This is a genomic window from Pseudomonas putida, from assembly GCF_030159595.1.
Classification (GTDB): Bacteria; Pseudomonadota; Gammaproteobacteria; order Pseudomonadales; family Pseudomonadaceae; genus Aquipseudomonas; species Aquipseudomonas putida_AC.
In genome coordinates this window covers 1-112,981 of record NZ_BSKJ01000009.1, presented here as the reverse complement: position 1 = coordinate 112,981, position 112,981 = coordinate 1, and the positions used below count along the sequence as shown (strand labels likewise).

Genomic DNA, 112,981 nt, shown 5'->3' with positions numbered 1-112,981 from the left:
CGAGGTCAGTGTGACGCCGGCCGGCATGTTCCCGCGCATGAAGCGCTTCACCGTGGTGGGCACCTTCCATGTGGGCGCGGGCGAGATCGACGGCTACCTGGGCCTGACCAACATCAGCGACCTGTCCCGCCTGCACCGCTGGAAGCCCGACCAGGTGCAGGGCCTGCGCCTGAAGTTCGACGACCTGTTCCAGGCGCCACGGGTGGCCTGGAACATTGCCCAGCAACTGGGTGACCAGGAGTACTACAGCCGTGACTGGACCCGCACCCACGGCAACCTGTACCAGGCCATCCGCATGGAAAAAGCCATGATCGGCCTGCTGTTGCTGCTGATCGTGGCGGTGGCGGCGTTCAACATCATTTCCACCCTGGTGATGGTGGTGAACGACAAGCGCGGCGACATTGCCATCTTGCGTACGCTGGGCGCCACGCCCGGGCAGATCATGCTCATCTTCATGGTCCAGGGCACGGTAATCGGGGTGATCGGTACCCTGATCGGCGCCGTGGTCGGGATCGTCGCCGCGCTGAACGTGAGCGCGGCGATCGCCGGCATCGAGAAACTGATCGGGCACAAGTTCCTCAATGCCGACGTGTACTTCATCGATTACCTGCCGTCGCAGATCCAGGCCCAGGACGTGTACATGGTCTGCGGTGCGGCACTGGTCCTGAGTTTCTTCGCCACCCTGTACCCGGCCTGGCGTGCGGCCCGCACCCAGCCTGCAGAGGCGCTACGTTATGAGTGAGTCGCGCATGAGTGATAAAGCCGTTCTGAGTTGCCGTAACCTGGGCAAGTCCTACGACGAGGGCCCGGAGTCGGTAAAGGTGCTGTCCGGCCTCAACCTGGAGCTGCACGCCGGTGAGCGCATTGCCATCGTCGGTAGCTCGGGCTCTGGCAAGAGCACCTTGCTCAACCTGTTGGGCGGCCTGGATCGGCCGACCCAAGGCAGCGTCTGGCTGGCTGGCGAAGAGCTTTCGGCACTGGGCGAGCGTGCCCGTGGCCTGCTGCGCAACCGCGAGCTGGGTTTTGTCTACCAGTTCCACCACCTGCTGCCGGAATTCACTGCCATCGAGAACGTGTGCATGCCGCTGTTGATCGGCCGCACGCCTATCCCTGAGGCGCGTGAGCGTGCCGAGGCGCTGCTCAAGCGCGTGGGCCTGGGCCACCGCCTGAACCACAAACCGGCCGAGCTGTCTGGCGGTGAGCGCCAGCGCGTGGCGATTGCCCGGGCACTGGTCAATCGCCCAGGCCTGGTGATGCTCGACGAGCCAACCGGTAACCTCGACCACCATACCGCCCAGGGCATCCAGGAACTGATGCAGGAACTGTCCAGTGCTTCGCGCACGGCGTTTCTGGTGGTTACCCACGACCTCAACCTGGCGCGGCAGATGGACCGTGTATTGAAGCTCGACGACGGCCACCTGGTGGCGATCTGATCGACTGCTCGGGGTAGCAGGTGCTACCCCGTTTTCCTGTTTTCATTGGGTGATTTCGTACATGTTCAGACCCTTGCCCATCTTCATCGGCGCGCGCTACACCCGAGCCAAGCGCCGCAACCACTTCATCTCGTTCATCTCGATGACCTCGATGATCGGCCTGTCGCTGGGCGTGCTGGCGATGATTGTGGTGCTGTCGGTGATGAACGGCTTCCAGCGCGAAATGAGCTCGCGCATCCTCGGCCTGGTGCCACATGCCGCCATCCTCGGTGTGCAGCCGCTGGACGACTGGCGCAAGGTGGCCGACGCAGCCATGCAGAACCCGGCGGTGATGGCGGCAGCGCCGATTACCGAAATGGAGGGCATGCTGTCGTACAAGGGCGCGATGCAGCCGATCCAGGTAGGCGGTATCGACCCGGCCGAAGAGGGCAAGGTCTCTATCGTGGGCCAGCACATCGTTCAGGGCCGCCTGCAGGACCTGCAGCCGGGCGAGTTCGGCGTGGTCATCGGTGAGTTGACCGCGCGGCGCTTTCGCCTGAATACCGGCGACAAGCTGACCCTGATCGTGCCGGAAATCAGCAAGGAGCCGGGCGGTATCACCCCGCGCATGCAGCGCCTGACGGTGGTCGGTATCTTCAAGGTCGGCGCCGAGCTGGATGGTTCGCAGGCCTATATCCACATGGCCGATGCCGGTGAGATGCAGCGCTGGGCGCCGGGCCAGGTACAGGGTGTGCGCCTGAAATTGCATGACCTGTATGCCGCGCCGCAGGTGTCCAAGGCGATCGCCGCCGGGCTGGGTGACGCCTACCGCGCCGATGACTGGTCGCACACACAAGGCAGCCTGTTCAGCGCCATGAAGATGGAAAAGACCATGATCGGCCTTCTGCTGATGATGATCATCGCCGTGGCGGCATTCAACATCATTGCAACCTTGGTGATGGTGGTGAACGACAAGGGGCCGGACATTGCCATCCTGCGTACGTTGGGCGCCACGCCGGCACAAATCATGGGCACGTTCATGGTCCAGGGCAGCTTGATCGGTGTTGTCGGGACGCTGATTGGTGGCGTGCTGGGGGTGATTGCGGCGTTCAATGTCAGCCAGATCGTCGGTTGGCTGGAGCGGGTGAGCGGGCAGCACATCTTTACGTCGGATGTGTACTTTGTCAGCAGCTTGCCGTCGCAGTTGCAGTGGGGGGATGTGGCGATCATCTGCACTGCGGGCCTGGTGATGAGCTTCCTGGCGACGATTTACCCGGCATATCGGGCATCGCAGGTGCAGCCGGCGATTGGCCTGGCGGTTTGAGTAACAGCTGAGGGCCCTATCGCCGGCAAGCCAGCTCCCACAGGATTGCATCAAGCCCAAAGCCAGCGCTGTACCTGTGGGCGCTGGCTTGCCGGCGATGGGCTGCGAAGCAGCCCCCGTTTCACCGATCCTGAGTGAACTCGATCACGAATCGCGTCCATCCATCCGTACATTCCGCCCGGATGCACCCGCCATGGGCCTGCACGATCGACCGGGTAATCGCCAAACCCAACCCCGCATGCTCGCTGCTGCCTTCCCGTCGCGCCGGGTCGACCCGGTAGAAGCGGTCGAACAACCGTGGTAACGCCTCAGGGTCGATAGCCTGCCCGGTATTGGCCACGCAGATTGTAGGCCCCGGCTCCAGCGTTACCCTTATCTGCCCGCCCGCCGGCGTAAAGCGCATGGCGTTATCCAGCAGGTTGGACAACGCTCGCCGCAGCATATGTCGGTCGCCCTGCAACACGGCCTCACCCTCACGCAACATCTGCACACCGCTGTCCTCGGCCAGCGGCGCGTAGTACTCCAGCAGCGCGTTCACTTCCTCGTGCAGTAGCAGCGGCGTATGCCCCGGCACCAACAGGCCGTGGTCTGCCTTGGCCAGGAACAGCATGTCGTTGATCATCTGCGCCATCCACTGCAGCTCCTCCAGGTTGCCATGCAATGCCTCCCGGTATTCTTCCAGGCTGCGTGGGCGGGTGAGGGTGACCTGGGTGTGGGTCAGCAGGTTGGAGAGCGGTGTGCGCAGCTCATGGGCGATGTCGGCAGAAAACGCCGACAGACGCTGGAAGGCATCGTCCAGGCGCTGCAGCATGGCGTTCATGCTGCTGGCCAGTTCGGCCAGCTCCTCGGGCATCTGCGCCACCTGCAGGCGGGTGGTGAGTGAGCGTGCCGATACGCTGGCGGCCACCTTGCCCATCTGCCGCAAAGGACGTAGACCGCTGCGTACGGCCCAGGCACCCAGTAGCGCGGTGGCCAGTGCGGACAGGCCGACAGTCAGCCAGATCAGGCGCTGCATGCCCTGCAGGAAGTGCTGGTGATGGGTGATGTCGAGGTAGAGCGTCAGTTGCGGCGACGGTGTTGTGCCCTGCGCCAGGTGTACGCTCACACTGCGGTAATCGGTGCCTTGCGCATGCAGGGTGGCAAGCCCGGCAGGCGGCGTTGCTTGCGGCAGCCCTGTGTGGCTTTCGAACCAGGTGGCGCCGTCGTTGCCGCTGATGCGCAGGGCCAGATCGGCCTGGTGGCTAAGCTCATCGCGCAGCTCGGGCAGGCGGGCTTGTAGCTCATCTGGCGTGCTGATGCCGGACAGTTGCGTACGGAACAGCGATAGCCGCGAGTCCAGCAGTTGCTGGTCAAGTTCGACGAAGTGCTGTTCGCTGGCGCGGCTGAACAGCAGCCCGGCGCCGAGCGAGACGGCGGCGGTGCAGGCGGCGAACAACAGGGCCAGGCGGCTGCCGAGGGAAGCCCGACGCATCACTCGGTGCGCTCTTCGAGTACATAGCCCATGCCGCGTACGGTATGGATCAGCTTGTTGGTGTGCGGGTCGTCGATCTTCAGGCGCAGGCGGCGGATCGCCACTTCGATCACATTGGTGTCGCTGTCGAAGTTCATGTCCCATACCTGCGAGGCGATCAGCGATTTTGGCAGTACTTCGCCCTGGCGGCGCAGCAGCAGTTCGAGCAGGGCGAACTCTTTGGCGGTCAGGTCGATGCGTTGACCGGCGCGTTCGGCGCGGCGGCGAATCAGGTCAAGGCGCAGGTCGGCAAGGCCCAAGGTGGTTTCCTGGCTGGAGCTGGTGCCACGACGCAGCAGGCTGCGAACCCGAGCCAGCAGCTCGGAGAAGGCGAAGGGCTTGACCAGGTAATCATCGGCGCCCAGTTCCAGGCCATGTACGCGGTCTTCGACGGCGTCGCGGGCTGTGAGGAATAGCACGGGGGTGTCCAGGCCAGCGTGGCGCACGGCTTGCAGGATCTGCCAGCCGTTCCGGCCAGGCAGCATCACATCGAGGATCAACAGGTCGTGGTCACCGGTCAGGGCCAGAAACTGGCCGGTCTCGCCATCGGTGGCCAGTTCGGTGGCAAAGCCGGCTTCGCTCAGACCCTGGCTCAGGTACTGGCCGGTACGGGCCTGGTCTTCGACGATCAGCAGTTTCATTGGGTGGCTTGCCTCCAGCAAGGGCCGGGTGATGCTTGAAATGATACGTGACTATCCCGGCCGCCACTCAAGCTGACAAAGTTGTAATCTCCCTGTCAGGTTGCTGCCAGCCGTTCCTGACTAAGGTGGCCCTCATACTGTTGTGCATTTCCGGAGTCATCATGAAGCGCCTGTTCATCGCCGCCACCCTTGCCCTGGTCAGCCTGCCTGCCATTGCCGGCGAGGCATCCACCTTCGCTTTCGGCGAACCGGCCCCGGCGGCCAAAGCCACCCGCACGGTAGAAGTGGTGCTCAAGGACATTGCCTTCGAGCCCAAGAACCTGCAGGTAAAAGCCGGTGAAACAGTGCGCTTCGTGCTGGTCAACGAGGGCAAGCTGCCTCACGAATTCAACCTGGGCGACAAGGCCATGCATGCCGAGCATCAGAAGGAAATGGTCGCCATGCAGGGCAAGATGTTCGCGGCGAGCATGAACCATGAAGGCATGGATCACGGCCAGATGATGGGCCACGATGGCGGCCATGGTCACGGTGGCGGCAATACCGTGCTGGTAATGCCCGGCCAGCGCGCCGAGCTGACCTGGACCTTCCGCAAGTCGGCGCCCATCGAGTTTGCCTGCAACGTGCCGGGGCATTACCAGGCTGGCATGGTCGGGGCATTGACCATCGAGTGACTTGCCCTGCAAGGCGGGGTGCAAAACCGGTAGACTAGGGGCAATTTCGAACCTTTAGGTCAGTTTCCATGCACCCTGCAGCCGAACACTCTCCGCTGGGCAAGTCCAGCGAATACATCGCCACCTACTCCCCGGAGCAGCTGTTCCCGATCCCGCGTACCGCCAAGTGGGCAGAGCTGGGCGTCACCGCGCAGACCTTGCCCTGGCAAGGCGTGGATTACTGGAACTGTTTTGAGCTGAGCTGGCTGCTGCCTTCGGGCAAGCCCGTGGTGGCGATCGGCGAGTTCGCCATTCCGGCTGATTCGCCGAACATCATCGAGTCCAAGTCGTTCAAGCTGTACCTCAACTCGCTGAACCAGACGGTGTTCGCCTCGCTGGGCGAGCTGCAGGCCTGCCTTGAGAAAGACCTGTCCGCTGCCGCCGGCAAGCCAGTGGGCGTGAAGGTGCGCACCTTGGCCGAGGTCGAGGCCCAGGGCGTGACGGCGTTGCCGGGGCTGTGCATCGATGCGCTGGATGTGGCCATCAGCAACTACGAGCAGCCGCAGCCGGAGCTGCTGCGTTGCAACCCGGAGCGGGTAGTGGAAGAAACCTTGCACAGCCACCTGCTGAAGTCCAACTGCCCAGTGACCGGCCAGCCGGACTGGGGCAGCGTGGTGGTCGAGTACAAGGGCAGGGCGCTGGATCACGCCAGCCTGCTGACCTACCTGATCAGCTTCCGCCAGCATGCCGACTTCCACGAACAGTGCGTGGAACGCATTTACCTGGACTTGAAGAACCTGCTGCAGCCGGAGCACCTGACGGTGTATGCGCGCTATGTGCGCCGGGGTGGGCTGGACATCAACCCGTACCGCAGCACCGGGGCGATCAGCCCGAAGAACGTGCGCCTGGTGCGTCAGTAGTTCTGACATGACTGGGGCCGTTTCTCGGCCCATTCGCGGGACAAGCCCGCTCCCACAGGTGCCGCGCTGCCCTCAAGTACAGCGAATAGCCTGTGGGAGCGGGCTTGTCCCGCGAATGGGGCGCGAAGCGGCCCTTGCTGTTTCAGATCCCCATGCTGTGCAGCGAGTTGGCAATGCTGCGCAGGGTGGCGGTGAGGTCGGGGTGGTCGGCCTCGAAACGTTCAATCGCCAGGTTCACGCCATCCACCAGGTTATGGTCAGGCGTGGCCTCCTCAAGTTTCAGTTGCGCCTCGATCTGGCGTGCTTCTTCGTGCAGCGCGGCCAGCTCTTCTTCCGAAAGCGGTACGTTGCGGTCCAGTTGCTCGCGCAAGCTGTTCAGGCGCTCTTGCAATTCGCGGGCAGGCATTGGCAGTTCTCCATCAATGGCTTGGCAAACCATGGACCTCTGCGAAGCGGCAAAGGTTCTGGCCTGTCTTCAGCGTAATCCACCTGCCGCCGCTTTGCATGATCCGTGTCAAAGGTGCTGTATCAGGGTTTTTCACCTTTGCGCCGGCGCTGCGCGATGTCCTGCAGGCAAGTGTCCAGCGCTTCCAGGTGGTCGATCACCGAGTGTACGCCCAGGCCGAACAGTTCCAGTGTCGCCTTGCCGCGGGCCAGGTCTTGCTCCTGCGGGGTCATGGCTTGCCATTGCTGCGAGCTGCGGTCGCAGAGCGGGCTGCAGGCGGCCAGGCCCACCGTCCACAAGCCTGCGTTAAGGCCAGATTGCAGCAGGCGCGGGTCGCCGCTTACCAGCACGCAGCCGTCCAGGCGTTCGCTGTCCAGACTCATCAACGCCTGCCAGCAGGCATTGGGCGCCGGCCAGCGCACGCCGTTGACCAGATGCCCCGGCAGCCAGTCGGGCAGCACATGGGCAAGGCGCTGGCCGTGGGTGGCGGTGAGGTCATCCAGCCAGATGCACGGCACCTGGCGATGGCGCAGGCTGGCGAGGGTGGCCAGTGCGCCGGGGGCGGGCGAGGGGGGGACGCCATTGGCGGCTTGCACCAGACAGCCGCGCAAGCCGAACAACACAGCAGTGAAGGCGGGTGCAGCGTCCATGGCAACGTCCCCCAAATAGTCCGCAGGCTATTCGCGGATTGTTACCAGCCTGTGACAGGGTGCGCCCGCGCAACAGTTGTTCACAAAATATTGAGCAAAAATGTGTAAAGCTGTTTATCAGCCCGCAAGCCTCTATACTGCCGCCTTACCAGCAGCGCGCACCGTTGCGCTTGCGGCCGAGAAATTCGATGGAGAGACATCTATGCGTAGGATCGGTGCCAGTGTGATCGAACGAGTCACCCAGGCCTGTGTCTGCGCCAGCATGCTGCTGGCGCCCGTGGCAGCCACCCAGGCAGCCACCGAGGAAGATCCCTGGGAAGCGGTCAACCGTCCGATCTTCCGCTTCAACGATACCCTCGACACTTATGCCCTCAAGCCATTGGCCAAGGGCTACCAGGCAGTCACCCCGCAGTTCCTCGAAGATGGCATCCACAACATTTTCCGCAACCTGGGCGACGTGACCAACCTGGCCAACGACCTGCTGCAGCTTAAACCCCATGCGGCGGGCGTGGACACAGCGCGACTTATCGTCAACACCACCTTCGGCTTGGGCGGTTTCTTCGATGTGGGCACCAGGATGGGCCTGCAACGTAATGACGAAGACTTTGGCCAGACATTGGGCTATTGGGGCGTGCCGAGCGGCCCTTATGTGGTCATCCCGTTGCTAGGCCCAAGCACTGTGCGTGACGGCGTGGCCAAGTACCCGGATACCTACACCAAGCCCTACCGTTACATCGACCATGTGCCGACACGCAACTCGATCTTCGCCCTGGACGTGATCGACACCCGCGCCGACCTGCTGTCGGCCGAGAAGCTGATTCAGGGTGACAAGTACATCTTCATTCGCAACGCCTACCTGCAGAACCGCGAGTTCAAGGTGAAGGATGGTGAGGTCGAAGACGACTTCTGATCTGTGAACCTGGGGTCGCAAAGCGGCCCCAGGCTCAATGCATGGCCAGAATCCGTAGCCCGAACTTCTGCTGTCCGCCTGGCTGGTCGGCAATCCATACAACCTCGGTGCTGGCATGAAGCCCCTTGAGCGCCGGGTGGTCGGAGTCGATCCGCACCTCGATATGATCCCCTACCAGAAAGCGTTGCGGCGCTTGCACTTGCATGCCGCTGCTGGACAGGTCCAGGCACACCGCCGCAATCACCTGGCCTTCGTGCAAAAGGCTGGCCTCGGTGTCGATGCGCATACGGATAAAGTCGCGTTTCTCGCTGTGGCTGGAGGGTGTGCGGGGCATGCTGCATCCTTCCTGTCTGGTTGCGCTGGTCGACTTTCTTATAACTCCCGGTGATTTGCCCTGTAAAGAGCGGCGAGGTCGACCCTTGCATGCTTGAAACGCTTGCCGGATGGGAGTACCGTCTGCGCCTTACAAGGTAGCTCTCACAGTTGCCGGACAGTTGCCGGGCAGGTGTTCTTGTCCTACAACTCAAGTAGAGTGTGACCACAAAGAATTCCCGTAGCTGGCCGTCTGCCTTGCCGACACCGCTGCACCAACCTAAATCGGCGCCGTTCGCCCACATGCAGAAAACCAGTGCAACGCTGCTGATCATCGATGACGACGACGTGGTCCGTGCGAGCCTCGCCGCCTATCTTGAAGACAGTGGCTTCAGCGTCCTCCAGGCCGGCAATGGCCAGCAGGGGCTTCAGGTCTTCGAAGAACACCAGCCCGACCTCGTGATCTGCGATCTGCGCATGCCGCAGATGGGCGGCCTCGAACTGATCCGCCAGGTCAGCGAGCGCGCGCCGCAATTGCCGGTGATCGTGGTGTCCGGTGCCGGCGTCATGAGTGATGCGGTGGAAGCGTTGCGCCTGGGCGCCGCCGACTACCTGATCAAGCCGCTGGAAGACCTGGCCGTACTCGAGCATTCGGTGCGCCGCGCCCTCGACCGTTCGCGTCTGGTGCTGGAAAACCAGCGCTACCGCGACAAGCTCGAAGCCGCCAACCGCGAACTGGAAGCCAGCCTGCACCTGTTGCAGGAGGACCAGACCGCCGGTCGCCAGGTGCAGATGAACATGCTGCCGGAAAGCCCTTGGGTAGCCGGCGAGTTCGCTTTCGAGCATCAGATCATCCCGTCGCTGTACCTGTCGGGTGATTTTGTCGATTACTTCCGCGTGGACGAGCGGCGCATTGCCTTCTACCTCGCCGATGTTTCCGGGCATGGCGCGTCGTCGGCCTTTGTCACCGTGCTGTTGAAATTCATGACCACGCGGCTCATGTTCGAGCTCAAGCGCAGCAAAATGCGCGAATTCAAGCCGTCGGAAGTGCTCAGCCATATCAACCGTGGCCTGATCAACAGCAAACTGGGCAAGCATGTAACCATGGTCGGCGGCGTGATCGACGAAGAGTCTGGTCTGCTGACCTACGCCGTTGGCGGTCACTTGCCGCTGCCGGTGCTGTATACCCCCGAGCACGCCCGCTACCTGGAAGGCCGTGGCCTGCCGGTGGGGCTGTTCGACGAGGCTACCTACCAGGACCTGGTAGTGGAGCTGCCCCCGACGTTCAGCCTCAGCCTGATGTCCGATGGCATTCTGGACCTTTTGCCGGGTGATACGCTCAAAGATAAAGAAGCCGCCTTGCCGGAAATCGTCAAGGCAGCAGGTGGCAGCCTGGATGGGCTGCGTCAACGATTTGGATTGGCTACGCTTGGGGAGATGCCGGATGATATCGCCCTATTGGTGTTGAGCAGGAACCTTCAATGAGTACGGGTAGAATCCAGTTCGCCGAGCAGAGCGGCACCTTCGTACTGAAATTCGTCGGTGAAGTGCGCCTTACCCTGTGTTCGGCGCTGGATGCGACGATCGAGAAGATATTCACTGCGCTGAACTTCTCGGCGATTGTCATCGACCTGACTGAAACCGAAAGCATCGACAGCACCACCCTGGGCCTGTTGGCCAAGCTGTCGATCCTGTCGCGGCAGAAGGTGGGTTTGCTGCCGACCGTGGTGACCACCAACCCGGATATTTCCCGGTTGTTGCAATCGATGGGTTTCGATCAGGTATTCAACATCGTCGACCGTCCAATTCCGTGCCCGGAATGCCTGACCGATCTGCCGTCGCAGGACCAGAACGAAGACGTGGTGCGCTCCAAGGTGCTGGAGGCGCACAAGATCCTCATGGGCCTGAATGACTCCAACCGCGAAGCTTTCCACGACTTGGTGAGTGCGCTGGAGCGAAGCTGATCTGTTGCCTGGCTACCGCCCGGCAACAAACTCGGTCGCTTCAGCACCTTCGGCATCCAGCTGAAACACGCGCACTGGCCGCCCCTGTTCGTCGAAAAACACCTGCCCCAACCCCGCCCCATTCCACAGCCGCTCCCCAGCCTTGCTGTGGTTAGGCGTACGCGGCACCACCTCCATCTCCCGGCGCTTGGTAAACCAGTTCAACGGCGAGCGTGGCGCATACAGCCAGCGGTTCAGCCGGTCGAGCACATCCAGCAAGCGCCGGGGGAACTCGTTCTTGATTCCGCTGCTGGTCACCTGCCACAAGTGTGGGCTGCGCTGGCGGTGACGGATCAGCACTTCATAGACGAACGAGTAGTGTACGTCCCCGGACAGCACCACATAGTGCCCTGGTGTACGGGAGTGGCGGAAGATGTTGAGGATGACCTGCGCCGCCCCTCGGTGGGCCATCCAGTTTTCGGCATCCACCAAGAGTGGATAGCCCAGCCAGCTGAACACCTTCTGCACCGTTTCGATCAGTTTCACGCCAAAAATCGGCGCAGGTGACACGATGATCGCTGACGGGTGGTCGAGCAGTGATTGCTGCAGCTCGCTCAGCGCTTCCCAATCGAGCAGGCCGGACGGCTTGGCCAGGCTGTTTTCACTGCGCCAGCGGCGGGTGCGGGTGTCCAGCACGAGCAAGGGTGGGTCTGTGGGCAGGCTGAATTGCCAGCCCTGGAAGCGCAGCAGCTCGCCGATCAGCTCATCCTGGTGTTGGCCGGTCAGCGCCTGGCATTGCTCGGTCAGTGGCTTGCAGCCGTCCGGGTTGTTACCCCAGGCCTGGCACAGCAGGTAGCCGAGCAGGGCGTTGCCGATGATGCGCCGCGAGAACGGGTGGCCGTAGGCGGTTTCTTCCCACTGTGCCGAGAGGTTCCAGTCGTCGGTGATGTCGTGGTCGTCGAAGATCATCAGGCAGGGCAGGTGGGCCATCACCCGCGCCACCTGGCCGAGGTTGTCGGCAAACGCCTGGATTAACGGCAGCTCTTGTCGGTAACGGGCCTGGCGTTGGTCGGTAAGGCCGTTGGGCATGTCCATGTTCACCAACTGCCAAGGCACCGGTGACCACACCAGCAGGTACATGGCCATGACTTCGGCGAAGGTCACCAGGTGGTTGTCGGCGTTGCTGGACGAGAAGATCGGCTTGCGCTTGCCGCCGAAAAAGCGCTCGCGCAGGGTGTCGTTGTGTTCCTGTGCCGGCAGTAGGTCGGCGCGGTGGTAGTAGCTGGCCGGGTGCTGGTACAGCGACTGGCTGTCGGGCACCACCGCCCCCTCCAGTTGCTCGTCGAACAGGCCCAGGCGCGTGATCAGGCTATGGATGGCGCGCAGCATGGGGCCGGCGACATCATCGGCATACACCTGGTCGCCGGTCATGAGCAGAACGGCGGGGCGCTCTTCGGGGTGTGTGCAGGCCTGCAGCAGGCGATCGGCGCACAGCAGTCCGTCGGCTGCAGGGTGGTGCGGCTTGCGACAGGAACCGTGCAGCAAGTGATCGAGGCGCTCGCGCAGCACCAGGCTTGGGCGCTGGGTGCCGGGGTAGAGCAGGTGTGGTGCCCAGCCCGCGATGCCCTGGCCGTTTATGAGCAGGTCGTAGTCGATCAACTGGTTGCAGGGCAGAGGGTGGCTGAAGTGGATGTCCAGCAGGTGGATGAAGGCGTGCTGGCCGACCGCGACCACTTGGCAATCGACCTGGGGCGCGCTGGCTGGGCAGATCAATTCGGGGTGCAGCGGTTGGGTGGCGACCAGCCAGATGGCCAGGCGCTGAGGCTCCAGGCGGCGCAGTACCGGGCCGGCGAGTACGAGGGGCAATGGGGTAGAGGGGGTCATCGACAGCTCGAGTGGCTTATCGGGCCTCTTCGCGGGCAAGCCCGCTCCCACAGATACGGTGCCAATTTCTGGCCTGTGGTGCTCCCTGTGGGAGCGGGTTCACCCGCGAAGAGGTCCAGGAATTCAATACACAACTAAGGCTTGGAAAAACAAAACGGGCGGAAAATGCTGAACACTTCCCGCCCGTCAGGCAAACCTGAAATGTATCAGGCCTTTTCTGCCATCAACTTCTCCAGCTTTTCCTGGTCCCGCGCAAACTGGCGGATACCCTCGGCCAGCTTCTCGGTGCCCATGGCATCTTCGTTCATCGCCCAGCGGAACTGGCTTTCATTCAGCTGCTGCTTGGCCTCACCGGCATTGCCCGGCTTCAGCACCTGCGGCAGCTCACCCTGGTCATCGCTCAACTGCTGCAGCAACTCCGGGCTGATGGTCAGGCGGTCGCAGCCAGCCAGTTGTTCGATCTGGCCGATGTTGCGGAAGCTGGCGCCCATGACCACGGTGTTGTAGCCATTGGCCTTGTAGTAGTTGTAGATACGCGTGACCGACTGCACGCCCGGGTCCTCGGCACCGACAAATTCCTTGCCGGTGCTCTTCTTGTACCAGTCGTAGATACGGCCCACGAACGGCGAAATCAGGAACACCCCGGCGTCAGCGCAGGCTTGCGCCTGGGCGAAGGAGAACAGCAGAGTGAGGTTGGTCTGGATGCCTTCCTTCTCCAGCTTTTCGGCAGCGCGAATACCTTCCCAGGTGGAGGCCAGCTTGATCAGCACACGGTCACGGCCAACGCCGGCCGCCTCGTACAGCTCGATCAGCTTGCGCGCCTTGGCCAGCAGGGCCGGCTCATCGAACGACAGGCGCGCATCCACTTCGGTGGAGATACGCCCCGGGATGACCTTGAGAATGCCCGAACCCACGGCCACGGCGAACTTGTCGCAGGCCAGGTCGACATTACCCTTGGCGTCGGCCTTCACCTGTTTGAGGAGGTCGGCGTAGCCCGGGATGGCAGCGGCCTTGAGCAGTAGCGACGGGTTGGTGGTGGCATCGACCGGCTTCAGGCGGGTGATGGCGTCCAGGTCCCCGGTGTCGGCGACCACGGTGGTGAACTGCTTGAGTTGTTCCAGCTTGGAGGTCATGGGCGTGCTCTGTCCTGTGCAATGACTCGACATTACCCGAGCCCCGACGGCCGCTCAAGGGCCGTCGAAACCATGCAGGCAAGCGGTGGGAGCAGGCTTGCCCGCGAAGGGTGGTGCGAAAGGTGAAGATTCGAGTCGCAAGCCGGCCCGAGGTTCCCAAGCCCTCGTTGTCACCGCCCCTGCAATAACGCCACTGCCTGATCAAATACCGCCAACGGCTCAGCTGCCTTGTGAATATCCGCCGACAGCAATTGGCGGAAGCGCCGTGCGCCCTTGAACCCCTGGGCCAACCCCAGAATGTGCCGGGTAACGTGATGCATCGCGCCACCACTTTCCATATGCGCCACGATATAAGGCCGCAGCTGTGCCAGTGCCTCGCTGCGGCTGACCACCGGCGCATCGCTGCCAAACAGCTGCTGGTCCACTTCGGCCAGCAGGTAAGGGTTGTGATACGCCTCACGCCCCAGCATCACACCGTCGAAGGTTTCAAGGTGCGCCTGGCATTCAGCGAGGGTCTTGATCCCGCCGTTGAGCACGATCTCCAGGTCCGGGAAGTCTGCCTTCAGCTGTGCTGCCACGTCGTAGCGCAGCGGCGGGATTTCGCGGTTCTCCTTCGGCGACAGCCCCTCCAGAATCGCGATGCGCGCATGCACGGTAAAACTCTGGCAGCCGGCCTCGCGCACCTGGCCGACGAAGTCGCACAGTTCGGCGTAGCTGTCGCGGCCATTGATGCCGATGCGGTGCTTGACCGTCACCGGCGTCGACACCGCATCACGCATGGCCTTCACGCAATCGGCCACCAGCGCCGGGTGCGCCATCAGGCAAGCGCCGATCATGTTGTTCTGCACCCGGTCGCTCGGGCAGCCGACGTTGAGGTTGACTTCGTCGTAGCCGGCTTCCTCGGCCAGACGCGCGCAGGCAGCCAGGTCGGCGGGCACACTGCCGCCCAATTGCAGGGCCAACGGGTGCTCGGAGACGTCGTGGCGCAGGAAGCGGTGGGCGTCGTTGTGCAGCAGGGCACCGGTGGTGACCATTTCGGTGTAGAGCAGGGTTTGGCTGGAGAGCAGGCGCAGGAAGAAGCGGCAGTGGCGGTCTGTCCAGTCCATCATGGGTGCAACGCTGAAGCGGCGTGATGGCTCAGGGCGCGTGTTTTCTGGCTTTGAGGCTGATTCTAGGGGCATTCTGGTCTACGCATTTTGTACCATTTCTAGGAGATCGGGACGTTCTTGGTAATGGCGGTGGTGTGATGTACCAATGCCAACAACGCTCGTACCCCCCCCAAATAATGGCAACGGTCAGTGCAAGGAAAAAGGCCGATGGGGCGGTCAGCTATACCGTCCGGATCTACCTCAACAAAACGGATGCCGTAGTCTACCAAGAAGCCCAGACATTCGCCCGAAAGCAGGCAGGTCAGGCCTGGACAAAGCGACGAGAGATAGGGTTGGTTGGGGCTGGTACGGTTAGCGGGCTGGGCGCAGAGGCGATGAGCCGATCATTCGTGTAGGCCGCATCCTGGAGTCACCTAGCGATCACTTGAGCAATTATCAAGGGGCTACAACAGTAGCCCCTAAGTCTTACAGCTAAGCAGGCTCAGCTTCTCGTGCCTCCTTGACCAGATCAGCAAGATCCTTAATCAGATCAGGTAGCTTGCCAAGATTTTTCCAGTTGCCGACCGCTGTCCCAAGCACTACTGTGATTTCGATTAATTTGGATATGACTTTTATGGTTTGATCTGCGATTTTCAGTTTTTTTATTACGTCGGCGGCTTCCTTTATTCCTTTGTTTATGGTTTCTGCGGAGCCTTTGATTTTGCTGAGTGCGTTAGTTACATAAAGGTTGTAGGCATAAGATGCGCCTTGCAGTATTTCGTTTGCCTCTTTCGTGCGTGCGTCTAGCTCCTCTTGTGTAGCGCGATCTTCTTTGGGCTTTTTGTATTCGGCGGCTATCCGTTTATCCAGCTCGGCATGTGCTCTCATGAGGTCTTTATATATTCTGTACAGGTTTTCCGACGTGATTGTCTCTTGGCTCATTTTTCGGATTCTCCTTTGAATGCATCGTCATACTGTTTGCGCGCAGCTACGACCTGCTCTCGCGCAGCTTTAACGTAAGCAATGATTTGCTTGCCAGATTTCGAATCCAGTGAGCCAGACTCGATCGCCAGTTTATGATGGGTGTCGCCAATCGCCTTGAGCGCTGCCGAGTATTTCAAGGCGGCACTTTTTTTAGCCTCAATGTCTTTGAGTTCGGCTTTCTTTGAGTGCGTGATTGCAAGTGCGCTATCAAGGGATTTTGGTGGGAATTTCGCTGAGGCTTCAGAGTACCAGCGGTCTACCGATGAGTGCTCCGCTGCTATCTGATCGGACTGGTCTTCTAGTATTTGGGAGAGAAGCGCGGTCAAGGTGTTGATGCTGTTGTCGTTTTCTTCAATTATTTTCTTGAGCTCATATTGTCGCCAGATGTCCTGAGGGATGCTGATTAGTTTCAGGACTGCGCCATAGGCAGCATTTTGTTTTTCCTTTTCCTCCTTGGTGTCAGATTGTGCGGTAGAGGGGAGGTTGTTTAAGTTCTTAACTAAATCGTTGGTGCTCCCATTGACGGAAGTCAAATCGTCGCCGGCTAGGGTTGCCAAATTCGCCATGTAGTGTGATAAGACTTTATGCAGGCTTTCAATGGATTTTTGGTTTTCAGGGGTAAGTCCAAATGGCATGAGCGGGGTGTTTAATACAGGTGGGCAGGTTTTTTTGACGTATGCTTTATCGCCGCAGTCAACGCCCTCAGATAGTTGCTGACTGATGTATTCGTATTCTTCCTGTCTAGCCTTTCCATTTTTTAGATAGCTGTTAATGTCGTTGGACGATGTCAGGGCTGCGGACTGGCTGGAGAATTTTTGAACCTCCTCCAAGTTTACGCAAGCAGACACCGTCGCGAGCAGGGTCACGGCAAAATAGATTTTGGTCGTGCGATGAACCGCAGACATTTGCATAGCAAAGATCCTCAGGTAAGCCTGCGTGGCGGAGTAGCGCATTATCGTTTGTGCGCTCGACGTGAGCGATTGCACCACTAAGCAATCTAGGCGAGAAGCGGTGATGGCGCCAGGCCATCCAATTGAATGGATCATGAGAGATCCGCCCTTGGGGGCGCAGCATGCAAAAGTCTGTGAAGGCCCTGCAGCATGTCCAGAATGCTGATGTCATGAAGGTGGTCCAGTTGGACGACAACGGGGCGCGTGTGGCTGCGTCGAACTGCACGAACCAATCGGAAATACGGGGTGTATCTACCGGTTTGCTGAGTACTTGATTAACGGCCAGGTTGCAGTGTCGGCTTGGCTTGCATTTGGACGATACTTTTGATCCAGACGGTGATGGTTAGTTGTAATGCGACCGCTTACCGGTGACGGGCGGGTCAACCATGAGGCCGCCGTGGCGTGAGGTTCGGTAACCGCCGTCTACCTAGCACACTTGAGGTGATCGTACAGGGCCGTGAGTGAAAGTGGCTTGGACAACGGCGATCGGGAGCTGATTGCACTGCAGGCCTTTCAGGTCTATGTGCGCGAAGTCGCCAAGTAAAATAGAGGCGAGCCAGGAGGATGCGTCAACATCCAGCCCGGCCCGCTGAACCCGCAGACCCGTTATATGAAGTGTCAAGAAATAGGCGTCTCGTTTCTGTTGGTGGTAGTCGCCGGCTTAGCTCGTCACTCGCCCGGCTGCTAGTACAGGACGCTGCTCAAATAGAAGCTGTTTATTTTTTGGCGGTAATGGGTACGGCTGCTAGCATAGAAAGTGGTTTAAAGGTGCTCAGAGGGACACTTGAAATGAAGCTTAGGTTGGGGCTGATTGGTTTCTTGGTGGGTATAATATTTTCCGGTGGTTCATATGCGGCCCAGTATTGCGGTACTTACAATGGTCAAGCAATTTATCAAGAGCTAGCAGGTCGTACCTGTAAGGAAGCTATGGATTCAGCGCGAGGTTTTGACTCGTCGCAGAGGCGAGAACAAAGCATGCGGCAATTTGAAGATGGGCTGCAACAACTTAACAAAATTTACAATAGTCAGCCGGAAGACCCGCTGGAACTCCAGCGTCAGCGTGAAGCCGGTGAACAATCCGTACGTGATGCAGAGGAGAAAAATCGCGTCGCTCAGGAAGAATATAGAAAATTCAAAGAACGTGAAGCTACGGAGTTTGAAGATGTAGAAAAGAGCTTTAACGAACAGCAGGGTGATACGGGGTGGCAAGCGCGCGCTAACCAAAAAGTGGTAACTCCGGGATGTGACTGTAGGGAAGTAACAGGGGCATGCATGGCAAAGATAGCGCTGAAGCATGTGTCAAATACAGGTGCTGACTATGAGGTTCGTTCAAATGAGTCGCGATGCTCAAAAGTGAGTTATTACATTGATAGTACGCCTTATATTAGTATCATTAGTAACGGTAATGCTGTTGTGGAGCACAGTGCAAGTCAAAAAAAGCTGACCTTGAAGAATTTTTCCGTGGAGAAGTGTGAGGTGTGCTCGTATGATGAAAGGTAAGCTGATTGTCATTCCTGCCTTTTTAAGTGCAACTATATTAAGTTCTCCGATCTTTGCGGTTGATTCAAAGGCGGTGCCGCAAAATTTTAAAATGTCAGAAGGTCTTCGCCAGCAATTGCTGAAAGATCCAGAGGCAGCGCTTGGTAGTTCTAATTTTATTTCTGTGACATACGATTTGACTTTGATTGGTAAGACTACGAGGTCTGTAGTTTCATCTGAGAATGGTTTTTTAGTTACGCATTCAATGATTCTTGATAAGCCAGTGTCTAATCTCTTTGCGTATCACGGTTTTGCTACGCTTGATAGTCGCGGTGAATTGCTTTCACTGGATTACTCTGCGCAGGGTGTTGATGGAGACTTTCCGCCGCAAAAATTCACCTTTGCTCAGCGGAGCAAGGATTACTCGGGGGGGGAGGTGAGAAGCTTGTATCAGTGCGTCCGTGGAGCGGCACGAAAGGCGGCAGATTTTTATTCGGCGTTGCCTGGGAAAATTTTTAGAATCGACTGTTCTTCGGGGACTCAGTCGGATTCTTTTAAGTCCGCCATGAAGTTTGCATTTTACTACTCGGATTATCTGGATTTCTCTGTGGGTATGATGTATGACTCATACGTTAGTCAAGGGGAGGTTACACAGGCTGTTTTAAGGTTCAAAGATAAGTTAGGGGTGGAGAGGGAGGTGAGTTATAAGTATGAGTACAAATATCTTTTTTGAGATAGGGTGATGTTGTGAGTGGCGCTGAGTGCTGTGGTCTCATGCCAGGCACTGATGCATGCTGGTAAGGCCTTCTGCTAGCCTGGGAAGCTACGAAAAATTAGGGTGTAATTTCGAAAGTGTATAAAAACAAGGACGGCGCTGGAGAGCTGGTGCGCCGGCCTTGAGTATTTATTTACAATGGGATTGTTCGGGGCCGGCACCAAAACTATCTCCGGCTACTTCAGCGGCACATAGACATCCGTCTGCCACTGCTCCAGCGGCGTTTCCGGATACACACTCAGGTACTGAAAGAACAACGGATGATCCCGCAGCTCTTCATTACTGGACGGCAACCAGTCCCGATAAAGCGGGTAGATGGTCTCACCAATGTAGTCAGGTGAGCCGGTATGCCGAATCACGGCACAACGCCCCGCCGGGATGACCCGTTCGTGCACGCCGAAATCATTGGGCTTTACGGCCTCGTCCAGCTCGCCACAAACGGCAAAGCGAAAGGCGTGGGCCGGCGTGGTGTCGGGGTTGTCGTAGGGGATGCCGAAGGTGCGGCTGCTGGCCACGGGCGACTGGCCACTGTGCATGCGCCATTGGCGAAAGCGCGCGACGCTTTCGCCGACCAGGCTTGGCGCCCCTCGGTGCTCAAGCGCGGCCACGCGGGTTTCGGCGAAATCCACGATACGGATCTGCATGGTGATACTCCTGGAAAGGTGAGGAACAACGAATACCGCACTCCAGGCCTGCCAGTTCGGCGCCTTGGCAAAAACGCTCGGCGCCATGCCGAAGGCACGCTTGAACGCCCTGGAAAAGGCTTCGGGGCTTTCGAAGCCAGCGCCGAATGCGGCTTCCAGTACCGGCGTTGCGGGCGAGGCGACCAGCTGATGCGCCGCACGTCGAAGCCTCATCAGTTGCACATACCGTGTAACCGGAACGCCCATGTATGCCGTGAATTGCCGATGAAAGTGAAACGCCGAGAAGTTGGCGATGCGGCTCAGGGCATTCACCGACAGGTCGCCTTCAAGGTGGCTGTCGATGTAGGCAAGTACGGCTTCGAACCGTTTTGCGTAGGTAGGGTTGTGCTGTGAGTCAGTCAACGAACGGAATCTCCGGAAGGTGCGGTGAGCGCTAGCATCCGTTGTTCAGGCATCGAAGTGCCTAGCCGTGATTGCTCAATCAGGGAGTGGCCTGACCATCGTATTGGATGGTACTGGCTTTGTGGGGTTTCGGATTAACCGCAAAGCTGGTCAGTCAGCACTACAGGCTGTGTACCAGGGGGCAGCAGAATCGACATGAACGTGTTTCTGCTTCTTGGGCAGAAACGGTGTATCAAGCGTGCCCAGCGCTATCGAAACCCAATCGGCAAACTCACCCTGGGTGCGTGACCAGAACAGGCTTGAGCCGCACTCGGCGCAAAACTCGCGCACTACTGTGGGGGAGGAGGCAAACGCCTTGAGGCTAGTCGCGCCGCGCAGTATTCGCAGCCTGTTGCGCGGAACGCTGCCGTATGAGGCGAATGCGGCCGCGTGGCTTTTGCGGCACTGGCTGCAGTGGCAATGGCTTACTGCCTTGGGTGGGGTAAGTAGCAGGTAACTGATCGCTGCGCACAGGCAGCTTCCTTGGTATGCCTCTTTCACTGGCGCTTCCGTGCAGGTGGAAAGCGCCAGCGTAACTGCCCCGGCTTGATCCGTCGACTGGCCAGGGCGGGTTGTTGGCAGCGTTCAGTGCTGCGCGCTATCCACCGCAATGCTTTCACCGGAAACGTCGGCATACCTGGCACTGCGGTTGGCAATGGTGTAATGAATCAACCCGCCCAAACCTGCCCCGAAGAACCAGGAGAACTGCGACAGCGTATCGAACGCCGGCACCAGCGCCAGCACGATGGCGATCAGTGCAGCGGGGATGAATGCCGCTACGGCACGCAGGTTGACCCCGCCGTTGTAGTGGTAGGCGGCCTCGGTGCTTTCGCTGTACAGCTGCGGCAGGTTCACCCGGCTGCGCCGCACCAGGTAGTAGTCGGTGACGATGATGCCGTACAACGGGCCGAGCAGGGCGCCCAGGCCGCCGAGGAAATACACGATCACGGATGGGCTGTTGTACAGGTGCCAAGGCAGGATCACCACCGCGATGCCGGCGCTGAGCAAGCCCGCGCGGCGGAAGTTCAGCAGGTTCGGTGCCAGGTTGGCGAGCACATAGGCTGGGGCGACGAAGTTGGCCATGATGTTCACCGCCACGGTGACGATCAGGAAGGCCAGGCAGGCCAGCACCAGGCCGGCGGTGTTGGGGATGGCGGCGACGATTTCGGTCGGGCTCTGCACCAGCTTGCCGTCGATGCTGAACTGCGCACCGGCAAGCACCACGGCGATCAGCGCGAAGCCGAGCATGTTCACTGGCAGGCCCCAGAAGTTGCCCACGCTGATGGTGCGCCGGTCCGGGCAGTTACGGGTGAAGTCGCAGAAGTTGAGGATCATGGTGCCGTACAGCGAGACCCACAACGCGGCGGCGCCGAGCACTTTCAGCCACATTGTCGAGCCGGTCGGCGCGTTGCCGCTGGACCACGAAATCGACAGGCCGCTGCGCCAGTACATCCAGCCCGCGAGGCAGGCGAAAGCGACCAGGATGATCGGCCCGGTGATGGACTCGAAGCGGCGCACCATCTCCATGCCGTAGGCGAAGATCGCCACCTGCACGCACCAGATGCCGAGGAAGGTGACCCAGCCCAGCGTTGACAGGCCAAGGATCGCGTTCTGATCGTAGGCCTTGAGGTCCGGCACGATGGCGGTCAGCAGAACGCGCAACACGACCGAGGCGAGGTAGGTCTGGATGCCGAACCAGGCGATAGCGATCACCGCGCGGATCAGGGCCGGGATCTGCGCACCATGGATGCCGAAACTGATCCGGCACATGACGGGGTAGGGCAGGCCGGTTTTCTGGCCCATGTAGCCGGACAGGTTCATCAGGCCGTAGATCACCAGCGCGCCGAGCGCGAAGGCGGTAAGGATTTGCGCGCCGCTCATGCCCAGGGCGAAGAGGCCGATGGCGAAGGAGTAGTTGGCGATGTTGTGCACATCGTTGGTCCACAGCGCAAACAGGCTGTAGCGCCCCCATGTGCGATTGGCCGCGCGGGTGGGTGCAAGGTCGGCACTGTAAAGGCGCGGGCTCAACGCCAGTTGACCGGGCTCGGTCGTATCGGCGGGGAGGGCATCAAGTTGGCCAACATCGGAACGTGAAATCGACGCCATCGGGACTCCATGATGGTTGTGCACTTTTATTGTTAGATTTGTATACAAACAAGATTCGTACCAACCCGTGACTTTTGTGGAATTCGCGGTTTTTGCGCCGTTCTACCGCCTTTTGTCGGTGCGAGTCAGGCCTTGAAGTGGGAAGTTCGTGCACATTTTTGTGCACAGTTGTTACCACCCGCGCGGGTTGACGCATTGAACGGGTGGCTTTGCGGGGAATGTTCCGACTAAGCTGACGGCAGGGTTCTATGGGGGGCTATTCGATGTTGCATGTACCGCTCGGACTGGGTCTGTTACTGGCTGCCGCCTTGGTCGAGGCGACACCCCTGCAGGTGCCGACCCCGGCCCAACTCAGGAGCCAGCTCGACAGCCTCAAGCCTGGCCAGTTTCTCTGGTACCCCCAAGTCTCGCCGGTGGGCCCAGTGACCGTTGTGGTCAGCCTTACCGAGCAACGGACCTATGTGTATCGCAATGGCATCGCCATCGGCGTCAGCACTGTGAGCAGCGGCAAGCCAGGCCGGGAAACCCCCACCGGGGTATTCAGCATCCTGCAGAAAAAGGTCGAGCATAAATCCAGCCTCTACAACAGCGCCCCGATGCCCTACATGGAGCGCCTGACGTGGGACGGTATTGCCCTGCACGCTGGCCATCTGCCGGGGTACCCCGCCTCCCATGGTTGCGTGCGGCTGCCGATGGACTTTGCCAGGAAGCTGTACGAAGTCACTGGTTTCAGTTCGACCACGGTCATCGTTTCCGACACCCACAGTGCACCGGTGGAGGTCTACCACCCCGGGGTGCTGGCGCCCACGGTCAGCGATGGCAAAGCCCAAGGCCCCTTGGTATTGAGCAATCAACAGTTCTGGAACGACCCATACCCGACAGCAGGGCCAATGTCGATCCTGATCAGCCGCGCCGACGTGCGCGCCTATGTGTTTCGCGGTGGCCAGTTGATTGGCTCGGCGCCAGCCCTTTCGCTTGAAGGCAGCCAGCATCGCAGTGGAATGGCGGTGTATTCCCTGCTGCAAAAGCCATCCACCCTGGCGCTCGATGGCGCGCTACCCTTGCGTTGGTCGGTGGTGGGCTTGAGTAACCCGGAGTACGGGAGCACGCCCTATGAGCAACTGGGCCAATTGAACATCAACCCGGAATTCCGCCGTCATCTACGCGCCGCGATGGACGTTGGCACGATGCTGGTTATTACCGACTGGGCGTCTACCCGGGATACCCGCAGCGATGGAAAATTCACGGTGATCAGCACCGAGGGCAGTGAAGAAGTTAAACCATTGGTCAAGAAATGATCGGCAATGCTGCAGGAATCAAGCAAAGTAGCCGCTTTTGGCTGCAATCAAGGCAACAACGGCCAGTTTTTCATCAGGGTAGTCCATGTCGATCTTCAAACCATTGCGAGGAGCCGCGCGGCGCTCGTTGGCCAGTATTGGCCTGTTTTTCCTCAGCGCCTGGCATGCCGCCCACGCGCAATCCCTGCCTAGCGCCGCCGAGCTGCAGCAGTTGGCGCCGAACGCCAGCCTTTCGACCCTGGCCTTGGCACTTACCGCCTACGCATGCGCCAGCCACAGCGACGCGGACAAGTTGCTGACGGTGATCGATTACTCCAAGGCCTCGCGTGACAAACGCCTGTGGGTATTCGACCTGCGCGCCAGGAAGCTGTTGTTCGAGGAATGGGTCGCCCATGGCAAGAACAGCGGCGCGGATGTGCCGACGGCGTTCTCCAACGCACCGAACAGCTACCAGTCGTCTATCGGCCTGTATGAGACCGGTCAGACCTACAGTGGCAAGCACGGTCGCTCGCTGCGCCTGCAGGGGCTGGAACCAGGGTTCAATGACAACAGCATGTCGCGGGCGATAGTCATGCATGCTGCCGCGTATGCCGACCCCAAGGTCGTGCCCGGGCTTGGTCGCCTGGGGCGCAGCCAGGGGTGCCCTGCTGTTCGGCCGGCCATTGCCGGCAAGCTGATCGAGACACTGCAACGCGGTAGCTATGTGTTCGCCTATTACCCGCAGCAGGACTGGCTGAAAACATCGCGTTTTCTTAACGCCCAGAGCTGTCCGCTGGCTACTCAGTCGATCGCCAGCAAGTAGAGGCCGTGGAGGGTAGTTACTGGCTACCCTTGGCCTGTTGCTCCAGGTGCACCTGCAATGTCGGATCGATTTGCAGTGCGCTGGCCAGTTCGTCCAGGTAGGCTCGCTCGGCGGGCTGCTGATCATCCACCAGCATCACGCTGGCCAGGTACATTTCCGCGGCCATGGCCGGGTCCTGGGCCGACTGTGCCACCTCGGCAGGGTCGAGTGGCTTGCTGACTTCCTCATCCAGCCATTGCTGGAGTTGCGGGTCGCTGGTGTGACGTTTGATTTCGGCGTATATCAGCTGTTCTTCTTGCTGGTCGATGCGACCGTCAGCCTTGGCTGCCGCGATCAGTGCGCGCAACACTGCATGGCTGTGATCTTCGGCCTCGGGGCCGGATAATTGATCGACCGTGCGTACGGCCTGTTGCGGTGCTGCTGCCTGGCTGCGCTGCCAGCTTTGATAGGCCTGGAACGCCATCATGCCCAACGACGCCAGGGCGGCGTAATTCGTGCCACCCGTTGAGCGCCCTTGAGTAGCGCCGCCAGCACCGCCCAACAGGCCACCCAGTAGACCACCAAGGCCGCCCGTTGCACTGCCGCCGCCAAGCAGCCCACCCAGCAAGCCGCCCAGGCCGTCTTGCGAGGACAGGCCACCGCTTCCTTGTTGTGTTTGCGAGCGTTGCCCGGCACGAAGCAACTGTTCGAGTAGATCACTGGTGTTCATGGCACCGCCCTCGGTCGGTAGTCGTTGCCCAGACAGACAACGATAGCCCCTGCGACCGAAGGTGGCCAGGTTGCCCCGATGCTGATAGTTGAAGGGCGCATCAGCGGGCTTGCCCTTCAAGCGTCGACCAATGTCGTTGGCGATGTACTTCCCTTGTTGTTTGGCTGCCGGGGTGATGCCTGTAACAGACTGACCGTCCAGAGGCATGTGCTGGCTTTTTTTGGAGCGCCCTCAGCCTGTAGCATCGCTACTGGCTGGGCTTAATATTTCTGGTTAGTGCGAGGCAATTTAATCTGGCTTCATAACAGCGGAAACCACTAACCCGCTGAGAAATAACATGGCCTACCAGCAAAACTCATCGTCAAAAGACGCTTCCTGGCAGATAAATCTTCCGCAGACCGAGACTACCCCGAAGCAGGGTACTTATGATGTCGTCATTATCGGCGGCGCCACCATGGGGGCATGCACTGCCTGGTTTCTGGCGTCGAACCCCGACTTCAAGGGTAAAGTTCTGGTTGTCGAACCAGACACCACATTCGCCAAGTCACAGACCGGCGCATCGAACAACTGCATGCGGCAGCAGTTTGCGAACCCTATCAATGTCAGAATCGGTCAGTTTGCCGCCGAATTTGTGAAGTCATTCCGTCAAAACCTGGGTGGAGATCCCGCAATACCAGATCTCCCGATCCGCAATTTCGGCTATCTCTACCTTTCCGATAATACCGATCTCACATCCGTGCTCGAGCGGGATCAGAAAGTTCAAGCGGAGAATGGTGCCGGTACGCGTATGGTGGATCGAAAGGCGATCGCTGCTGAATATCCGTTCTATCGGCTGGACGATATTGAAGCGGGTAGCCTGAACACGCAGGACGAGGGCTACTACAACGCGCCTCTGATGGTGGAGTGGTTGATCAAGAAATCGATTGAACGTGGCGTGGATTATGTCCGCAACAAGGTGGTTGCCATTGGCCGTACAGGCAATAAGGTAACCCATGTCACGCTGGCATCAGGTGAGGTCATCAAGGCAGGCCATATCGTCAATGCGGCGGGAACCCGTGCGGGTCAAATCGCCGCCATGGCTGATCTTGAACTCGATATCCAGCCTAAACGGCGGTATACCTACATCTTCCGTGCAAAACACCCGCTGGATCGTGACCTGCCACTCACCATCGACCCTACTGGGGTCCACTTCCGCCAATTTGGCGATGATTACCTGGTTGGCTGCCCGCCATTGGGCGAGGATGAAACCGTCGATTACGATGATTTCACCGCTGAATCGGGTATTTGGGAGAAGAAGATTCACCCCATACTTTCCCACCGTATTCCGCAGTTCAGCGATGTGGAGGTCATCGACAGTTGGATCGGTCATTACGACTTCAATACCTTCGACTACAACGTCGTGATTGGCCCTCATGACGTGGTGTCTAACTTCCACTTCAGCAATGGGTCTTCCGGCCATGGTTCGCAACAGGGGCCGGCTGTTGGGCGCGGGATCGCGGAGCAGATTATCTACGCGGAGTTTCGCTCACTTGACCTGTCGCCGTTTCTTTACGCCCGCTTTGCCAAGGGTGAGCGTGTAATCGAGCGGGCTGTGATCTGACGGTTTTCTAGTGGCGCTGGGCCTTGCGCTCAGCGCCGTTCATTTCAACCCGGTGCGTGCGTCGACTTCGCTGAGCAACCAGGTAACGACAGTTGATATGGCAGAGTCGGGCGTGATGGGCTCAGCCGTCACTACATAAAAACCGTGTTCGGTTTCCAGAGGGTAAGCGCCAGCAAATGCCCTTGTCAGCGCGCCTGTCTTAAGTGAAGGGGTCGCCAGCGGTTCAGGAATCAACGCAATTCCCATCCCTTGTTCAGCAGCGTCAAGCGCCAGGTTGGCCTGCGAGAAGGAGGGCCCTGAGAAACGGGCACCCGGCAACCCGTAGGCGTCAAACCAACGTGTCCAGTTGTTATGCGTGTCTGAAATCAGCGGTACGTTCAGTACATCCCGAGGACGCTGCCAACCGCCGTATCCACTCAAGGTTGGAGAGCACACCGCAATGCTGCGCCCCGGCAGCAAGAAACGTGCAGCTGTGTCGAGGAAAGGTGGCGCTCCCCATCGGATCGCCATATCGACGCTGCTCGGGCCTTTCAGTGGTCGCGTGACATCTGTGGCATCTATCATGATGGATATTCGTGGATGCTGTTCAGTCAGTCGCGCAAGGCGAGGTAGTAACCAGCGACTGGCGAATGCTGCCGTCGTGCTGAGTGTCAGTCGATAGGGGTCATTTTCGCTCCCGGTGTGTAGCAGGACCCTCGTAGCCTCTTCGATGATTCCCATGGCCAGGCGAACGCGATTGACGTAGTCCTGCGCGACCGGAGTTGGGGCCAGGCCACGCGGCAGGCGGGTAAACAACTTCATACCCAGTTTTTCCTCCATGACGCGAACCTGCTGCGCGACCGCGCCCTGCGTAACGAAGAGTTCGTCGGCTGCGGACCTGAAGCTTCCAAGCCTGGCGGTAGCTTCGAATGCAATAAGCTGGTTGTGTACAGCTTGAGTCATACGGCGCGCGTCAGTGACCTTCATCCTGTAGCCCTCCTGCAACACGATAGTCGCCAGGCCGTAATCATGTCGCTGCAGCTCGACTTGACGCAGGCTGGACTGTTCTCATCCGGGCGAGGTTTGCGAGCGTTTCATGAAAGGGCCGGTTAGCAAACAATGTTTATCTACTGGCACGGGTTTCTCTGATGACTTTCAGGGAGTAGCCTCGGCACGGTGAATCTTTCGAGCCTGATCAGGTTATCAACCTTGCGCAGGGATCAGAGAGGCAGAAAAAATTAGACAATTCGATAGAATTTCCATTGCCATGTCAGACGGTTTCCCTGATTTGCCCTCGCTGAATGCGTTGCGTGTTTTTGAAGTGGTGGCTCGCCACTTGAACTTCCGTGTGGCTGCCGAGGAGCTGGGCGTGACCCAGGCAGCCGTTGCCCAGCAGATACGCGGGTTGGAAGCGGGCCTGGACCTGCGCTTGTTTGAACGTCTACCGCGTGGTTTGGCGTTGACCGATGCAGGCCAGGGCTACAGCGCAAGCATACGCAGTGCACTTGCGATGATCGACGAGGCAACACGCCTGCTCAAGCCACAGGCATCTCACCTGACGGTCAGCGTTACACCTACCTTTGCCTCGAAATGGCTGATTCCCAGGCTCGGCGACTTTGCGCAAAACCATCCAGACATCGATTTGCGTGTACTGGCCACCGATCGGCTCTCTCATTTCAGCACCGATGGCGTGGATATCGCAGTCCGTTATGGCAAGCCTGACTTCGGAGCAGGGTTGAATAGCGAGCTGTTGATGGAGCAGCGCATCGTTGCAGTGGCCAGCCCAAGGTTGTTTGATGGAAGCGAAGTTCCCGTCAGCTTTGAACAGCTTCAGGGCTTCATCATGCTTCACGATGCCCATAATTTCTGGCCTCAGTTTCTTGCGGATATGTTCCCGCAGCATGCGCAACCAACCGCCAGGAACCTGCGCTTCAATCAGACCTCACTGGCCATTGAGGCAGCAGTCAACGGTCAAGGCATTGCGTTGGCCAGCCTCGCGTTTGTCGGTGAGGACATCGCCGCAGGCCGGCTGATACAGGTTTTTACCCGGCAGCTCAGGCTCGACAAGTCGTTTTACCTGGTGTGGCCACGCAAGATGAAGCAGCCGGATTCGTTGAGCCTTGTCCAACACTGGCTCAAGCAACAAGCTGTCGATAGTTAATCTATTGCAACAGTAAAGCTCAGCTGTCTCCCTCGCCACTGGGGCTGCTGCTAAGGTGAATGCACCTAAGTAATCAGTGTTGAGCGATCTGGAGGCAGCATGTCAGTAGAAAAAGTTGCGATTATCACGGCGGGTGGCAGCGGCATGGGCGCGGCAGCGGCACGGCGCCTGGCCGCCGATGGCTTCAAGGTTGGTATTCTTTCCTCTTCGGGCAAGGGTGAGGCGTTGGCTGCCGAGCTTGGCGGCGTTGGTGTAACCGGCAGCAACCAGTCGGTTGAGGACCTGCAACGCTTGGTCGACGCCGTTGTGCAGAAATGGGGCCGTATCGATGTGCTGGTCAATAGCGCCGGCCATGGTCCGCGCGCGCCGATCCTGGAAATCAGCGACGAAGATTGGCACAAGGGCATGGATACCTACCTACTCAATGTCATTCGTCCGACTCGCCTGGTGACGCCTTACATGCAGCGTCAGAAGGGCGGGGTGATCATCAACATCTCTACTGCCTGGGCGTTCGAACCCAGCGAGCTGTTCCCGACTTCTGCCGTCTTCCGCTCTGGCCTCGCCGCGTTCACCAAGATCTTCGCCGACAATTTCGCCGGGGATAACGTGCGCATCAACAACGTCCTGCCAGGCTGGATCGACAGTTTGCCGGCCACCGAGCAGCGCCGCGACAGCGTGCCGCTCAAGCGTTATGGCACCAGTGAAGAGGTCGCGGCGACCATTGCGTTCCTCGCTAGCGAAGGCGCCGCCTACATCACTGGGCAGAACATCAGGGTCGATGGCGGCGTAACACGCAGCGTTTGATCGCCCGTGGCCGCAGCATGCCTGCGGCCCTCGTTTCAGGGAACATGGATGACTTCATGCTGGACGATCTGTTTCAGTTTATCTGGACGCAGTTGGCGATCCCGGTCGGCCCCGTGCGCAACCCTTATCGGCTCATGCAGCTGTCCACCCTGAACGAGCAAGGATGGCCTGTCTCCAGGACGGTTGTGCTGCGTGATGCCGATGCCCGTGCAGGCGCGCTGTACTTTTACGCGGACAGGCGTTCGGCAAAATGCACGCAGATAGCCGTTGACCCACGCGTTGCACTCACGGCACTGAGCCCTTGCGGCCTGACGCAGGTGCGCATAGAGGGGCTTGCCATCCTGATCGACGATATCGGGCATCGACGACGCTGCTGGTCGGCAGCGCGTGACAAGACACAGGCATTGTTCCGCCATGGCGCAGTGCCGGGGCAGGTGGTTGAAAGCCCAGAAGTCATCAACGAACGCATCCAGGACGGTTTCGAGCACTTTGCAATTATTTGCATCGAACCGCGAGCCCTGGAGTGGTTGGATCTCACGCGACCCGTTCAGCAACGGGCTCGTTTCTTGCGCCATGAAGGGGGGTGGCAATCCACCTGGCTTGCTCCCTGAGGCAGGCTTCTGGCTGCACATCTCCATCTCCAGGCTTGACTCGTGAAATTTTTCATGTAATTTTTCATGAAAAATAACTCTAAAAATTTCACGGCAGTCCGAAACGATGAAGATGCACGAAGAGGTTGAAGCCCTCGCGATCCTTATTCACGACCTGCGCAAATTCAAGAACCTGACCCTGGGTGAGCTGGCCGAGCGCATCAACCGCTCGGTTGGCTTCCTCTCTCAGGTTGAACGCGGTGTCTCGCGCCCGACTGTGGCTGACCTCACCGCCATCAGCGAAGCGCTCGGCGTATCCACCGCGTACTTCTACAACCTGAGCAAGCCCCGCAGCATCGGCTGGGTCACGCGCCCCCACGAGCGGCGCACGCTGTACCTCGAGGCGGGCATCACCGATGTGCTGGCGTCGCCCACCATCGCCGGCGCCTTTTCCCTGCTCGACAGCCATCTTGAGCCAGGCGCCAGCAGTGGCGAGGACTACCTGAGCGACCGTTCCGAGCAGGGCTGCTTCGTGCTCGAAGGTGAACTCACGGTATGGCTGGACCAAGGCGAGGCCGTGACCCTGCAGGCCAACGACTGCTTCCAGCTGCAACCCCACGCGCAGTTCCGTTACGCCAACCTGACGGCAAAGCCCACCCGCGTGCTCTGGGTCTTCAATTGAATTCGTTCAACTCACAAGGATAAGAAGATGAGTGTCATCTTTCCGGATCTGCTGACTGAAGTGCGCTCGTTCCGAGCGCAGCACCCGGCCATACGTTATGTCGACCTGATTGCGCTGGATATCCCCGGGCATTTCTACGGCAAGCGCTACCCCATGGACATGCTGGAAAAGGTCGCAGCCGGCGCGCCGCTGAAGCTGCCGCAGAACTGCGTGCTGCTTGGCACCCAGGGTGGGCTGTACCCCATTGGCGACTACTGCTTCGCCGACGGCGACCCGGATGCCGCCCGACGCCTGGTGCCGGGCACCCTGAAGCCGGTGCGCTGGGAAAAGGAAGTGATCGCCCAGATGCTGATTACCTCCGATGGCACCGCCGAGCCGATCGAGTTCGAGCCCCGTGAGGTGCTGGCCCGCGTTATCGAACGCCTGGCCAAGCGTGGCATTCGCCCGGTGGTGGCGTTCGAGCTGGAGTTCTACCTGTTCGACCGCCAGTTGGATAACGGCCTGCCGCAGTACCCACGCGACACGGCGACCGGGGATGAAGACGATCAGCCGAACATGCACATCGAGCGGCTGTCGCGTTTCTCATCAGTGCTGCACGAAATGGTGGATGGCGCCAACGAGCAGGGTGTGCCAGCGAACGTCATCACGGCGGAGCTGGGTCCAGGCCAGTTCGAGATCAACTTCTCCCACAGCGACGATGCCCTGAGCGCGGCGGATTGGTCGGCGCTGTTCTGCCGCAGTACGCGTGGTATCGCGATGAAGCACGGCTACCGTGCCAGCTTCATGAGCAAGCCATACCTGGAGGCGCCAGGCAGCGGCATGCATGTGCATGTCAGCCTGTACGACACCGCTGGCAATAACATCCTGGCGGGTGCTGAGCAGCGCAAATTGCGCCATGCAGTAGCCGGGTGCCTGGAGTTGCTGCCGCACTGCATGCCGATCTTCGCCCCCAACCACAATGCCTACCGCCGCTATGGCGCCATGGTCAACGCGGCGAGCAAGGCCAGCTGGGGGTTCGAAGACCGTGATGCGTGCATTCGCATTCCCGAGTCCGACCCGCGCAACCTGCGCATCGAGCACCGTCTCGCGGGCGCCGATGCCAACCCGTACCTGGTGCTGGCGGCCATCCTGACCGGCATGGAGCATGGCCTGGACCGCGGCGTCGAACCCATCGCCCCGCTGAACGAAAACCGCCAGAGCGGCATCGACTTCCCCAAGGATGCCCTCAGCGCCCTGGCCGCCATGCGTCACCACCCGGTGGTCAATCAAGGCTTGGGCAGTGAGTTCGTGATGGTTTATTGCGAAAACAAATACCAGGAGCAACTGGACTTCATGCGCCACATCGATGCCCGCGAATACCGCTGGTTCCTGTAGCTGGCGCCGTTCGGACAGCGACGCTTTATCAACGTTCAAACACCACGCGCAATACCGATTTGCCGGAGGAAGATATGCCACGTGTGCCCGTTATTGGCATTACCGCATGCACCAGCATGATTGAGCAGCATGCCACCCAGACCATCGCCGAGAAGTACGCGCGCGCGGCAGCCAAGGCGGCGTGTGGCTTGCCCATCGTGATACCCAGCCTCGGTGAGCTGATGGACAGCGCCGATATTCTTGACGTGGTGGATGGGCTGATCTTCACCGGTTCGCCGTCCAACATCGAGCCGTTCCACTACAACGGCCCGGCCAGTGCCGAGGGCACCCATCACGACCCTCTGCGAGATGCCACCACGTTGCCGCTGATGCGTGCGGCCATCGCTGCCGGCGTGCCGGTACTCGGCATCTGCCGTGGCTTTCAGGAAATGAACGTGGCATTGGGTGGCACCTTGCACCAGAACGTCCACGAGGCCGGGGTGTTCATGGACCACCGTGAAGGCAAAGGCGAGCCCATCGAAAAGCAGTACGGCCCGCGCCACACCATGCATGTAGAGCCTGGCGGCCTGCTCGACCGCATGGGCTTGCCAGCGATCTTCGACGTCAATTCCATCCATGGCCAGGGCATCGATGTACTGGCCCCGGGGCTGAGGGTGGAAGCGTTGGCACCCGATGGCCTGGTGGAAGCGATTTCGGTCGAGAGCGGCAAGGGGTTTGCCCTTGCCGTGCAATGGCACCCCGAGTTCCAGGTCATGGATAACCCGCATTACCTGACCCTCTTCCAGTCCTTCGGCAAGGCTTGCCGGCAGCGCTCGGTATTGCGCCAGAAGCTGTTGCTGTCTGCCTGAATAGCGACCTTTCCCAACTAAAAAAAGTACCTGCGCAGCCTGGCTGCGCAATGCGATGGAGTGAAAGCAATGAGTGAACAGAATTCGCAAACCCTTTCCTGGCAAGCCATGAGCCGCGACCACCACCTGGCCCCCTTCAGCGATGTGAAGCAACTGGCCGAGAAAGGCCCGCGCATCATCACCTCGGCCAAGGGCGTGTACCTGTGGGACAGCGAAGGCAACAAGATTCTCGATGGCATGGCCGGCCTGTGGTGTGTGGCGGTTGGCTATGGCCGCGATGAGCTGGCGGAAGTGGCCAGCCAGCAGATGAAGCAGCTGCCTTACTACAACCTGTTCTTCCAGACCGCGCACCCGCCTGCGCTGGAGCTGGCCAAGGCGATCGCTGATGTGGCCCCGCAAGGCATGAACCATGTGTTCTTCACCGGCTCCGGCTCCGAAGGCAACGACACTGTGCTGCGCATGGTTCGCCATTACTGGGCGCTGAAGGGCCAGAAGAACAAGAAGGTGATCATTGGCCGCATCAACGGTTACCACGGCTCTACCGTGGCAGGCGCAGCCTTGGGCGGCATGAGCGGCATGCACCAGCAGGGCGGGGTGATCCCGGACATCGTGCACATCCCGCAGCCTTACTGGTTCGGCGAAGGTGGCGACATGACCGAGGCCGACTTCGGCGTGTGGGCGGCCGAGCAGTTGGAGAAGAAGATCCTCGAAGTTGGCGAAGACAACGTTGCCGCCTTCATCGCCGAGCCGATCCAGGGCGCCGGTGGCGTGATCATTCCGCCGCAGACCTACTGGCCGAAGGTGAAGGAGATCCTCGCCAAGTACGACATCCTGTTCGTCGCCGACGAAGTGATTTGCGGCTTTGGGCGTACCGGTGAGTGGTTCGGTACCGACTACTACGACCTCAAGCCTGATCTGATGACCATCGCCAAAGGCCTGACCTCCGGTTATATCCCCATGGGCGGTGTGATCGTGCGTGACACCGTGGCCAAGGTGATCAGCGAAGGCGGCGACTTCAACCACGGCTTCACCTATTCCGGCCACCCGGTGGCGGCGGCGGTAGGCCTGGAGAACCTGCGCATCCTGCGTGACGAGCAGATCATCCCGCAGGTGCACGATAAAACCGCGCCTTACCTGCAACAACGCCTGCGCGAGCTGGCCGACCACCCGCTGGTAGGCGAAGTGCGTGGCCTGGGCATGCTCGGTGCGATCGAGCTGGTGAAAGACAAGGCCACCCGCGCCCGTTACGAAGGCAAAGGTGTCGGCATGATTTGTCGCCAGCACTGCTTCGACAACGGCCTGATCATGCGCGCCGTGGGCGACACCATGATCATCGCGCCGCCGCTGGTGATCAGCATCGAAGAGATTGACGAACTGGTGGAAAAGGCCCGCAAGTGCCTGGACCTGACGTACGAGGCTGTTCGCTAAGCGGCAGTTGGCTGCACTGGGGCCACAAGGCGGCCCCGGTTTGCCTGGCTGGCAAGACGTACACCTGTGAAGCATTTTGCTTTGCGAGTCGGATCATGTACTTTTCAGGGCATTCATTTCCTGTCTGAAAGTCGCGATTCAACTATGAAAGTGCACGAAGAAATCGAAGGCCTGGCAGTACTGATTCGCGACCTGCGCAAGTTCAAAGGCCTGACCCTGGGCGAGCTGGCCCAGCGAATCGGCCGTTCGGTGGGCTTTCTGTCCCAGGTCGAGCGGGGCGTATCACGCCCGACCGTGGCCGACCTCACCGCCATCAGCGAAGAGCTCGGCGTATCGACGGCCTATTTCTACAAGCTGGAAAAACCGCGCGAGCTCGACTGGGTCACTCGCCCTCACGAGCGTCGCACGCTTCACCTGGCCGGCGGCATTACCGATGTACTGGCATCCCCCACCATATCGGGCGCGTTTTCCATGCTCGATAGCCATCTGGAGCCGGGGGCCAGCAGTGGCGAGGAGTACCTGGACGACAGCTCGGAGCAGGGGTGCTTCGTGCTCGAAGGTGAGCTGACCGTGTGGCTGGGCGGCGGTGAGCCGGTAACGTTGCGCGCCAGTGACAGCTTTCAGCTGCAACCCCACGCCAGTTTTCGTTACGCCAACCTTACCGACAAGCCCACGCGGGTACTCTGGGTGTTCAGCTGAGAGGCCCGCTCGTCGTGTCTCGACTGGCCAGGAAAGATGACCTGCAAACACTGTAGTGGCTGCTTAGGGTATCCTTGCGCCACGCAATCAACTTCGAAGCAGTGAATTGAACGATGGGTTTTGAACAACTAGCAGCGCTACGCGACCGTCTGCGGGCGGAAAAACAGCAGGTAAAGGCCGAGAGCGTGAAACAGCCCAAGCGCAAGCCGTCCCCGCAGGCGAAGCCGCGTGAGCAGGATCCGGCGGTGGCGGCGATCTGGCCATTGCAGAAGCATTTTCCATTGGCCTTCCCGGTCAACCCGGCCCCCAAAGTGCCGCTCAAAGAAGGCATTTTCAAGGATGCCGAGCAACACCTGAAGCTGCTGGGGCTAACCCGCGAGCAACTGAAGCTGGGCATCTCGACCTGGTGCCGGGGTGCCCGGTACTGGGCAAGCATGGTCGAGAATGCACCCCGCCTGGACTTGACTGGCCAAGCCGCTGGCACCGTGACCGCCGCTCAGGCACTGCATGCCAAGCAGCAGGCATCGCGGCAACGCAGCCAAGACCGCCGCAACCGGGCGAAGTCGAAAGCGCAGGCTCCGGCCCCCGCCGCCGACACCGCAGCGGCCCCCGCCGCCGACTGAGTTCAGTCGCTTTTTGCACTGTGCCCACGCTGGAGGGCAGCCCCATGCCGGGGCTGCCGCCTGCTTAGGTGTGCGGTGACTTACCTTCAGATCAAAAATCCTGCATTTACCCTGTTTGCGCCCGCCACGCACACTGCGTGTCTGGTCCAATCATTCAGGGTCTCTCATGCGTTTTCAGAATGAACATCATGTGGCTGTATCAAAGCCGCTGTTCAGCGTGTTCTGTTTTGCCAGTTACCTGTTGTCGCTGTCATACGGCTCGACCTTCCTGCTGGCATTGCTGGTAGCTACCCATGGCGGCAACGAACAGGACGCAGGCCATGTGATTTCGGCCGCCATGCTGAGTACGTTCGCTGCGGTGCTGGTTTCCGGGCACTTGTCAGACCGCCTGGGTGCCGCACGCTCGATCGCGCTGTGTGGCCTGGCGCTGGTCATTGCAAACCTGGGGTTCGCCGCCAGTGGCAACCACCTGCAGCTGATGATGGTGTTCGGCTTGTTGCTGGGCGTGGGCTGGGGTGTTTTCTATACCTTGGGCCCGATCATCGTGGCAACGATCGTTGCGCCAGCAGAGCGCTCGCGGTATTTCGCATTGCTCTCGGGCAGCATGATGAGCGGCATTGGCTCGGCGCCGTTGATAGGGCGTATGGCGAGCCAGGTGGGCCTGCCGGTCAGTGCAACGTTCTACGCTGCTGCGCTGGCCAGCCTGACCGGCGTGGTGCTGTTCTGGTGCATGGCGAAAGCGTTGGGCCAACTGCCCGACCGCTTCAGTGCATCAGTGTCGAGGTTGTCCTGGCAGGCAACACGGAATGTCCTTGGCTCAAGGGCCGTGTTCCCTATCCTGATGGTTGGCCTGGGCGGGGCGATCTTTGGCGGGCTTTCAAGTTTCCAGACCAGCTATGCCCATGAAAAAAACCTCGACTACTCGGTATTCTTCATTGGCTTCATGAGTGCTGCCATCGCCGGGCGCATGTTGGTAGCCGGGGTGGTGGTGAGACGTGACCCCTATCGGATGTCGTGCCTGTTGTCGGGGCTGATCGTAGTGTCTCTGCTGATGTTCAAATACGTCGTGGCCGATAACGCTGGGTACATCCTGGCGGCGGTCATTTTGGGTATCGGCTACGGCTTGACCTATTCGGTGATCAACGGCCTTGCGGCGAACGAGGCGCCTGAAGGCACCACGACCCAGTCACTGCTGCTGTTCAGCCTTTCCTATTTTGTCGGCGTGTTCGGGTTCCCGTACCTTGCCGGCAAAATCATCATCGATGAGGGTTTGTCGATGATGCTGTTGATACTGCTGGGGGTGTCCCTGCTCAATTGGTCGGTCACACTTGGACGGCTTGCCTGGCGCAAAGCCAAGGTACGCAGCGCAATGGCGTAGGCCCTCACTCAACCAATGCCAGCCATGGCCAGCGCTCACGGTAACTAGCGGCCTTTGCCGGGAACAGATCGGGGCGTGGGTTCAGCTCGTTCATCCTCAGCCAGTTGTTGTGCAAGTCTTCCAGGCCATGCGTGCTGTACAAGGCGCCCGTGCGTACATCAACGCCCAGGCAGGTCGAGCGGATCAGGTACCGGTCAATGCCATCGGTCACGTTGAGCAAGGGCGAATACGCGCCGCCGAACTTTGCCTGGTACCACAGGTGGACGCGGGCCTGATTACGGACTTCGACGTTGACGCCCAAGTGCGCGCATGCTCGTTGAACCTTGGCAATAACCCGGTCTTCTGCTTCCCAAGACAGGTCGGCATCAAAATAGGCGATGTCATAGTCTTTGATGCCCCATTCGGCAGGTAGCCCAGCGCGGTGGTTCCAGAAGGTCTGGAACAACGCGCCTGCCGTTACCATGCAGTGGGGGATTTCCAGCGTTGGCAGGATGGCCAAGAGTGCCTTGTTCACTGGGTTATCGCGAATGATCGCCAGTATTTGCTCGTCGGTCAGTGAAAGCATGGGTACCGTCCTTGATGCTGCATTGCAGGCTCCAAGCTTACCTGAATGACGCCTGGGCCATCACAGGATGCGGCTCGACCCGACGCAACAGGTGATAGGGGAGGTCAGTGCATCCAGGTAACGGAGCCATCAGGTTTTGCGGTGCGCCGTAGCGGGTGGTGGAGCAGGTATTTGCGGGCGGTGACGTTGTTCAGGTTTCGCGATGTGCTTCAGTTATTGTCGATGTCGTAGCCGGTCATCAGGTCAACCAGGCAGTACATGCTCTGGTAGATGGCTCTGCTAGCCCCAAGCCTTGTATGTGCCGCGCCAGGCAATCTCCCTATCCTCGCCGGTCAATTCCATCGGCGTGCCCAGGTGATCACACTGGTATCACGCCACCGCATCAAACAAACGCCAGCGTGTCCCCAGTTGCTCATTCAGCTGCCGCCGCTGGTTCTCGTTCCACAGTGGGCCGGCTTGCCGCCGGTCGCGATACTTGGCGTGGGATTTCTTGTACAGGCGACGATCCAGCGCGTCGTAGGCAAAACTGACGGTCAAGAGGTCATTCTCCTAACGCCGCAATCGGTTTAGAGATCATAGACAAACTGGCCTGTCTTCAGCAGGCTGCCGCGCTCGTCATAGCGACGCTGCGTGTAGCAGTTCGCTGTTTTCTACTTGGCATTAGTGCATCATGGATGCATAATTGAATTTATTAATTCAGGACTGCATAAACTCTTATAGTGTCCTCGTTGCAAGCGGGATCAAAAAAGCGGCTTTCGTAGAATGAGAACAATGGCCTTATCCTACATGCATCAAACCGCTCTTGGACTAGCTTTATTTCTGGTGAGATTTCCACCGTTTGCTTTTTTTTCAGCTTTTCTAGAGAGCTGCTTTTTGTGGTGTTTGGATTTACAAAAATATTGGGTATTGGGGGTTCGATTTTATTTTCAAAATCAAAGTCAGTGTAGGTTATTGCGATAAAGTGTTTTTCGTTTTTTGTATTTTTTGTGCGCATGTATAGCATGGCGGAGTTGAGTACAAAGAACGAAATGTTTAGCAGTATGTCTGCTGCTTCTGTTTGTTGTAGGTTGCCTTTTAAGATTTCTAGTTTCTTGTATCGTGAAATTATAGGTATCTCCTCGAAGGTATCATATTCTTCTAAGAATACATTAAGATTGATGTAAGGTTCTTTTTCTACTAATTTGTCGAATATTTTCTGCATGTTCATTTTTTGGGGATGCTCCACCCGTGATCGTTTAGCCACTCTATGGTTTTGTTTGAGAAGCTGACATCCCCTTTGCCGTTGTCATGAATTGAACCATCTAAATTGTATCCTGATCCACATGGGCAATGTGCATGCCATTGACTTTTTGGGACATCTTCCTCTGGAGCGTCAATTCTCGTTATTTCTTTTGGGGCCTGTCCTCGTTCTACCTTTCTCTTCGCCTGCTTAGGTACACCGGTTGGTCTATTTTTAGCGAGACCTAGTGGATCATTCCACTCTGTCGGATTTGGAGCGTAGAGGTACACATTAAGACCTCCTTCAAATCCAATCGGATCCTTCCCAACAAATCGCCCCACCTGGGGGTCATAGTAGCGATATCGGTTGTAATGCAGCCCCGTCTCAACATCCCAATACTGCCCCTGAAAGCGTAGCGGATTCCGGATATCCGCCCACTTCGCCTTGTCGCTCCGTGTCTCCTCGGCCAACCCCCAAGCCTTGTACGTCCCGCGCCAGGCGATCTCGCCATCCTCTCCGGTCAATTCCATTGGCGTGCCCAGGTGATCACACTGATACCACGCCAACGCATCAAACGGCCTGGGAGTCGGCTTGTGTTGCCACACCGGATCCTTGTCGATGTCATACGGGAAGACATACACCGGCTGCGGTATCAACTCGACCACATGGTTGGACACCGCCTGCGCCACCGGCACAAAGGTCCCGGGTTCGAACACATAATGCGTGCTACGCCCATGGCGCTCGCGGTCCCGGCATTCAAACGCCAGCGTGTCGCCCTCCCACACATACCAGGTAAAGCCGCACCCCAGCTGCTCATCCAACTGCCGCCGCTGGTTCTCGTTCCACAGCGGCCCGGCTTGCCGCCGGTCGCGGTACTTGGCGTGGGATTTCTTGTACAGGCGACGCCCCAGCGCGTCGTAGGCAAAGCTCACGGTCAGGCGGTCATCTTCGTAACGGCGCAAGCGGTTGTGGAGGTCCCAGGTGAAATGGCCTTGCTTGCCATCCGTGGTGCGCTCCAACAAATTGCCGCGCTCGTCATAGCGGTACTGCGTGCCGCAATAGCTGCGCAGTACGTTGTCGCTCATCCGTTGCGGTGAGTGCCGGTTGGGGCCGGGCGGTGCCTGTGGATCCAGCAGGTTGCTGGCCGGGTCGAAGGCGAAGATTTCTTTCTTGTAGTAGTCGCCCGCTTCGAGCAGGCGGCCGACCGGGTCGTAGCGGTAGAAGGTATCGCCACGCTGCAGGTCATGGATGTGGGTGAGTTGGCCGCTGGAGTCGTAGGCGTAGTCGCGCAGCGCAATCCGCTTAGTGGCGCCGCGCCGGGCCAGGGTCTGCTGGTGCAGCTGGCCATTCGGCGTCCAGGTCTGGCGCTGGATCAACCCGTTGCCTTGCTCCCGGGCGATTTCCCGATGCAGGTCATCGCGCTGGTAGCTGAGCAGTTCGCGGTCGTCGAGCTTGAGGCTGAGCAGGTGACCGCTGCCATACGTCAGCCAGCTGATCCGATGGCCATCCGGTCGGGTGGTCGCCACGCGCAGGTTGAGGGCGTCGTATTCATGCTGGAACACCGCGACCTTCGGTTGCTTCATGTACTTGAAGTGCTGATGCTCGCGGGTGTTGTTGCCCGCCAGGTCGTAGAACCATTGCAGCTTGCAGTCCTGGTTTTCCGCGATCAGCAGGTTGCCATTGCCGTCGTAGGCGAAGGTCTCGGTCTCCCACTCTTTGCCGCCGCGCTCACCCGCCCGGATTTCCACCAGGCGGCCCATGGCGTCGTATGCGAAGCGGGTGATGCGGTCGCCATCGAGGCGGCGGGTGGGCTGGTGGCTGCTGTGATCGTAGAGGTAGTCGGTGACCTGCTTGTCGAAGCCGGTTTCCTTGATCAGCCGGCCCGCCGGGTCGTACTTGAAGCTGGCTTCGCTGTTGTTCTCGTTGCGCAGGCTTATCAGCTGGCCGAGCTTGTCCCAGCGGTAGGTGAGGGTGCTGTCGTCCGGGTTGTGGCGCCGGTGAATCAGGCCGGCTTCGTTGTAGGCCCAGGCGGTACGCCGGTGCAGTGCATCGGTGTAGCTGAGCAGGCGGCCTTCGGCGTCGTGTTCGAAGCGGTCTTCGGTCTTGTCGGGATACACCAGGCGGGTCAGCTGGCCAGCCTGGTAGTGATACTCGGTGGTTTCACCCGCCGCGTTGATGGTTTTGCTCAGCTGGCCGAGTGCGTCGTACTTCCACAGCGTGGTCTTGCCCGAGCAGTCGGTGTAGCTGGCCAGTTGGCCATCGGGGGTGTAGCCGAGCTTTTTCTCGCCGCCGTTGGCGTCGATGATGGCGGTGGGCAGGTTGTCGCTGTTGTAGGTGTACTGGGTCTTATTCTCCAGCGAGTCGAGAACCTAGGTGCTGACGTATTGGCCATAGGCGATTTTTTAAGGTTGCACTCTTTTAGCCCGACCCGCTATTCCGTAAATTTTTAAAGATCAGCCCTGCTTTGTGATTATCGAAGTGTTTGCTTTCTCCGGGTTAGGGCTGTTGACGGTAAGGTAGCATTGCCCGTGTTGACACCGATGTCTGTGAGTTGTACCAAGTTTTTTGACTTCTGTAGTGAGATTTAATAACCATGTTATGGTCCTTGTAGAGGTTGTTTGGTGTTCGCTAGAGTTGCCAGTTGTTTATTTGGGTTTTGTGGTTAGGATCCTTGTCTCGATCTTATAATCTTTAGTTGTTTATTGAGTGCTGTAAAGTCTGGTGGGTTATTTCTTGCGCTTTTAGAGTTTTCCCAGGATGAAACTTTTGATTTTATAAGCTTCACGCCCTCTCGGGTAAAATCGCTCATTCGTAGTTCGGTATCTATAAGGTTGTTTTGTTTGTCAAATACTTTTTTGATCAATAGACCTTCTTCTTGGAAAAAAGCGTAGGGCTGTTAGTGGTCGAATAATTATTTCTTGACTTGCCAAGTCCGGGGCGAGTTCATTGTTTTCATTGAAGGTCTGATAGCGTTGGGCTTCAGATTCAACGGTGCTCAAAATTAGCGGATCGTTTCTAATTTTAAGTTTCCAATCATAAGCTATTTGTTTTCGGATTTATTTTTCATGGTTATTTGGGCTGTATACCCTTGCTCTTGATTCTTGGCTTGGTATATGCCTGTTCTGAGGAAACGGTGCCATTTTTTTCCGGATACTAGGGCTCCATCTGTCCAGAAGTGGTTGCTGACAATGTCGCCATTACAGGTCTTCACGCCAGGGTGCGCATATTTTTTTAACAGCTTTCTAAGATCTTTGTTTACTGAGCGGCTTGTTGGAGATGGATCTGCGCTAAAGCGGCTTGCACCAAGAGCAAAGTCATCCTCGCCGCCGTAGCTAATGGTTATAAAGTTGCTGCGCACTTCCCTTGATACTTGGTGCTGTGGCAGGTCTGAAATATTCGATTGGTCTGGTGGAGGGCCGATCAAAACATCTATTTTAAAAGCATTGCCCCATTCGTAATTATTGCTCGTGGTCAATGGCTGATAGGGGGTCTCAGTGCTATTAGCTCCATAAGCTGTCAGGCCGGTATTGTTTGATAAGGTCTTGCTTAGCTCGATGAGTTCGTCAAGGCTGATGAAAATGTTTATGTCCATTATTTTTTATCCTTGCAAGGGCAGTAAGTGCGAAATTCTACATCGTCAGGAATATCGGTGCCCTGTGTCTGGTGGCGTAAGTCCTCCATAGCTAGCATCTCGCGTTTTACCGGATCACCATTAGCGTAGGCTCTACCAACTTGACCGTAAATTAGCTTTCCCTCGCTGTCTCGAATTACAATGTCGGCACGTCTTCCGCTTTTGTGTCCGCCTGGAGTAGGAATAAGTGTTTCTTTTAGGACGCCTCCGCCGGCAAGAACTGTACCTCCATTGGTCCTTACTTCGTTACCCCAAGCCGTAATTACTTCATTGTGAGGGCCTTTCCCCCCGGGAACTGGTCCTCGTTTTGCTAACCCTAATGGGTCTATCCAGTAGATAGGGTTGGGGGTGTACTGGTATAGATTAAATCCTCCAGAGAAGCCAATCGGATCCTTCCCAATAAATCGCCCTACCTGCGGGTCATAGTAGCGATATCGGTTGTAATGCAGCCCCGTCTCAACATCCCAATACTGCCCCTGAAAGCGTAGCGGATTCCGGATATCCGCCCACTTCGCCTTGTCGCTGCGTGTCTCCTCCGCCAACCCCCAAGCTTTGTACGTCCCGCGCCAGGCAATCTCGCCATCCTCGTCGGTCAGTTCCATCGGCATGCCCAGGTGATCACACGGGTACCACGCCAGCGCATCAAACGGCTTGGGCGTCGGTTGACGAAGTAACTCGGTTATGCCTGTGTCTTATGTCGGAGTCAATGATTTTATATTTGCCATTGGTCTTTTTGCTCTTGATTTTCAATTTGAAAATATATTTCACCTTCCATTATTTGTAGGTTATCAATCGGTATTGATATGTTGTCCGGCCCCGTAGCGTAAAACCCAAGTGTTTGTATTTTTCGCTCTATTTGATCTGCGTGCGTAAATAATAGATTGTTCGCCGCCTGCTCAAGAGAAAGAAAAATTTGCTCATATTTCTTGTAGTGGTTAGTTGGGGAAAAGGTACCGCCCAAGGCATTATTCGAAATGGTTGGGGCTTCTATTGTCCCAATGCATAAATGTTGAGAATACATAATCTTAATTGTTCTCGATTGCGCTATGGGCATTTTGTGGTCTCTCCTAATGCGCTGGCTAATTTTCCTAGGTTTTCATCATTGAAGCCATTTACACCATCAGGATGAATTATACGCGCATGGTTGGGGAAATTCTGCGTTGGGTCGGCTATGATGTCAAACCCAGCGCCTCTAATGCCATCAGAGGTTCCAGAGGCAATTGTTCCCGCCGCACGCTTGAGGCCGCTGGCCTTAGGAAACGCATCTCGCATTTGTCTTGATGCGTCGCAGGGGCAACAGCTATGCAATACGGATATTCCGGGTGGTAATAAACCCTTTTCCGCGTCTTTCAGTTTGAGGTTGTCTACTGAGTTTCCGCCGATGCGATGTACGGGAGGGCATCGAACAGGGCGACGATGTTGCCGACCACTGGCACCGCGCCGGCCCAGGCCTTGACGGTGGCGAGGTCGATCTGGTTGCCGCTGAGGTCCAGCAGCCACTCGTTGACGATTTTTTCGCCTTGGCCCAGGTCTTCAGCGACCAGATTGTTCAACGGGACCAGGGCGACTTCGCGTTCTTCTATTTCTTTCTTGTCTTGAGCGTTCATGGCTTCAGTTCCCTTTCGGCCAGAGTAGGGGCACTAAAGCGATGGCAGTGCTGTTGTAGGAAGTGCTCATGCGTACTCCTGCTGTTCATCCCGTCGGGCAGGTTCATGGAGGCGGGCGCGTTTATGCTGCGCTTGGCACCGGCGCGCTCAGGTCGTAGCGAAGAATTCAAGTTGGATTGTAATAAGTACTTTCTGGGAAGTTGTAGGAGCTTTCTGAAAGTGCGGATCTATAATTCATGGGCTTGCTGTGCTCATGGCGGAGCAGTGGCTATTGTATAAAATCAATTCGATAGTTGTCGCGGCAGCCTTGAGTGCGGTGAGGTCAGTAATTCTACTTAACGCTTGGGTCATTGATATGTGGAGGTGCAGAGCATAGGCCCATTAATTGATGTTTGGTGCAGGCATGCTTAAAAAAAGAAAGTTCTGTAGGGCGTTTCGTTGGATTGAGGCTTTGATGTAAACATTGGGCAGTGGCAGAATATTTTTCTGAGTTAGCGATTTGGCTGTTGTTCGGTCTTACAAAAAATAATCAGTTTTTTCCCCTTCCATGTAGTCCGTTTCTGAATCATCCTTTCAAGCTGTTTCGCCATTGCGATGAAAACCTGAGCCCCCTAGTCTCGACATGTCGTTGCAAATTCAACGACCGGATCTGCAAGCCTGTTGCTTGGTTTGGTCTCAGTTTGCTGTTGGCTTCGGTTAATGGTGGCTGCGTGCGGGTGGCCTTCAGGTCAGCCGGGGAACGATCTCCAAGCCCGGTCTGGCAGGCCCGCATGTAGCCGCCACCCTATCATCTGCAAGGCATCTGGCGACGGTCCGACTTGTCATTGTCTGGAGGCTGCCATGCTTAAACTCTCTCCCGATCCACCTTTCTCCGCTGACCCATCGCATCACCTGGAAGACATTGCAACATGGCCAAGGCTTTGATGGATGACGCTCACATGGGCATGCGCAAGAACCGATGAGTGAGCAGCAAGCAGCGATGTTGCGCAGGCAACAGTGATCCGACAGCGTGTTTGATCACATGCAGCCAACATCGCCGCCCTATCTGTTAAGTCATTGAAAGTAAAGCAGTCCAGCCGTTGGCACGCTTGCTGCTCCTGCCTCCCTGAACCCCAAGCATTCTCAAGGAGACTCCCCATGAGCCACGCCCCAATCAAGTTCGCCTACTGGGTCCCCAACGTCAGCGGTGGCCTGGTGGTCAGCACCATCGAGCAGCGCACCAGCTGGGACATCGACTACAACCGCAAGCTGGCGCAAATCGCGGAAAAGTCCGGCTTCGATTACGCCCTGTCGCAAATCCGTTTCACAGCGGGCTACGGCGCCGACAACCAGCACGAGTCGGTCACTATCAGCCACGCGCTGCTGGCCGCCACGGAAAAACTCAAGGTCATCGCTGCCATCCTGCCGGGGCCGTGGAACCCGGCGCTGGCGGCCAAGCAGCTGGCGAGCATCGACCAGTTCACCCAGGGCCGTATCGCCATCAACGTGGTCTCGGGTTGGTTCAAGGGCGAGTTCCATGCCATCGGTGAGCCCTGGCTGGACCACGATGAGCGCTATCGTCGCTCTGAAGAATTCATCCGCGCGTTGAAGGGCATCTGGACCCAGGACAACTTCACCTTCAACGGCGACTTCTATCGCTTTCGCAACTACACCCTCAAACCCAAGCCGCTGCAGCAGCCACACCCGGAGATTTTCCAGGGTGGCAGCTCGCGCGCCGCGCGGGACATGGCCGCGCGGGTGTCGGATTGGTACTTCACCAACGGCAATAGCGTCGAGGGGATCAAGGCCCAAGTGGACGATATCCGCACCAAGGCTGCGGCCAACGGGCACTCGGTAAAGATCGGGGTGAATGCCTTTATCATCGCCCGCGATACCGAGGCAGAAGCGCGTGCGGTGCTGCAAGAGATCATCGACAAGGCCAACCCCGAGGCGGTGCGGGCGTTCGGCCAGGAGGTCAAGCATGCCGGTTCGGCCAGCCCGGAGGGCGAGGGCAACTGGGCCAAGTCCAGCTTCGAGGACCTGGTGCAGTACAACGATGGCTTCAAGACCAACCTGATCGGCACGCCGCGGCAAATTGCCGAGCGCATCGTTGCGCTGAAGGCAGTGGGGGTGGATTTGATCCTCTCTGGCTTCCTGCATTTCCAGGAGGAAGTGGCGTACTTTGGCGAGCATGTGTTGCCGCTGGTGCGGGCGCTGGAAGCCGAGCGTGGCCTGGACAAGGCGGTAGCCTGAGGCCGGGGGCAGGGAGGGCTTGGCACCCTGCCAGTATTGTCGGATTGTCGTGCAGGGGTTAGGTTGGCGGGCTCACTTCAAGGAAGACTACCCCATGAAACGGACCTTACCGCTCCTGTTCGCCTGCGCGATTTTCCCTTTGCAAGCCTGGTCGGCGCTTGACGTTGGCCAGTTTACCCTCGGCATGCCCAAGGCCCAGGTTTTGGCCATTCTGCAACAGCAGTTCGGCGAGGTTGAGCATTTCACGGGCTATCACTATCAGGTTCCCACCGAGTTTTATCAGGGGGCCAATCCCAAGAACGACTACAGCCTGGGCGGTATCGCCGTTTCACAGGTGAAAGCGTCGTTCAACCAAGCCGACCAGCTTCGCCAGGTTGAGGTGCAGCTGGATACCACTGACGAGGCGCGGGTCCAGCAACTGCTGCCGATGACGAAGGACGCCAAGCGGGTGCCGAATACGGGTGGCCGGCTTGAAGCGTTTTCTGCAGAGGGTGAGCTGGTTTACTGGGTCTCCAAAGAGTGGGGCTGGACCGTGGTGACCATTGCCGACAAGGCCAGCTCGGCCGGAAACATCAAGGCGCGGGCCAGGAGTGACGAGAAATTTGCCCAGCTGAACCGCAAGTTCGACAAGTTGATCGAGACAGCCAAGGCGGTAGAAGGGAAGGGCGCGCCTTGACCGCAAGGTGTTGCTGTTCTTGACGTTGACGGGGCTGCGAAGCAGCCCCTTGGGCACTTCAGTACCGCTGCAGATGCTCGGCAAACGTAGCCCCTTGATACCGCTCGCGGAACAATCCTCGCTCCACCAGCCGCGGCACCACATCATCCAGAAAACGGTACACCGAGCCGAACGAGCCCCCCGGCGCGGCAATAAAACCATCCATCACCCCGGCTTCAGCCCAGTCGACAATCTCGGCGACGGCATCATCGACCGTGCCAATCACTTGCCAGTGCGCCGCCGACAGCACTTCCGGGCGCATCAGCAGTTCTTCAGGCAGCAGTGACTCGCGCTCGATCAGGCGCCGCAGCAGGCTCACATGGGTCCGGCTGGCGCCGGGCAGCAACTGCAGTGGCGGCAGGTCTGCTGCATGAATGCGCCGGTCACTCGGCCAGTTGGCCAGGTCGATGCCGATCATCTTTTCGATGGCCGCGTACTTGCGTGCCTTGTCCACCCGTGCGTGGGTGTCCATGAACAGTTCGCGCGCCTGCTGGCGGGTGGGCGCCAGGTACAGGCTCAGGCCCGGCAGCAGGCGAATGTCGTCGGCTTGGCGACCATGCTTTTGTGCGCGGCGTGACAGGTCGCGGCGCAGGTCCGCCGCTGCGGCCTGGTCGGGTGTAGGGGCGAAGACGATGTCGGCGACGCGGGCTGCGAAGTCACGACCGCTGTCGGATGCGCCAGCCTGGATCAGCGGAATGCGCGCCCCCTGTTCGGGCAGGTTGAGCGGGCCCTGCACCTGCAGGAAGTCCCCTTGGTGGTCGATCGGCTGGACCTGCGCCGGGTCGGCATAAATGCCGTTTTCGCGGTCGATGCGCAGGGCCTGTTGCGGAAAACTGCGCCACAGTTGCTGCACCACCTTGGTGAACTCGGCAGCGCGGGCGTAGCGCTCTTCGGCGCTGGGCATGGCGGCCAGGCCGAAGTTTTCGTGGCCCTGCAGGGCGGTGACGATGTTCCAGCCCACCCGGCCCTGGCTCAGCCAGTTCAGTGACTGCAACTGGCGTGCGACCAGGTACGGCGGGAAGAAGGTGGTCGAGATGGTCGACACCAGGCCGATTCGGCTGGTTTCGCGGGTAAGTGCGGCCAGCAGCACGGTGGGGTCGAGGCTGGTGAAGCCCGAGCCGCTTTCCAGGGCATCGGCCACCACGCAACTGACGTCGGGGCGGAACACGAAGTCCAGGTGCGCGGCCTCGGCGCGCCGGGCGATGTCCATGGCGAAGTCGCTGCCGAACAGGGTTTCGACACGGCTGTCGGCGCGCCGCCAACCCTCGCCGCTGAGCCAGGTGGGGGCAAGCGACATGCCGATGTGCAGGCCTTTCTTGAATGTCATCAGAAGGCCCCCTTGATGCCCACACCCACGGTGCGCGGCTCGGTCATGCTCGCTTCGATCCCACCAATCCCCCGGTTGGTCTGCATGTAGGTCGGGGTGCGTTCGTCGAACACGTTCTTGACGTAGGTGTACACCTGCACCTGGTCGCTGAAGCGGTAGCTCATGCGGGCATCGGCCAGGGTGTAGCCGTCGATGGCATAGCTTTTGGTGTTGGCCACGTCCGAGTAGTAACCGTCGATGTGCCGCACCTGGGCATTGAGGTTGAGGCGGTCGGTAATGTCCCAGCTTGGGCCGACACTGACGGTGTAGCCGGGTGAACGGGCGAACTCGTTACCGGCATAGCTGCTGTTGGCGTCGATGTCGTCGATGCGGGTTTGCAGGGCACCGGCGCTGGCCTTCAGGGTCAGGTTGTCCAGCACGCGGTAGTCCGCCGACAGCTCGAAGCCATAGGCGTGAGCCTTTTCGGCGTTGATGGTGTAGGACTGGGTCAGGCCCGAGGCCAGCACCACCGGGATGTTGTACTGGGCATCCTGCATGTCCATGTAGAACAGGTTGGCGTTCAGGTGCAGGCGGTCGTCCAGCAGGCTGGCGCGGGCGAACAGTTCGTAGTTCCACATGCGCTCGTCATCGAACGCCTCGAAGCGCTTGCTGCTCAGGTTCAGCGATACGCCGCCCGGGTTGTAGCCACGGCTGACCATGCCGCCGACGGTCCACTGCGGGGTCAGGGCATAGGCCAGCGACACCTTGGGCAGGAAGGCGGTGAAGGTCTTGTCGTAGTCCAGCCCGTTAACGGCGAACGGCGAGGTGCCGCTGCGCTGGATCTTGTCCTGCTGCAGGCGCAAGGCGGTGGTGAGCGTCCAGCGGTCGGTCAGGCGGTAGCTGACTTCGCCGAACACGCCCAGGTTGCGCTTGGTGTCGTCGAAGTCGGAAATACCGCTGTAGTACAGGATTTCATCCGAATCGGTGCGTGCCAGGTACAGGCCGGCCATGCCGCTGAGGGTGTCCTGCTGCTCGCCGAAGGTGACGCGGGTTTCGTTGGAGAAGTTCTTCTGGCGAATGTCGGCATCGCCGCCGTTCGCCACGCCAATGACCCGGTGCACGTTGGACAGCGAATACTGGGTCTGGTTGAACAGCTTCACGCCGTTGTCCAGCGCGTAGTCCACGTCGACGATGTGCGTGTTGCTCTGCTGGTGCCAGCTGGGCATGGTGGCGCCGGTATGGTCCAGGTCGTGGAACGGGCGCGAGGCCGCTTCCTGGGTGGGGCGGTTGGAGTCGCCGTGGGCGAAGGTGTACTTCAGGCCCAGGCCAGGCACCGCCTCGGGCAGCCACAGCAGCTTGCCGCGCAGGTTCAGGGCGCGGAAGTCCTGGTCGGTGTCGTGGCTGGCAAACGCGGGGTTGGTGTAGTCGATGAAGGTGTCGCGTGCCGAATAATCCAGCGCCATGCGCCCGGCCAGGTTGTCGGTCAGCGGCCCGGACACTGCCAGCGACGTGCGCCGCGAGTGGTAGCTGCCGATCTCGGCCTGGTAGGCCGCCTCGGGGGTGAAGGTCGGGTCTTTGGTCTTGACCACGATGGCCCCGGCGATGGCGTTGGCGCCCTGGCTGGTGGTCTGCGGGCCACGGTACACCTCGATGCTGTCCACGTCCCACACAGACGGCGCGCCAAAGTACATCTCGTTGTAGTTCAGGTAGTGCCCATCGAGGTTGATGGTGGCGCGTGGCACGGTGCCGCCCCAGAACACGTTGGCGCCGTTGTTCGGGCCCTGGGTGTCCTGGCCGCGAATGATCGGCGCGCCCACCGAATCGGTGTAGATCACGTTGGGCACGTCGTTGAGCACTTCGTGCACCGAGGCGTTGCCGGTCTTGAGGCTGTCGATTTCGCTGGCGCTTTTCACCGACACCGACGAGGCCGTGTTGCGCAGGTCACGTTCCACCTTTTCACCGCTGACCACAACGGGGGTGAGGACCAGTTGCGAGCTACCAGCGGTAGAGGCCTGTTCGGCCAGGGCGTGGGGTGCAGCAAGCAGGGTAGACAGGGTCAGCACACCGAATCCATGGCTGAACGAGCGTTGCGCAGGGTACTTCAAGACAACCTCCAAATGAGAACGATCCTCGTTTGCGGTACAAGGTATCACGGTGCCATTGCGTTCCGCAATAAAGAATCTATTCCTCAAAGTGGTATGGTGGTGCCTGAACTCACCGGCACTCGCGCCAGGCCGGGGTTGCTGGCGGTATGATAGGCAGCCGCGCTAACCGGCCACCGTGGTGGCGCCTGGCCGGATAATCAGAAATGAGGAGATAGCCCTGTTGAACACTTTGCAGTCCCCCGCCGACGCGGAACCGGAGAGCCCGGGCGAGAAGCGTTCCGGTACCATCCAGTCGGTGTCGATTGCCGCGCGGTTCCTGAATGTGCTGGCCAATGCGGAGAACGAACTGAGCCTGGGCGAAGTGGCCCGGCGCACCGGTACTGGCGGCTCTACGGCGCACCGTTACCTGCAAAGCCTGGTAAAGGAAGGGCTGGCCAGGCAGGACCCGGCCAGCGCGCTGTACGACCTGGGTCCGGCCGCGCTCAGCATTGGCATTGGCGCACTCAAGCGGGTGGACGCCGTGGAAATTGCCGCCCGGCACATGAAGGGCCTGGCCCAGCGGCATGCCGCCAGTGGCGGGGTGGCGATCTGGACCGACCGTGGCCCGACGCTGGTGCGTTGGTACCGCAGCGCCTACTTTTCGATCAACCCGCTGGCCTTGGGCGATATCCTGCCCATCGACAACACCGCCTGTGGGCTGATCTTTCAGGCGTTTCTGCCCAAGGCCACCATCGATGCTGCACGCAAGTTGCAGCCTGCGCATTTTCGCGGCACACCGCCCAGCGCCAAGGTGCTGGAGCAGATCCGCCAGCATTGCTGGGCCGAGTTGACCAGCCACTTGCTGTCGAGCGTCACCGGGCAGGCGGCGCCGGTGTTCGATGCGCAGCAGGAGATTGTGTGCGTGATGACCACGGTGACCGACCTTGGGCAACTGCGCACCCCGGAGGATCGGCAGGCGCTGTTCCATGAAGCGGGGTTGGTCAACCAGGCAACCGGTGGGCGCATGCTGGGGGCTCCTGAACCGGTGTTACCCGTTTAAGCGTGTCCAAAGCCTGCGCGATCCCTGTGGGAGCGGGTTCACCCGCGAACACCTGCGCAGCCGGTGCCATGCACCGCGTCGTATTCTTCGCGGGTAAACCCGCTCCCACAGGGGCCCTGGCTGGCCGGGCTTATGTGAACGGCCTTAACGCGCTTCATGACGCCCACGCGGCACCAGCATCGGCGTCCCGCTCACCGGGTCCTCGATCACCAGCCCCGACAACCCGAACACCTGCTGCACCAGCGCCTCGGTAAATATCTCTGCCGGTGCGCCCTGGGCAACGATGGCGCCATCGCGCATGGCCACCAGGTGGCTGGCATAGCGGCAGGCCTGGTTAAGGTCGTGCAGCACCGCAACAATGGTGCGCCCCTGGCGATTCAGGTCGCGCAACAACTCCAGCAATTCGTACTGGTGGGCGATGTCCAGGTAAGTGGTGGGCTCGTCGAGCAACAGCAACGGCGTTTCCTGGGCCAGCACCATGGCAATCCACACGCGCTGGCGCTGACCACCAGACAGTGCCTGCAGTGGCCGTTCGGCCAGGTCTTCGATGCCGGTCGCATGCATCGCCCGCTGCACCGCTTGCTCATCTTCGACGGACCACTGCCGCCATAGGCGCTGGTGCGGGTAGCGCCCGCGCGCGACCAGTTCGGCCACACGGATCCCGTCCGGTGCGTTGGCGCTCTGTGGTAGCAGAGCCAGGCGCCGGGCCACCTCCTTGGCGGGGCGCGACTGGATGTCCTGGCCATCGAGCAGTACCTGGCCGCAACGGGGTGCCAGCAGCCGCGAGAGCGCCGCCAGCAGGGTCGACTTGCCGCAGGCGTTGGGGCCGACGATCACGGTGAAACCACCGTCGGGGATGTCCAGCGACAGGTCGTGCGACAGCGTTCGGGTATCACGGCGCAGGGTCAGTGCGCGGGCTTGCAGGCGAGGGCTCATGGTCGGTCCTTGGTCGTGCGCATTTTGCGGAACGTATTCTACATGATGGAATTATCTGTATGAGAAGTATTATCATGCGCAGCTGAATCCCACCGAGCGAAACCGATCGATGAAGCGTTTTCGAGTTTGTGCAGCACTGGCCGCCGTCGCCCTGGCGCTGGCCGGCGCAACCCTGACCGCAACGGCCGCGCCTACGCGCATTGTCTCCACTACTCCGAGCGTAACCGGCATCCTGCTGGCCATGCAGGCGCCGTTGGTGGCCAGCGCCGCCGCCACGCCCAGCCGCCTGACCGATGGCAAAGGCTTCTTTTCGCAATGGGCTGCCGTGGCCGACCAGCGTGATGTGCAGGTGCTGTACCGCAACTTGCAGTTCGACATCGAGGCGGTGGTGGCCAGTGCGCCCGATCTGCTGGTGGTCTCCGCCACCGGGGCCGACAGCGCTGCGCCGCACCTGGCAGAGCTGAAGGCCCAAGGTGTGCCGACCTTGGTGGTGAATTACTCCAACCAGTCCTGGCAAGAACTGGCCACCGAACTGGGTGCAAAAACCGGGTTGCAACAGCAGGCCAAGGCCCTGATCCAACAGTTCGACGACTACACCCGTGCCACTGCCGCGCGCTTGCACCCCTCACCAAGGCAGGTGGTGCTGATTGGCTACAACATCGGTGGCAGTTATTCCATCGGCCGTACCATCAGCCCGCAGGCGCGGCTGCTGACGGCACTTGGCTTCCAGGTGCGCGAGCTGCCCAAGGCGATGGCCGGGCAGGTCATTCGTGCTACCGAGTTCCAGTTCATTTCCCGCGAGAGCCTGGCCGCCGCCATCGGCGATGCCGATGTGTTCCTGCTCAGCGCCGATGACAAAGACGCCCTGGCATTTCGCAGCGACCCGGTGCTGGCCAACCTGCCGGCGGTGCAACACCAGCGCGTGTACCCGCTGGGGCCCAGTTCGTTCCGCATAGACTACTACTCCGGGCGGCAGATGCTCGACACCGTCGCCGGATACTTCCGCTGACCATGGCCGGCCAGACCTTGCGCCCTGCGCTGTTGGCGGGGCTTTTGTTGCTGTTGGTGGCAGCGTTGGCAAGCCTGCTGATCGGCTCGCACCCGATTGCCTTCGGCGTGGCGTTCGATGCCCTCTTCCAGCCCGATCTGCATAACGACGAGCACCTGATCGTGCGTGAATTACGCGTACCACGCACGCTGGTGGCGTTGCTCGCCGGGCTGGCGCTGGGTGCGGCGGGCACCTTGATGCAGGCACTGACACGTAACCCGCTGGCCGAGCCCGGGCTGCTGGGCGTGAATGCTGGCGCCGCGCTGGCGGTCATCCTTGGCGTTGCGCTGTTTGGCCTGACCCAGGTCAGCCAGTACATCCCGCTGGCCTTCCTCGGTGCGGGCATTGCCGGTATTGCCGTGTTCCTGCTGGGCCAGGCGGGGGCGGTGGACAGCAACCCGGTACGCCTGGTGCTGGCCGGGGCGGGGCTGAGCATGCTGCTGGCTTCGCTCACGGCCATCCTCGTGCTCAACACCCCGCCGCAGGTCTACGACCATTTCCGCCATTGGGCGGCAGGCTCGTTGGCGGGCAGCAGTACAGCTGCGTTGCCATTGCCGACCGTGGCCATCGCCTTGGGCTTGGCCTTGGCGGCAGCCTTGATGCCACGACTCAATGCCTTGGCGCTAGGCCGTGATCTGGGCCGGGCGTTGGGTGTGAATGTGCGCATGACCTGGGCGCTGGCCTGCGTGGCGCTGATGCTGCTGGCCGGCAGCGCTACGGCAATCGCCGGGCCGATCGGTTTCGTCGGCCTGGTGGCACCCCACCTGGCACGCTTGCTGGTTGGGCCGGACTACCGGCGCATGCTGCCGTATGCCGCGCTGATTGCTGCCCTGTTGTTATTGGGCGCCGACCTGCTTGGCCGCGTGCTCGCAGCGCCGGCAGAGCTGGCAGCCGGCACCCTGGCGCTGTTGCTGGGCGGGCCGGCCTTTATCGTACTGATCGGCAGGTTTCGTCTATGTCAGCTGTGAAGGGTTTGCGTGCGTTCAGGCGCGGGCCTGTCAGCCTGCGTTTCAGCCCCCGGGCGGCGTGGGTCGGCAGCGTACTGGTGCTGTTGGTGATGGCGCTGGCGGTGCTGCTGCTCGGTACGGGTAGCCTGCCGATTCGTGCGGACCAGGTATTGGCCAGCCTGCTGGGGCAAGGTGACAACGAGATGGTCAGCCGCATTGTCACCCGCGTGCGTTTGCCGCGGGTGCTCACGGCGGTTCTGGTGGGCGCGGCGCTGGGTATGGCCGGGGCGATCTTCCAGTCAATCGCCCGCAACCCCCTTGGTTCACCCGATGTCATCGGCTTTACCACCGGCGCCGCGAGTGGTGCCATCGTGCAGATCATCCTGTTCGACGCCGGCCCGTTGGCCACGGCCTTGGCGGCGGTGTCGGCCGGCATGCTCACCGCGTTGCTGGTATTGCTGCTGGCGCGTCGCGGGCAGGGCGGTCAGGGTTATCGGCTGGTCCTGGTGGGCATCGGCATGGGCGCCACGTTGTCGGGCTTGAACCAGTTGCTGCTGGTGACCGGCGACCTGGATCAGGCGCTGTTCGCCCAGCTGTGGCTGGCCGGCTCGCTCAACACGCGTACTTGGGCCCATGTGCTGCCTGCCGCGCTGGGGCTGGCGGTGATCGTGCCAGTGGCCTTGCTGCACGGCCGTGAACTGGCGCTGATGGAAATGGGCGATGGTACGGCCCGCCAGCTTGGGGTGGCCGTGGAGCGTTCACGGTTGCGGTTGGTACTGGCTGCGGTGGGCCTTACCGCCATCGCCACGGCCGCAGCCGGGCCCATTGCCTTCATCGCCCTGGCCGGCCCGCAACTGGCACGGCGGCTGACGCGTACGGCGGGGATGCCGTTATTGTGCGCCGCCTTGATGGGCGCAGCGTTGCTGTTGCTGGCCGACTGGCTGAGCCAGCGCTTGGCGGCCACGGCGCAGTTGCCGGTTGGGTTGGTGACGGGGGTGTTGGGAGGGTGTTACCTGCTGTGGTTGATTACAACCCAGCGTCAGCGGCCGAGTTGAGCGAGCGCCGCGCGTGCGGCGCTCGCTCTGTGCATCACCTCGAAACCCAAGGCATGCACTTGGCAGCCCTCATCCAGCTACATGGCGAGCACGCATAAAACCAACCGTCGGTTTCAGGATGCGCCTGGTCGCTCGCACGCAACCTCCTGGCGCCACAAGTGCCATGCTTACAGGATGCCTTCGGACCAGTGCACGCAGATGCACGGCCTTGGGCAAGGAGGCCGCCAGACCACGCAACCGTGACGTGGCCGGCGTGCCGCAGCAGAACACGCCGGATACCTGCCCCCACAATAATTCAGGCAGGGTCCGTGATGCCGAGGTCCGCTGTATGCCTGATGAATTGCTCCACCTGCCCGTAATCCAGCGCATTCTGGCCCGTGACAAGGCTACCCCTGGCGCGCTGTTGCCGATCCTGCATGCCATCCAGCACGACATCGGTTTCATCCCCGATGCTGCCGTCCCGGAAATTGCCCATGCCCTGAACCTCAGCCTGGCCGAGGTGCGCGGGGTGATCAGCTTCTATCATGACTTCCGCACATCGCCGCCGGCGCGCCACACCTTGCGCCTGTGCCGCGCCGAGTCCTGCCAGAGCCGTGGTGCCGAAGCCCTGGCCGCGCAACTGCGCGAACAGCTGGCGCTGGACGACCACGGCACCAGCGCCGACGGCACCATCAGCCTGCGCCCGGTTTACTGCCTGGGTGCCTGTGCCTGCTCGCCGGCGCTGGAGCTGGATGGCCAGGTGCATGCCCGGCTCACCCCTGAACGCCTGCGCGCATTGGTGAACGGTTGCCGGGAGGATGCAGCATGCTGAAGCTCTACATCCCCTGCGACTCGGTGGCCCGCGCCGTGGGGGCCGACCGGGTGGCCGATGCCTTGCAGCGTGAGGCCGAGCGTCGTCAGTTGCCGCTGGATATCCAACGCACCAGCTCACGCGGGCTGTACTGGCTGGAGCCGTTGGTCGAGTGCGACGCCGCACAAGGGCGCCTGGGTTTTGGCCCGGTCACACCGGAAGATGTGCCGGCCTTGCTCGATGCCCTGGCTGGTGAACCGGGTGGCCACTCGCTGGCGCTGGGGCCGGTCGAAGAAATCCCTTACCTGAAGACCCAGCAACGCCTGCTGTTCGCCCGCGCCGGCATCACCCGCCCGTTGTCGCTGGACGACTACCGTGCCCAGGGTGGTTTCGCCGGCCTGGAGGCTGCCGTGGCCATGGACGGTGCCGACGTGGTCGCTGCTGTACTCGATTCCGGCCTGCGCGGCCGTGGCGGTGCTGCGTTCCCCGCTGGCATCAAGTGGCGCACCGTGCGCGACGCCGCGCCAGGGCAGAAGTACATAGTCTGCAATGCTGACGAAGGCGACTCTGGCACCTTCGCTGACCGCATGCTGATGGAAGGCGACCCGCTCCTGCTGATCGAGGGCATGATCATTGCCGGCCTCGCTGTGGGCGCCGACAAGGGCTACATCTATGTGCGCTCGGAATACCCCGACGCCATCCGTGTACTTGACCAAGCTATTACCATCGCTCGCGCCGCCGGCTATCTCGGCACTGACGTAGCCGGCAGCGGTCAGCCCTTCGACCTGGAAGTGCGGGTTGGCGCCGGCGCCTATATCTGCGGCGAAGAAACCGCGCTGCTCGAATCCATCGAAGGCAAGCGCGGCATCGTCCGCGCCAAGCCGCCGCTGCCCGCGTTGCAAGGCCTGTTTGGCCTGCCAACGCTGGTGCACAACGTGCTCACCCTGGCTTCGGTGCCCATCATCCTGGCCAAGGGCGCGGCGTTCTATCGGGATTTCGGCATGGGCCGCTCACTGGGCACCATGCCCTTCCAGTTGGCCGGCAACATACGCCAGGGGGGCCTGGTGGAACGCGCCTTTGGCCTGACCCTGCGCGAGCTGGTGGAAGGTTACGGCGGCGGCACGGCCAGTGGTCGGCCGCTGAAGGCTGCGCAGGTCGGTGGCCCGCTCGGCGCTTGGGTGCCACCCAGCCACTTCGACACGCCGCTGGACTATGAGGCCTTCGCCGCCATGGACGCGATGCTTGGCCATGGCGGTGTGGTAGTGGCCGACGACACCTTGAACATGGCCAGCATGGCGCGCTTTGCCCTGCAGTTCTGCGCCGAGGAATCCTGCGGCAAATGCACCCCGTGCCGCATCGGCTCCACCCGGGGCATGGAAGTGGTCGACCGGTTGATCGCGACCAGTGATCTCACCGAACGCCACGACCAGGCCCTGTTATTGCGCGACCTGTGCGACACGATGCAGTACGGCTCGCTGTGCGCCATGGGCGGCATGACCGCCTACCCGGTGGCCAGCGCCCTCAAGTACTTTCCCGCCGATTTCGGGCTGACCACCACGGAGGCCGCGCAGTGATCAATTTCTTCGACCCCGCTTCTGATAAAAGCAGCGACCTCGGCACCCCGGCCCGTGACAGTGACGTGCAAGTCAGCCTGAGCATCGACGGCCGCGCCATCAGCGTGCCTGAGGGCACTTCGGTGATGCGCGCCGCCGCCATGCTTGGCACCAGCATCCCCAAACTCTGCGCCACCGACAGCCTCGAAGCCTTTGGTTCGTGCCGCATGTGCATGGTGGAAATCGAAGGCATGCGCGGCTACCCGGCCTCCTGCACCACCCCGGTCAGCGAGGGCATGGTGGTGCGTACCGAAACCCCGCGCCTGGCGGGCCTGCGCCGCAACGTGATGGAGTTGTACATCTCCGACCACCCGCTGGACTGCCTCACCTGTTCGGCCAACGGCAACTGCGAACTGCAGACCGTGGCCGGCCAGGTCGGCCTGCGGGAGGTGCGCTACGGCTACGACGGTGCCAACCACCTGGCCGAAAAAAAGGACGTTTCCAACCCGTATTTCGACTACGAACCCAGCAAGTGCATTGTCTGCAGCCGTTGCGTGCGTGCTTGCGAGGACATTCAGGGCACCTTTGCCCTGACCATCACCGGGCGTGGTTTCGAGTCGCGGGTGGCGGCGGCGGGTGGTGACAACTTCCTGGCCTCCGAGTGCGTGTCGTGCGGCGCCTGCGTGCAGGCGTGCCCGACCGCGACCCTCACGGAAAAGAGCCTGGTGCAGCTTGGTCAGCCTGAACGTTCGGTCATTACCACTTGCGCCTATTGCGGGGTCGGCTGCTCGTTCCGTGCGGAAATGAAAGGCGACCAACTGGTGCGTATGGTCCCGGACAAGAACGGCGGTGCCAACCATGGCCACGCCTGCGTCAAGGGCCGCTTTGCCTGGGGCTACGCTACCCACCCGGACCGCATTACCAAACCGATGATCCGCAAGCGCCTGGAAGACGCGTGGCAGGAGGTGAGCTGGGACGAAGCGGTGACTTACGCCGCCAGCGAGTTCCGCCGTATTCAGCTTAAATACGGGCGTGATTCCATCGGCGGTATCACCTCCAGCCGCTGCACCAACGAAGAAGCTTACCTGGTGCAGAAACTGGTGCGCACGGCATTCGGCAACAACAACGTTGATACCTGCGCGCGGGTATGCCATTCGCCCACCGGCTATGGCCTGAAACAGACCCTGGGTGAGTCGGCGGGTACGCAAAGTTTCGATTCGGTGATGCAGGCCGACGTGGTGCTGGTGATCGGCGCCAACCCAACCGACGCGCACCCAGTGTTCGGTTCACAGCTCAAGCGCCGCCTGCGCCAAGGCGCGCGGTTGATCGTGATCGACCCGCGGCGCATCGACCTGGTCGACTCGCCCCATGCCCGCGCCGAATTGCACCTGCAACTGCGCCCAGGCACCAACGTGGCCATGCTCAACGCGCTGGCCCATGTGATCGTCACCGAGGGCCTGCTGGCCCAGCGCTTCATCGATGCGCGCTGCGAAACCGAGGACTTCGCCCGCTGGCGTGACTTCGTCAGCCTGGCAGAGAATGCCCCTGAAGTACTTGGTCCGGTCTGCGGCGTACCTGCCGAGCAGATCCGCGCCGCCGCTCGGCTGTATGCCACGGGTGGCAATGCAGCCATCTACTACGGCCTGGGCGTGACCGAGCACAGCCAGGGCAGTACCGCAGTGATGGGCATCGCCAACCTGGCCATGGCCACCGGCAACATTGGCCGTGAAGGGGTAGGGGTAAACCCGCTGCGCGGGCAGAACAACGTACAGGGCTCGTGCGACATGGGCTCTTTCCCCCATGAGCTGCCTGGCTACCGGCACATTTCCAACGAAGGCGTGCGTGCCGAGTTCGAGCGCGCCTGGGGCGTGACGTTGCAGCCCGACCCGGGCCTGCGCATTCCCAACATGTTCGAGGCGGCGCTGGACGGCAGCTTCAAGGCGCTGTACTGCCAGGGCGAGGACATCGCCCAGAGCGACCCCAACACCCAGCATGTCACGGCGGCCTTGCATGCCATGGAGTGCGTGGTGGTGCAGGACATCTTCCTCAACGAAACGGCCAAGTTCGCCCATGTGTTCCTGCCGGGCAGTTCGTTCCTGGAAAAGGACGGCACCTTCACCAATGCCGAGCGGCGTATTTCGCGGGTACGCAAGGTCATGGAGCCGCTGGCCGGCAAGGCCGACTGGGAGGCGACCGTGGCCTTGGCCAACGCCTTGGGCTACCCGATGAACTACCGTCACCCGTCCGAAATCATGGACGAGATCGCCCGCCTGACGCCCACCTTCCGCCGCGTCAGCTACGCCGAAATCGACCGCCACGGCAGCCTGCAGTGGCCGTGCAACGACGCGGCGCCCGACGGTACGCCGACCATGCACATCGACCAGTTCGTGCGCGGCAAGGGGCGCTTCATGCTCACGGGTTATGTGCCCACCGACGAGAAGGTCAACAACCGCTACCCGTTGTTGCTGACCACCGGCCGCATACTGAGCCAGTACAACGTCGGGGCCCAGACCCGGCGCACCGGCAACGTGGCCTGGCACGATGCTGACCGCCTGGAAATTCACCCCACAGATGCGGAAAGCCGTGGCATCCACGACGGTGACTGGGTGGGTATCGGTAGTCGCGCCGGGCAGACCGTGCTGCGTGCCAAGGTCAGTGCGCGGGTGGCGCCGGGGGTGGTGTACACCACCTTCCACTTCCCCGAGTCGGGGGCCAACGTGATCACTACCGACAACTCCGACTGGGCCACCAACTGCCCGGAATACAAGGTGACGGCGGTCGAGGTGGTCAAGGTGTTCCAGCCGTCGCAGTGGCAGAAGCGCTATCAGGACTTCAGTGATGAACAGCGTCGCTTGCTGAAGGAACGCCGTACAGCGGAGAACGCCGAGGTGCGTCGATGAGCAGCGACAACCTGGTCAAGATGGCCAACCAGATCGCCCACTACTTTGACAGCGAGCCAGACCGGGCGCTGGCGGTTCAAGGGGTGCGGCAGCATTTACAGAGCTTCTGGACGCCGGCGATGCGCCGGCAGCTGGCGGAGTGGGTCGAGGCCAATGCAGGGGAGGGGCTGGACCCGAAGGTGCGGGAGGCGTTGGCGTAGCTGTTGGTGCTGATTGGGGCTGCTTCGCAGCCCTTCGCGGGCAAGCCCGCTCCCACAGATGAACCATGCCCCTGAGGTATACGCAGTACCCTGTGGGAGCGGGCTTGCCCGCGAAGGGCCGCAAAGCGGCCCCAATAACAGCGAGGTGAAGCGGAATAGGGATTCAGTCGCGGGCCAACTCTGCCTGGTGGGCGATGGCTTCTTCGCTTTTCAGCACCAATACATCGCCTTCCAGAGCATCCAGCACCACCTCCGAAGTATTACCAATCAACGCCCCGGTAATCCCCGTGCGGCACACCGTGCCGATCACCGTCACCACGGCATCCAGCTTCTGCTCGGTATGGGGTATCAGCACATCCGCCGGCCCTTCAGCCACATGCAAACGGTCTTCGCTGATGTCATATTCGGCCTGGAACGCCTTGCAAGCTTCGCGATACCGCTTCTCGATGGTTTCGCTCAGCTGGTAAGCCGGGTCCGAGGCCGACAGCATCGGCGACGGATGGGCACTGATGACATGCAGTTCGCCCTTGGCCAGTTTGGCAATCTCAAACCCATGGTCAATGATGCTGGCATGCAGGCGACGGTGGTCCTCGTCCTGGTTGCCTACGTCCACCGCAGCCAGAATCTTGCCCCCGGTCCACGGCCGTTCGCTCTTGACCATCAGCACGGCACACGGGCACTGGCGCAGCAGCTTCCAGTCGCTGGGGGTAAGCAGGGCTTTTTTCAGCGGGTTGTCCGGGCGGTGTTCCTTGATCACCAGCTCGCAGCCCTCGGCCTGCTGCACATAGATGATCGTGTCGTGCAGGTTGTCGCGCCAGGCTTCTTCATGGGTGACGTTGTCGTAGCCGTCATCGTGCAGCTGGCTGCTCAGCAGGCTAAGCAGCGCACTGTGGTCATGCCGCTTGTCGCACATCAGCAGGTGCAGGCGTGCGCCGGTGACACCGGCGATCAGCTTGGCCCGGGTTAGCGCTCGGCTATGGGCGTGCTCAGGGTCGAGGACGACGAGGATGCTGCGGACGGCTTGCATGGGCGTTAACTCCCTTCAAAGGTGGCGGCCAATGCCTGACTATAGACGGCGCGCCCCCCGCTGGCGCTTGATGTACATCAGCATAGTCACTGGCGCTGCCCGCCGCCGCCGGTATAATCGCCGGCCCTGCCTGTTCTGTGTGGTTGCACGCTTATGTCCCTGATCCCCGAAATCGACGCCTTTCTTGGCTGCCCGACGCCAGACGCCTGGATCGAAGCGGCGCTGGCCGACCAGGAAACCCTGCTGATCGACCACAAGAACTGTGAATTCAAGGCCGCCAGCACCGCCTTGAGCCTGATGGCCAAGTACAACACCCACCTCGACCTGATCAACATGATGTCGCGCCTGGCCCGTGAAGAGTTGGTGCACCATGAACAGGTCTTGCGCCTGATGAAGCGCCGTGGCGTGCCACTGCGCCCGGTATCGGCGGGGCGCTATGCGTCGGGGCTGCGCCGCCTGGTGCGCGCCCACGAACCGGTCAAACTGGTGGATACGCTGGTGGTGGGGGCGTTCATCGAGGCACGCAGCTGCGAGCGCTTTGCCGCGCTGGTGCCGCATCTGGACGAAGAATTAGGCCGCTTCTATCACGGCCTGTTGAAAAGCGAAGCGCGCCACTACCAGGGCTACCTGAAACTGGCGCACAACTACGGCGATGAGGCGGACATTGCCCGCCGGGTGGAACTGGTGCGGGCTGCGGAAGTAGAGCTGATCCAGTCGCCAGACCAGGAACTGCGCTTCCACAGCGGTATCCCGCAGGCGCTGGCCGCCTGATTTTCGTGAGGCGGCCCAGGCTTCAGTTGCGCCGGCCGAGCAGCAAGCCGATCACCAGGCCGAAGCCGGCAGAAATGGCCACGGTCTGCCACGGATGGCCACCGATATAGTCCTGTGTGGCGTCCACCACAGGTTGTGCCTTGCTGCGGACGTTGCTGGCCGCCTGGCGGGCCTGGCGCAGCTTCAGGCTTACCTGCGCGCGTAACGTCTCTGCTTCGTCGCCCACCAGGGCGGCGCTGTCGTTCAGCAGCTTTTCCGATTCTTCTATCAGCGATTGCAGTTCGCTGAATACCTGGTCCTTGATCTGATCGCTGTCTGCCAGTGCGGCGTTTTTCCGGGCCATGAACTCGTCCTCGTCGATGGGGTGGTTTGAACAATGGATGCCGCCGCGTCGGGAAAGTTGCGCCGGCTTTCCGATGTTGCGTTGCCTGGGTGTAAGATAGCGGCCATTTTCAAACCTGCAGGTACCTTCATGAGTTTCAATCTGGCCAACATGAGCTTCGAGGAACGGGCGCAGATCGAGGCAGAGAAGGCGCGGCTGTTCGAGATGTGGCAGAGCAACCTGGGCAAAGCCAAGGGTGATGCGGCCCGGCTGATTGCCGAAAAGCCGCGGCGCAAGGGCAAATGGGCCGAGTGGGTACGCGCCGAACTGGACAGCATGTCGCCGCCCGAATACGCCAGCATGGTGCGCAGCGAAGTCAACAAGCTGATGGCCGCCGCCAGCGCCAACCGCTGACCGCCCGACGGGCACTTACCAGTAGGCACCGTTGGGCAGGTCCAGCTTGCCCTCGTCAGTAAAGCGCACGGTCCCCAGCAACCCGCCCGCCAGCTTGCCGCGCAGCTTGTAGGGCAACCCCTTCAGCGAGTCCACCGTGCCCAGCCCATAGGCCTGGCGCAGGAAGGAAAATGCCGTGATGCTCACCGGCACCACGATCACCGCTTCGTCATAGCGGCCAATGTGCCCTTGCTGGTCGCTGACCCCGGCGGCCAGCGGCTGGCCGTTCACTTCCAGGTTCAGGGCAATGCCGTTGTAGTCGATCGGCGACTCGTTGGGGTTTTGCACCCGCATTTTCACGGCCATGCGCAGTTCCAGTTCCTGCCCAGGCAGGGGCTCGATGCCGATCATGCTGATGTTGACCGGATCGCGTGGCTGGAACAGTGCGCAGGCACCCAGGCCATACGCCATCAGCAGGACGAGAAACAGGCGGATACCGTGGTGCGGGCGGGCAGTCATTGAGGGCGACCTTGCCAGAGTGAGCGAACAGTCAGTGTGGCAAATGCGCGTCGGCGTTGAAAGTATCCTTGCAGATGAAAGATACTGTTTCTCATTAACGTCCGATAACTCATCCTGCTGGCAGTTCCGAAACCCATGCTGACGTCACCCGTGTCGGGCCTGCTGGCGACTTTCCAGGAGCACTACGACGACCTGTTGCAGTTCCTGACCCGGCGCATGAGCGACCGCCAGCGCGCCGCCGACGTGGCCCAGGAAACCTACCTGAAGCTGGTGAAAGTCGATGAACAAGCGGTGCCGGTGTTGCACGCGCGCAGCTTCATTTTCCGCGTGGCCGGCAACTTGGCAATCGATGCCTTGCGCCGCGAGCAGCGCCTTGCTGCCAGCCATGACGACTGTGACGGCGCGGGTGAACTGACCTGTCCGGCGCCAGCGCCCGAGGCGACGTTGCTGGCCCGGGAGCGCCTGCAGATTCTCGACGATGCGCTGCTGGAACTGCCCGACAACGCCCGCCAGGCGTTGTTGCTGAACCGTGTCGAAGGCTTGACCCAGGCGCAGATCGCACAGCGGCTGGGGGTTTCCGAGAGCATGGTGGCCAAATACATCGGCCAGGCCCTGCGCCATTGCCGCGACTGGTTCAAGCAGGCGGGCGTGGCGGCTTCCGTGGTGTTGCTGGTCGCCGCTGTGGCGTGTTGGCAACAGGCGCCGATGCTGCTGGCGGATTACCACACGGCAGTGGGCGAGCGGCAGGTGATTACCTTGGCAGATGGCACGCGGGTGACACTGAACAGTTCCAGTGCGCTGAGTGTGGTGTTCAGCGAGCACGAACGCCGGGTGGTGCTGGATGCTGGTGAGGCCCTGTTCGAGACCACTGAGGACTCAAGGCCGTTTGTGGTCGAGACGGCAGGCGAGCGGGTGCAGGGGGGGATGGCCACCTTCAGCGTGCGCCGCGATGGCCGCGTGGTGTTGGCACATGGTGACGCCCGTTTGGGTGAACATGAACTCGTGGTGGCGGCCGACGCCGGAACGCAGATGGCCTGGCAGCGCGGCAAGCTGATCTTCAACGGCAAACCGCTGGGGCAGGTGCTGGCGGAACTTGAGCGCTACCGGCATGGGCGCATCGTGCTGTCCGACAGCAAGCTGGCGGCGATGGAGGTGAGCGGGGTGTTTGACCTGGATGAGCCAGAGGCCCTGTTGCGCACCCTGGAGCAGCGTTATGGCCTGAAGGTGACCTACCTGCCGTGGTTGGCCGTGGTTCATTGACTTGCCTGTGCGGGCCTCTTCGCGGCGTTAGCCGCGAAGAGGCCCGCACAGGAAAAATAATTTCCATTTGGCACTGCAAGTTCCTGCAAGCCAGATCGTCGTAGTGGGACTGATCAGCAACCCATTCTCATTTACGACTTGTCAGGAAGCTCATTCGTGCCTCTGATGCTCAAGCCCTTGCACCCCCGTCGCGGTTCTCTTCACCACGCCCTGATGTCCTGCAGCGCCCTGGCCATGCTGGTCGGCCCGCTGCATGCGTCGGCCGCGACCACTGCCGAACACACCCAGATGCAAGCCCGTCAGGTTCAGCTCGACCTGCCAGCCCAGCCGCTGGACCAGGCCCTGACCACCTTTGCCGACCAGGCCGGCCTGCACTTGCTGTACACCACAGGCGATGTCGCAGGCGTTGCCAGCCCGGCCTTGCACGGCAGCTACAGCGTCGAGCAAGCCTTGCAGCAGTTGCTGGCCGGCAGCGGCATGGGCTGGCACTTCAGCGACGCCCGCACCGTCACCCTGCGCAAGGCCGAGGCCGTACCGCAGGCGGTCAACCTCAAACCGATCGAAGTCAGCGTTGCCTCGCGCACCAGCACCGCAATCAGCGAAATCCCCGGCACTGTCTGGGTGGTCGACCAGCAGCAGCTGCGTGAGCAGATCGACAGCGGCGTCAGCCTGAAGGAAGCCATCGGCAAGCTGGTACCCGGCCTCGACCTGGCACCGGAAGGGCGTACCAACTACGGCCAGAACATGCGCGGGCGCAACGTGCTGGTGATGATCGACGGGGTCAGCCAGAACAGCTCGCGCGGCCTGTCGCGCCAGTTCGACAGCATTTCGCCGTTCAACGTCGAGCGTGTCGAAGTGCTGTCCGGCGCCAGTGCCATCTACGGCGGCGGTGCCACCGGCGGTATCATCAACATCGTGACCAAGAAGGGCGAGCCCGGCCCGGCGCGCTTCGAAACCCAGCTCGGCGCCAGCAGCGGCTTCAACAACAGCGACGACCTGGCCACCCGCTTCGCCCAGTCGATCAGCGGCGGCAACGAGCGGGTCAATGCCCGGCTGGGTATTTCCGGTGAGCAGAACGAAGCTTTCTACGACGGCGCCGGTGACCAGATTTTCATCGACAACACCCAGACCGACCTGCAGTACAACCGCACAATCGACGTGCTCGGCACCCTGGGCTTGCAGTTGAATGACCAGCAAAGCCTCGATCTGCTGGCCCAGTACTACGATTCGGGCAACCACGGCAGCACGGGTATCTACTTCCCCAACCTCGATTACAACGCGCCATCCGACCTGGAAGACGCTGAGCTGCGCAGCGGCTATTCGTCGGACCTGGAGCCGCGTACCCGGCGCTTGTTGCTGAACGCCAATTACCATCACACCGACGTGCTGGGCCAGGACTTCTACCTGCAGGCCTCGTACCGCAAGGAAGACGATAACTTCTACCCGTTCCCGTACTACAACCGCGCCACACCCACCGGTTCGCGTGGGGTGTACTTCGCGGCCTCGCAGCAGAACTTCGAGGTCACCAGCCTCAAGGGCCTGTTCGCCAAACAGTGGGACACACTGAAGCTGACCTACGGCGTCGACCTGGACCGTGAGCGCTTCAATGCTGAGCAGACCACGTTCAACGCCCTGACCTCGTCCGAATCGGGCGGCCTGGAGATGGAAAAGGACAGCAAGGCCGCGCGCTATCCCAGCTACCAGGTCGATGGTGTATCGGTGTACGCGCAGCTGGACTGGCATGCCACCGACAACCTGACCTTCTCCGGCGGCGCCCGGCGCCAGCAGATGGACGTGGACGTCAGCGACTTCAAGGGCGTGCCCGGCGGCAGCAACGACTACCAGGTCAACCTGTTCAACGTCGGCGCCATCTACGACTTCAAGAACGGCCACCAGGTGTGGACCAACTACGGCGAAGGCTTCGACCTGCCGGACCCGGCCAAGTACTACGGCAAGCCAGGCCTGAGCGTGGCCGACAACCCGCTGGCCGGCATCAAGAGTCGCCAGGTGGAGCTGGGCTGGCGCTATGCCGACCTGGACTGGGATGCCCAGGCGGCGCTGTACTACATCTGGTCGGACAAGATCATCAACGTCGATTCGCAAACGCTGACGATCAACGTGGAAGAGCAGAAGAGCCGCGACTTCGGCTTTGAAGGTGCGCTGACCCGGCACTTCCAGACGGGCTGGGAAGCGGGCGGTACACTGCACCTGACCCGCTCCGAGGAAGAGGCTGCCGATGGCGGCTGGAACAAGCGTGATGCCCGCTATGCCTCGTTGTCCAAGGCCACTGCATTTGTCGGCTGGAAGGGTGATAGCCGCAGTGCGCGGCTGCAGGCCAACCATGCCTTCAGCCTGAAGGACGATGCCGATCACGAGATCGACGGCTACACCACTTTCGATCTGCTGGGCAGCCAGGACACCGGCTTTGGCACCTTCAGCGCCGGTATCCAGAACCTGCTGGACAAGCAGTACAGCACGGTCTGGGGGCAGCGCGCGACGCTGTTCTATTCGCCGACCTATGGGCCGGCGTATCTGTATGACTATCAAGGGCGAGGGCGTACCTACACCCTGACCTGGAGCATGGCTTACTGACAGTTGTCGCCTGAACCGGCCTCTGTGGGAGCGGGCCGGCTCAGGTAAACGCTGCCAGCAAATCCTGCGCAAACGCCTGCTGGGCCTCGCCCACCGTTTGTGCCCGGTGCCGAGCCAAGGTAAACGGCACCACAAAATCCAGCCCCGGGTCCAGCGCCCACAACACCCCACCGGCCTCCCATTCCTGCGCACAATGGTGTGGCAGGTAACCGATATGCCGCCCCGACAGAATGAACGTCAGCACGCTCTCGATCTGCTCCGCTACCGCCATGCTGCGCCGACTCTGGAACGGTTCACCCCCTTTCAGAAACCGGTAGGGATGGCGCACCTGGTCCATCTCCAGCAGCCGCTCGAGCCCGACTTCTGCCTCACCGAACAGCACATGCCCCTTGCCGCAATACAGCCGTTGCCGCTCCTCGAACAAGGGTTGGTAATCAAACGCCGCCTGGTTGCCGGAAAAGTAGCTGATGGCGTAGTCCAGCCTTTGTTCCAGCAACAACCGCTCCAGCTCCGCCGGTGGTGCGCTGATCAGCTCCAGTTGCACCGACTCCTCTCGCGTGCGAAACGCTGCAATGGCCGCCGCCAGCCGCAGGCTCACGGCTTTGTCCTGGTTTTCCGCCATGCCGATGCGCACGGTCCCCAACAGTCGCCCGGCCACCCCATTGGCCTGCTGGCGGAACTGCTCGATGTTCAGCAGCAGCCCACGCGCAGCCTCCAGTAGCAATGTGCCTTTCTCCGTCAGGTGAAAGCCGCCTTTGCCCCGGCTGCACAGGCGGTAACCCAGGCGTGCTTCCAGCTGAGCCATGCGCTGGCTGATGGTGGGCTGGCTCAGGCCCAGCACGCCCTGCGCGGCGCTGAAACCACCGGCCTCGACTACAGTGACGAACAGCCGCAGCAGGTGCAGGTCGGGGTCATGCACTTGTCCGAGCATTACATTGCTCCTTGCTAATGTCAGCTTTACGAACTTGCCATTCTTGCAATGTAACCCGGCTGGCATGCTTGCGGCATCCACCCATTTGCCGAGGTGTCCGCCATGCGTCGATCGTTGTGCCTGTTGTCCCTGGTTCTGGCCTTGCCGCTGCAAGCCGAAGAAAAGGTCGTCAACCTCTACAGCTGGGCCGATTACGTCGCCCCGCAAACCCTCAAGCGCTTCGAACAGGAAACCGGCTACAAGGTGCGCTACGACACCTTCGACACCACCGAAGTGCTGGAAACCAAGCTGCTCACCGGCGGCAGTGGTTACGACGTGGTGGTGCCATCGTCGACCGTGTTGGCCCGGGCGCTCAAGGCCAACGCCCTGCAACCGCTCGACCCCCAGGCCATGCCCGGCTACAGCAACCTCGACAAGGACCTGCTGGCCAAGCTTGCCGAGGCCGACCCCGGCAACCGCCACGCCGTGCCGTACACCTGGGGCACCCTGGGGCTGGGTGTGAACGTGGAGGCCGTGCGTCAGCGCCTGGGCGATGTACCGCTGGACAGCCTCGACCTGCTGTTCAAGCCCGAATACGCCAGCCGGCTCAAGGATTGCGGTATTGCGATGCCCGATTCGCCGCAGGAGGTGATCGGCGTGGCCCTCAACTACCTGGGCAAGGACCCGTACAGCCAGAACAAGGATGATCTGGCCGCTGCGCAGCGCCTGCTGAGCCAACTGCAGCCGTCGATCAGCTACGTCGCCAATGGCCGGCAGATCAGCGACCTGGCCAACGGCAGCGTGTGCCTGGCGCTGACCTACAACGGCGATGCGGCGATGGCCGCCGACCAGGCGCGCCGTGCCGGCAAGCCATTCGAGTTGATTTACCGCATCCCCCGCGAAGGCACGCTGGTGTGGCAGGACAACCTGGTCATCCCCAAGGATGCCCCGCACCCCGAGGCAGCGCGTGCCTTCATCGCCTTCATGCTCAAGCCAGAATCGGTCGCTGCGCTAACCAACACGCTGTTCTTCGCCAACGCCAACCAGGCGGCCACCCCGTTGGTGGACGAGGCGGTGCGCAACGACCCGGATATCTACCCGCCGACCGAGGTGCGTCAACGCCTGTTCGCCGACCGCAGCATGGCCCTGGCCGACCTGCGCCAGCGCAACCGCCTGTGGACTGCCTTCCGCACCCGGCAGTAACCCATGACACCCCATGACAACCCAGGAGCCCGACCGTGGAGCAAGCCGCAAGCAACGACCAGGCAATGACGCGTGACAGCCTGTACGGCACTGCCGCAGAAAGTACCTACGCCGGCATAACCAGTTTCTCCCGCCGCCGCTACAGCCGCGATTTGCGTGGTGTGGATGTAGTGGTCAGCGGTGTACCGTTCGATACCGCTACCAGCAACCGACCTGGTGCGCGTTTCGGCCCTCGGGCGATCCGTGCTGCCTCCGTGCAGCAGGCCTGGGCCCGGCACTGGCCGTGGGCGTTCGACCCGTTCGACCACCTGGCAGTGATCGACTATGGCGACTGCGCTTTCGACAATGGTACGCCGCAGTCGGTGCCGGACAGCATCGAGGCTCATGCCGAGCACATCCTGCAGGCGGGCTGCGCCATGCTCACCTTGGGCGGCGACCACTTCATCAGCTACCCGCTGCTGAAGGCTCATGCACGCCGTCATGGCCCGCTGGCGCTGATTCACTTCGATGCGCACAGTGACACCTGGCCGGACGAGGAGGGCAAGCGTATCGACCATGGCACCATGTTCTGGCATGCCGCCCGTGAAGGCCTGGTAGACCCGGGTAGCTCGGTGCAGATAGGCCTGCGCACCACCAATGACGACAACCAGGGCTTTGCCATTCTCGACGCCCGGCAGGTGCACCGTCGGGGCACTGAGGCGATCATTGCGGCAATTCGCAAGCGGGTGGGTGAGCGGCCGGTATACCTGACCTTTGATATCGATTGCCTCGACCCGGCTTACGCGCCTGGCACAGGTACGCCGGTGTGTGGAGGGTTGAGCACGGTGCAGGCGCTGGAAATTCTGGGCGGGCTGCGCGGCATCAACCTGGTCGGCATGGACTTGGTGGAAGTGGCGCCGGCCTATGACCATGCCGATATCACGGCACTGGCGGGGGCGACCCTGGCGATGGAGATGCTGTGTCTGTATGCGGCGCGGCACAAGGTGGACCGAGCCCAGTAGATTCATTACGGCCTTTCGCGCGCAAAGTAGCCTTTCAAGGCCCATACTGAAACATCAGGAATCAACTCCACCCGCATTCACACTTTTGCCGCGAACCCTTCGCGCCTTAGGCTATCAACACCCCCAAGGCGCGGCATTTTCGTACAGGAGGTGAAGCATGAACCCGTCATTGCCCATCCTGGCGCTAGGCCTGGCCTTGTGCCTGCCCGCGCACGCTGCCCCGCAGCCACCTGTGCAGCTTGCCGCCGGCAACAACAACCCCTACAACAGCCCGATTCAGCGCGCCAACCCCAACAGCCGCCAGGGCAGCATGCCGGCCACCCCGCCCGTGCGCGGCCCGTCCACCGACCCGTACCAGCGCACGCCCAGCCTGGACAACCGGGGCATCGGCAACGGCGACAACCTGCGCCGCCAGCAGCAAACCCCGAACCTGGAACCCACCCGGCCACCCCGCGACAGCACGCGTGCGCCGTAAGCCTTTACGAAAGGAATCCTGCATGCCCAGAGCACCTTGGCTAGCCACCCTGACTGCCGCCGCACTCATGCCCCTGTTGGCGCAGGCAGCGGCAGAGCAGCAGTTTCGCAGTGAAGAGGGCACCTTGACGGTCAGCACCCTGGCCGATGGCCTGCGCAACCCCTGGGCCTTGGCTTTTCTGCCGGGTGGCAAAGACATGTTGGTGACCGAGCGTGCCGGCAACTTGCGGCGGGTCAACGCCGAAGGCAAGGTCGGTCCGCCCATCAGCGGTGTGCCCAAGGTCTGGGCCGAGGGGCAGGGCGGCTTGCTGGATGTGGTGCTGTCGCCTGAATTCGACAAGGACCGCACCGTGTACCTGTCCTTCGCCGAGGAGGGCAGCGACGGCAAGGCTGGCACCGCGGTCGGCCGTGGCCAGCTGTCCGAAGACGGGGCCCGGCTGGAGAACTTCAGCGTGATCTTCCGCCAGCAACCCAAGCTGTCGGTGGGCAACCACTTCGGCTCGCGGCTGGTGTTTGACCGCGACGGCTACCTGTTCATCGCCTTGGGCGAGAACAACCAGCGCCCTACTGCCCAGGACCTGGACAAGCTGCAAGGCAAGGTCGTGCGCATCTTGCCGGATGGCGAAGTGCCCAAGGACAACCCCTTCGTCGGCAAGGATAACGTGCGGCCGGAGATCTGGTCGTTTGGCCACCGCAACCCGCAAGGCGCCGCGCTCAACCCTTGGACCGGCAAGCTGTGGACCCACGAGCACGGCCCGCGTGGCGGCGACGAAATCAACATCCCCGAGCCCGGCAAGAACTACGGCTGGCCGATAGCGACCCATGGCATCAACTACTCGCTGCTGCCGATCCCCGAGGCCAAGGGCAAGCACGTCGATGGCATGGTCGACCCACACCATGTGTGGGAGAAGTCGCCAGGCATCAGCGGCATGGCGTTCTACGACAGCCCGACGTTCAAGGCCTGGGACCACAATCTGTTCATGGGTGCACTGGCAACGCAGGAGCTGATTCGCTTGCAACTGGATGGCGACAAGGTGGTGCATGAAGAGCGCTTGCTGGGGGACCTGAAGGCCCGAGTCCGCGATGTGCGGGTGGGGCCGGATGGGTACCTGTATGTGCTGACCGATGACAAGGACGGTGCGCTGCTGAAGGTAGGCCTGGCCGACTGACACGCTCCTACACGGACAGCGTTGCCGTGTAGAATTCGTTATGGCTATAGATCCCAAATCCCTCTACCAGCAAGCCCTGACCACTCAGGGTTATGTCGCCGACCCTGCCCAGGCCCGCGCCGTCGAGGCGTTGCAAGCCTGCTTCCAGGCTGTCGAACACGGCCGCACCTCTCAGGGCATCTACCTCTGGGGGCCGGTTGGTCGCGGCAAAACCTGGCTGATGGACCAGTTCCATCGCTGCCTGCGCCTGCCCAGTCGCCGCCAGCACTTCCACCATTTCATGGCCTGGGTCCATCAGCGCCTGTTCCTGCTTAACGGCACTGCCGATCCGCTGCTGGCACTGGCCCGAGAACTGGCCGGGCAGATCCGCGTGCTGTGCTTCGACGAACTGTTCGTCAACGACATTGGCGATGCGATCATCCTCGGCCGCCTGTTCCAGGTGCTGTTCGATCAGGGCGTGGTGATTGTCGCCACCTCCAACCAGCCACCCGAACAGCTTTACCGCGACGGCTTCAACCGCGAGCGGTTCCTGCCGGCCATCGCCGCTATCCAGCGGCATATGCAGGTACTGCCGGTGGCAGGCGAACAGGACCACCGCCTGCACCCTGGTGCAGAGCGTCAACGTTATTGGGTCGCGCAGGCAGGGCTGGACAGCCCGCTGGGCGAGGTGTTTCGCCAGCTAAGCCCGGATGACGCCGGCACTGATCAGCCCTTGGTCATCGGCTCCCGGCACGTTCAAGTCGTGCGACGCAGTGAGCAGGTCATCTGGTGCCGCTTCACCGACCTGTGCGAACAACCGCTGGCAGCCATGGAGTTCATGTCCCTGTGTGATCGTTTTCCCGCCGTCCTGGTGTCGGGCATTCCTGCGCTGGGCGGTGAGCAGCGGGCCGGGCGCATTGCGCGTGGCACTGAAGATGGCGCAGCGCGGGTGGTGGCCGGTGATCGCGAGCTGCCGGCGCTGTCGCCCAAGGACGACGCAGTGCGCCGCTTCATTGCCTTGGTCGACGAGTGCTACGACCGCCGGGTGGCATTGTATCTGGAGGCGCAGGTTCCGCTTGAAGCGTTGTATACGCAGGGGTATTTGGCGTTTCCTTACCAACGAACCCTCAGCCGGCTGCGGGAGATGCAACTGCAGCGGTTTGGCTGAATCGTGCAGGGGCCGTTAAGCGGCCCCGCCTCACTTGCTCAACCATTCGACCAGCGTGCGGTTGAATCGCATCGGTTCTTCTATCTGTGGCGCATGCCCCATGCCTTCGAACGTGATCAGTTCACCCTTGGGGATCATCTTGGTCACTTGCGGCCCCAGCACGTCATACTTGCCCAGCTTCGCCTTCACCTCCGGCGGAGCGATATCGCTGCCAATGGCAGTGGTGTCCTTGTCACCCATCAGCAGCAAGGTGGGCATCTGAAGGTCCTTGAATTCGTGATACACCGGCTGGGTGAAGATCATGTCGTAGATCAACGCCGAGTTCCACGCCACCGCTTCATGCCCCGGCCCCTTGTTCAGGCCCACCAGCATCTGCACCCAGCGTTCGTACTCTGGCTTCCAGCGCCCGACGTAGTAAGTCTTGCGCTCGTATTCGCGTACGCCTTCGGCATCCAGCTTGAGCTCGCGGGCATACCACTGGTCCACGGTGCGGTAGGGCACGCCGAGGGCTTTCCAGTCTTCCAGGCCAATCGGGTTGACCATGGCCAGGCGCTCCACTTGCTGCGGGTACATCAGCGCATAGCGGGTGGCGAGCATGCCGCCTGTCGAGTGGCCGAGCACGATGGATTGCTTGATACCCAGGTGTTCGAGCAAGGCATGGGTGTTGTCCGCCAGTTGCTGGAACGTGTACTGGTAATGCGAAGGTTTGCTGGAGGTACAAAAACCAACCTGGTCGGGCGCGATAACCCGATAGCCGGCCTTGCTCAGGGCGTCGATGGTGGTTTCCCAGGTGGCGGCGCAGAAGTTCTTGCCGTGCATCAGCACCACGCTGTGACCGTTGGCCTGGCCTTGGGCGGGCACGTCCATGTAGCCCATCTGCAGGGCCTGGCCCTGGGACGTGAAGTCAAAATGCTTGAGCGGGTGTGGGTAGCTGAAGCCTTCGAGCTGGGGGCCGTAGGTGGGCGACTCGGCGGCGATGGCCGGGCTGCCGACAAGGCAGGCCAGGGCCAGGGCGGTTGCGCGCAGCATGGGGGCACTCCGTGTAGGGCCATGTGGGAGTGCCCGACTTTAGCAGCCAGGTGCGTGGCAAGAACGTGAAAGGTGTTACCAGGCGTGAAACCAGCCCAGGGTAATCATCGCCAATACGGCATAGCGGCCAGCCTTGGCCAGGGTGACCAGCAGCAGGAAGCGCCAGAACGGTTCACGCATGATCCCTGCAATCAGTGTCAGCGGGTCGCCGATCACCGGCATCCAGCTAAGTAACAGCGACCACTGGCCCCAGCGCTGGTAGCGCTGCTGCGCACGCTCCAGCTGGGCAGCGCTGAACGGGAACCAGCGCTTGTCGCGCAGGTGCTCGATGGCCCGGCCCAGCAGCCAGTTCACCACCGAGCCCAGCACGTTGCCCAAGGTGGCCACCAGTAGCAGGGTCATCCAGGCCTCGGGCTGGCGCAGCAACAGGCCAACCAGCACGGCCTCCGATTGCAGCGGCAGCAGCGTGGCGGCGCCAAAGGCGCTGAGAAACAGCGCCGACAGGCTGAGCATCAGTAGGTGGCGACCACGGTGTCCTGGCCATCCGGGGTCACACCGATGACCTGGTAGGCGTCCTTGTGGTCACCCATTTCCATACCTGGCGAGCCCATGGGCATGCCCGGCACGGCCAGGCCCTTGAGGTCACTGCGCTTGGCCAGCAGGCGCACCTGTTCGGCCGGAACATGGCCTTCGACGAACTTGCCGTCGATCACGCCGGTGTGGCACGACGCCAGGCGTGGCGCCACCCCCAGGCGTTGCTTGACCGCGCTCATGTTCGGCTCGACGTGGTCATTGACGGTGAAACCGTTGTCACGCAGGTGGCTGATCCAGGCCTTGCAGCAGCCGCAGTTGGGGTCACGGTAGACGTCGATGGTCTCGGCGGCCTGGGTCAGACCGGTGATGGCCAGCAGGCCCAGGGGCAGCAGGTGTTTGCGCAGCATGGTGAAGCACTCCTTCCAGCATTGGGTCAGCAGCATAGCGTAAGCGGCTGGTCGCTGAGTTGCACGTTACAGTACTGTCAGCTTGCTGCCTCGTCGCCACCGAGGTCGCGCATCAGCAGGGCATGCTCGAGCGCGACCTGCTCCGGAATGGGCAGGTACACCACATGGCCATCGCCCGGTGCCACCTCGATGGCCTGCTGCTGGCGGTTGCACAGGCGATGCAGATCGAAATGGTAGTTGCCGCGCGGTGTCATCAGCTCCAGGTGGTCGCCCACTGCAAAGCGGTTTTTCACCTTGACCTCGGCCAAGCCATCGACACGCTCGCCGGTCAGCTCGCCGACGAACTGCTGGCGCTCCGAGACCGAGTTGCCGCGCTGGTAGTTCTGATATTCGTCGTGCACATGCCGGCGCAGGAAACCTTCGGTGTAGCCGCGTTGCGCGAGGGATTCAAGGTTGCCCATCAAGGTACGGTCGAACGGCCGCCCAGCCACCGCGTCGTCGATGGCCTGGCGATACGACTGCACCGCGCGGGCACAGTAGAAGTGCGACTTGGTGCGCCCTTCGATCTTCAGCGAATGCACACCCATGCCCGTCAGGCGCTCGACGTGCTGGATGGCACGCAGGTCCTTGGCGTTCATGATGTAGGTGCCGTGCTCATCCTCGAAGGCTGGCATTTCAGTGCCGGGGCGGTTGCTTTCCTGCAGCAGGAACACGTGCTCTGTGGGGGCGCCCAGGCCAAGGGTGGGCTGCACTTCACGCACGATGTCGCCGGTGGTGTTCTCGGTGGCGGGTGTGGCGTCGTACTTCCAGCGGCAGGCGTTGGTGCAGGTGCCCTGGTTGGCGTCACGCTTGTTGAGGTAGCCCGACAGTAGACAGCGGCCGGAATACGCCATGCACAGCGCGCCGTGGACGAACACTTCCAGCTCCATGCCCGGTACCTGCTGGCGGATTTCTTCGATTTCTTCCAGTGAAAGCTCGCGGGACAAGATCACCCGGCTCAGGCCCAGTTGCTGCCAGAACTGCACGCTGGCCCAGTTGACCGTGTTGGCCTGTACCGACAGGTGCACCGGCATCTGCGGGAAGTGCTGGCGCACCAGCATGATCAGGCCGGGGTCGGACATGATCAGTGCGTCTGGCGCCATGTCGATTACAGGTGCGAGGTCCTTGAGGAAGGTCTTGAGCTTGGCATTGTGCGGGGCGATGTTGACCACCACATAGAAGCGCTTGCCCAGGGCATGCGCCTCCTGGATGCCCAGCGCCAGGTTGGCGTGGTCGAATTCGTTGTTGCGCACCCGCAAACTGTAGCGCGGCTGGCCGGCATAGACCGCGTCGGCACCATAGGCAAAGGCGTAGCGCATGGTCTTGAGAGTGCCGGCGGGGGCCAGCAGTTCGGGCTTGGCGGTAGGGTTCATGTGCGCACCGGGGCAAAAGGCGCGGATGCTAGGGCCGGCGGGAAATACATGTATTGATTTACATCAAGGGAGTGGCGGCACTTTTAGCCAAGCGGCGCGCACTAATATCCAAGAAGCCACTTGAGGACCTGCGATGAACGAAGCCGCTCTACAGAACAAAGCCCTGGCAGTACTTTTGGCGCTGGTGACCATCGCTTTCTTCTGGATCCTCCTGCCTTACTACGGTGCGATCTTCTGGGCGGTGATACTCGGCATCCTGTTTGCCCCGCTGCAGCGGCACCTGCTGATCCGCTTTGGCCGCAGGCGCAACCTGGCTGCGGCCACGACCACATTGGTGTGCCTGCTGGTGGCGATCCTGCCAGTGATCATTACCAGCGCGCTGCTGGTGCAGGAAGGTGCCACCTTGTACCAGCGCATTGAAAGCGGGCAGTTGGACATTGCTGGTTATGTAGAGCGCGGCAAGGACATGCTCCCGGCCTTCGCCCAGCGTGGCCTGGACAGCATGGGCATGGGCAACCTCGATGGGCTGCGCGACAAGATCAGCAAGTGGGCTACCCAAGGCAGCCAAGTGCTGGCCAGCCAGGCGTTCAGCCTGGGTCAGGGCACGTTCGAATTCGTGGTCAGCTTTGGCATCATGATGTACCTGTTGTTCTTCTTCCTGCGTGAAGGCGCGGACGTGGCTCGCAGGGTTCGGCTGGCCGTGCCGCTGCCCGAGCACCAGAAGCGTCGACTGCAGCTGAAATTCAACCGCGTGGTGCGGGCGACGGTGAAAGGCAACGTGTTGGTGGCGATCACCCAGGGGGCGTTGGGCGGTTTCATCTTCTGGGTGCTGGATATTCCCAGTGCACTGGTGTGGGCGGTGCTGATGGCGTTTTTGTCACTGTTGCCGGCGGTGGGGGCGGGGATCGTGTGGGCGCCGGTGGCCGCGTATTTCCTGCTGACCGGGGCGATATTGCCGGGGGTGATCCTGACCGCGTTCGGTGTGCTGGTGATCGGCTTGGTGGACAACCTGCTGCGGCCGATCCTGGTGGGCAAGGACACGCGCATGCCGGACTACCTGATCCTGGTGTCGACGCTGGGTGGGCTGGCGGTCTTCGGCCTCAACGGTTTCGTGATCGGGCCATTGATCGCAGCACTGTTTGTGTCCAGCTGGGCAATCTTTGCCTCGACCAAGCCGCAAGTGCAGTTGCCGCAGTAGAACGTGTACCGGGGCTGCAAAGCAGCCCCACTGGCCGGCTCAGGAGGCCTGCGGCGTCTCACCCTTGGCCAGGCGCCGGTTGATGTCGGCGATCACTTCGGGCAGTTCGTTGATCGTGTCGATCAGGTAGTGTGGGCGGGAGCCTGCGAACAGCGTGTGAATGCGCTTGCGCTCGCTTTCCAGCTTCTCGGCGCTCAGTGCCTGGTAGCCTTCCCAGGTCAGGCCCAAGGCATTGCCCGAACACACCAGGGCCACGGTCCACATGCCGGCACGACGGCCTTCGAGAATCCCCGGCACGGTGTCGTCGACCTTCACACAGGCCGCTACATCGTCGATGCCCAGGGCAATCACGTTGGCAAGGGCCTGGGCCGGCCATGGGCGGCCGTTCGGTGTTTCGTCGGTGGCTACCACATGGTCGGCAACGTAACCGTTCTGTGCGGCCAGCTCCACGACCTTGTCCATCACCACTTTCGGGTAACCCGAGCACGAGCCGATCTTCAGGCCATCCTGGCGCAGGCCGGTCAAGGTTTCCAGGGCGCCGGGGATCAGTGCCGAGTGCACGGCGATCTTCTCGATCTGCAGCGGCATGAAGCGGTTGTAGATGGCGGTGACGTCGTCGTCGGTCGGGGTGCGGCCGAACACCTTGCGGTAGCGCTCGGCAATTTCCGGTACGTCACACAGCGTACGGATGTGGTCCCACTTGCCCATGCCCATCGGGCCTCGGGCTTCCTCGATGGACACCTGCACGTCGAATTCGGCGAACGCCTCGACGAAGATCTGGGTCGGGGCGAAGGAGCCGAAGTCGACCACGGTGCCGGCCCAGTCGAGGATGGCGGCTTGCAGTTGGGTAGGGTTGCTGTAGTTCATGTGCGCTATTTCCTGAATTCGGGTGGGCAAAGGGTCAGATGTCCAGCACTTCCATTTCCCGCAGCACGTCGGCCACGGCGTTCACGGCGGCCTGCATGCCGTCGGCCCCGACCACGCCTATGCAACCGACGCGGAAGGTTTCGACCTGGGTCAGCTTGCCGGGGTAGAGGATGAAGCCCTTGGCCTTGACCCGCTCGTAGAAGTCCTTGAACTGGTAGCGGGGATCGCTCGGTGCGTGGAAAGTGACGATGATCGGCGCCTGGATCTCGGCGGGCAGGAAGCTGCGCAGGCCGATGGCGGCCATGCCGTCGAGCAGGGTCTTGCAGTTGTCGGTGTAGCGCTGGTGGCGGGCCGGGAGGCCGCCTTCTTCGTTGTATTGCTGCAGGGCTTCATGCAGGGCCGCAACCACATGGGTGGGTGGGGTGAAGCGCCACTGGCCGCTCTTGGCCATGTAGGCGTGCTGGTCGTGCAGGTCCATGGCCAGCGAGTGGGCATTGCCTTCGGCGGCGGCCAGGGCAGATTTTTCGGCGAAGACGAAGCCCATGCCGGGTACGCCTTCCAGGCACTTGCCAGAGGCGGCGATCAGCGCTTCAAAGGGAATTTCGCGGGCATCGATCGGCAAGGCGCCGAACGAGCTCATGGCATCGATGATCAGGCGCTTGCCGTGGCGCTGGATCACCTGGGCGATCTCGGGCAGCGGGTTGAGGATGCCGGTGCTGGTTTCGCAGTGGATCAATGCAACGTGTGTCACGGCCGGGTCGGCAGCCAGCAGGCGGTCGACATCAGCGGCGGTAGTTGGCTGGTCTTCGGCGGTTTCGAAGGTGCTGTAAGTGCGGCCCAGTACGTTGCAGATTTTCGCCAGGCGCTGGCCGTAAGCACCATTGATCAGCACCAGGACCTTGCCATCGCGCGGTACCAGTGTGCCGATGGCCGCCTCCACGGCGAAGGTGCCGCTGCCTTGCAGGGGCACGCAGTGGTGGCTGGCGCTGCCATCGATGATCGCCAGCAGTTGTTCGCACACGCTGGCCGTCAGTTGGTTGAAATCGCGGTCCCAGGAGCCCCAGTCCACCAGCATGGCTTGGCGGGTGCGGATTGATGTGGTCAGGGGGCCGGGGGTCAGCAGAATCGGGGCGTTGCTCATTCCGTTATTCCTCACAAGCGGTGGGCTGAAACTACGTGGACTAGGTTGCAATTCACGCTTCTATCAATCAAATTGTTTGTTGTTATCTCAGCTATAAGTCAGGCCGATAGATATGAACCTGTTTCAGTTACGCGCTTTCGACGCTGTGGCCCGGGAAGGCAGCTTTACCCGTGCCGCTGAGCGGCTGTTCATCAGCCAGCCGGCCGTGACCGGGCACGTCAAAGCGCTGGAGGAGCACTACCAGATCACCCTGCTGCGGCGTACCGCACGGCGCGTGGAGTTGACCGAAGAGGGCACCCGCCTGGCGGCCATCACCCGCGCTATGTTTGGTTTGGCCGAAGAGGCCCAGGCCATGCTTGAAGCCAACCGGCAGTTGCTGACCGGGCGCCTGGAGGTGGCGGCTGATGGCCCGCATCGGGTCATGCCCATGCTGGCGCAGCTGCGCGAGCGCTACCCCGGCATCACGGTCAACTTGCGGCTGGGTAATGCCCAGGAGACGTTGGCGGCGCTGTTGTCCGAACACGCCGACGTGGCGGTGCTGACCGAGATCGAGCCGCGCAAGGGCCTGTACCTGCAGAGCCTGTGCGAATCACGCCTGTGTGCGTTGTTGCCTGCGGGGCATGCCTGGGCCCAGGGTGAAGGCGACTTGCCCCTGGCCGAACTGCATCAGCAGATCATGGTACTGCGCGAGCCCAGCTCCACCACGCGGCGTACCTTCGACAAGGCGTGCCTCAAGGCGGGCGTGCAGCCGCGTGTATTGCTGGAGCTGGACAGCCGTGAGGCGGTGACCGAGGCGGTGGCTTCGGAGCTGGGTATTGGTGTTGTTTCTTCTACAGAAGTGGCCAATGATCCGCGGGTGGTGGCACGGCCATTGTCCGGCGAGGGCCTGGTCAACCAACACCTGATCGGTTGCCTGGAGCGCCGTCGCGAACTGCGCCTGATCCAGGCGTTCCTGGGCTTGGCAGTGGGGCTGTGATGGCTGTTTTCAGCAAGGCGGCCTAAGATGGCCGGCAACCCGCCGACAGGACCGTCGATGAGCGACAAAGACACCATTTCCATGCAGCTGGTGCGCGAAGCGCTGTTGCAGACCTGCCCCGCCGGTGAGCCCGATAGCAGCTTGCTGGCCCGGGCGGGCATCGCCGTTGAACACTTGCACTTGCCTGAGGCGCGTGTCAGTGCCGAGTCCTATGCCCGGTTGTGGCGCCTGCTGGCACGTCGCTGCAATGACGAGTTCTTCGCCATGGACCCGCGCGGCCTGCGCAGCGGCAGCCTGGCCTTCATGTGCCGTGCCAGCATGGGCCAACCGACCTTGGGTGCGGGCCTGGAAACCTCGCTGGCATTCCTTTCGCTGATGCTCCAGGACATGCAGCCCAGCCTGGTGCGCCAGGAAGGTTTGGCTGAGATTGTCATCAATGAGCCGCGTGACGAACCGCGCCGCGCGTTCACCTATTTCACGTTCTGGATGATCGTGCATGGGGTGGCGTGCTGGCTGGCCGGGCGGCGTATCCCGATTCTGAGCATTGACCTGCGTTGTGCCGAGCCACCCTTTTGCGATGACTATCGGGTGATGTTTTCGGAAAACCTGCATTTTGAGCGCCCGCGCACACGCATGATCGTTGCCTCGGCGTGCCTTGACGTGCCGCTGAAGCGCAGCGAGGAGGAACTGCAGCGATTTCTTGCCGAAGCGCCGGGCAATATCCTGGTCAAGTACCGTGACCCGGCCAGCCTCGGGCGACGTATCCGCACCGATTTGCTGCGCCTGGCCCCTGAACAGTGGCCAGATGCTGACAGCCTGGCACGGCAGCTGTGCCTGTCGCCGTCGACCCTGCGCCGGCGCCTTGCCGAAGAGGGGCAGAACTACCAGGGTTTGAAGGACAGCGTACGCAGGGAGTTGGCGATCGCCTGGTTAAGCCGGGAAGAGGTGGCCATGGGTGAGCTTGCCGAGCAACTGGGGTTTGCCGACAACAGTTCGTTCTACAAGGCGTTTCGCAAATGGTTTGGCTGTAACCCTGGGCATTATCGGGCATTGATTCAGGCGCGCGGGGCAGGGCACTGAGGGACCAACGCTTCCGGCTGTGGCGCGGTAAACGGTGAGGGCAAGGTGGCAGGTCGAATCATGCCTGAGGATCCTGACCATGCCCGAACCGACGATTCACCCGAAACTGCTGCACCCGGCCAACGACTTCATCGCCGAGCAATTGCCCACCTGGCTGAGCGGTGCCGGACCAAGGCCACTGGCGTTGCTGCGGGCCTGCATGACGGCACATTTGCAGAGCCAGAAACGCATGGCGGCGGCCTCGCAGCAGTTGCAACCGCTTGAGCGGTTTGCCGCTCTGCACTTCGAGCAGGCGATGAAGTTGCAACTGAAGCTGGAAATGGATTTGACCAACGTCAACTGGCGTGAAGAGCGACGGCGCTTGAAGGTCAGCCAAGGTCAGCTTCAGGCGTTCGAGGCCTATTTCGTGACCGTGCCGGCCTTGCAGAAATTGTTGCAGAACTTCAAGGAAGGTGAGTCGTTCTTTACCGACACGGCGCTGATCGATGCAACCGCTGCGCCTGGCGAGCCAGTGCGTGTCATCACGCAGCGAGTCGACGATGTGGTGCAGCTGTGCCGTAGCGCAGATGTCGGTCAGGCCTATCAAGACCATCTTGATCAGGTCCTGACGGCCAGTTTCAAGCGCCAGCTGGCCATCGACAAGCGCCTTGAGCTAGCGGTTGCAGTCGAGGTTGCGGCTCTCAAAGGGCAGCTCGCAGGTAGTGACCTGCGAATGCTGCGTGAGGTCGGGCAAGGCAAGCGTCCAGAGCTGTTTTCGGACCATGAGCTCAACATGAGTACGCTGCAGATCCTGGGGCACCGGGTGGATGGCGCCATTGTGTTCCAGTTGGTGGGAACACCAAGCGGGTTTGCCGATCTGGTCTTCAACCCCAGGCAGCTGCTGGGCGTGCTGCTGTATCTGCCAGACGACCCTTTGCAGCCTCTGCGCCGTTACAGTGACTGGCGTTCGGCTAACCGAGGCCTGGTGGCTGCCATGGGCAATGCCCAGTTCCGCCAGGCGATTGCGCGTCGGGTTGCACTTGGCGGGCAGGCAGATTATCAGCAGACGCTGGGGAAACGCCTGGTGGATGACCAGCCGGACCTGGAACCCTGCTCCGTTGCTGCGGGTAACGAAGCGTTCATCGACTTGGCCGTCGGGCATGTTCAGCGCATCAAGGATGATGCGGCTTTCCTGGCCGTGCCGACGGCGCAGGCGAACGCCAGGGCTGCGGCAGAACGATTGCGAAAGCTGGAGGCTGCGGGGCTGGTACTGCTGAACCTGGCCGGGTTTTTCGTGCCGGCCGTTGGTGCACTGCTCTTGGCTGATCTGGCCCGGCAGGTGCTGGGTGAAGTATTCGAAGGTGCTCGCGACTGGGCTCAGGGGCACCAGCACGAAGCACTGGAGCACCTGCTTCAGGTGGCCACTACCGTGGCTGCTGGCGCTGCGGTCGCCACGGGCGTGCAGATAGCGCGCAGTACGTTTGTCGAGCAGTTGGAGCCGGTCCTCACCGAGGCGGGCAAGCAACGTCTATGGCATTACGACCTAGGCCCATACCAGGCGCACACGACCGTGCCGACCTTGACTGAACTGGATAACGGGCTGCTCAGCGATGGCCAGGCCCATGGGTGGCGGTGCGAGGGTGTGCTGTACCGGGTGCGCCGCGATACGGCGGGAACCTGGCGATTATTGCACCGTGACGGCGCGGGCGTATTTGGCCCTTCTCTGGAGAGTAACGGCGAGCGCGCCTGGCGGCTCAGTTACGAGCGGCCACTGGAGTGGCAGGGCAGTGAGCGGCTACTCATGCGTCTATGGCCTGGCGCAGCTGGATTGAGCCCGGAGCGGATCGCGCAAATCCTCACAGTCGCGGATGTCGATGAGGCGCATTTGCGCGGTTTGCTGGTAGAAGGACGGCACCTGCCCGTAGGGCTGCGCGATACCTTGGAGCGTTTTGCCGTCGATGACAGGATCGAGGTGTTCTTTGCCGAACTGGGGGCGCAAGGCCACGATGCCGAAGCCTTGCAGTGGTGCAATGACAGATTGGGGCTGCAAGGGCTGCAACTGTCGGAACAGATTCAGGCGATTCAGGCCTCTGCGCAAAACCTGCGGGCCCCGATGCTGGAGCATTTTGCAAAAGCCTACCTGGTTGATGATCCGCTGTTGGCCACGCTGAAGGGCAGCTTTGCGGGGCTGCCTGACGCGTACGCGCTGGATTTGCTCAAAACCGCCAGTGTTGAGCTACGCCAACGCATGGTGAGTGAGTCTCGCGTGCCGATGGCGTTGGCCGAGCAGGCGCGCGCGATGCTGCAGCAGGCTCGACTTACGCGGGTACGCGAGGCGCTGTTCTTGCGTAATGGTTACAACGCCGACTGGGTGACCTTGGTATTCGCCTTGCTGCGTCGCCGGGGTTTGGCGCCTGGAAGCATCAACCTGATACTGCGCGAGGGGTCGGCCTTTGGCCCCGCACTGGAAAAACTGTTCCCTGAGCAAGGTGCGGCAGATCAGGGCACGGTGATGGTGTGGCGTGACGGCAGCTTTGATCTCTACGACGAGATGGGTCAGGAAAACGAGATAGAGGTGGCGCAGCCCCACGGGCTATTCGAAGTGCTGGCCGCCTGCCTGCCGTCCACTTTCCTGCAGCGTGAAGGGTGGGCTGGTGAAGGTGCCGCAGCGCGCATCCGTGTGTCGATGCAAGGCTGGCTACCGCGTGACCGCCTTGAGTTGATCCGTTTGCTAGGGTGGCGTGAAGCCAGGCCCGTTGCTTCTCCCTTGCACCGGTTGCCCGATGGGCGGGTCGGCTATTTGCTCAGCGGCCGGGGCACTTCGCCAGCGGCTCAAAGGCAGGTGCTGCTGCGTCGGATTCGTAGCCTGTACCCTTCGTTCGATGACGATGCCGTCGAACGCTTCTTGCAAATGCTCATGAGAAGCTCGCACTCGGCCTACGCCAATCTGCTGCATCAGGAGCAACAGTACCGCAGGCTTGATGAGAGCCTTGTTCGCTGGACCGATGCTGTATCCGAGCCTCAACATGGGCAGCGGCAGCTGGTAGCAAGCGCGTTTCGCCACGCGTGGCGCCTGGAGGGTGATCGGGTTCATTTTCCCGATGATGAGCAAAGCGGATTGAGGCTTGGTGTTATCAATGTGCCTGCCGACGGTTTGCCTGTCCTGCCTGCGGGTACTGACTTTGGCCACATCACGGACCTTGCGCTGGTGGGGTTGCGGCTACAAGCTTTGCCGGCAGGTTTTCTGAACCTTTTCCCTGGCTTGCGACGCCTGGACCTGAGCAGAAATGCCTTGCTGGCGATTCCGCAAGGGCTCGAAACGTTGCCCCGCTTGCGCTATTTGCACCTGGCCAGCAACCGGATCCGGATGACGGCGCCCCATGTGGGGGCCTTGGCGCAGCTCATCGACCTGCGCACACTGGACCTGAGTGGCAACCCATTGGGTGCGATCAGCTTGCGTTTCAACCAACTTTCCCGCTTGCGCGAGCTGCATCTGTATCGCACGGGTCTGCAGGTGGTGCCGGAGGGCCTTGAATGGTGTGGCCTGCTTGAGCATGCCGACCTGCGAAACAACCAGATTTCCAGTTTGCCCCAGGCATTGATCGATGCTCCGCTGGCCTTGCGCCAGCGGCTGCTTGTCGATGGTAACGCGCTGTCGGTGGCCGACCGCGAGCGCTTGTACGCGGTACAGCCGGGACCGGGCCACTTGCAAGGGGACGAGGCGGATATTCTGCATGCCAGGACTGCCTGGCTGGCGACACTGGATGAGCATGGTCAGTCAAACAGGTCTGGGCAGTGGGACGCGTTGAGGCAGGAGCCAGGCAGCACGCAGTTCTTCCTGCTACTGGCAGAGCTGATTGACAGCGCCGATTTTCGGCTTGCATGTGAAGACCTTTCGCGAAGAGTGTGGGGTATGGTGGAGTCCGCCTCGCACGATACCCGGCTCCGTGAAGAGCTTTTTGACCGCGCGGCGGACCCGCGTACATGCGTTGATAGTGTGGCGCATTGTTTCAGCCAGCTCGAAGTCCGTATGAGAGTGCTGCAAGTGACATTCGGGGGCGACCCGATTGCCACGCGGGATGCCCGCTTGTTGTTGGCTCAGCGCATGTTCCGGCTTGATGAGGTGGAACGTATCGCCCGTGCCGACTGCCTTGACCGGCTGGCCGCAGGGCACGCTGTGGATGAGGTCGAGGTCAGCCTGGCGTATCGCACGGGGCTGGCGAGCCGCCTGAACCTGATAGGGCAACCGCGGACCCTGCAGTTTCGTGCCATTGCCGGGGTTACGCAGGCCCACCTCGATCAGGCGTATGCGACCGTGCTGGCTGCCGAAACGGGTGCAGAGCGGGTTCGCTATATCAGTCAGCGAGACTTCTGGGCGCCGTACCTGCGTGCCAGGTATCCCGAGGCGTATGCGCGGATCTCCGACGGTTTCGACACGCGGATGGATACCCTGGATCAGGAGAAGGAAATCCTTGGCAGTGGTGAGTATGTGCAACGCTGTGAGCAACTGAAGCGGGAAACGGAACTGGCGTTCGATGCACTTGCCTTGCAGCTTACCGAGCAGGAACTGAACCTGCCGTTGCAGGGGCAGCCGCACCAAGGCGTCTGATCTGCCCGCACCCGTTCCCTCTGCATCCTGGTCGGGCACTTGAGCAACATGGTTGGCTTCGTCCAATAGCTGGGGAACCAACCATGACCACCAACGCGACTGGCCACGATCAATTCATGGCTGCCAGATTACCTGAGTGGCTCAAGCGCGCTTCAAAGGGCCAGATCAATACCTTGCGTACCAGCCTGAATGCGCATCATGCCAGCCAGGCGCGCCTGCGTGGGCTCACGCTCGAGCTACTGCCGCTCCAGCCGTTTGCCGAGAAGCACCTGGTGGCACTGCTGGATGCACCGTTGCCTGATGGGCAGGCGTTTGCCCAGCTCGAATGGCTGAGCGTTGCTCCGCGCTTCGGCACACTGCCAGGCACATTGCAGCAGACGTACGCGTACAGCCAGACACGTGAAAACGGGCTGCTGCGGCTGATGCGCAACTTCGCTGCGAATACAAGCTACTACACAGGTACCGGGCTGGTTCTGCCCGGCAGCGATAAGCCCCTGAATGCATCGCTGGACGCATTGATAGCGGCTTGTCGCGATCTGGACGTTGGCCAGAAATATCAGGACGAGCTGGAAAGGATCTTTCATCCGGCTACTCAAGCGATGCTGGCTGCAGACAAACGTTCGGGGTTGAAACTGGCCACCGAAATTGCAGCTTTGCAGGGAAACATAAACGCCGATGTACAGATCGCCTTGCGTGAGGTGGTGGACCACGGTGAGTCGCACCGACAGCAAGGATTAACGGGTGAACCCATGCTGCTGGAGGCGCTAGGGCAACCTGTGGCTGATGGCTTGCTGATTCACCTGCGTGACAAGGCAGGGAATGAACGGGGCATCGTCCTTTACCTGGCAAGTGATCCTCGGCAAGCGCTGCGTTTCTTCGACGATGCGCCCGCCATGAACAGCATGCTGGCATCGCTGTTGAAGGAGCCATCGTACTGGCAGTACTTCACGCAGTTGATCAGCATCGAGCACCGTGCAGCTTTCGTCAGCACCCTTGGCAAGCGCCTGAAGGACGCACTACCGGACCTGGCGCTTGAAAGCACGGCACCGGGCGGGGGGATTTTCACGGAACTGGCGACCCGGCAAGTGCAAAGGGTCAAGCATGATGCCCGCTTGTTGCTGGTACCAACCTGCGACGCTGATAGCCAGGTCTTAAGCGCCAGGCACGCGCAATGGAAGGCTGCAGGACTGGACGTGATAAACCTTGCCGGATTGTTCGTTCCTGTCGTGGGCGCCTTGTTATTGGGTCAGTTGGTTGCCCAGACGTGCTCGGAAGTGTTCGAAGGGATAAGGGACTGGTCGAGGGGGCACCAACATGAAGCGCTGGAGCATTTGCTAGGGGTTGCCGAGACCTTGGCGTCCACGGCTGCGACCGTGGCGGGTGTCAGTTATGTGCGCAGTGCGTTCGTCGCGAGCCTGGAGCCGGTAAGCCTTGGGAATGGGCGGGGTCGGCTATGGCATTTCGATGCCGCGAATTATCGTTCCATGCCAGGCTCTATCGGTCTGCTGGAGGAGGGACGCTATGGTGAGGATGAGCGTCGCTGGGTCCGTATCGACGGGCGCTATCACGAAGTGCATCAGCCGATCGCTGGCGGCCCCTATCGCTTGCGTCATGCAGCGGGTGAGGGTGGCTACGGGCCGGTCGTGTTGCACAACGGTGAGCGTGGCTGGCGCCTGATGCGCGAGCAACCGCTTGGCTGGCAGGACCCTGCGCGCATGCTGGATGCTTTGTGGCCACAGCATCCCTCTGTCGATGTGCATCAGGCCGAGCAGATACTGCGGGTCGCCGATATGGATGAAGATGAGTTGCGCGGGGTGCTGGTGGAGAACCGACCGGCTCCCGTGAACCTCGGGCAAACCCTGCGCGCCTTCCAGGCACATGCGCGTATTCAGACATTTTTCGAGCGCGTTCGGCTGAAGGCACTGATGCCATCCGACAGTGAGCTGTTGACCTGGAGTGAAGGCCGGCCAGACGTTGGGGTGGGGCTGGAGCCGTTACTGGCGCACGAGGCCGAGTTGCGCCCGCAGCTGTTTGCCCACCTGACAGAGCAGCCGCTTGTGCAAGGTCCCTTGAGCCTGTTGGTCAAACGGGACTTCCCTGGCCTGCCGGCCGCCTACATAAACGAGCTGGCCGGCCAGGCAGGTGAGCTTGAGCACGAAATGGCGCGGGTCGAGCAGCGCCTGCCTTTGTCGTGCGCGAAGCACGCCCGTTCGCTCCTGCGCCTGGCGCGGTTGAACCGGGGGCTGGCCGGGTTGTATCTGAGCACAGCCTATAGCGACGTCACCGGCGAGCTGGCCCTTGCGTTGCTGGATACCTTCGAGCTTGACCAGCTCGACATCGACTTGCGTGACAGCGCGTTTGATGGGCGGTCTGTCAAGCACCTTGGTAGCGGCGGGCAGAGCGAGGCGGAAAGGGTACTGGTCCGCCATGAAGGCAGGTTTCAGATCTACAACGGGTTGGGTGAGCAACAAGCGGTTCCGCCCGGCGAACCTGGCTGTATCTTCGAGGCACTCGTTGCCGCCCTCACGTCTGAACAGCGGACGGCGATGCAGTTGGCGGGCAGTGCTTTGGCAGGCCAACTGCGTGCGCAGCTTCTGGAGCGGTTACCCGGATCCCATTGGGCTATTGCACGCATGCTCGATTGGCCGGAGCAGGGTGCCTGGTTCAATCCAGGGCGTCGCCTGGAGGATGGGCGGGTGGGCTACACGCTCAGTGGCCGCTCTTCAGCTGCCCCCCGCGATGAGCGGGCAATCGCTCGTAACCAGCTACGATCGCTTTATCCTGGCCTGGATGAGGCCGCGCTGGACGTGGAACTGGCGCGTTTACAAGCAGGCTCGCAGCCCGTGCTGGAGCGCCTGGTGGTGTTGCAGGATGACCATGATCAGCTGATGCAACACCTGAACCGCTGGGTCAGTGCCGAGCTGCAGGAGGGGCGGCAAGCCGCACGCAGGTTGACGGCCGATAGCATATTGCGCGCCTGGCGACTGCAGGGCGAGCCTGTCTCGACCGGCCAAGAGCAAGCACAGGGGCAGCGCTTGTCGCTGAGCGGTTTGCACTTGCGCACGCTGCCGGCACTACCACCGCAAATCGACTTCCATCGCATTACCGTGCTCAGCGTGAACGACACCTTGGTCACTGACATTCCGGTCGATTTCCTTCGTCCCTTCACTGCCTTGACGCACCTGAATCTCAACAACAACGGTTTGATGCACATGCCGACGGGGCTTGCGTACCTTCCAGGTATTCAAACGCTCAGGTTGGCGCGTAACCTGATACGACTCGATGCCCAGGCAATCGGTATTCTGCATGGGCTGCCAAACCTTACGCATCTTGACCTCAGCTACAACCGGCTGGAAGCGCTGGACATGAGCTTCCATCAACTCTCCCGACTGGGAAACCTGAACCTGCGCCATTGCCGTCTCGGCGCCTGGCCGCGACGCCTGGAGCTGTGTGGCCTGCTTGAGTGTGCTGACCTGCGCGACAACCAATTGCGTGAGGTACCGGCTGAAATCCAGCAGATGCCTCATGCGTTTCGGCGTGCCATTCTGATAGACCGCAACCCCTTGTCGTCCATGCAACAACGCAGGTTTTACGCACTCGATGTGATCGAGGAGCATCGGCACTCGCCTGAGCCGTCATGGACATTTGATCTGGCCCGGACTCGCACGCTTTTGGCAGAGCATGTGGACGCGGCGGTTCGGACGACGCGAGAGGCCGTGTGGCAGCGTTTGCTGGCGCAAGCGAATAGCAGTGGGTTCTTCAGGTTGTTGGCTCGCCTGGAAATGACGGCTGACTACACAGGCGCTGGCGAAGGACGGGTTGCGCTGGTTGACGGAGTATGGGCATTGCTTGGCGCGCTGGACAACGACCCCGTGCTCTGCCGGCGAATTTTCGAATGGGCTGACGCGCCGCTGTCGTGTTCGGATGCTGTCGCCAGCCGGTTCAGTGAATTGCAGGTACAGGCCAGGCAGGCGCAGGCTGAAGCTAACGCGGTCAATCCTGAAAGCAGCAACCAGCTGCTGGAACTGGGCCGGCAACTGTTCCGGCTGGATCAGGTGGAGGGGATTGCCCGTCAGGATTACCGGCAGCGTCTGGCCACCGGTGAGCCCGTTGATGAATTGGCATTGGGACTTGCCTACAGGGTACGACTTCGCAGCCGTTTGCAGCTGCCTGGTCAGCCGTACGCCATGCGCTATCCCGATGCTGTCACGCTTGCCCAGGCCCGGATAGAGGATGCATTTCGGCGGGTTAACCATGTGCAGACCATCGAGAATCTGACCGATAGCCTGAGTCAGCGGGCGTTCTGGAACCGTTACCTGCGCCAGCAGCATGGCCGCATGTTTGATGCCATCCGTGCAGACTACACGCAGCGCACGCTTCGGCTGCAGGCTCAACGGCCTGCCTTGTCGCCGACGGCCCTTGAGCAGCAGCTGGATCAACTACGAGAGCAACAGGGCGTCGATATCGAGCGCCTGGTCGCGGCGCTCACCCAGTCTTACCTGCGCGCAGCCGAGCGCGGGCAGGGGTAACGAGAGGCGGCCAAACCGGTCATCCAGATTGACAGCTTTGGCCATTGCCGCCGCGCTTGAGCGGCGCGAACATCGTTGGACCGATGGTTTAACTCCAAAAACAAGAAGCCAGGAGTCTGACGATGCGCGATTACGCCGAGGCCGCCCGTGCGTTCGACCATGCCAAGGCCGCTACGGCGGCATTGCATGGCAACCTCGAAGCCCTCAATGCCTGTGTCGAATGCTGTGATCGGCATGCCGGAAACGGCAAGCTGGCGCTGATTTACGAAGACCGCGATGGCAACAGCGCGCGCTACAGCTTCGATCAGCTCAAGGCGCAGGCGGCCCGCTTCGCCAATGTGCTCAAGGCGCAGGGGGTGGGGGCCGGAGACCGGGTAGCCGGATTGATGCCGCGTACTCCCGAACTGCTTGTCACCGTCCTCGCCACCTGGCGCCTGGGGGCGGTTTACCAGCCCTTGTTCACGGCGTTCGGCCCCAAGGCCATCGAGCATCGGCTTGAGCAATCCCACGCCCGAGTGGTCGTCACCGACAGCCAGAACCGCGCCAAGCTGGACGATGTGCACGCCTGCCCGACCATCATCACAGTCAGGGCCCGTAGCGGTGAGCTGGACTTCCAGCAATGCCTGGAACGCGCAGCGGATGTATGTGAGCCGGTGATGCGCTCAGGCAACGATCCTTTCCTGCTGATGTTCACTTCTGGTACCACCGGCCCGGCAAAACCATTGGAAGTACCACTGCGTGCGATTGTCGCGTTCCAGGGCTACATGCGCGATGCCATCGAACTGCTTCCTGAGGACAACTTCTGGAACCTGGCTGACCCAGGTTGGGCTTACGGCCTGTATTACGCCGTTACCGGCCCGTTGTCGCTGGGGCACGCCACCACCTTCTACGATGGCCCGTTCAGTGTTGAAAGCTGCGCCCGGGTGATCGACAAGCTGGGCATCACCAACCTGGCCGGCTCGCCCACCGCGTACCGTTTGCTGATTGCGGCGGGCAATGATTTCTCGGCGCCCATCAAGGGCCGCCTGCGGGTGGTCAGCAGTGCCGGCGAACCGCTCAACCCGGAAGTGATCCGTTGGTTTTCCGACGAGTTGGGCGTGACCATTCACGATCACTACGGCCAGACCGAACTGGGCATGGTGCTGTGCAACCACCATGGCCTGAAGCATCCGGTGCACCTGGGTTCGGCCGGCTTTGCCATCCCTGGCCACCGCATCGTGGTGGTGGACGAGCAGGGTAACGAACTGCCGGCCGGCCAGCCAGGCATCCTTGCTGTCGACCGCGAGCAATCGCCGTTGTGTTGGTTCGATGGCTACCACGGCTTGCCGACCAAGTCCTTCATTGGCAAGTACTACCTCAGCGGCGACACCGTCGAGTTGAACCAGGACGGCAGCATCAGCTTCGTCGGCCGCAGCGATGATGTGATCACCACCTCTGGCTACCGAGTCGGCCCGTTCGATGTGGAAAGCGCGCTGATCGAGCACCCGGCGGTGATTGAGGCGGCGGTGATCGGCAAGCCTGACCCGGAGCGCACCGAGCTGATCAAAGCCTTCGTGGTATTGGCCGGTGGTTACAACGGCAGTGCCGAGCTGGAAGAAACCCTGCGCCAGCATGTACGCCAGCGCCTGTACGCGCACGCCTACCCCAGGGAAATCGAATTCGTCAGCGAGCTGCCCAAGACCCCGAGCGGCAAGCTGCAACGCTTCATCCTGCGCAACCAGGAAGTCGCCAAACAAAACGCGCAACAGGCCACCCCTGCCAGCGCCTGAAAGGAAACCGATCATGCGGATTGCCAACAAACACTTCATCGTCAGCGGCGCCGCCTCCGGGCTGGGGGCCGCCACTGCGCAGATGCTGGTCGAGGCCGGTGCCAAGGTCATGCTGGTCGACCTCAATGCCCAGGCTGTCGAGGCCAAGGCCCGCGAACTGGGTGACAATGCCCGTTTCGCCGTGGCTGATATCAGTGACGAGCAGGCGGCCCAGGCGGCTGTCGATGCGGCTGTCAGCACCTTTGGCAGCCTGCATGGGCTGGTCAACTGCGCTGGCATCGTTGGTGCGGAGAAGGTGCTGGGCAAGCAGGGCCCCCATGGCCTGGCCAGCTTCGCCAAGGTCATCAACGTCAACCTGGTCGGCAGTTTCAACCTGCTGAGACTGGCTGCCGCGGCCATGGCCGAAGGGGCTGCGGATGAGGGGGGCGAGCGTGGCGTGATCATCAATACGGCGTCCATTGCCGCCTATGACGGGCAGATTGGCCAGGCCGCCTACGCCGCTTCCAAGGGCGCGATCGCCAGCCTGACCTTGCCGGCTGCCCGTGAGCTTGCGCGCTTCGGCATCCGCGTGATGACCATCGCCCCAGGCATCTTCGAAACGCCGATGATGGCCGGCATGACTGAAGAGGTGCGTGCTTCGCTGGCTGCCGGTGTGCCGTTCCCGCCGCGGCTGGGCCGCCCACAGGAATACGCTGCACTGGCCCGTCACATCATCGAGAACAGCATGCTCAACGGCGAGGTGATCCGCCTCGACGGCGCACTGCGCATGGCTGCCAAGTAAGGAGAGCGAACATGACCCTCGCCAATGACCCGATCGTTATCGTCAGCGCCGTGCGCACGCCCATGGGCGGTCTGCAGGGCGACCTCAAGAGCCTGACCGCGCCGCAACTGGGCAGCGCGGCCATTCGTGGCGCCGTTGAGCGCGCCGGCATCGATGCCGCCAGTGTCGAGCAGGTGCTGTTCGGCTGCGTGCTGCCGGCCGGCCTGGGCCAGGCACCAGCGCGCCAGGCGGCGCTGGGTGCCGGGCTGGACAAACACACCACCTGCACCACCCTGAACAAGATGTGCGGCTCGGGCATGCAAGCCGCGATCATGTCCCATGACCTGCTGCTGGCCGGTACCGCGGATGTGGTGGTAGCGGGTGGCATGGAGAGCATGACCAATGCCCCCTACTTGCTGGACAAAGCCCGGGGCGGATACCGCATGGGCCACGGCAAGATCATCGACCACATGTTCATGGACGGCTTGGAAGACGCCTACGACAAAGGCCGGTTGATGGGCACCTTCGCCGAAGACTGCGCCCAGGCCAATGCCTTCAGCCGCGAAGCCCAGGACCAGTTCGCCATCGCTTCGCTGACCCGTGCCCAGGACGCGATCAAGAGCGGCCGCTTTGCCGCCGAGATCGTGCCGGTGGAAGTTACCGAGGGTAAGGAAAAACGCGTCATCAAGGACGACGAGCAGCCACCCAAGGCGCGCCTGGACAAAATCCCGCAGCTCAAGCCTGCCTTCCGCGAAGGCGGAACGGTGACGGCAGCCAACGCCAGCTCGATTTCCGATGGTGCTGCCGCGCTGGTGCTGATGCGCCGCTCCGAAGCCGAGAAACGTGGCCTCAAGCCGCTGGCGGTGATCCACGGCCACGCCGCGTTCGCCGATACCCCGGCACTGTTCCCCACCGCGCCGATCGGTGCCATCGACAAACTGATGAAACGCACCGGCTGGAATCTGGCCGAGGTCGACCTGTTCGAAATCAACGAGGCCTTCGCTGTGGTCACCCTGGCGGCCATGAAGCACCTCGACCTGCCCCACGACAAGGTCAACATTCACGGCGGCGCCTGTGCCCTGGGTCACCCGATTGGTGCTTCCGGCGCACGCATCCTGGTGACCCTGCTGTCAGCCCTGCGCCAGAACAACTTGCGCCGCGGCGTGGCCGCCATCTGCATTGGCGGCGGCGAAGCGACGGCCATGGCTGTCGAATGCCTGTACTGAGGTGAACCATGCTGGTAACTGATGAGCAACAACAGATCGCCGACGCGGTACATGCCTTTGCCCAGGAACGCCTGAGGCCGTTTGCCGAGCAGTGGGACAAGGAACACCGCTTCCCGAAAGAGGCCATCGACGAGATGGCCGAGCTGGGGCTGTTCGGCATGCTGGTGCCGGAGCAGTGGGGTGGCAGCGATACCGGTTATGTGGCCTATGCCATGGCCCTGGAAGAGATCGCTGCGGGTGATGGTGCCTGCTCGACCATCATGAGCGTGCACAACTCGGTAGGTTGCGTGCCGATCCTGCGTTTTGGCACTGAGCAGCAGAAGGCACAATTTCTCACGCCGCTGGCCAGCGGTGCGATGCTCGGTGCCTTCGCCCTGACCGAACCGCAGGCCGGCTCCGATGCCAGCAGCCTGAAGGCCCGCGCACGCCTGGAGGGCGACCACTATGTGCTCAACGGCAGCAAGCAGTTCATCACCTCCGGGCAAAACGCCGGGGTAGTGATCGTGTTTGCCGTGACCGACCCGGACGCCGGCAAGCGTGGCATCAGCGCCTTCATCGTGCCGACCGATTCGCCGGGCTACCAGGTGGCGCGGGTCGAGGACAAACTCGGCCAGCACGCCTCCGACACTTGCCAGATCGTTTTCGACAATGTGCGTGTGCCCGTGGCCAACCGCCTGGGCGCGGAGGGCGAAGGCTACAAGATCGCCCTGGCCAACCTTGAGGGTGGTCGCATCGGTATTGCCTCGCAGGCTGTGGGCATGGCCCGCGCCGCATTCGAAGTGGCACGTGACTATGCCAACGAACGGCAAAGCTTCGGCAAGGCGCTGATCGAGCACCAAGCCGTGGCATTCCGCCTGGCCGACATGGCGACAAAAATTGCCGTGGCCAGGCAGATGGTGCTGCACGCCGCTGCGCTGCGAGATGCCGGGCGCCCAGCGCTGGTGGAAGCGTCGATGGCCAAGCTGTTTGCCTCGGAAATGGCCGAAAAGGTCTGTTCGGATGCCTTGCAGACCCTGGGCGGTTATGGCTATCTGAGTGACTTCCCGCTGGAGCGGATTTACCGCGACGTTCGGGTTTGCCAGATTTACGAAGGCACCAGCGACATTCAGCGCATGGTCATTGCGCGCAATCTTTGAAGGAGCAGACTGCATGGCATTCGAAACCATCCTGTTGGATATCCACGGCAAAGTCGGCCTGATCACCCTCAACCGCCCGCAGGCGCTCAATGCGCTGAACGCGCAGATTGTCGGCGAAATCAACCAGGCCCTTGATCAGCTGGAGCGTGACCCGAACATCGGCTGCGTGGTGCTGACAGGTTCGGCCAAGGCCTTTGCCGCTGGCGCCGACATCAAGGAAATGGCCGAGCTGCAATACCCGCAGATCTATGTAGACGACCTGTTCAGCGATGCCGACCGCATTGCCAACCGCCGCAAGCCGATCATTGCTGCGGTGTCTGGCTTTGCCCTGGGCGGCGGTTGCGAGCTGGCGATGATGTGTGACTTTATCCTCGCCGCGGACAACGCCAGGTTCGGCCAGCCGGAAATCAACCTCGGTGTGCTGCCGGGCATGGGCGGTACCCAGCGCCTGACCCGTGCTGTGGGCAAGGCCAAGGCCATGGAACTGTGCCTGACTGGCCGCCTGATGGGCGCCGAAGAGGCCGAGCGTGCTGGCCTGGTGGCGCGGATTGTGCCGCAGGCGGAGCTGGTGGAAGAGGCGCTAAAGGTGGCCGCGACCATCGCCAGCAAATCGATCCCGGTGAGCATGATGGTCAAGGAGAGCGTAAACCGCGCGTTCGAAGTCACCCTTAGCGAGGGTGTGCGCTTTGAACGTCGGGTCTTCCATGCGGCCTTCTCCACCGAAGACCAGAAAGAAGGCATGGCGGCATTCATCGCCAAGCGCGAGGCTCAGTTCAAGGACCGTTGATACTGGCTGGGGATTTTGGCCGGGCCTCCAGGTGCATGCCTCGAGAGGTCCGGCGTCATGCCACCACAGCCTTCTCCGACGCTATCTCCCTGGCACCGGCCAGCGGATTGTAAGCACCTGAAGCAAATTCAGCCCTATTTGCAGTTGCTCCACGCGACGTGGCGCCTTAGACTGCCGCCCCCTGTAAAAGAGTGCCGGTTGGCGCTTGAAGAATTCCGCTACCGATGCCAAGGCGTCGGCGGCACATGAATCGCCCATATGCACATTTTTTCATAGAGAAATCGATGACCAAGGAACAGTTGCTGGCCATGTCGGCCGATGACTACATGAACGCCGACCAGCTGGCCTTCTTCACTGAGCTGCTGCAGGCGATGAAAGTCGAAACCCATGAACGCATCGAGCTCAGCCGCACCACCATCGAAGGCCTGGACACCCCGTCGGACCCTGCCGACGTGGCTTCGGTCGAAGAAGAGCGTAGCTGGCTGGTCAATGCCATCGACCGCGACCAGCGCCTGCTGCCACAGCTGGAAATGGCCCTGGACCGCATTACCGACGAAAGCTTCGGCTGGTGCGATGACAGCGGTGAGCCGATCGGCCTGAAGCGCCTGCTGATCAGCCCGACCACCAAGTACTGCATCGAAGCGCAGGAGCGCCACGAGCAGCTCGACCGCCACCAGCGCCAGGTATAACCCCGCGCGCGGTGCCAAGCCCCACGGAGCAATCCCTGGGGCTTTTTGTGTTTCTCGTAGGTGCTGTTTTTGTTGCTCGGCAGGTAACACTGCTGTACCGGGATACGCTGTTTACTCGCCACGCGCAGGCGTATCATGGCTTTATCGTTAGGGTGCTAATTAAGTTCCGGAGGGAATGATGAATAGCCGAGTCGATGTAGCTGTGATGATTGGTTCGGGTGTGCCGGCGGCCCTGCAGGCGCTGGGCAAGCGCATCTGCTGGGTGGTGCTGGTCAATGGCGAGCGCCGTGGTACTGCATTTGCCTCGCGTGAAGAGGCGCTGGAATGCCAGGCCGCCTGGCAGCAGCAACTGAAGAAAGGGCTGGCTGCCTGAAAATGTTTATTGCCTCTCGACGGGTTTCGGTGTTTTCGGGCATATTTGTCCTACAGTAATGCGCACCGGGATGCCAGGCCTTGTCTTCTTGCAGGTCCGCTCCCTTGGTTGTGCTTTCTGGCGAGTGATCTCAGGCATCACGCTTCCCACGCCGGGAATGAGCCAAACGCCTTCGTTTGAGGGCGAATCTGGCAAACCAGAGTAAAGATTCCTGCACGCTGCATCGTCAGCGGGCACAGACATTTCGCATATCGCTTTATTACTCTTTTCGCCTATCGATAAGAAATGGCCGTGCCTCCCCGAGCTTGGGTGAGGGCGGGTTGTAACCGGTTGAGGATTACTTCATTGGCAGTCAGCACTCTTGATACCCATGCATTGTTCGCCCTGGGCGACTTGCGCGGTAAATTGGCCCAACTGTTCCAGGGCCGCTTCATCTATGTCACCGAACAGAATCCAGAAGGCCTGTACATGGCCGAAATCGACACCGAGAGTGCACTGGTGGTCGATGACAAGCAGCGCCTGGAGCTAAAAGTTGGCGACCACTTCCGTGCTGCCGTATTGCCCAGCCGCGAAGGTGGGAAACTGGAAATGCGCTTTCGCGAAATCAAGTTGAATGTGTATGGCGTGGGCGATTACGCCTTCGTTTCGGTGCCGGAAGGCGAGGGCATCGTGTTCCGTGAGGGCCAGGGTGTCATGCTGGTGTTCGCCGCACAGCAGCAAGTGCAGGAAGGCCTGGGCAAGTTGCTCAAGGCGGTGACCGGCAAGGTCGCCAAATGGCGCAAGGGTGAACTGACCACCTTCAAGGCCAGTGAGTGACTGACGCTGACAATGCACCTGCCTCGCGGGCCGACTTCCATCGGCAGCATCAGGCGGATGCCGTGGCCGAGGCCGAGCGTTTGCTGGCCATGCGCGAGGAGCTGCAAGGCACTTGGCTGAGCTGGGTGGCGGGTGAGCTCTACCGGCTCGGCCCGCCGCCTTATGTCGCCATGGTCCGGCGAGAGCTGCAGCGCCTCAGCCAAGGGTGAGGCGCAACCTTCAGTTACCGCGGTCGCGACCGCTGCTAACCTCTTCGGGCACCGGCTCTTTCGACATGCGCTTACGGAACAGCGCCGCCCGCGCCAGCAAGAGCGTGGTGACCGGCACGGTGATCGACAGCAGGATCGGAATCAGCCAGGCGTGCAGTACAGGCGCGTCCTTGAGCCACGAAAAGTAGATGATCGAGGCCAGCGCCACGCACCAGGCGCCAATGGTCGAGGCCAATGCCGGAGGGTGCATGCGCTGGAAGTAGTCTTTCAGGCGTACCAGGCCTATGGCACCTACCAGGGCGAACAGGCTGCCGGTGAGCAGTAGCGTGGCGGTGACCACTTCCAGCCAGAAGGGCAGTACCAGGGTTTCGGTCATTCGATCACCTCTCCGCGCAGCAGGAACTTGGCCAGGGCAAACGAGCCGACGAAGCCGAACAGCGCAATCAGCAGGGCACCTTCGAAGTAGGTGTCACTGGCATAACGGATACCCAGCACCAGCATGGTCAGCATGGCCAGGATGTACAGGTAGTCCAGCGCCAGCACCCGGTCCTGGGCGGACGGGCCACGGAACAGCCGGATCAGTGCCAGGCCCATGGCCAGGGCGAAGATGAACAGGCTGGCGAGGACCGCATTGGCGAGCAGGCCTGTCATTGGAAAATCTCCATCAGCGGGCGTTCGTAGGTGTCCTTGAAGTGCTGGACGAAGGCCGCTTCATCGTCCAGGTCGAACACATGCAGCAGCAAGACGCTGCGGTCCAGCGCCAGCTCGGACCAGACCGTGCCGGGCACCACCGTGGTGATCATCGAAAGTGCCGCCAGGCCGTGCGGGTCGCGCAACGCCAGCGGTATGTGCACGAACGCCGAGCGAGGCGGCTGCTTGCCGGCGCGCAGCACGCCGCGGGCCACCAGCAGGTTGGAGACGATCACATCGATACCGACCCGACCGATCAGCCGGGCAATGACCAGCGGCCGACGTACATGGGCATGCTGTGGGCGCAGCGGTGCCATCAGCAGCGGGGCCAGCACACCCAGTGCGGCACCCAGCAGCAGATTGCCGGGGCTGACCGAGAGGTTCAGCAACAGCCACAGGCCGAACAGCGAAACCGATAGCAGCGGTGCGGGAAACAGTCGGTTCATGGCTGCACCTGTACGTCGAGCGAGGTAGGGCCAGGAATCGGCCGTGCGGCCATCACGGCTTCGATATAGGCATCCGGGGCCTGAAGGCTGGCGGCGGTGTCCTGGGTGTAGCGCAGCAACGGTTCGGCCTTGAGGCTGAGGATCATGCACAGGCCAAGCAGGATGACGATGGGCAGGCACTCATAGCGACGCAGCACGGGTGACTGGCGCTCTTCCGGCTTCCAGAAACGCTGGATACCGACGCGGCCGAAGGCGATCAGCGAGGCCATGCCGGACAGGATCAGCAGTGCTACCAGGCCCCAGCCCGCCGGGCTCAGCGGTTGTTCGGCCGGCACGCCCAGGCCCTGCGGGTTGAACAGCGCGCTGATCAGGTTGAGCTTGCCGACAAAGCCCGACAGTGGCGGCATGCCGATGATCAACAGCGCGCAGGCGATGAAGCTGAGGCCCAGGAAGGCCATGGTCCATGGAATGATCTGACCGATCACCACCTTCTGCTCGTCGTCGAGGTTGATACCCTTGGGCGGGTGCAGCGACTCCAGCGGGGGCGGCATCACGTCTTCTTCTTCGTCCAGCGGTACCTCATTGGCCGAGCGCGAGCGTTCGACCAGTTCGGCAAGCAGGAACAGCGCACACAAGGCCAGGGTCGAGTTGACCAGATAGAACAACGCCGCGCCGGTCAGCGCCGCCTGGGCAAAACCGACCGCGCCGAGCAGGGTGCCGGCCGAGACCAGGATACTGAGGGCCGCCATGCGCTCCAGGCGCTGCGCGGCCAAGATCGATGCCGCAGCCACCGCCAGGGTGACCAGGCCACCGTATACCAGCCATTCGCCACCGAAATGTGCCGAGACCCCGGCCTGCCCGGAGAACAGCAGCGTCCACAGGCGCAGCACGGCATACAGGCCGACCTTGGTCATGATGGCGAACAGCGCAGCGACTGGCGCGCTGGCTGAAGCGTACGCCGGCACCAGCCAGAAGTTCAGCGGCCATATACCTGCCTTGACCAGGAATGCCATGGCCAGGATCGCCGCGCCGGCGTGCAGCAGGCCGCGGTCGGCCTCCGGCACGAGAGGAATCTTCAGCGCCAGGTCAGCCATGTTCAGGGTGCCGGTCACTCCATACAGCATTGCCGCGCCGATCAGGAACAGCGACGAGGCAAACAGGTTGATGGCGATGTAGTGCAGGCCTGCCCGCACCCGGGCGCGGCCCGAGCCATGCAGCAGCAGGCCATAGGAAGCGGCCAGCAGCACTTCGAAGAACACGAACAGGTTGAACAGGTCGGCGGTGAGGAAGGCACCGTACAGGCCCATCAGCTGGATCTGGAACAGCGCGTGGAAGCTGGCCCCGGCACTGTCCCAGCGGGCGCGGGCAAACAGCAGCGCGCTGAAGCCGATGACCCCGGTCAGGGTCAGCAACAGCGCGGACAGGTGGTCCACCACCAGCACGATGCCGAATGGCGCCGGCCAGTTGCCCGGCAGGTAAACGCCGATCGACTCTGCCTGGCCCTGGGTGCGCACCCACAGTAGCAAGCTGACTGCGATGGCCAGGCCCGCGAAGGTCGACAGCAGATTCAGCCTGGCCTTGATCTGCCGGTGCTTCTCACCCAGCAGCAACATCACCGCCGCCGTTATCAGCGGCAGCAGGATGGGCGCAACGATCAGTTGACTCATACCACTCATTCGTCACGCTCCCGGCCATCCACATGGTCGGTACCAGTCAGGCCGCGCGAGGCCAGCAACACCACCAGAAACAGCGCGGTCATGGCAAAGCTGATGACGATGGCGGTAAGCACCAATGCTTGTGGCAGCGGGTCGGTGTAGTGCAGCAGGTCCTGCGTGACGCCGTCCTTGATGATCGGTTCTTTGCCGATGAACAGGCTGCCCATGCTGAAGATGAACAGGTTGACCCCGTATGACAGCAGACACAGGCCCATGATCACCTGGTAGGTACGTGGGCGCAGGATCAGCCACACCCCCGAGGCGGCCAGCACGCCGATGGCGACTGCAATCACTTCTTCCATCAGGCGGCTCCTGCTTGGCTGGTTTTCGCCGGGTTGCCCGGGCGGTAGGCGCGCACCGACTGGTGCGCCAGGGCCGTGAGGATCAGCAGGGTCGAGCCGACCACCACGGTGTATACGCCGACATCGAAGAACAGCGCGCTGGCCACATGCACATCACCGAGCAACGGCAGGTGCAAGTGGGCGGTATGAGTAGTGAGGAACGGGTAGCCAAGCAGCATGGCACCGACCCCTGTCAGCGTTGCGCACAGCAGCCCGGTGCCCATCCAGCGCAGCGGTCGCAGGCTCATCTGTGCCTCGACCCACTGGGTGCCCGCCACCATGTACTGCAGGATGAACGCCACCGACATCACCAAGCCGGCGACAAAGCCGCCGCCTGGCTGGTTGTGCCCGCGCATGAACAGATACATCGACACCAGCAGGGCGATCGGCAGCAGCAGGCGCACCAGTACCGCAGGCACCATCATGAAGCCCAGCGCGGTGTCGGTGGCATGCCGCGGGTTGATCAGGTCGGTGACCACGTCGGGCGCCAGCTGACGCTGCTGAGCCGGCAGTTGCATGCTCTCCTTGGGTGGGCGGAAGCGGCGCAACAGGGCGAACACGGTCAGCGCCACGGCCACCAGCACGGTGATCTCACCAAGGGTATCGAAACCACGGAAGTCCACCAGCATCACATTGACCACGTTGGTGCCGCCGCCTTGGGGCAGCGCTCGGCTGAGGTAGAACGAAGAAATGTCGTTGGGCGTCGGCCGGGTCAGCATGGCGTAGGACAACACGGCCATGCCGCCACCCACCAGCACGGCCAGCAGCAGGTCGCGCAGACGGCGCATGCGCGCACGCTCCAGGCTGCCGGGTAGCGGAGACACGCCTTCGATACGCCGTGGCAGCCAGCGCAGGCCGAGCAGGATCAGCACAGTGGTGACCACCTCCACCACCAGCTGGGTCAGGGCCAGGTCGGGCGCGGAGAACCAGACAAAGGTGATGCAGGTCATCAGGCCGCAGACACTGACCATGATCAGTGCTGCCAGGCGGTGGTACTTGGCCTGGTAGGCGGCGCCGATGGCGCAGGCAATGGCGATCAGCCACAGCGCGACGAACACGCCCGAGCCCGGTATCTTCGGCCGGTCGCCCCAGCTGAGCCCGCTGTAGAGCATGGGGGTGAGGCCAGCGAGGAAGGCGGCGACCACCAGCATGAACAGCTGCGATTGCAGGCGGCGTGTGGTGAACAGGCGCTCGATGCGACGCGCCAGCAGCATCAGGTGAACCTGCCCGTGCTCGAACAGGCGCTTGCCGTTGAAGCGCTCGATCACCGGCGGGTAGGGGAAGCGGCCCAGGCGCAGTTGCTTGCGCAGCAACAGGTACAGCACGATGCCGCCGCTCATGGCCACCAGGCTCATGATTAACGGTGCGTTCCAGCCATGCCAGATAGCCAGGCTGTATTCCGGCAGGGTGCCGCCTACTACAGGTAGCGCTGCAGCGGCCAACAATGGGCCAACCGACTGGGCAGGGAAGATGCCCACTACCAGGCAGGTGAGTACCAGTAGCTCGACCGGCGCACGCATCCAGCGTGGCGGCTCGTGCGGGGTATGGGGCAGGTCCTGGGCCGTCGGCCCGAAGAACACGTCGACGGTAAAGCGCAGGGCATAGGCCACGCTGAAGGTACCCGCCAGGGTGGCGATCACCGGCAGTGCGGCTTCGACCCAGGCGGTGGAGCTGATGAATACGGTTTCGGCGAAGAACATTTCCTTGGACAGGAAACCGTTCATCAGCGGCACGCCAGCCATAGAGGCGCTGGCCACCATGGCCAGGGTGGCGGTATACGGCACCAGGCGGATCAGGCCGCTGAGGCGGCGGATGTCACGCGTACCGCTTTCGTGGTCGATGATGCCGGCGGCCATGAACAGCGAGGCCTTGAACGTGGCATGGTTGAGAATGTGGAATACCGCGGCAACGGCAGCCAGCGGGCTGTTCAGGCCCAGCAGCAGGGTAATCAGGCCCAGGTGGCTGATGGTCGAGTAGGCCAGCAGGCCCTTGAGGTCGTTCTGGAACATGGCGGCGAACGCGCCGAGCAGCAGGGTGAGGGCGCCGGCACCGCCGACGATCCAGAACCACTCTTCGCTACCAGATAGCACCGGCCACAGGCGTGCCAGCAGGAACACCCCGGCCTTGACCATGGTGGCAGAGTGCAAATAGGCCGATACCGGCGTGGGCGCTGCCATGGCGTGGGGCAGCCAGAACTGGAAGGGGAACTGTGCGCTTTTGCTCAGGGCGCCGATGAGGATCAGGGGCAGCAGCACCGGGTACAGCGCATGCTGGCGGATGGTGTCGCCGGCAGCCAGGACCTTGTCCAGGTCGTAGCTGCCGACCACATGGCCGAGCAGCAGCGCCCCTACCAGCAGGCACAAGCCACCTGCGCCGGTCACCATCAGCGCCATGTAGGCGCCGCGGCGGGCGTCGGCGCGGTGGTGCCAGTAGCCAATCAGCAGGAAGGAGAACAGGCTGGTGAGCTCCCAGAAGAACACCAGCTGGATCAGGTTGCCGGAGATCACCAGGCCAAGCATGGCGCCCATGAAGGCCAGGAAGAAGGCGAAGAAGCGCGGTACCGGGTCTTGCGGCGACATGTAGTAGCGCGCATACAGCGACACCAGTGTGCCAATGCCCAGTACCAGCAGCGAGAACAGCCAGGCAAAGCCGTCCATGCGCAGCACCAGGTTGAGCCCCAGGCTGGGCAGCCACAGGAACTCTTCGCGAATCACACCGCCATGGGCAACCTGGGGGTACAGCAGTGCTACCTGGACGGTACCGACCAGGGCTACGAGCCCGGCAAGAATGGACTCGGCGTTACGTGCGTTGTGCGGCAGCACGGCTGCCAGGCAACTGCCCACGAACGGCAGAAGCAATAGCACTATCAATGACATAGCGGCCTATTCTGGAGAAGTTTGCAAAGATCATACGTGCCGAGGGGGTGATCACCAACACGCAAGCTGTCGCAGAATCCTACAAACAGGCTGTGACAAGCTGTTTTTTTATAACATTTGTTTACAAAGCATAGCTGCTGTTGCCGGCTTCACAGCCCCGCCTGGCGTTCGCCTTCATTCTGCACTTCGCGTGCTCTGGTGGCTTCGCGCGGTCGGCGCACTTTGAGTTCGCTGACCACCACCGCGATCACGATCAGCAGGCCGCCGAGCAGTGCCACGCCCGGCAGGCGTTCGCCCGCGAGGCGCCCGACGATTCCGGCCCACACCGGTTCACCGGCATAGATGAGGGTGGCACGGGTGGGCGAGACCGACTTCTGTGCCCAGTTCATCGCCACCTGGATCACCGCGCTCATGGCGCCCAGGCCCACTGCGCTGCCCAGCAGCAGCCAGGAGAAGTCGGGGATGCGCTCCTGGGTAGGTACAATCATCAGGAACGCCAGCAGTGAAGCGGTCGCCAGTTGCACCACGGTGACCCGGCGCACATCGACCTGGCCGGCATAGCGGCTGATCAGGATGATTTCGGCGGCGATGGCGACGGCGCTGACCAAGGTAACCACCTCGCCCTCGCTGAAGTGCAGGCTGCCGCCATCCGGTCCGGCCAGCAACATCAGGCCGATGAACGCCAGGCAGATACCGATGCTGGGCATCAGGCCGGGCCGTCGGCCCAGCACCAGCCACTGCAACAGCGGCACGAACGGCACATACAGCGCAGTGATGAACGCCGATTGGCTGCTGCTGATGGTTTGCAGGCCCATGGTTTGCAAGCCGTAGCCGAGCATGATCGACACGCCGATCAGCATGCCGGCCTTGAGCTCGGTGAACGTCAGCCCGGGCAACGCCCGCGCCGAGACCACACCAACGAACAGTGCAGCTGCAGCGAAGCGCAGGCCGACGAAGAACATCGGGCCGCTGACGGTCATCACGTTGTGCACCAGCAGGAAGGTACCGCCCCACAACATAGTGATGAACACCAGTACCAGTTCAGCCTTGCTCAGGCGAAAGGTAACGGCGGAGGTCGGTTTGTTGCTGGCCTGGCTCATGGTCTTGCGCACTCGGAGGGGGCGGCGCACAATCGCCGCAAAGTGGGCAGTATACTGCGCAATCTCGACCTGTGAGCAATATAGTGCACAAAGATTCCGCGCACCGAGCGTCGGTGCTACAACATGTCAGCCTCAATGTGCGCAGCCTGCGCAACGCTGCCGGTATGAGCCAGACGGCGCTGGCCGAGCGCTCCGGGGTCAGCCGGCGCATGCTGGTGGCGATCGAGGCAGGGGAAAAAAACGTCAGCCTGACGACCCTGGACCTGATCGCCGAAGCCTTGGGTGTGGCGTTCAGCACTTTGATTCAGGCACCCGGCGGGCGTGATCCCGGGCGCATCGAAGAGCTGGCCTGGGCGGGTGAGCATCTGCAGAGCAGGGCAGTGTTGCTTGGCACCAGCCCGGCGCGGCGCGAGGTGGAGCTTTGGGAATGGACCTTGGCGCCGGGCGAGTGCTATTCCAGCGAGGCCGACGCCGAAGGCTGGAGCGAGCAGATTTATGTGGCCGACGGGCGACTGACGTTGATTATCGAAGGGGCTGAGCATCACCTGCAGGTGGGGCAGTTCCATGTGTTTCCCAGCAACTGCCGATATGCCTACCGCAACGATGGTGTAGTGGCGGTGCGATTTGTGCGCAATGTGGTGATTTGAGCCTGCAAGTTTTGGGGGCTGCCGCGCAGCCCCCAAAGATCTCGGGCCGATCAGCCTTTCAACAACTCATCGGTCCTCACGACCTTGGCATAGGCAAACGCCAGCGCTGCCATCGCCGAATCATGCACCTGCGCCGCCGGTACCTGCTTGCCGTCGAACTCCAGCGGCAGGGTCGCGCAGGCATCGTGCGCCACGGTCACTTCATAGCCCAGGTCGGCTGCGGCGCGGGTGGCGGCATCAATGCACATATGGCTCATGCTGCCGACGATGGTCAGGGCCTCGACGCCATGGCGGTCCAGCGTGTGCTCAAGGTCGGTACCAAGGAAGGCGTTGACCTTGTGCTTGAGCACCACCGGCTCGCCTGCTGCTGGCTCGACCTTGGCGTGAATGGCCGCACCCTGCGAACCCGGAGCGAAAAATGGTGCATCGGCGCTCGCGAACTCATGGCGCACATGCACCACCAGGTCGCCGCGTTGGCGCGCCGCAGCCAGTAGCCGGGCAGCGTTGTCCGCCGCCCGGTCGGCGCCATCGAGGGTCCACTTGCCGCCCGGGAAGTAGTCGTTCTGGATGTCGATGATGATCAGCGCCTGCTTGCTCATGCTGCCTCCTGTGGCAGTAGTCGTTGGTAGGCGTTAGTTATAGGCTGTGTGCACGAACCTGAGGATTGGCGCGAACGACACTATGCGGGCAAAAACTGACACCCCTGCCAGCCTGGACATCGGCCTGTTGCTATACCCCGGCGTGCAGCGCGCCGCCGTGCATGGCCTGGCCGACCTGTTCCTGGTGGCCAACCGGGTTGCGGCCGAACTGGGAGCCGCCGAATTGCCGTCATTGCGCGTCAGCTTCTGGCAGGTTGATGAGGCCGGGTTGCTGCTGGCCGCCCAGGACAGCCCCGTCGTGGCTTCGGCGGGCCTGCGTGTATTGATCATTCCGCCGAGCCTGGAGTCGGCCCCGCAAGCCGAGCTGCTCGAACGTCACCGCGCGTCGCTGTGCCAGCTGCACGGCCGCGGTACAGTACTGGCGTCGGTGTGTATCGGGGTATTTTTCATTGCCGCCAGCGGCCTGCTCGACGGCCGCCCGGCCTGCACCCACTGGAACTATGTGCAGGCACTTGCTCAGCGCTTCCCCCGAGTGCGGGTTGAAGCCCAGCAGCCGTTGCTGGACGACGGTGATATTGTGACATCTGCCGGGCTGATGGCCTGGACCGGGCTGGGCTTGCGCCTGCTGGAGCGTTTTCTGGGGGCGACGGTGGCACGGGAGACTGCCCGCTACCTGGCCGTCGACCCGGTCGCGGCACCACTGCCTGGGGCAGTGTTCAACCCGCGCCTGGATCACGGTGACGAGGCAGTACTTAAAGTGCAGCACTGGTTGCAGGGCAATGGCGGGCAAGAAGGCGACCTTGCCGCCATGGCTGCGTGTGCCGGTTTGGAAGCGCGTACGTTCCTGCGGCGTTTTCGTGCCGCTACCGGGCTGCGCCCGACCGAGTACTGGCAGCAGGTGAGGGTGGGGCGGGCGTGCCGTTTGCTGGAGTTCACCCGGCGCAATGTCGAACAGATCGCCTGGGGTGTCGGTTATCAAGACCCGAGCGCGTTTCGCAAGGTGTTCCAGCGCATTACCGGCCTGACCCCGAGTGACTACCGGCGGCGTTTTGCGGTATCAGGTCAGGGCGCACATAAACCACTTGACCTTGACTTTACTTGAGGTTTTAACCTGCCCGGACTCGCGCTGCATGCGTCCGTAACCAGGAGACCGCCGATGTTGGCAAGCCCTCATGCCCTGTGGTACACCCAGATGATCGAATACGAAGTGCCCGGCATGTGCCAGCAAGCGCTGGCCCAGGCCTTGGTGGCACGCAGCGAAGAGTTGGCCAAACGCTGCGAAGGATTGCAGGGTGTCAGCATCCAGGCCAGCGATGATGGCAGCCGGGTGCTGCAGTACCTGCAATGGCAGTCACGCCAGGCTTGGGCGGCGGCGGCGGTGCATTTCGTCGAGGAATCCTTCCTTGAACTGCTGGGCCAGCATCAGGCACGTGGCGTCAACTTCGCCGCCTACCAGACCCTGCGCAGCCTGGTGCGCGGCGCCGATGGCGGCCTGCATTGCGAAGTGGGGGAGCCTCAGGCATACCGGCGGGCCCTGTTGTAGGAAGTCTCCTATTGGCACAGGGCGTGGCGGGCAATGCATGCCGTGTCTTGGTCGTCGCGATTGCAGGGTTTTGGCGGGTGTTCCATTATCGGCATATTGGAACAACCGTGATGTAGCCGCAGGAGAGCGCATGAACATCCAGACCACCCTTGAGCAAAGCGTGCCACAGCGCCTGGCGCGCGTGCGCCAGGCCATGGCGGCAGGGGGCATCGATGCCTTGCTGGTACCCTCGGCCGACCCTCACCTTTCCGAATACCTGCCCGGTTACTGGCAGGGGCGTCAGTGGTTATCGGGTTTTCATGGCTCGGTCGGCACGCTGGTAGTTACCCCAGGGTTTGCCGGCTTGTGGGTCGATAGCCGCTACTGGGAGCAGGCGGAACATGAGTTGGCCGGCAGTGGCATTGAACTGATGAAACTGTTGCCGGGCAAGCCCGGGGCACTGGAATGGCTGGGCGAAAACGTCGAGCTCAACGGCTGTGTCGCGGTGGACGGCGCCGTCATGGCGTTGGCTTCGGCGCGTCAACTGGGTGAGCGGCTGAAGGCGCGCGGCGCACGGCTGGTCACCGACAAGGATCTGCTGGGGCAGGCCTGGGATGGGCGCCCGGCTTTGCCAGTCAACCCGGTGTATCAGCATTTGCCGCCGCATGCCACGGTGAGCCGGGCAGAAAAACTCGCGCAGTTGCGCCTGGGTATGCAGGCCAAGGGAGCCGACTGGCACTTCATTGCTACCCTCGATGACATCGCCTGGCTGTTCAACCTGCGTGGCAGCGATGTTTCATACAACCCGGTGTTCCTGGCCTTCGCCTTGATCAATCAGCAGCAGGCCATCCTGTTCGTTGGCCAGGACAAAATGGACGCGCACTTGCGCCAAGTGCTGGCAGTCGACGGCATCGAGGTGCGCAACTACAGCGAGGCCGGCAAGGCGTTAGGTGCTGTACCGGCCGGGAGCAGTTTGCTGGTGGATCCGGCACGGGTCACCTGTGGTCTGCTGGAAAACCTGCCGGCAGAGGTCGTGCTGATCGAGGGGATCAACCCCACCACCTTGAGCAAGTCCTGCAAAGGTGATGAAGACTTGGTGCACATCCGCCAGGTCATGGAGCAGGACGGCGCTGCCTTGTGCGAATTCTTCGCTTGGTTCGAGGCCAGTCTGGGTAGTGAAAAAATCACCGAGCTGACAATTGACGAGCAACTGAGCGCAGCGCGTGCCCGGCGCCCGGGTTTCGTATCGCTGAGTTTCTCTACCATTGCCGCCTTCAATGGCAATGGTGCCATGCCGCATTACCGTGCCACCGAGCAGTCGCATGCGGTTATCGAGGGAGACGGGCTGCTGCTGATCGATTCTGGCGGGCAGTACCTGGGCGGTACCACCGACATCACTCGCATGGTGCCGGTGGGCAGCCCCAGTCACCAGCAGAAGCAGGATTGCACGCGTGTACTCAAAGGCATGATCGCCCTGTCGCGCGCGACTTTCCCGCGTGGGTTGCTGTCGCCGCTGCTCGACGCCATTGCCCGGGCACCGATCTGGGCTGATCAAGTGGATTATGGTCACGGCACCGGTCACGGGGTGGGCTACTTCATGAACGTGCACGAGGGGCCGCAGGTAATCGCCTACCAGGCGGCACCTGCACCGCAAACAGCGATGCAAGCGGGCATGATCAGCTCGATCGAGCCAGGCACATACCGCCCAGGGCAATGGGGCGTGCGTATCGAAAACCTGGTAGTCAATCGCGAAGCAGGCAAAAGTGCATTTGGCGACTTCCTGAACTTCGAGACGTTGACATTGTGCCCGATCGACACCCGTTGCCTGCTAGCCGAACAGCTGGCAAAAGAAGAGGTGGACTGGTTGAACCGCTATCACGCCAATGTGCGTGAGCGCCTGGCGCCGTTGCTCAAGGGTGACGCCTTGGTCTGGCTAGAGGCGCGTACCGCGCCGCTGTAACGGCAAATGAAAAGGGCAGCTTGTGAGCTGCCCTTTTTTCTACTTGCAGATGACGATCATGCTACGGCTGGTGTAACCCGCCGGGTTGATGCCGAACAAGTAGTCACCGGCTTCTTCATCGCTGTCGCCCGAGCGGGCAATGACCCGATAGCCACGCGTGCTGCAAGAGCTCGCGGCCTTGCTGTAGCAATTGTCCCACGAGGAGGAGAGGCCGGAGCAATTGATATGCAGGCCCTTCTTGCCCCTTTTGACCTCAGTCTTGGCCGTGGCGGCACATCCAGCAATAGCCAAGATGGCCAGGATGAGAAAAATACGTTTCATTCCTGTCCTTAAATGCAGGGCCGATCAGCTGTCGTCTGGCCCTGTCGTTATCGCTTCGGTTCTTCCTGAAATTTCCCCAGCGTCCGTGTTCGGTCCAGTAGATAGCGTCAAGATGATGATTCTGTGACAGCTTAATCAGCGAGACGGGTCGCTACAATCATTAATCCCGTCTCAAATGAAAATATTTCTCATATCAGTCTGCCGCGACGGCTGGGGTGGGCTCCTTGCGCATGGACAGGGTGGTGCCGACAGAGGCAGTAATGATTGCCAGAATCGCCAGCCATTGGGTAAATGTCAGCACCTCGCCCAGGAAGAGCAGGCCAGACAATGCGCCGAAAGCGGGTTCGATGCTCATCAGGGTGCCGAAGGTACGCGCCGGGATGCGTGTGAGGGCAACCATCTCCAGGCTGTAGGGCAGCGCAGTGGACAGTATCGCTACACCCAGCGCCATGGGGATGATGGCGGGCGTGAGCAGTGCACTGCCCGCGTGGACGATACCGATGGGCGCAACGAACAGTGCAGCGACCACCACACCGAGTGCGGCGCTCTGGATGCCGTGTTCGGCCCCGGCTCGCTGGCCGAACAGAATGTACAGGGCCCAGCACACGCCAGCACCCAGCGCGTAAAGAGCACCTGCCGGGTCGAGCGCCTGGCCACTGTGCCCTGCAGGCAGCAACAGCAGCAGGCCGGCGATGGCCAGGGCAATCCACAGGAAGTCGATCGGTCGGCGCGAGGAAAAGATCGCCACAGTGAGCGGCCCGGTGAACTCCAGTGCAACGGCAATGCCGATGGGTACCGTTTGCAGCGCCATATAGAAGAGGAAGTTCATGCCGCCCAGGGCCATGCCATAGATGACCACGTTACGCAAGGTGTTGGTGGTCATGCGTACTCGCCACGGACGCAATATAAGCAGCATGATGATGCTGGCGAATACCAGACGCAGGGCGGTGGTGCCTTGTGCGCCGATGATGGGGAACATGCTTTTGGCCAGGGAGGCACCAGACTGGATCGATGCCATGGCGATAAGCAGCAGGCCAATCGGGAAGAGGGTAGCGGCCAGGCTGCGGGGCTGGGTGTTCATTTCTGTGCGGCAATCCTTGGGCGAGGTGGGTGGTGAGCAATATAGTGCGCAATTGATGGGGCGCGTGGTAGCCCTGATGCATCATCGCCATAAATATTTCAAAACATTGAAATTAAGGGTTGACCTCCTCGAACGCCGCCCTATAATGCGCACCATTCCAACGCGGTAGCGAAGTAAAGCTAGCCACCCTGTTGAGTCAAGTGTTTGAAGCTAAACGAGTTTCTCGCAAAAAAACTTCAAAATAAACGCTTGACAGGCTCTGAGGAAGGCGTAGAATGCGCGCCTCGGTTGAGACGAAAAGCTCTTAACCAAACGCTCTTTAACAAATTGAATCAAGCAATTCGT

At 61.4% G+C, this 112,981-nt stretch carries 106 protein-coding genes and 1 pseudogene (1 of these 107 cut by a window edge); 60 read left to right on the top strand and 47 right to left on the bottom strand.

Features of this window, described 5'->3' with window-relative positions:
* The 3 genes from QQL85_RS20015 to QQL85_RS20005 all read left to right on the top strand — a co-directional run.
* Nucleotides 1-742, top strand: partial view of a lipoprotein-releasing ABC transporter permease subunit gene (locus QQL85_RS20015; RefSeq protein WP_284356473.1) — the 3' portion only. The gene continues 509 nt to the left of window position 1, outside the view; the window shows 742 of its 1,251 coding nt (coding positions 510-1,251); the start codon falls outside the window, past its left edge; its stop codon occupies nt 740-742.
* A gap of 7 nt (nt 743-749) precedes the next feature.
* Nucleotides 750-1,433, top strand: a complete 684-nt coding sequence (gene lolD / locus QQL85_RS20010; RefSeq protein WP_284356472.1) for a lipoprotein-releasing ABC transporter ATP-binding protein LolD — start codon at nt 750-752, stop codon at nt 1,431-1,433.
* 61 nt (nt 1,434-1,494) lie between these two features.
* On the top strand, nt 1,495-2,736 hold the full coding sequence (locus QQL85_RS20005; RefSeq protein WP_284356471.1) for a lipoprotein-releasing ABC transporter permease subunit: 1,242 nt from the start codon (nt 1,495-1,497) through the stop codon (nt 2,734-2,736).
* 121 nt (nt 2,737-2,857) lie between these two features.
* Here QQL85_RS20005 and QQL85_RS20000 read toward each other — a convergent pair whose 3' ends face one another.
* Together QQL85_RS20000 and cinR are read right to left on the bottom strand one after the other, a co-directional pair.
* Complete coding sequence (locus QQL85_RS20000; protein ID WP_284356470.1) at nt 2,858-4,210, bottom strand: heavy metal sensor histidine kinase; 1,353 nt, start codon at nt 4,208-4,210, stop codon at nt 2,858-2,860.
* The gene (gene cinR, locus QQL85_RS19995) at nt 4,207-4,887 is read right to left on the bottom strand and encodes a two-component system response regulator CinR (RefSeq protein ID WP_284356469.1); all 681 of its coding nucleotides are present in this window, start codon (nt 4,885-4,887) and stop codon (nt 4,207-4,209) included. Before cinR ends, QQL85_RS20000 begins: the two co-directional genes overlap by 4 nt.
* A 161-nt stretch (nt 4,888-5,048) precedes the next feature.
* Here cinR and QQL85_RS19990 point away from each other — a divergent pair, with 161 nt between their 5' ends.
* Both QQL85_RS19990 and queF read left to right on the top strand, forming a co-directional pair.
* Complete coding sequence (locus QQL85_RS19990; protein ID WP_284356468.1) at nt 5,049-5,558, top strand: cupredoxin domain-containing protein; 510 nt, start codon at nt 5,049-5,051, stop codon at nt 5,556-5,558.
* Nucleotides 5,559-5,626: 68 nt separating this feature from the next.
* Nucleotides 5,627-6,457 (top strand): NADPH-dependent 7-cyano-7-deazaguanine reductase QueF, encoded by an 831-nt coding sequence (gene queF / locus QQL85_RS19985; RefSeq protein WP_284356467.1) that lies wholly within the window; start codon nt 5,627-5,629, stop codon nt 6,455-6,457.
* Between the two features lie 142 nt (nt 6,458-6,599).
* Here the strand turns inward: queF and QQL85_RS19980 are convergent, their stop codons facing one another.
* Both QQL85_RS19980 and QQL85_RS19975 read right to left on the bottom strand, forming a co-directional pair.
* Nucleotides 6,600-6,863, bottom strand: a complete 264-nt coding sequence (locus QQL85_RS19980; protein WP_051098863.1) for a DUF4404 family protein — start codon at nt 6,861-6,863, stop codon at nt 6,600-6,602.
* Between the two features lie 122 nt (nt 6,864-6,985).
* Nucleotides 6,986-7,552, bottom strand: a complete 567-nt coding sequence (locus tag QQL85_RS19975) for a phosphonoacetaldehyde phosphonohydrolase-related protein (protein ID WP_284356466.1) — start codon at nt 7,550-7,552, stop codon at nt 6,986-6,988.
* Nucleotides 7,553-7,754: 202 nt separating this feature from the next.
* Here QQL85_RS19975 and QQL85_RS19970 point away from each other — a divergent pair, with 202 nt between their 5' ends.
* Nucleotides 7,755-8,462 carry an MlaA family lipoprotein gene (locus QQL85_RS19970; protein ID WP_284356465.1) on the top strand — a complete coding sequence of 236 codons (708 nt, stop codon included), beginning with the start codon at nt 7,755-7,757 and terminating at the stop codon, nt 8,460-8,462.
* 34 nt (nt 8,463-8,496) lie between these two features.
* On the opposite strand, the gene QQL85_RS19965 is transcribed toward QQL85_RS19970, so the two are convergent.
* Nucleotides 8,497-8,796, bottom strand: coding sequence for a PilZ domain-containing protein (locus QQL85_RS19965; protein WP_284356464.1), 300 nt, complete (start codon nt 8,794-8,796; stop codon nt 8,497-8,499).
* Nucleotides 8,797-9,077: 281 nt separating this feature from the next.
* On the opposite strand from QQL85_RS19965, the gene rssB reads away from it, so the two are divergent.
* Both rssB and rssC read left to right on the top strand, forming a co-directional pair.
* Nucleotides 9,078-10,259 carry a two-component system response regulator RssB gene (rssB, locus tag QQL85_RS19960; RefSeq protein ID WP_284356463.1) on the top strand — a complete coding sequence of 394 codons (1,182 nt, stop codon included), beginning with the start codon at nt 9,078-9,080 and terminating at the stop codon, nt 10,257-10,259.
* Entirely contained in the window at nt 10,256-10,738 is a 483-nt protein-coding gene (rssC, locus tag QQL85_RS19955; RefSeq protein WP_019096598.1) for an anti-sigma factor antagonist RssC, read from the top strand. The genes rssB and rssC overlap by 4 nt, the downstream gene beginning before the upstream one ends.
* A gap of 12 nt (nt 10,739-10,750) precedes the next feature.
* On the opposite strand, the gene QQL85_RS19950 is transcribed toward rssC, so the two are convergent.
* The 5 genes from QQL85_RS19950 to QQL85_RS19925 form a co-directional block, all read right to left on the bottom strand.
* Nucleotides 10,751-12,601, bottom strand: coding sequence for an alkaline phosphatase D family protein (locus QQL85_RS19950; RefSeq protein WP_284356462.1), 1,851 nt, complete (start codon nt 12,599-12,601; stop codon nt 10,751-10,753).
* 206 nt (nt 12,602-12,807) lie between these two features.
* The gene (tal, locus tag QQL85_RS19945; RefSeq protein WP_284356461.1) at nt 12,808-13,734 is read right to left on the bottom strand and encodes a transaldolase; all 927 of its coding nucleotides are present in this window, start codon (nt 13,732-13,734) and stop codon (nt 12,808-12,810) included.
* A 170-nt stretch (nt 13,735-13,904) separates the two neighbouring features.
* Nucleotides 13,905-14,915: a tRNA dihydrouridine(20/20a) synthase DusA gene (gene dusA / locus QQL85_RS19940; protein ID WP_284356460.1), complete on the bottom strand. Its 1,011-nt coding sequence runs from the start codon at nt 14,913-14,915 to the stop codon at nt 13,905-13,907.
* 399 nt (nt 14,916-15,314) lie between these two features.
* Nucleotides 15,315-15,764 carry a hypothetical protein gene (locus QQL85_RS19930; protein ID WP_284356459.1) on the bottom strand — a complete coding sequence of 150 codons (450 nt, stop codon included), beginning with the start codon at nt 15,762-15,764 and terminating at the stop codon, nt 15,315-15,317.
* Nucleotides 15,761-16,852: a hypothetical protein gene (locus tag QQL85_RS19925; protein ID WP_284356458.1), complete on the bottom strand. Its 1,092-nt coding sequence runs from the start codon at nt 16,850-16,852 to the stop codon at nt 15,761-15,763. Before QQL85_RS19925 ends, QQL85_RS19930 begins: the two co-directional genes overlap by 4 nt.
* 468 nt (nt 16,853-17,320) lie before the next feature.
* Here QQL85_RS19925 and QQL85_RS19920 point away from each other — a divergent pair, with 468 nt between their 5' ends.
* The gene (locus QQL85_RS19920; protein WP_284356457.1) at nt 17,321-18,256 is read left to right on the top strand and encodes a hypothetical protein; all 936 of its coding nucleotides are present in this window, start codon (nt 17,321-17,323) and stop codon (nt 18,254-18,256) included.
* Nucleotides 18,246-18,968, top strand: a complete 723-nt coding sequence (locus QQL85_RS19915) for a hypothetical protein (protein WP_284368777.1) — start codon at nt 18,246-18,248, stop codon at nt 18,966-18,968. Before QQL85_RS19920 ends, QQL85_RS19915 begins: the two co-directional genes overlap by 11 nt.
* A 218-nt stretch (nt 18,969-19,186) precedes the next feature.
* Here the strand turns inward: QQL85_RS19915 and QQL85_RS19910 are convergent, their stop codons facing one another.
* The 3 genes from QQL85_RS19910 to QQL85_RS19900 all read right to left on the bottom strand — a co-directional run bounded on the left by QQL85_RS19910 (nt 19,187) and on the right by QQL85_RS19900 (nt 22,201).
* Nucleotides 19,187-20,056 carry an AraC family transcriptional regulator gene (locus QQL85_RS19910; protein WP_284356455.1) on the bottom strand — a complete coding sequence of 290 codons (870 nt, stop codon included), beginning with the start codon at nt 20,054-20,056 and terminating at the stop codon, nt 19,187-19,189.
* A gap of 150 nt (nt 20,057-20,206) precedes the next feature.
* Nucleotides 20,207-20,596 carry a GFA family protein gene (locus tag QQL85_RS19905; RefSeq protein ID WP_284356454.1) on the bottom strand — a complete coding sequence of 130 codons (390 nt, stop codon included), beginning with the start codon at nt 20,594-20,596 and terminating at the stop codon, nt 20,207-20,209.
* Between the two features lie 84 nt (nt 20,597-20,680).
* Nucleotides 20,681-22,201 carry an NCS1 family nucleobase:cation symporter-1 gene (locus QQL85_RS19900; RefSeq protein WP_284356453.1) on the bottom strand — a complete coding sequence of 507 codons (1,521 nt, stop codon included), beginning with the start codon at nt 22,199-22,201 and terminating at the stop codon, nt 20,681-20,683.
* 263 nt (nt 22,202-22,464) lie between these two features.
* Between QQL85_RS19900 and QQL85_RS19895 the strand changes: the two genes are divergently transcribed.
* A complete protein-coding gene (locus QQL85_RS19895; protein ID WP_284356452.1) occupies nt 22,465-23,499 on the top strand; it encodes a L,D-transpeptidase in 1,035 nt (344 codons plus the stop codon).
* Nucleotides 23,500-23,584: 85 nt separating this feature from the next.
* On the top strand, nt 23,585-24,301 hold the full coding sequence (locus QQL85_RS19890) for a murein L,D-transpeptidase catalytic domain family protein (RefSeq protein WP_284356451.1): 717 nt from the start codon (nt 23,585-23,587) through the stop codon (nt 24,299-24,301).
* Nucleotides 24,302-24,317: 16 nt separating this feature from the next.
* Here QQL85_RS19890 and QQL85_RS19885 read toward each other — a convergent pair whose 3' ends face one another.
* Complete coding sequence (locus QQL85_RS19885) at nt 24,318-25,010, bottom strand: tellurite resistance TerB family protein (protein ID WP_284356569.1); 693 nt, start codon at nt 25,008-25,010, stop codon at nt 24,318-24,320.
* Nucleotides 25,011-25,347: 337 nt separating this feature from the next.
* Here QQL85_RS19885 and QQL85_RS19880 point away from each other — a divergent pair, with 337 nt between their 5' ends.
* Complete coding sequence (locus tag QQL85_RS19880; protein ID WP_284356450.1) at nt 25,348-26,610, top strand: NAD(P)/FAD-dependent oxidoreductase; 1,263 nt, start codon at nt 25,348-25,350, stop codon at nt 26,608-26,610.
* A 39-nt stretch (nt 26,611-26,649) separates the two neighbouring features.
* Here QQL85_RS19880 and QQL85_RS19875 read toward each other — a convergent pair whose 3' ends face one another.
* Nucleotides 26,650-27,576 (bottom strand): LysR substrate-binding domain-containing protein, encoded by a 927-nt coding sequence (locus tag QQL85_RS19875; RefSeq protein WP_284356449.1) that lies wholly within the window; start codon nt 27,574-27,576, stop codon nt 26,650-26,652.
* A 280-nt stretch (nt 27,577-27,856) separates the two neighbouring features.
* Here QQL85_RS19875 and QQL85_RS19870 point away from each other — a divergent pair, with 280 nt between their 5' ends.
* The 10 genes from QQL85_RS19870 (at nt 27,857) to QQL85_RS19825 (ending at nt 37,176) form a co-directional block, all read left to right on the top strand.
* Entirely contained in the window at nt 27,857-28,750 is an 894-nt protein-coding gene (locus tag QQL85_RS19870; RefSeq protein WP_284356448.1) for a LysR substrate-binding domain-containing protein, read from the top strand.
* Between the two features lie 99 nt (nt 28,751-28,849).
* Complete coding sequence (locus QQL85_RS19865; RefSeq protein ID WP_284356447.1) at nt 28,850-29,554, top strand: SDR family oxidoreductase; 705 nt, start codon at nt 28,850-28,852, stop codon at nt 29,552-29,554.
* Between the two features lie 56 nt (nt 29,555-29,610).
* On the top strand, nt 29,611-30,165 hold the full coding sequence (locus tag QQL85_RS19860) for a pyridoxamine 5'-phosphate oxidase family protein (RefSeq protein ID WP_284356446.1): 555 nt from the start codon (nt 29,611-29,613) through the stop codon (nt 30,163-30,165).
* Between the two features lie 106 nt (nt 30,166-30,271).
* On the top strand, nt 30,272-30,826 hold the full coding sequence (locus QQL85_RS19855; protein WP_284356445.1) for a helix-turn-helix domain-containing protein: 555 nt from the start codon (nt 30,272-30,274) through the stop codon (nt 30,824-30,826).
* A gap of 27 nt (nt 30,827-30,853) precedes the next feature.
* Nucleotides 30,854-32,200, top strand: a complete 1,347-nt coding sequence (locus tag QQL85_RS19850) for a glutamine synthetase family protein (RefSeq protein WP_284356444.1) — start codon at nt 30,854-30,856, stop codon at nt 32,198-32,200.
* 74 nt (nt 32,201-32,274) lie between these two features.
* Entirely contained in the window at nt 32,275-33,048 is a 774-nt protein-coding gene (locus QQL85_RS19845) for a gamma-glutamyl-gamma-aminobutyrate hydrolase family protein (RefSeq protein ID WP_284356443.1), read from the top strand.
* Between the two features lie 69 nt (nt 33,049-33,117).
* Entirely contained in the window at nt 33,118-34,476 is a 1,359-nt protein-coding gene (locus QQL85_RS19840) for an aspartate aminotransferase family protein (protein WP_284356442.1), read from the top strand.
* Between the two features lie 144 nt (nt 34,477-34,620).
* Nucleotides 34,621-35,175, top strand: a complete 555-nt coding sequence (locus QQL85_RS19835) for a helix-turn-helix domain-containing protein (protein ID WP_284356441.1) — start codon at nt 34,621-34,623, stop codon at nt 35,173-35,175.
* A gap of 113 nt (nt 35,176-35,288) precedes the next feature.
* Nucleotides 35,289-35,798: a ProQ/FinO family protein gene (locus QQL85_RS19830; RefSeq protein WP_284356440.1), complete on the top strand. Its 510-nt coding sequence runs from the start codon at nt 35,289-35,291 to the stop codon at nt 35,796-35,798.
* Between the two features lie 190 nt (nt 35,799-35,988).
* Nucleotides 35,989-37,176 (top strand): MFS transporter, encoded by a 1,188-nt coding sequence (locus QQL85_RS19825; protein ID WP_434482161.1) that lies wholly within the window; start codon nt 35,989-35,991, stop codon nt 37,174-37,176.
* Between the two features lie 4 nt (nt 37,177-37,180).
* Here QQL85_RS19825 and QQL85_RS19820 read toward each other — a convergent pair whose 3' ends face one another.
* The 9 genes and pseudogenes from QQL85_RS19820 to QQL85_RS19785 form a co-directional block, all read right to left on the bottom strand.
* Nucleotides 37,181-37,741 carry a nucleotidyltransferase family protein gene (locus QQL85_RS19820; protein ID WP_284356438.1) on the bottom strand — a complete coding sequence of 187 codons (561 nt, stop codon included), beginning with the start codon at nt 37,739-37,741 and terminating at the stop codon, nt 37,181-37,183.
* Between the two features lie 279 nt (nt 37,742-38,020).
* Nucleotides 38,021-38,098: pseudogene (locus tag QQL85_RS26665) on the bottom strand (RHS domain-containing protein); the annotation flags it as partial.
* Between the two features lie 12 nt (nt 38,099-38,110).
* Nucleotides 38,111-38,278 carry a hypothetical protein gene (locus QQL85_RS19815; protein WP_284356437.1) on the bottom strand — a complete coding sequence of 56 codons (168 nt, stop codon included), beginning with the start codon at nt 38,276-38,278 and terminating at the stop codon, nt 38,111-38,113.
* A gap of 154 nt (nt 38,279-38,432) precedes the next feature.
* Nucleotides 38,433-38,948, bottom strand: a complete 516-nt coding sequence (locus QQL85_RS19810) for an Imm15 family immunity protein (protein WP_284356436.1) — start codon at nt 38,946-38,948, stop codon at nt 38,433-38,435.
* Nucleotides 38,945-41,077 (bottom strand): RHS repeat-associated core domain-containing protein, encoded by a 2,133-nt coding sequence (locus QQL85_RS19805; protein ID WP_434482160.1) that lies wholly within the window; start codon nt 41,075-41,077, stop codon nt 38,945-38,947. Before QQL85_RS19805 ends, QQL85_RS19810 begins: the two co-directional genes overlap by 4 nt.
* Nucleotides 41,078-42,000: 923 nt before the next feature.
* Nucleotides 42,001-42,552, bottom strand: coding sequence for a hypothetical protein (locus QQL85_RS19800; protein ID WP_284356435.1), 552 nt, complete (start codon nt 42,550-42,552; stop codon nt 42,001-42,003).
* Nucleotides 42,552-43,193: an RHS repeat-associated core domain-containing protein gene (locus tag QQL85_RS26820; RefSeq protein ID WP_434482159.1), complete on the bottom strand. Its 642-nt coding sequence runs from the start codon at nt 43,191-43,193 to the stop codon at nt 42,552-42,554. Before QQL85_RS26820 ends, QQL85_RS19800 begins: the two co-directional genes overlap by 1 nt.
* Nucleotides 43,194-43,303: 110 nt before the next feature.
* Complete coding sequence (locus QQL85_RS19790) at nt 43,304-43,645, bottom strand: hypothetical protein (protein ID WP_284356434.1); 342 nt, start codon at nt 43,643-43,645, stop codon at nt 43,304-43,306.
* A gap of 310 nt (nt 43,646-43,955) precedes the next feature.
* Nucleotides 43,956-44,198 carry a hypothetical protein gene (locus QQL85_RS19785; protein WP_284356433.1) on the bottom strand — a complete coding sequence of 81 codons (243 nt, stop codon included), beginning with the start codon at nt 44,196-44,198 and terminating at the stop codon, nt 43,956-43,958.
* A 1,137-nt stretch (nt 44,199-45,335) separates the two neighbouring features.
* On the opposite strand from QQL85_RS19785, the gene sfnG reads away from it, so the two are divergent.
* Nucleotides 45,336-46,430: a dimethylsulfone monooxygenase SfnG gene (gene sfnG / locus QQL85_RS19780; protein ID WP_284356432.1), complete on the top strand. Its 1,095-nt coding sequence runs from the start codon at nt 45,336-45,338 to the stop codon at nt 46,428-46,430.
* Nucleotides 46,431-46,524: 94 nt separating this feature from the next.
* Nucleotides 46,525-47,106 (top strand): hypothetical protein, encoded by a 582-nt coding sequence (locus QQL85_RS19775; RefSeq protein WP_284356431.1) that lies wholly within the window; start codon nt 46,525-46,527, stop codon nt 47,104-47,106.
* A gap of 58 nt (nt 47,107-47,164) precedes the next feature.
* Here the strand turns inward: QQL85_RS19775 and QQL85_RS19770 are convergent, their stop codons facing one another.
* Nucleotides 47,165-48,472, bottom strand: coding sequence for an NtaA/DmoA family FMN-dependent monooxygenase (locus QQL85_RS19770; RefSeq protein ID WP_284356430.1), 1,308 nt, complete (start codon nt 48,470-48,472; stop codon nt 47,165-47,167).
* Nucleotides 48,472-50,556, bottom strand: coding sequence for a TonB-dependent receptor (locus QQL85_RS19765; RefSeq protein WP_284356429.1), 2,085 nt, complete (start codon nt 50,554-50,556; stop codon nt 48,472-48,474). The genes QQL85_RS19770 and QQL85_RS19765 overlap by 1 nt, the downstream gene beginning before the upstream one ends.
* A 220-nt stretch (nt 50,557-50,776) precedes the next feature.
* Here QQL85_RS19765 and QQL85_RS19760 point away from each other — a divergent pair, with 220 nt between their 5' ends.
* Nucleotides 50,777-51,595 (top strand): IclR family transcriptional regulator, encoded by an 819-nt coding sequence (locus QQL85_RS19760; protein WP_284356428.1) that lies wholly within the window; start codon nt 50,777-50,779, stop codon nt 51,593-51,595.
* 144 nt (nt 51,596-51,739) lie between these two features.
* On the opposite strand, the gene QQL85_RS19755 is transcribed toward QQL85_RS19760, so the two are convergent.
* Nucleotides 51,740-52,531, bottom strand: a complete 792-nt coding sequence (locus QQL85_RS19755; protein ID WP_284356427.1) for an ABC transporter ATP-binding protein — start codon at nt 52,529-52,531, stop codon at nt 51,740-51,742.
* 109 nt (nt 52,532-52,640) lie between these two features.
* Between QQL85_RS19755 and fepB the strand changes: the two genes are divergently transcribed.
* The 7 genes from fepB to QQL85_RS19720 all read left to right on the top strand — a co-directional run bounded on the left by fepB (nt 52,641) and on the right by QQL85_RS19720 (nt 61,024).
* Nucleotides 52,641-53,540: a Fe2+-enterobactin ABC transporter substrate-binding protein gene (gene fepB, locus QQL85_RS19750; protein WP_284356426.1), complete on the top strand. Its 900-nt coding sequence runs from the start codon at nt 52,641-52,643 to the stop codon at nt 53,538-53,540.
* Between the two features lie 2 nt (nt 53,541-53,542).
* Nucleotides 53,543-54,547 carry a FecCD family ABC transporter permease gene (locus QQL85_RS19745; protein WP_284356425.1) on the top strand — a complete coding sequence of 335 codons (1,005 nt, stop codon included), beginning with the start codon at nt 53,543-53,545 and terminating at the stop codon, nt 54,545-54,547.
* A complete protein-coding gene (locus tag QQL85_RS19740; protein ID WP_284356567.1) occupies nt 54,544-55,581 on the top strand; it encodes a FecCD family ABC transporter permease in 1,038 nt (345 codons plus the stop codon). Before QQL85_RS19745 ends, QQL85_RS19740 begins: the two co-directional genes overlap by 4 nt.
* A 328-nt stretch (nt 55,582-55,909) precedes the next feature.
* A complete protein-coding gene (locus QQL85_RS19735) occupies nt 55,910-56,392 on the top strand; it encodes a formate dehydrogenase subunit gamma (protein ID WP_284356424.1) in 483 nt (160 codons plus the stop codon).
* Complete coding sequence (locus tag QQL85_RS19730; RefSeq protein WP_284356423.1) at nt 56,386-57,945, top strand: formate dehydrogenase beta subunit; 1,560 nt, start codon at nt 56,386-56,388, stop codon at nt 57,943-57,945. Before QQL85_RS19735 ends, QQL85_RS19730 begins: the two co-directional genes overlap by 7 nt.
* Nucleotides 57,942-60,824, top strand: coding sequence for a formate dehydrogenase subunit alpha (fdhF, locus tag QQL85_RS19725; protein WP_284356422.1), 2,883 nt, complete (start codon nt 57,942-57,944; stop codon nt 60,822-60,824). The genes QQL85_RS19730 and fdhF overlap by 4 nt, the downstream gene beginning before the upstream one ends.
* Nucleotides 60,821-61,024: a formate dehydrogenase subunit delta gene (locus tag QQL85_RS19720; RefSeq protein WP_284356421.1), complete on the top strand. Its 204-nt coding sequence runs from the start codon at nt 60,821-60,823 to the stop codon at nt 61,022-61,024. The genes fdhF and QQL85_RS19720 overlap by 4 nt, the downstream gene beginning before the upstream one ends.
* 163 nt (nt 61,025-61,187) lie before the next feature.
* Here QQL85_RS19720 and QQL85_RS19715 read toward each other — a convergent pair whose 3' ends face one another.
* The gene (locus QQL85_RS19715) at nt 61,188-62,051 is read right to left on the bottom strand and encodes a universal stress protein (RefSeq protein ID WP_284356420.1); all 864 of its coding nucleotides are present in this window, start codon (nt 62,049-62,051) and stop codon (nt 61,188-61,190) included.
* Between the two features lie 153 nt (nt 62,052-62,204).
* Here QQL85_RS19715 and QQL85_RS19710 point away from each other — a divergent pair, with 153 nt between their 5' ends.
* Entirely contained in the window at nt 62,205-62,822 is a 618-nt protein-coding gene (locus QQL85_RS19710) for a tRNA-(ms[2]io[6]A)-hydroxylase (protein WP_016714954.1), read from the top strand.
* 22 nt (nt 62,823-62,844) lie between these two features.
* On the opposite strand, the gene QQL85_RS19705 is transcribed toward QQL85_RS19710, so the two are convergent.
* Nucleotides 62,845-63,165: a DUF883 family protein gene (locus QQL85_RS19705; RefSeq protein ID WP_284356419.1), complete on the bottom strand. Its 321-nt coding sequence runs from the start codon at nt 63,163-63,165 to the stop codon at nt 62,845-62,847.
* A gap of 129 nt (nt 63,166-63,294) precedes the next feature.
* On the opposite strand from QQL85_RS19705, the gene QQL85_RS19700 reads away from it, so the two are divergent.
* Nucleotides 63,295-63,558 (top strand): hypothetical protein, encoded by a 264-nt coding sequence (locus tag QQL85_RS19700; protein WP_284356418.1) that lies wholly within the window; start codon nt 63,295-63,297, stop codon nt 63,556-63,558.
* Between the two features lie 15 nt (nt 63,559-63,573).
* Here the strand turns inward: QQL85_RS19700 and QQL85_RS19695 are convergent, their stop codons facing one another.
* Nucleotides 63,574-64,056 carry an LEA type 2 family protein gene (locus QQL85_RS19695; protein WP_284356417.1) on the bottom strand — a complete coding sequence of 161 codons (483 nt, stop codon included), beginning with the start codon at nt 64,054-64,056 and terminating at the stop codon, nt 63,574-63,576.
* A gap of 135 nt (nt 64,057-64,191) precedes the next feature.
* Between QQL85_RS19695 and QQL85_RS19690 the strand changes: the two genes are divergently transcribed.
* Nucleotides 64,192-65,316, top strand: coding sequence for a sigma-70 family RNA polymerase sigma factor (locus tag QQL85_RS19690; protein WP_284356416.1), 1,125 nt, complete (start codon nt 64,192-64,194; stop codon nt 65,314-65,316).
* Between the two features lie 165 nt (nt 65,317-65,481).
* Nucleotides 65,482-67,908, top strand: coding sequence for a TonB-dependent receptor (locus tag QQL85_RS19685; protein ID WP_284356566.1), 2,427 nt, complete (start codon nt 65,482-65,484; stop codon nt 67,906-67,908).
* A gap of 40 nt (nt 67,909-67,948) precedes the next feature.
* On the opposite strand, the gene QQL85_RS19680 is transcribed toward QQL85_RS19685, so the two are convergent.
* Nucleotides 67,949-68,839, bottom strand: coding sequence for a LysR family transcriptional regulator (locus tag QQL85_RS19680; protein ID WP_284356415.1), 891 nt, complete (start codon nt 68,837-68,839; stop codon nt 67,949-67,951).
* Nucleotides 68,840-68,941: 102 nt separating this feature from the next.
* Between QQL85_RS19680 and QQL85_RS19675 the strand changes: the two genes are divergently transcribed.
* The 5 genes from QQL85_RS19675 to zapE all read left to right on the top strand — a co-directional run bounded on the left by QQL85_RS19675 (nt 68,942) and on the right by zapE (nt 73,812).
* On the top strand, nt 68,942-70,021 hold the full coding sequence (locus tag QQL85_RS19675) for a polyamine ABC transporter substrate-binding protein (protein WP_284356414.1): 1,080 nt from the start codon (nt 68,942-68,944) through the stop codon (nt 70,019-70,021).
* 35 nt (nt 70,022-70,056) lie between these two features.
* Complete coding sequence (speB, locus tag QQL85_RS19670) at nt 70,057-71,022, top strand: agmatinase (protein WP_284356413.1); 966 nt, start codon at nt 70,057-70,059, stop codon at nt 71,020-71,022.
* Between the two features lie 157 nt (nt 71,023-71,179).
* Nucleotides 71,180-71,497 carry a hypothetical protein gene (locus QQL85_RS19665; protein ID WP_284356412.1) on the top strand — a complete coding sequence of 106 codons (318 nt, stop codon included), beginning with the start codon at nt 71,180-71,182 and terminating at the stop codon, nt 71,495-71,497.
* Between the two features lie 22 nt (nt 71,498-71,519).
* Nucleotides 71,520-72,665 carry a PQQ-dependent sugar dehydrogenase gene (locus QQL85_RS19660; RefSeq protein ID WP_284356411.1) on the top strand — a complete coding sequence of 382 codons (1,146 nt, stop codon included), beginning with the start codon at nt 71,520-71,522 and terminating at the stop codon, nt 72,663-72,665.
* A gap of 40 nt (nt 72,666-72,705) precedes the next feature.
* Nucleotides 72,706-73,812, top strand: coding sequence for a cell division protein ZapE (gene zapE, locus QQL85_RS19655; RefSeq protein ID WP_284356410.1), 1,107 nt, complete (start codon nt 72,706-72,708; stop codon nt 73,810-73,812).
* A 30-nt stretch (nt 73,813-73,842) separates the two neighbouring features.
* On the opposite strand, the gene QQL85_RS19650 is transcribed toward zapE, so the two are convergent.
* From QQL85_RS19650 to yegQ, 4 genes are all read right to left on the bottom strand, one after another.
* Nucleotides 73,843-74,841 (bottom strand): alpha/beta fold hydrolase, encoded by a 999-nt coding sequence (locus tag QQL85_RS19650; RefSeq protein WP_284356409.1) that lies wholly within the window; start codon nt 74,839-74,841, stop codon nt 73,843-73,845.
* A 75-nt stretch (nt 74,842-74,916) separates the two neighbouring features.
* On the bottom strand, nt 74,917-75,354 hold the full coding sequence (locus QQL85_RS19645; protein ID WP_284356408.1) for a YqaA family protein: 438 nt from the start codon (nt 75,352-75,354) through the stop codon (nt 74,917-74,919).
* Nucleotides 75,354-75,782, bottom strand: coding sequence for a DUF411 domain-containing protein (locus QQL85_RS19640; RefSeq protein WP_284356407.1), 429 nt, complete (start codon nt 75,780-75,782; stop codon nt 75,354-75,356). The genes QQL85_RS19645 and QQL85_RS19640 overlap by 1 nt, the downstream gene beginning before the upstream one ends.
* Before the next feature lie 77 nt (nt 75,783-75,859).
* Nucleotides 75,860-77,194: a tRNA 5-hydroxyuridine modification protein YegQ gene (gene yegQ / locus QQL85_RS19635; RefSeq protein WP_284356406.1), complete on the bottom strand. Its 1,335-nt coding sequence runs from the start codon at nt 77,192-77,194 to the stop codon at nt 75,860-75,862.
* A gap of 133 nt (nt 77,195-77,327) precedes the next feature.
* Here yegQ and QQL85_RS19630 point away from each other — a divergent pair, with 133 nt between their 5' ends.
* The gene (locus QQL85_RS19630) at nt 77,328-78,392 is read left to right on the top strand and encodes an AI-2E family transporter (protein WP_284356405.1); all 1,065 of its coding nucleotides are present in this window, start codon (nt 77,328-77,330) and stop codon (nt 78,390-78,392) included.
* A gap of 39 nt (nt 78,393-78,431) precedes the next feature.
* Here QQL85_RS19630 and phnX read toward each other — a convergent pair whose 3' ends face one another.
* Both phnX and QQL85_RS19620 read right to left on the bottom strand, forming a co-directional pair.
* Entirely contained in the window at nt 78,432-79,259 is an 828-nt protein-coding gene (gene phnX, locus QQL85_RS19625; protein WP_284356404.1) for a phosphonoacetaldehyde hydrolase, read from the bottom strand.
* Nucleotides 79,260-79,293: 34 nt separating this feature from the next.
* The gene (locus tag QQL85_RS19620) at nt 79,294-80,400 is read right to left on the bottom strand and encodes a 2-aminoethylphosphonate--pyruvate transaminase (protein ID WP_284356403.1); all 1,107 of its coding nucleotides are present in this window, start codon (nt 80,398-80,400) and stop codon (nt 79,294-79,296) included.
* 112 nt (nt 80,401-80,512) lie between these two features.
* Here QQL85_RS19620 and QQL85_RS19615 point away from each other — a divergent pair, with 112 nt between their 5' ends.
* The 13 genes from QQL85_RS19615 (at nt 80,513) to QQL85_RS19555 (ending at nt 99,338) form a co-directional block, all read left to right on the top strand.
* Nucleotides 80,513-81,376 carry a LysR substrate-binding domain-containing protein gene (locus tag QQL85_RS19615; RefSeq protein ID WP_284356402.1) on the top strand — a complete coding sequence of 288 codons (864 nt, stop codon included), beginning with the start codon at nt 80,513-80,515 and terminating at the stop codon, nt 81,374-81,376.
* Nucleotides 81,377-81,433: 57 nt separating this feature from the next.
* Entirely contained in the window at nt 81,434-82,456 is a 1,023-nt protein-coding gene (locus QQL85_RS19610) for an AraC family transcriptional regulator (RefSeq protein ID WP_284356401.1), read from the top strand.
* A gap of 79 nt (nt 82,457-82,535) precedes the next feature.
* Nucleotides 82,536-87,044, top strand: coding sequence for an NEL-type E3 ubiquitin ligase domain-containing protein (locus tag QQL85_RS19605; RefSeq protein ID WP_284356400.1), 4,509 nt, complete (start codon nt 82,536-82,538; stop codon nt 87,042-87,044).
* 83 nt (nt 87,045-87,127) lie between these two features.
* Entirely contained in the window at nt 87,128-91,573 is a 4,446-nt protein-coding gene (locus QQL85_RS19600) for an NEL-type E3 ubiquitin ligase domain-containing protein (protein WP_284356399.1), read from the top strand.
* 122 nt (nt 91,574-91,695) lie between these two features.
* Entirely contained in the window at nt 91,696-93,342 is a 1,647-nt protein-coding gene (locus tag QQL85_RS19595; RefSeq protein WP_284356398.1) for an acyl-CoA synthetase, read from the top strand.
* 13 nt (nt 93,343-93,355) lie between these two features.
* Complete coding sequence (locus QQL85_RS19590) at nt 93,356-94,123, top strand: SDR family NAD(P)-dependent oxidoreductase (protein WP_284356397.1); 768 nt, start codon at nt 93,356-93,358, stop codon at nt 94,121-94,123.
* A gap of 11 nt (nt 94,124-94,134) precedes the next feature.
* A complete protein-coding gene (locus tag QQL85_RS19585; protein ID WP_284356396.1) occupies nt 94,135-95,328 on the top strand; it encodes an acetyl-CoA C-acyltransferase in 1,194 nt (397 codons plus the stop codon).
* A gap of 8 nt (nt 95,329-95,336) precedes the next feature.
* Nucleotides 95,337-96,464, top strand: a complete 1,128-nt coding sequence (locus QQL85_RS19580) for an acyl-CoA dehydrogenase (protein WP_284356395.1) — start codon at nt 95,337-95,339, stop codon at nt 96,462-96,464.
* A 13-nt stretch (nt 96,465-96,477) separates the two neighbouring features.
* Nucleotides 96,478-97,251: an enoyl-CoA hydratase gene (locus QQL85_RS19575; RefSeq protein ID WP_110740400.1), complete on the top strand. Its 774-nt coding sequence runs from the start codon at nt 96,478-96,480 to the stop codon at nt 97,249-97,251.
* Nucleotides 97,252-97,535: 284 nt separating this feature from the next.
* On the top strand, nt 97,536-97,940 hold the full coding sequence (locus QQL85_RS19570; protein ID WP_012271506.1) for a TraR/DksA family transcriptional regulator: 405 nt from the start codon (nt 97,536-97,538) through the stop codon (nt 97,938-97,940).
* Between the two features lie 178 nt (nt 97,941-98,118).
* Nucleotides 98,119-98,313: a hypothetical protein gene (locus QQL85_RS19565; protein WP_284356394.1), complete on the top strand. Its 195-nt coding sequence runs from the start codon at nt 98,119-98,121 to the stop codon at nt 98,311-98,313.
* A 345-nt stretch (nt 98,314-98,658) separates the two neighbouring features.
* Nucleotides 98,659-99,129 carry a hypothetical protein gene (locus QQL85_RS19560; protein ID WP_060500527.1) on the top strand — a complete coding sequence of 157 codons (471 nt, stop codon included), beginning with the start codon at nt 98,659-98,661 and terminating at the stop codon, nt 99,127-99,129.
* Nucleotides 99,126-99,338, top strand: coding sequence for a hypothetical protein (locus QQL85_RS19555; RefSeq protein WP_284356393.1), 213 nt, complete (start codon nt 99,126-99,128; stop codon nt 99,336-99,338). The genes QQL85_RS19560 and QQL85_RS19555 overlap by 4 nt, the downstream gene beginning before the upstream one ends.
* A gap of 10 nt (nt 99,339-99,348) precedes the next feature.
* Here the strand turns inward: QQL85_RS19555 and QQL85_RS19550 are convergent, their stop codons facing one another.
* From QQL85_RS19550 to QQL85_RS19520, 7 genes are all read right to left on the bottom strand, one after another.
* On the bottom strand, nt 99,349-99,714 hold the full coding sequence (locus QQL85_RS19550) for a Na+/H+ antiporter subunit G (RefSeq protein WP_284356392.1): 366 nt from the start codon (nt 99,712-99,714) through the stop codon (nt 99,349-99,351).
* Nucleotides 99,711-99,989, bottom strand: coding sequence for a K+/H+ antiporter subunit F (locus QQL85_RS19545; protein WP_003250109.1), 279 nt, complete (start codon nt 99,987-99,989; stop codon nt 99,711-99,713). Before QQL85_RS19545 ends, QQL85_RS19550 begins: the two co-directional genes overlap by 4 nt.
* Complete coding sequence (locus QQL85_RS19540) at nt 99,986-100,474, bottom strand: Na+/H+ antiporter subunit E (protein ID WP_284356391.1); 489 nt, start codon at nt 100,472-100,474, stop codon at nt 99,986-99,988. The genes QQL85_RS19545 and QQL85_RS19540 overlap by 4 nt, the downstream gene beginning before the upstream one ends.
* A complete protein-coding gene (locus tag QQL85_RS19535) occupies nt 100,471-102,150 on the bottom strand; it encodes a monovalent cation/H+ antiporter subunit D (RefSeq protein ID WP_284356390.1) in 1,680 nt (559 codons plus the stop codon). Before QQL85_RS19535 ends, QQL85_RS19540 begins: the two co-directional genes overlap by 4 nt.
* Nucleotides 102,147-102,491 carry a Na+/H+ antiporter subunit C gene (locus QQL85_RS19530; RefSeq protein ID WP_003250128.1) on the bottom strand — a complete coding sequence of 115 codons (345 nt, stop codon included), beginning with the start codon at nt 102,489-102,491 and terminating at the stop codon, nt 102,147-102,149. Before QQL85_RS19530 ends, QQL85_RS19535 begins: the two co-directional genes overlap by 4 nt.
* On the bottom strand, nt 102,491-105,406 hold the full coding sequence (locus QQL85_RS19525; RefSeq protein WP_284356389.1) for a monovalent cation/H+ antiporter subunit A: 2,916 nt from the start codon (nt 105,404-105,406) through the stop codon (nt 102,491-102,493). The genes QQL85_RS19530 and QQL85_RS19525 overlap by 1 nt, the downstream gene beginning before the upstream one ends.
* A gap of 149 nt (nt 105,407-105,555) precedes the next feature.
* Entirely contained in the window at nt 105,556-106,506 is a 951-nt protein-coding gene (locus QQL85_RS19520) for a DMT family transporter (RefSeq protein WP_284356388.1), read from the bottom strand.
* 83 nt (nt 106,507-106,589) lie between these two features.
* Between QQL85_RS19520 and QQL85_RS19515 the strand changes: the two genes are divergently transcribed.
* Nucleotides 106,590-107,153, top strand: a complete 564-nt coding sequence (locus QQL85_RS19515; protein ID WP_284356387.1) for a helix-turn-helix domain-containing protein — start codon at nt 106,590-106,592, stop codon at nt 107,151-107,153.
* Between the two features lie 50 nt (nt 107,154-107,203).
* Here the strand turns inward: QQL85_RS19515 and QQL85_RS19510 are convergent, their stop codons facing one another.
* Nucleotides 107,204-107,752, bottom strand: coding sequence for a cysteine hydrolase family protein (locus QQL85_RS19510; RefSeq protein ID WP_284356386.1), 549 nt, complete (start codon nt 107,750-107,752; stop codon nt 107,204-107,206).
* Between the two features lie 82 nt (nt 107,753-107,834).
* Here QQL85_RS19510 and QQL85_RS19505 point away from each other — a divergent pair, with 82 nt between their 5' ends.
* The 3 genes from QQL85_RS19505 (at nt 107,835) to QQL85_RS19495 (ending at nt 111,234) form a co-directional block, all read left to right on the top strand.
* Entirely contained in the window at nt 107,835-108,854 is a 1,020-nt protein-coding gene (locus QQL85_RS19505) for a GlxA family transcriptional regulator (RefSeq protein ID WP_284356385.1), read from the top strand.
* A gap of 54 nt (nt 108,855-108,908) precedes the next feature.
* Entirely contained in the window at nt 108,909-109,295 is a 387-nt protein-coding gene (locus tag QQL85_RS19500; RefSeq protein WP_284356384.1) for an antibiotic biosynthesis monooxygenase, read from the top strand.
* A gap of 130 nt (nt 109,296-109,425) precedes the next feature.
* The gene (locus QQL85_RS19495; RefSeq protein ID WP_284356383.1) at nt 109,426-111,234 is read left to right on the top strand and encodes an aminopeptidase P family protein; all 1,809 of its coding nucleotides are present in this window, start codon (nt 109,426-109,428) and stop codon (nt 111,232-111,234) included.
* A 39-nt stretch (nt 111,235-111,273) separates the two neighbouring features.
* On the opposite strand, the gene QQL85_RS19490 is transcribed toward QQL85_RS19495, so the two are convergent.
* Together QQL85_RS19490 and rhtA are read right to left on the bottom strand one after the other, a co-directional pair.
* Nucleotides 111,274-111,555, bottom strand: coding sequence for a hypothetical protein (locus QQL85_RS19490; protein WP_016714998.1), 282 nt, complete (start codon nt 111,553-111,555; stop codon nt 111,274-111,276).
* Between the two features lie 193 nt (nt 111,556-111,748).
* Nucleotides 111,749-112,636, bottom strand: a complete 888-nt coding sequence (rhtA, locus tag QQL85_RS19485; protein ID WP_284356382.1) for a threonine/homoserine exporter RhtA — start codon at nt 112,634-112,636, stop codon at nt 111,749-111,751.
* Nucleotides 112,637-112,981 lie beyond the last annotated feature (345 nt).

Coding starts and splice junctions, on each gene's coding strand:
- QQL85_RS19735 (WP_284356424.1), top strand. CDS start 55,910: ATGCCTGATGAATTGCTCCACCTGCCCGTAATCCAGCGCATTCTGGCC.
- QQL85_RS19810 (WP_284356436.1), bottom strand. CDS start 38,948: ATGAACATGCAGAAAATATTCGACAAATTAGTAGAAAAAGAACCTTAC.
- lolD (WP_284356472.1), top strand. CDS start 750: ATGAGTGATAAAGCCGTTCTGAGTTGCCGTAACCTGGGCAAGTCCTAC.
- QQL85_RS19745 (WP_284356425.1), top strand. CDS start 53,543: ATGGCCGGCCAGACCTTGCGCCCTGCGCTGTTGGCGGGGCTTTTGTTG.
- QQL85_RS19545 (WP_003250109.1), bottom strand. CDS start 99,989: ATGACAGGCCTGCTCGCCAATGCGGTCCTCGCCAGCCTGTTCATCTTC.
- QQL85_RS19885 (WP_284356569.1), bottom strand. CDS start 25,010: ATGAACACCAGTGATCTACTCGAACAGTTGCTTCGTGCCGGGCAACGC.
- QQL85_RS19575 (WP_110740400.1), top strand. CDS start 96,478: ATGGCATTCGAAACCATCCTGTTGGATATCCACGGCAAAGTCGGCCTG.
- QQL85_RS19895 (WP_284356452.1), top strand. CDS start 22,465: ATGTTGCATGTACCGCTCGGACTGGGTCTGTTACTGGCTGCCGCCTTG.
- QQL85_RS19620 (WP_284356403.1), bottom strand. CDS start 80,400: ATGAGCAACGCCCCGATTCTGCTGACCCCCGGCCCCCTGACCACATCA.
- QQL85_RS19565 (WP_284356394.1), top strand. CDS start 98,119: ATGAATAGCCGAGTCGATGTAGCTGTGATGATTGGTTCGGGTGTGCCG.
- QQL85_RS19800 (WP_284356435.1), bottom strand. CDS start 42,552: ATGGACATAAACATTTTCATCAGCCTTGACGAACTCATCGAGCTAAGC.
- QQL85_RS19980 (WP_051098863.1), bottom strand. CDS start 6,863: ATGCCTGCCCGCGAATTGCAAGAGCGCCTGAACAGCTTGCGCGAGCAA.
- QQL85_RS19715 (WP_284356420.1), bottom strand. CDS start 62,051: ATGCAAGCCGTCCGCAGCATCCTCGTCGTCCTCGACCCTGAGCACGCC.
- QQL85_RS19645 (WP_284356408.1), bottom strand. CDS start 75,354: ATGCTCAGCCTGTCGGCGCTGTTTCTCAGCGCCTTTGGCGCCGCCACG.
- QQL85_RS19695 (WP_284356417.1), bottom strand. CDS start 64,056: ATGACTGCCCGCCCGCACCACGGTATCCGCCTGTTTCTCGTCCTGCTG.
- cinR (WP_284356469.1), bottom strand. CDS start 4,887: ATGAAACTGCTGATCGTCGAAGACCAGGCCCGTACCGGCCAGTACCTG.
- QQL85_RS19915 (WP_284368777.1), top strand. CDS start 18,246: ATGAAAGGTAAGCTGATTGTCATTCCTGCCTTTTTAAGTGCAACTATA.
- QQL85_RS19520 (WP_284356388.1), bottom strand. CDS start 106,506: ATGAGCCAGGCCAGCAACAAACCGACCTCCGCCGTTACCTTTCGCCTG.
- QQL85_RS19660 (WP_284356411.1), top strand. CDS start 71,520: ATGCCCAGAGCACCTTGGCTAGCCACCCTGACTGCCGCCGCACTCATG.
- QQL85_RS19965 (WP_284356464.1), bottom strand. CDS start 8,796: ATGCCCCGCACACCCTCCAGCCACAGCGAGAAACGCGACTTTATCCGT.
- QQL85_RS19605 (WP_284356400.1), top strand. CDS start 82,536: ATGCCCGAACCGACGATTCACCCGAAACTGCTGCACCCGGCCAACGAC.
- QQL85_RS19495 (WP_284356383.1), top strand. CDS start 109,426: ATGAACATCCAGACCACCCTTGAGCAAAGCGTGCCACAGCGCCTGGCG.
- QQL85_RS19930 (WP_284356459.1), bottom strand. CDS start 15,764: ATGAGCCAAGAGACAATCACGTCGGAAAACCTGTACAGAATATATAAA.
- QQL85_RS19665 (WP_284356412.1), top strand. CDS start 71,180: ATGAACCCGTCATTGCCCATCCTGGCGCTAGGCCTGGCCTTGTGCCTG.
- QQL85_RS19600 (WP_284356399.1), top strand. CDS start 87,128: ATGACCACCAACGCGACTGGCCACGATCAATTCATGGCTGCCAGATTA.
- QQL85_RS20005 (WP_284356471.1), top strand. CDS start 1,495: ATGTTCAGACCCTTGCCCATCTTCATCGGCGCGCGCTACACCCGAGCC.
- rhtA (WP_284356382.1), bottom strand. CDS start 112,636: ATGAACACCCAGCCCCGCAGCCTGGCCGCTACCCTCTTCCCGATTGGC.
- QQL85_RS19820 (WP_284356438.1), bottom strand. CDS start 37,741: ATGCTTTCACTGACCGACGAGCAAATACTGGCGATCATTCGCGATAAC.
- tal (WP_284356461.1), bottom strand. CDS start 13,734: ATGACCTCCAAGCTGGAACAACTCAAGCAGTTCACCACCGTGGTCGCC.
- QQL85_RS19615 (WP_284356402.1), top strand. CDS start 80,513: ATGAACCTGTTTCAGTTACGCGCTTTCGACGCTGTGGCCCGGGAAGGC.
- QQL85_RS19950 (WP_284356462.1), bottom strand. CDS start 12,601: ATGACCCCCTCTACCCCATTGCCCCTCGTACTCGCCGGCCCGGTACTG.
- queF (WP_284356467.1), top strand. CDS start 5,627: ATGCACCCTGCAGCCGAACACTCTCCGCTGGGCAAGTCCAGCGAATAC.
- phnX (WP_284356404.1), bottom strand. CDS start 79,259: ATGAACTACAGCAACCCTACCCAACTGCAAGCCGCCATCCTCGACTGG.
- QQL85_RS19775 (WP_284356431.1), top strand. CDS start 46,525: ATGAAACGGACCTTACCGCTCCTGTTCGCCTGCGCGATTTTCCCTTTG.
- QQL85_RS19845 (WP_284356443.1), top strand. CDS start 32,275: ATGCCACGTGTGCCCGTTATTGGCATTACCGCATGCACCAGCATGATT.
- QQL85_RS19870 (WP_284356448.1), top strand. CDS start 27,857: ATGTCAGACGGTTTCCCTGATTTGCCCTCGCTGAATGCGTTGCGTGTT.
- QQL85_RS19675 (WP_284356414.1), top strand. CDS start 68,942: ATGCGTCGATCGTTGTGCCTGTTGTCCCTGGTTCTGGCCTTGCCGCTG.
- QQL85_RS19920 (WP_284356457.1), top strand. CDS start 17,321: ATGCGTCAACATCCAGCCCGGCCCGCTGAACCCGCAGACCCGTTATAT.
- QQL85_RS19720 (WP_284356421.1), top strand. CDS start 60,821: ATGAGCAGCGACAACCTGGTCAAGATGGCCAACCAGATCGCCCACTAC.
- QQL85_RS19705 (WP_284356419.1), bottom strand. CDS start 63,165: ATGGCCCGGAAAAACGCCGCACTGGCAGACAGCGATCAGATCAAGGAC.
- QQL85_RS19500 (WP_284356384.1), top strand. CDS start 108,909: ATGTTGGCAAGCCCTCATGCCCTGTGGTACACCCAGATGATCGAATAC.
- fepB (WP_284356426.1), top strand. CDS start 52,641: ATGAAGCGTTTTCGAGTTTGTGCAGCACTGGCCGCCGTCGCCCTGGCG.
- QQL85_RS19630 (WP_284356405.1), top strand. CDS start 77,328: ATGAACGAAGCCGCTCTACAGAACAAAGCCCTGGCAGTACTTTTGGCG.
- QQL85_RS19880 (WP_284356450.1), top strand. CDS start 25,348: ATGGCCTACCAGCAAAACTCATCGTCAAAAGACGCTTCCTGGCAGATA.
- QQL85_RS19970 (WP_284356465.1), top strand. CDS start 7,755: ATGCGTAGGATCGGTGCCAGTGTGATCGAACGAGTCACCCAGGCCTGT.
- QQL85_RS19700 (WP_284356418.1), top strand. CDS start 63,295: ATGAGTTTCAATCTGGCCAACATGAGCTTCGAGGAACGGGCGCAGATC.
- QQL85_RS19510 (WP_284356386.1), bottom strand. CDS start 107,752: ATGAGCAAGCAGGCGCTGATCATCATCGACATCCAGAACGACTACTTC.
- QQL85_RS19835 (WP_284356441.1), top strand. CDS start 34,621: ATGAAAGTGCACGAAGAAATCGAAGGCCTGGCAGTACTGATTCGCGAC.
- QQL85_RS19580 (WP_284356395.1), top strand. CDS start 95,337: ATGCTGGTAACTGATGAGCAACAACAGATCGCCGACGCGGTACATGCC.
- QQL85_RS19830 (WP_284356440.1), top strand. CDS start 35,289: ATGGGTTTTGAACAACTAGCAGCGCTACGCGACCGTCTGCGGGCGGAA.
- QQL85_RS19540 (WP_284356391.1), bottom strand. CDS start 100,474: ATGAACCGACTGTTTCCCGCACCGCTGCTATCGGTTTCGCTGTTCGGC.
- sfnG (WP_284356432.1), top strand. CDS start 45,336: ATGAGCCACGCCCCAATCAAGTTCGCCTACTGGGTCCCCAACGTCAGC.
- dusA (WP_284356460.1), bottom strand. CDS start 14,915: ATGCCCCTAGAATCAGCCTCAAAGCCAGAAAACACGCGCCCTGAGCCA.
- QQL85_RS19925 (WP_284356458.1), bottom strand. CDS start 16,852: ATGATCCATTCAATTGGATGGCCTGGCGCCATCACCGCTTCTCGCCTA.
- zapE (WP_284356410.1), top strand. CDS start 72,706: ATGGCTATAGATCCCAAATCCCTCTACCAGCAAGCCCTGACCACTCAG.
- QQL85_RS19585 (WP_284356396.1), top strand. CDS start 94,135: ATGACCCTCGCCAATGACCCGATCGTTATCGTCAGCGCCGTGCGCACG.
- QQL85_RS19525 (WP_284356389.1), bottom strand. CDS start 105,406: ATGTCATTGATAGTGCTATTGCTTCTGCCGTTCGTGGGCAGTTGCCTG.
- QQL85_RS19535 (WP_284356390.1), bottom strand. CDS start 102,150: ATGAGTGGTATGAGTCAACTGATCGTTGCGCCCATCCTGCTGCCGCTG.
- QQL85_RS19840 (WP_284356442.1), top strand. CDS start 33,118: ATGAGTGAACAGAATTCGCAAACCCTTTCCTGGCAAGCCATGAGCCGC.
- QQL85_RS19640 (WP_284356407.1), bottom strand. CDS start 75,782: ATGCTGCGCAAACACCTGCTGCCCCTGGGCCTGCTGGCCATCACCGGT.
- QQL85_RS19975 (WP_284356466.1), bottom strand. CDS start 7,552: ATGGACGCTGCACCCGCCTTCACTGCTGTGTTGTTCGGCTTGCGCGGC.
- QQL85_RS19890 (WP_284356451.1), top strand. CDS start 23,585: ATGTCGATCTTCAAACCATTGCGAGGAGCCGCGCGGCGCTCGTTGGCC.
- rssB (WP_284356463.1), top strand. CDS start 9,078: ATGCAGAAAACCAGTGCAACGCTGCTGATCATCGATGACGACGACGTG.
- QQL85_RS19990 (WP_284356468.1), top strand. CDS start 5,049: ATGAAGCGCCTGTTCATCGCCGCCACCCTTGCCCTGGTCAGCCTGCCT.
- QQL85_RS19790 (WP_284356434.1), bottom strand. CDS start 43,645: ATGCCCATAGCGCAATCGAGAACAATTAAGATTATGTATTCTCAACAT.
- QQL85_RS19590 (WP_284356397.1), top strand. CDS start 93,356: ATGCGGATTGCCAACAAACACTTCATCGTCAGCGGCGCCGCCTCCGGG.
- QQL85_RS19530 (WP_003250128.1), bottom strand. CDS start 102,491: ATGGAAGAAGTGATTGCAGTCGCCATCGGCGTGCTGGCCGCCTCGGGG.
- QQL85_RS19850 (WP_284356444.1), top strand. CDS start 30,854: ATGAGTGTCATCTTTCCGGATCTGCTGACTGAAGTGCGCTCGTTCCGA.
- QQL85_RS19650 (WP_284356409.1), bottom strand. CDS start 74,841: ATGCTGCGCGCAACCGCCCTGGCCCTGGCCTGCCTTGTCGGCAGCCCG.
- QQL85_RS19685 (WP_284356566.1), top strand. CDS start 65,482: ATGCTCAAGCCCTTGCACCCCCGTCGCGGTTCTCTTCACCACGCCCTG.
- rssC (WP_019096598.1), top strand. CDS start 10,256: ATGAGTACGGGTAGAATCCAGTTCGCCGAGCAGAGCGGCACCTTCGTA.
- QQL85_RS26820 (WP_434482159.1), bottom strand. CDS start 43,193: ATGGAACTGACCGACGAGGATGGCGAGATTGCCTGGCGCGGGACGTAC.
- QQL85_RS19710 (WP_016714954.1), top strand. CDS start 62,205: ATGTCCCTGATCCCCGAAATCGACGCCTTTCTTGGCTGCCCGACGCCA.
- QQL85_RS19505 (WP_284356385.1), top strand. CDS start 107,835: ATGCGGGCAAAAACTGACACCCCTGCCAGCCTGGACATCGGCCTGTTG.
- QQL85_RS19550 (WP_284356392.1), bottom strand. CDS start 99,714: ATGACCGAAACCCTGGTACTGCCCTTCTGGCTGGAAGTGGTCACCGCC.
- QQL85_RS19610 (WP_284356401.1), top strand. CDS start 81,434: ATGAGCGACAAAGACACCATTTCCATGCAGCTGGTGCGCGAAGCGCTG.
- QQL85_RS19595 (WP_284356398.1), top strand. CDS start 91,696: ATGCGCGATTACGCCGAGGCCGCCCGTGCGTTCGACCATGCCAAGGCC.
- QQL85_RS19875 (WP_284356449.1), bottom strand. CDS start 27,576: ATGAAGGTCACTGACGCGCGCCGTATGACTCAAGCTGTACACAACCAG.
- QQL85_RS19490 (WP_016714998.1), bottom strand. CDS start 111,555: ATGAAACGTATTTTTCTCATCCTGGCCATCTTGGCTATTGCTGGATGT.
- QQL85_RS19690 (WP_284356416.1), top strand. CDS start 64,192: ATGCTGACGTCACCCGTGTCGGGCCTGCTGGCGACTTTCCAGGAGCAC.
- yegQ (WP_284356406.1), bottom strand. CDS start 77,194: ATGAACCCTACCGCCAAGCCCGAACTGCTGGCCCCCGCCGGCACTCTC.
- QQL85_RS19770 (WP_284356430.1), bottom strand. CDS start 48,472: ATGACATTCAAGAAAGGCCTGCACATCGGCATGTCGCTTGCCCCCACC.
- QQL85_RS19900 (WP_284356453.1), bottom strand. CDS start 22,201: ATGGCGTCGATTTCACGTTCCGATGTTGGCCAACTTGATGCCCTCCCC.
- QQL85_RS19860 (WP_284356446.1), top strand. CDS start 29,611: ATGCTGGACGATCTGTTTCAGTTTATCTGGACGCAGTTGGCGATCCCG.
- QQL85_RS19865 (WP_284356447.1), top strand. CDS start 28,850: ATGTCAGTAGAAAAAGTTGCGATTATCACGGCGGGTGGCAGCGGCATG.
- QQL85_RS19680 (WP_284356415.1), bottom strand. CDS start 68,839: ATGCTCGGACAAGTGCATGACCCCGACCTGCACCTGCTGCGGCTGTTC.
- QQL85_RS19755 (WP_284356427.1), bottom strand. CDS start 52,531: ATGAGCCCTCGCCTGCAAGCCCGCGCACTGACCCTGCGCCGTGATACC.
- QQL85_RS19570 (WP_012271506.1), top strand. CDS start 97,536: ATGACCAAGGAACAGTTGCTGGCCATGTCGGCCGATGACTACATGAAC.
- QQL85_RS19785 (WP_284356433.1), bottom strand. CDS start 44,198: ATGAACGCTCAAGACAAGAAAGAAATAGAAGAACGCGAAGTCGCCCTG.
- QQL85_RS19730 (WP_284356423.1), top strand. CDS start 56,386: ATGCTGAAGCTCTACATCCCCTGCGACTCGGTGGCCCGCGCCGTGGGG.
- QQL85_RS19855 (WP_284356445.1), top strand. CDS start 30,272: ATGAAGATGCACGAAGAGGTTGAAGCCCTCGCGATCCTTATTCACGAC.